This is a genomic window from Microcella flavibacter (assembly GCF_012530535.1).
Lineage (GTDB): Bacteria > Actinomycetota > Actinomycetes > Actinomycetales > Microbacteriaceae > Microcella > Microcella flavibacter.
The window spans coordinates 789,434-902,480 of sequence record NZ_CP051299.1 but is presented as its reverse complement, the minus strand read 5'-3'; the positions used below and the strand labels follow the sequence as shown (position 1 = coordinate 902,480).

Below are 113,047 nucleotides of genomic sequence, written 5' to 3'. Positions count from 1 at the left end.
CGTGTTCGGGCTGTACGGCGGGGTGCTCGCCGACTCGTTCGACCGCCGCAAGGTGGCGCTGCTGTCGGCGATCGTGGCGTGGGTGTCGACGGTGGCGCTCGCCGGCTACGCCTGGGTGAGCGCGCTCGGATTGGGTGCCGAAGAGCTATGGCCCTTGTACTTGCTGATCACGCTGAACACGGTGGCGTCGACGATGGTGGGCGTGGCGCGGCAGGCGATGGTGCCGCGGCTGGTGCGCCGCGAGCTGCTGCCGGCGGCGGGCGCGCTCGGCGGGATCAGCGGTGGCCTGATGGCGACGGTGGGGCCGGCACTCGCGGGCGTGCTGGTGGCCTCGGTCGGCGTCGCGTGGACGTACTCGATCGATGCGGTGCTGTTCATCGCGGCGTTCATCGGCCTGTACACGCTGCCGGCGCTGCGGCCGGAGGGCACGCCGGGGCGGCCGGGGCTGCGCTCGGTGATCGACGGCGCCCGCTTCCTGCGGGAGGCGCCGAACATCCGCGCCTCGTTCCTGCTCGACATCTTCGCGATGACGTTCGGCAATCCGCGGGTGCTGCTGCCGGCGATCGGCGCGGTGCTGCTCGGCGGCGGGGCGGTGACGGTGGGCGTGCTGACGTCGGCGACGGCGGTCGGCGCGCTGCTGCTGGGCCTGCTGTCGGGGCAGCTGGGCGCGGTGCGCCGACAGGGCCTGGGCGTGGGCATCGGCGTGGCGGCGTACGGGGCGACGATCGTCGCGTTCGGCGCGGTGCTGCTGTGGGCGCAGCTGGTGGATGCTGATGCCGGCCCGGCGCTCGACGACGTGTTCGTGCCGGGCCTGGTGGCGGCGGTCATCGTGCTCGCGCTTTCCGGAGCGGCCGACTCGGTGAGCATGATCTACCGCAACACGATGCTGCAGGCCTCCGTGCCCGACGCGATGCGCGGGCGCCTGCAGGGGCTGTTCACGGTCGTCGTGACGGGCGGGCCGCGCATCGGCGACCTGTACGTGGGGGCGTTGAGCGTGCTGGCGATGCTGTGGTTCCCGCCGCTGCTCGGCGGGGTCGTGATCGTGGTGGCGGCGGCGGTAATTCTTCGCGTTCAGCGGGGGTTCCGCGAATACGACGCGGAAAATCCGCAGCCGTAGGGGTTTCGCCTACTCGGCGGGCGCGTCGGGCGCGCTGCCGCTGGTCTCGCGGGAGATGCGCTCGAGCTCGTCGACGATGTCGGCGAGCGGACGGTCGGTGTCGATGACGTGCGAGGCGCCTCGGCGCAGCAGCGGTTCGACGTGCTCGAGGTCGTCGAGAACGCGTTCCCGCTCTTCCGGTGTCTTGCCGAAGTCGTTGGTGGTGCGGGTCGCGAGGCGCTGCAGGATGACATCTTTCGGGGCGGTCAGCAGCACGACGGCGGCGAAGCGGTCGTAGAGCTCGCCTTGGTTGGCGACGGTGCCCTGCACGAAGAGCGTGCCGGTGCGGGGATGCTCGAGCAGGGCATCCACTGCCTCGATGCGCCACAGCGGCTCGCCGTCGACCACCTCGATCCAGTCGCCCTCATCCGTGTCGACGCACTCGTACCCGCGGTCGGCGAGTGCGGCGAGGGCGGTGGACTTGCCCGTGCCCGACATGCCGGTGAGGAGGATCGCGGTCATGGGGTCATGATGCCGCAGGGAGTGGCCGGGGAGGCCATGAGTTTCTCCTGTGGCCGTGTACCCGGAAGCTTCCGCAACCCGAGCGGGAGGCCACGAGTCGACCCCGGGGACAGGACTTTCTCTGCTGGCTATGTGCGCTCGAGGCTCCGGGGGCCTGAACGCACATAGCGAGCGCGCGACGCGCCCGCCGGCGACCTCCTCCGCAATCGCGAATCGGCGAAGTAACGTGAGACCGACTCGCTGGAGGTTTCATGGTTACGAAGACGTCCCCAGAGCCCGTCTGGAATGCAGCCCGCCTCATCCCCACGTCGGGCATCAACGGAGCGGAAGAGCAGGAACGGCGTGCGACGTCGGCTCTCCTCGCTGTCATGGCCTCCGTGCGGGAGTTCGGCAAGGCGCTCAGTCAGCCGTTCGGCGCGCCGGCCGCCGCCCTCGAGACCTTCATCGAGGTGCCGTTCATGATCGGGGAGCGGAGGGTCTTCCCTGACGGTCTCATTCGGGCCACTCGCGGCAGTCGCTCGTGGACGGCGCTCGTCGAGGTCAAGACCGGCACGAACGCCCTCGAGGCATCCCAGCTCGAGGACTACCTCGACGTCGCCCGCGAGCACGGCTTCGACGCGCTCATCACGATCTCGAACGAGATCCCGGGGATGATCGGCGCGCACCCCACCGCGGTGGACAAGCGCAAGCTGAAGAAGGTCGCGCTGCACCACTTCTCGTGGTCCGAGATCCTCACCGCCGCCGTCGTGCAGAAAGAGCACCGCGGGGTCGCCGATCCCGATCAGGCCTGGATCCTCGGCGAGCTCATCCGGTACCTGGAGCACCCGAAGTCCGGTGCCATGTCGTTCGAGGACATGGGTGCCAGCTGGGTCCCCGTCCGCGATGCGCTGTCAGCCGGAACGCTCCGCGCGTCCGACAAGGGCGTCGCTGAGGTGGCGAGTCGGTTCGACGCCCTGCTGCGCTTCGCGGGCCTGCGACTCGGTCGGCAGCTGGGCTCGGAGGTGCTGCCCGCCCTCAACCGCGCGGAGGCGGCGGATCCCGCCGCGCGAAGCGCCCGCCTGGTCTCCGAACTGGTCAAGGACGGTCATCTGCGCGGCGGGCTCCGCATCCCCGGTGTCGTCTCCGATCTCGAGGTCATCGCCGACCTGCGCGCCAACACGATCACCGCGTCCTTCAGCGTCGATGCTCCGAAGGAGGGCCGCCCGACGACGCGCATCAATTGGCTCGTGCGTCAACTGAAGGAGGCGCCCGACGGCGTCCGCGTCGAGGCCGTCCCCGTGCGCTCGAGCACCGGCCCTGCCGAACTGCTCGGTCGCGTTCGCGAGGACTCGGCTGTGCTCGTTCCCCCATCCGGCCGCGACATCAAGACGTTCGTGGTCACCCGGTCGGTGCCGCTCGGCGCCAAGCGCGGATCCGGTCGTGGCACCTTCATCGACTCGATGCTGACCGCGATCGACTGCGCGTACTCCGAGATCGGGCAGTCGCTCAAGGCCTGGTCGGCCACTCCCCCGAAGCTGCGACCGACGCAGGTCGTCGAGACCGAGCCCGGCATCGACAGCTCGCTGCCGTCGGCCGCGCTCTCGTCGCAGGACAACGACTAGCGGCACTCCCGGCGACCGCCGCGCCGCCCGAACCTGCGGCAAGCCGCCCCCGTCGCTGCGCCGGCGGCGCCGTCAGACTGGACGTCTACCCACCAGGGGCCGCGCTGGCAGAGGCGGGCACGCCATTGACTCCGAGTCGGCTCAACCCAGGCATTCGCCCCGCCGCGTCTACGCCGGACGGTCAGGAGTCGGGCAGGATGTTCGTCGCGACGAAGACGTTGCTCGCGACGATCGAGGCGATCGTGCGCGCGATCGCCTGCGCGGCGGCCCCCGCACCCCAGTTGCCCCGCTTGAGCTCTTCGGCGCGCGTGATGACCGCTGACGTCCAGGGGATCTCCCGGTGCATCTGGGGCAGAGCGCCGCTCGCGTAGAGCAGCGCGCCGAGCGCCGCCACACGGGGCTCGGGCTCGCTGCCGTCGACGAGCACCTCGCGCACGCCCGCGAGCAACGCCTCCCGACGGCCCGTGCCGCCCTCGAAAAGCTTCGTCGTCGGGAACATGCCCAGCACCCGATGATCACGCTCGACGAGGTCGCCGCGGGCGATGAGCCGCTTCATGAGAGGCTCGCGCAGGGGCGGGCCGACCGCGGCGAGCACGGTCTGGACGTTGCGGGGCTTCGTCGCGACGTACTCCCACGCCGTGAGCAGGAGCGGGTCGTTCGGCGCCGCATCCGCCACGGCTTCGACGCGCGCCCAGGTGGGCTTGGTGCTCGTCGACGTGACGCGCTCCTGCAGCGCGAGGTCGGCGACCACGGCACCGGCGAGCGCGTAGTACAGCGTGTTCTCGCCGGCGACGGTGCTCGAGTCGGGCTGGAAGAGCAGCAGCAGCAGATCCTCGGCGAGGGTCGGCTGCTCGACGGAGGGCACGTCAGGGGTCACGGTGCGATCGTCTCGGTCGGCATGGGTCATGAGGACAGTCAAAACCCTGTTGCAACGACAGGGTCAAGCGGTCCCGGTCTCCTCGGCGCCGGACTCCTGCGCGATCACCTCGCGCGCGAGCGCGCTCGCGCGTGCGTAGACGTCGAGCTGCGCGGGGTTGTACAGCTCGACGAGCGCGGCGGTCACGGTCGACTTGTCCGTGTCGGGGCTGCCGACGAAGTGCGACTCGGGGTCGCTGACCCAGGCGTAGTCGCGCATGTACTGGGCGATGATCGGGGCCAGTTCCGCACTGAGCCGCTCGCGGGTGGCCTCGTCCGCATCGGGCGCCAGCTCGTCCACCTCGCGGCTCGCCGTGCCCGTCGCGGCATCCTCCTCGACCATCCGCCGCACGTCGGACATGACCGCCGGGTCGTACACGCGCGAGTAGATGTGGAGGATCGAGCTGTCGGCCTCCGAGAGCCGGCCGGCCACCGCGCTGAACCCGGCCGGCGCATCGGCCGGAGCCTCGTCGCGCATGATGTCGGCCAGCTCGACACGAGCCCTCGTCAAGCGGTCGATCTGAGCGGCGAGGTCGGCGTCCAGGTTCTGGAGGATCTCGCGATCGGCGCCTCCCGCATCGATCGCATCCCCGATCTGCGCGAGCGGCACGCCCAGCTCCACGAGACGGCGGATGCGGAGCAGCGAGACGAGGTCGCGCACCCCGTACTGCTTGTAGCCGTTGTGCCGCCGCTCGGGCTCGGCGAGCAGCCCCAGCCGGTGGTAGTGGCGCACCGCGTTGACCGTGGTGCCCGCCAGATCGGCGAGTTCGCGCGTGCTCCAGGCCATGGGGTACCGCCGCTGCGCTACGCCTGCGCGCGCTCCAGCACCAGCTCGCGCACGCGCGCCGCGTCCGCCTTGCCGCCCATCGCCTTCATGACCGCGCCGATGACCGCGCCGGCGGCCTGCACCTTGCCGTCGCGGATCTTCTCGAGCACGTCGGGCTGCTGGGCGAGCGCCTGGTCGATCGCCTCGATGAGGGCACCGTCGTCGCTGACGACGGCGAGGCCCCGGGCATCCACCACCTGCTGCGGCGTTCCCTCGCCGGCGATGACGCCCTCGACGACCTGGCGGGCCAGACGGTCGGTGAGCGCGCCGGAGTCGACCAGGCCGACGATCGCGGCCACGTCGGCGGGGGTGATGAGGGCGGCGGGCTCGGCGTTCTGCGCGTTGGCGATGCGGGCGATCTCGCCCGTCCACCACTTGCGGGCCTGCTGCGGGGCGGCGCCGGCGGCGACCGTCTCGTCGACCTCGACGAGAAGCCCTGAGTTGACGACGTCGCGGAACTCGAGGTCGCTGAAGCCCCACTCCTGCTTGAGGCGGCGGCGACGCGCGGCCGGGGCCTCGGGCAGGGCGGCGGTGAGCTCGGCGATCAGCTGCGGCGTCGGCGTGACGGGCAGCAGGTCGGGCTCGGGGAAGTAGCGGTAGTCGTCGGCGTCGCTCTTCGGGCGGCCGGGCGAGGTCGCGCCGGTGTCCTCGTGCCAGTGCCGGGTCTCCTGCGTGATCGTGCCGCCCTGGGCGAGGATGGCCGCCTGACGCTGGATCTCGTACCGCACGGCGCGCTCGACGCTGCGCAGCGAGTTGACGTTCTTCGTCTCGGTGCGCGTGCCGAGCTCCTGCTGGCCGCGCGGGCGCAGCGAGACGTTCGCGTCGCAGCGCAGGTTGCCGCGCTCCATGCGGGCCTCGGAGATGCCGAGGGCGCGCACGATGTCGCGGATCGTCGACACGTAGGCCTTCGCGATCTCGGGGGCGCGGTGCTCGGCGCCGTAGATCGGCTTCGTGACGATCTCGACCAGCGGGACGCCGGCGCGGTTGTAGTCGACGAGCGAGTACTCGGCGCCCTGGATGCGGCCGGTCGAGCCGCCCACGTGGGTCAGCTTGCCGGCGTCCTCCTCCATGTGCGCGCGCTCGATCGGCACGGTGACGATCGAGCCGTCCTCCAGCTCGATGTCGAGGGTGCCCTCGAAGGCGATCGGCTCGTCGTACTGGCTGATCTGGTAGTTCTTCGCCAGATCCGGGTAGAAGTAGTTCTTACGGGCGAACCGCGACGAGGGCGCGATCTGGCAGCCGAGCGCGAGGCCCAGCGAAATCGAGTAGCGCACAGCGGTCTCGTTGACGACGGGCAGCGAGCCCGGCAGGCCGAGGCAGACGGGCGTGATCGCCGTGTTCGGCTCGGTGATCTCGTTGCCGCCGAAGGCCGGGTTCGGAGCATCCGAGAACATCTTCGTCTTCGTCGACAGCTCGACGTGCACCTCGAAGCCGAGCACCGGCTCGAACATCTCGAGAGCCTGGTCGAAGTCCATGAGTTCAGCGCGCGCCATCAGCGTGCCCCTTCCGTCGTCGCGAGCTCGGGAGCCTGGCTCCACAGCGTGCGGCCCCAGTGCGCCTCGAGCAGCTGCTCGATCGCGGCACCCGCCTCGTACAGGCGCGCATCGTGGCGGGCGGGAGCCATGAGCTGCAGGCCCGTCGGCAGGCCGTCCTCGGGCGCGAGCCCCATCGGCAGGCCCATGCCGGGTACGCCGGCGAGGTTCGCCGGGATGGTCGTGACGTCGTTGAGGTACATCGCCAGCGGGTCCTCGAGCTTCTCGCCGAAGCGGAACGCCGTCGTCGGCGCGCTCGGCGACACCAGGATGTCGGCCTTCTCGAAGGCGGCCTCGAAGTCCTGCTGGATGAGCGTGCGCACTTTCTGCGCGCTGCCGTAGTACGCGTCGTAGTAGCCGGCGCTGAGGGCGTAGGTACCGAGGATGATGCGGCGCTTCACCTCGGGGCCGAAGCCGGCCTCGCGCGTCGCGGCCATGACGTCCTCGACGGTTCCGGTGACGCCCGCGCGCATGCCGAAGCGCACCGAGTCGAACTTCGCGAGGTTGCTCGAGGCCTCCGCCGGCAGGATCAGGTAGTAGGCGGCGACCGCGTACTCGAAGTGCGGGGCGCTCACCTCGACGATCTCGGCGCCGGCCGCGGCCAGCAGGTCGAGGGTCTCGTGGTACCGCTGCTTGACGCCGGCCTGGAAGCCCTCGCCCTCGAGCTCTTTGACGACGCCGACGCGGATGCCCTTGAGCACGTCGCCCGTCATGCCGCGCCGCGCGGCCTCGGCCATCGAGGGCCAGGCGTCGGGGATGCTCGTGGCGTCGCGGGGGTCGTGCCCGCCGATGACGTCGTGGACGAGCGCAGCATCCAGCACCGAGCGCGACACGGGGCCCACCTGGTCGAGCGAGCTCGCGAGCGCGATCGCGCCGTAGCGGCTGACGCCGCCGTAGGTGGGCTTCACGCCGACCGTGCCCGTGACGGCGCCCGGCTGGCGGATCGAGCCGCCCGTGTCGGAGCCGAGCGCGATGGGCGCCTCGAAGGCGGCGACGGCCGCGGCCGAGCCGCCGCCCGAGCCGCCGGGGATGCGGTCGAGATCCCAGGGGTTGCGCGTGGGGCCGTAGGCCGAGAACTCGGTGGAGGAGCCCATCGCGAACTCGTCCATGTTCGTCTTGCCGAGCGGCACGAGGCGGGCGGCGCGCAGGCGCGCGACGACGGTCGCGTCGTACGGCGGCACCCAGCCCTCGAGGATCCTCGAGCCCGAGGTCGACGGCATGTCGATCGTGCAGAGGACGTCCTTGATGGCGATCGGCACGCCGGCGAGGTCGGGCAGGATCTGCCCGGCGGCGCGGTCGGCGTCGACCTGCGCGGCCGTCTCGAGCGCGTTCTGCGACACGTGGAGGAAGGCGTGCACGTCGCCGTCGACGGCGGCGATGCGGTCGAGGTGCGCCTGCGTCACCTCGACGCTCGAGACCTCGCCCGACTGCAGGGCGGCGGCGAGGTCGGCGGCGCTCGTGCGGGTGAGGTCGCTCGACGTGCCGCTCACTGCTCCTCCCCCAGGATGGCGGTGACGCGGAAGCGGCTGCCGTCGTGGTCGGGAGCGCCGGCGAGGGCCTGCTCGGTGGTGAGCGTGACGCCCGGCTCGTCCACGCGCATCCCGCCGGTCAGGGGGATGGGGTGGCTCGTCGCCGCCACGTCGGGGGTCGCGACCCGCTGCACCTTCTCGACCGAGTCGACGATCGCCCCGAGCTCGCCGGTGAGCTTCTGGATCTCGTCGTCGGTCAGGGCGATGCGCGAGAGCATCGCCAGATGGGCGACAGTCTCGGGCGTGATCTCGGACATGGAGCTCCCTAGGGCGGAACGAACGGGGGAAGCCCCAGTCTACTGAGCGAGCGGGCTCACGCCGCCGGGCGGCGGGTCAGGTGGGCCGGCGGGTCAGGCGGGCCGGCGGGTCAGGCGGGCCGGCGGGTCAGGCGGGCCGGCACTCGCTCTCGCCCTGCAGCGTCATCGCCTGCTCGCTCACGCGGAACAGGTACACCTCGCCGAACTCGCTCTCGGCCTTGAGCTCGACGACGTCGCCGACGAGCGAGCGGTCGACCTCGAGTCCGTTGTCCTCCCAGGCTTCCTGCACGCGGTCGGCGTGGCCGTCGCCGCGCGGATCCTCGCTGACCCGCAGCGCCGGGTACCGCTCCCCCGCGACCCAGACCGGCACGGTGCAGCCGCGCGGAGTGGGGTCGTCATCCACCTGCCAGGCGCCTCCCACGAGCTGCTGCGTCTCGTCGATGACCGCGAGGAAGCGGTCGCGCGCCTCGGCGTCGGTGACCTCCGAGGGGCTCTGCAGGGCGCATCCGCTCAGGCTCACGGCACTGACGCTCACGAGCACCGCTGCGATCGTGAGCATTCGAAGCGAGCTGCGGGTGGTCATGGCCGTCCATTTCGCGCGGGATGCTGATGCACGGTATCACCGGCGCACTCAGGTGCCACCCCTCGGGCGGGCCCCCACTTCGGGCGGGTTCTCAGGCTCCCGGGCGGGCGAGCGCGAGGGTTCGGAGCGCATCGCGCTCGGTGCCGTCGGTGACGAGGTCGGCCTGGCCGATGCCGACGAGCGCGAGGTTGCGCATCGACTCGGTGCCGGGGCTGAAGTATTCGTTGTGCCCGGTCGACCCGGCGAGCACCTTGTCGGTGATGAGGTCGACGCTGCCGGCGACGCTCATGACCCGGGCGCCGAACGCGGTCTCGCCGGGGTCGGTGCCGAAGAAGCTGCTGTTGCTGATCGGATCCCACGCGGCCTCGCCGACGAACACCGCGCCGCTGACCTTGAGGTCGTCGACCGTCTCGGCGGGGGAACCGGGCGAGCCGATCATGGCGAGCGCGTCGACGCGGGCGGGCGTCTCGCTGAGCGCGAGCATCGAGGCCGTCGTGCCGTAGGAGTGCGCGAGCAGCGAGACGTGCGGCTGGTCGGCGCCCCGGAGGGCGTCGAGGCCGAGCAGCGTGGAGGAGATCGCGTCGCGGCCCTCGTAGGCGAGGTCGAGGCTGCCGACGTTGAGCAGGTGCGGGGTCTGGTAGCCGATCCAGGCGACGGTCGCGACGGTCGGACCCTCGTCGTCGATGGCCTCGTCGAGGGCGAGCTCGTCGGAAGCGCGGATCGCCGCGGCGATGGCCGAGGGCGAGGTCGCCGCCGAGCTCGGCGCGAGCGCGGTGACCGCTTCGGGCGTAGCGGCCGACTGGTCGAGCAGGGCGAGCCACGACACCTGCTCGTCGTAGATGCGCGCAGCCGTGTCGGCCCATTCGACGATGTTGCCGCCGACGGAGATGAACATGCCGGGCACGAGGTAGCTGACGTAGTCGGCTGTCATGAGGTCGCCGAGCGCGATCGAGGCCTTGCCGGCGCCTTCGACGTCGAGCGTGATGAGCTGCCGCTGCGGGTTCGCCTCGGCCGGGCCGAGCGCGTCGGCGATGGAGTAGAGCATCTGCAGCTGGCCGTCGTCGCGGGTCTGCAGCGCGCGCGAGGTGCCGCCGACGAGCCCGAGTTCGAGGTCGCGGATGGTCTCGCGCAGCACGGTGCGGTTGGCCTGGTCGCGCACCGCGTAGGGAACGCCGTCGAGGTTGCCGACGAGCTCGGGGGCGGCGATGGCGGCGCGCAGCTGCTCGCTGCCGTCGAGCGCGCTCCACCAGTTCGAGACGGTGCGCGGGGCGGGCGGGTCGGCGAGCACGGTGCGCATCGACTCGCGCAGCGCGGCCCGGTCGAGCGGCGTGGTGACGGCGGCGTTGAGGGCGCTGCTCTCGGAGCCGGCCGTGCGGGGGGATGCGGCGCTGACGAGGCGGTCGAGCAGGGCGGTGCCGCGCGGTTCGATCGCGGTCGGGATGCCCGTGCCGAGCCCGCCGACGGCCGAGGTCGCGCTGCTCGACGCGGCGGCGCTCGGCGCCGTGCTGCCCCCGGTCGTGGCAACGGCGGTGGAGACGGCGGAGATGGCCGGGCGATTCACAGCGGGCGCGCTGGACGGCCCCGCCACCGTGAGTGCGGTGAGCGAGGCCAGCAGGAGAGCGGTTGCCTCTGCGAGCACGTCGGGGAGCCTTCCGCGGCAGCCGGGAGGGGTCACCCCGAACCGGGGTCGACTGACGCGGTTTCATGGTATGGCCAAACGCGCCCCGATTGGGGGGCCAAGCTGGCAATCGTCTCCTGGAGTTAACAATCGGGGCGGGCGCTCTCCCCAGCAGGATGCGTGCGCGGGGCGCTACTCCGCCGCGTCGGGGGCCGGTTCGGGCAACGCTGCGGGCCCCTCACGCACGAGGATGGCGAATTCGGCGGCGTCGATGATGCGCAGCCCCAGCGCCTCGGCCTTGCCGAGCTTCGAGCCGGCGCCAGGGCCGGCGGCGACGAAGTCGGTCTTCTTGCTGACGCTGCTCGCGGCCTTGCCTCCGGCCGCGATGATCGCCTCCTGGGCGCCTTCGCGGGTGAAGCCCTCGAGGCTGCCGGTAGCGACGACGGTGATGCCGGCGAGCACCCCGCCGGCCGCGGCGGCCGCGCCGGGCCCGGGGTGGCCGGGGGTGAACAGCTGCACGCCGGCGGCGGCCCAGCGCTCGACGATCTCGACGTGCCAGTCGACCTGGAACCAGTCGATGAGCGCCTCGGCGATGATGCCGCCGACGCCGTCGACGGCGGCGAGCTCCTCCGCCGTGGCGGCGCGGATGGCGTCGAGCGAGCCGAAGTGGTCGGCGAGGGCGCGAGCGGCGACGGGGCCGACGTGCCGGATGCTGAAGCCCACGAGCATCCGCCACAGGGGCTTCGTCTTCGCCTTCTCGAGCTCGTCGAGCAGGGTGAGCGCGACGGCGCTCGGCTGCGGGCCCTCGAGCCCTTGCTTCTTCTCGGCCGCGGTCGGGTTGCGGCGGAACGGCGAGCGGCGGCGCGCGGTGCCGTCCTCCTCGAGCTTCGGCAGGCCCGTCTCGGAGTCGGTGACGATGACCTCGATCGGCAGCAGGTCGTCGAGGGTGAGCTCGAACAGCCCGGCCTCGGTGACGAGCGGCGGAGTCGACGGCACGTCGGGCTGGGTGAGGGCGGCGGCGCCGATCTCGCCGAGGCCCTCGATGTCGAGCGAGCCGCGACTGCCGATGTGCTCGACGCGGCCGCGCACCTGGGCGGGGCAGCTGCGCGCGTTGGGGCAGCGCAGGTCGACGTCGCCCTCCTTCGCGGGGCGCAGCGGCGTGCCGCACTCGGGGCAGTCGGTCGGCATGACGAACTCGCGCTCGGTGCCGTCGCGCAGTTCGACGACGGGGCCGAGCACTTCGGGGATGACGTCGCCGGCCTTGCGCAGCACGACGGTGTCGCCGATGAGCACGCCCTTGAGCTTCACGACGTCCTGGTTGTGGAGGGTCGCCTGCCGCACCTCGCTGCCGGCGACGCGCACCTTCTGCATGACGGCGAAGGGGGTGGCGCGGCCGGTGCGGCCGACGCTCACGACGATGTCGAGCAGCTTCGTGTTGACCTGCTCAGGCGGGTACTTGTAGGCGATGGCCCAGCGCGGGGCGCGGCTGGTGGCGCCGAGCTCGTCGTGCAGCTCGAGCTCGTCGACCTTGACGACGACGCCGTCGATCTCGTGCTCGACCGCGTCGCGGTGCTCGCCGTAGTGGGCGATGAACCCGGCGGCGTCCTCGGCCGAGTCGTGCACGCGGTAGTGGGTGCTGGTCGGCAGGCCCCACGACTGGAGGAGCTCGTAGATCTCGCTCTGGGCGGCCACGGGCGGCCTGCTCCACGCGCCGATGCCGTGCACGAGCATCCGCAACCGGCCCAGCCGGTCGTGCATGCGCGCCACCTGTGCGGGGGACTTGCCCTCCTCCTTCTGCCGCAGCGAGCCGCTCGCGGCGTTGCGCGGGTTGGCGAACTCGCGCTCTCCGGCCTCGCGCTGCAGCACGTTGAGCTCGTCGAAGGCGACCTTCGGCAGGAAGATCTCGCCGCGCACCTCGACGAGCTCGGGCAGCTGGTCGGCGGGGCCGTCGAGCCGGTTCGGGATGCCCGGCACGAGCGCCACGTTCACCGTGACGTCCTCCCCCACGACGCCGTCGCCGCGCGTGGCCGCGCTGACGAGCGCACCGCGCTCGTAGCGCAGGTTGATCGCGAGGCCGTCGATCTTCAGCTCGCAGAGGTACCGCACCGCCCGGCCGGAGTCGCGCTCGACCTTCGCCGCCCACGCCGCGAACTCGTCCGCGCTGAACACGTTGTCGAGGCTCAGCATGCGCTCGGCGTGGGTGACCGGGCTGAACAGCTGCGTCTGCGCGCGCCCGCCGACGGTCTGCGTGGGGCTGTCGGTGCTCTGCAGCTCGGGGAACTGGTGCTCGATCTGCTCGAGCCGCCGCAGCAGGGCGTCGTAGGTGGCGTCGTCCTCGAGCAGCTCGTCGCGGTCGTAGTAGGCGTCGCGCAGCTCGAGGATGCGCGTGGTCAGCGCCTCGGCCTCGTCGCGCGCCTGCTCGCGCGTCAGGGACTCGACGGGGGCGCGCTCGTCGACGGGGCCGGCGGGTGCGGGGGTCTCGACCGTGTCGCTCACGGCGCCAGTCTAGAAGCGAGCTCCGACAGTCTTCGGGGCCTCACGGCGGGCGCGCAGGGCCGCTGCGGCTCGCCCTGCCGAGCGCCTCGACCGTGCACAAATGCAGGACCTGCTCGGCGCGTCGATCGACGCCGAGCGGCAACACGCCGAGGCCCTGTCGAGATGTCCTGCATTTGTGCACGCCGGAGGCGGGGAGACACCTCGACGGCGGGCGCGCAGGGGTCAGGATGCTCGGGCAGAGCCGGCCGCAGCATCCACCGGTTCGGCGGAGGTCGTGCGGTCGATCGTGCACTGGCCCAGCACGCGGGTGCCGACGTAGAGCACCGCGGTCTGGCCGGGGGCGACGCCCATGAGCGGGGCATCCATCTCGACGACGAGTTCGAGGGCCGCAGCGGAGCCGGTCGCCAGCCGCGCCCGCGCGGGCACCGGCTCGCCGTGGGCCCGCACCTGCACCTCGCAATCGAAGAACGCGGTACCGCCGTCGCCCGACGCCGCCGTGACGCCGCTCGCCACGGGGTCGAGCCCCGCCCAGCTGTACCGAACACCGGCCAACTCGCGCACCGCCAAGGCCTCACGAGGCCCGACGACGACCTCGTTCGTGCGGGGCCGCACCTCGAGCACGAAGCGAGGGCGCCCGTCGGGGGCGGGCCGGCCGATGCCGAGGCCCTTGCGCTGGCCGACCGTGTAACTCGTGGCCCCGTCATGACTGCCGAGCGTCTCGCCCGAGCGGTCGACGATCGCGCCCTCGCGCGGCTCGATGCGCTCGGCGAGCCAGCCGCGGGTGTCGCCGTCGGGGATGAAGCAGATGTCGTGGCTGTCGGGCTTCTGCGCGACGGTGAGTCCGCGTGCGGCGGCCTCGGCCCGCACGACGGCCTTCGACGGCGTCGTGCCGAGCGGGAACATCGCGTGCGCCAGCTGCTCGGTCGTCAGCACGCCGAGCACGTACGACTGATCCTTCGCCTCGTCGGAGGCCCGGTGCAGCTCGCGGTTGCCGGCCGCGTCGGTGACGATGTGGGCGTAGTGCCCGGTCGCGACGGCGTCGAAGCCGAGGGCGAGCGCCTTCTCGAGCACGGCGGCGAACTTGATGCGCTCGTTGCAGCGCATGCAGGGGTTCGGCGTGCGGCCGGCCGCGTACTCGGCGATGAAGTCGCCGACGACGTCGTCGGCGAAGCGCTCCGAGAAGTCCCAGACGTAGAAGGGGATGCCCAGCCTCTCGGCCGCGCGGCGCGCATCGAGGCTGTCCTCGATGGTGCAGCAGCCGCGGCTGCCGGTGCGCAGCGTGCCCGGCATGCGGCTCAGCGCGAGGTGCACCCCGACCACGTCGTGCCCGGCGTCGACCGCGCGCGCGGCCGCGACGGCGCTGTCGACGCCGCCGCTCATCGCTGCCAGAACCCGCATGCCTCCAGGGTACGCGGGGTCGACGGGGCGCAGGTCTGCGGGGCGCAGGTCGAGCGCGACTACCGCCCGAGCGTCGGCGTGCGCGCCGCGAGTCCCGCGGCCTCGGCACGGGCGACCGCGGCCGGCAGCGCGGCCAGCAGCGCGTCGATCTCGTCGGCCGTGGTGTCGGGGCCGAGGGTGACGCGCAGCGCGCCTCGGGCATCCGCCGGGCTCAGCCCCATGGCGAGCAGCACCTGCGAGGGCTCGGGAACCCCCGCCTGGCAGGCCGACCCGGTCGAGACGGCGAAGCCCGCCTGATCGAGCAGGAACAGCAGCGAATCGCCCTCGCAGCCCGGCACGGTGAGGTGCACGGTTCCGGGCAGGCGGTCGGCGGCGCCGGTGCCGTGCAGCACGGCCTGCGGCACGAGTCGGTGGATGCCCGCCTCGAGCCGATCGCGCAGCGCGCGCTTGTGCGCCGCCCGCGCCGCCAGCTCGGCGTGCGCCGCCTCAGCAGCCACGGCGAAGGCCCACGCGCCCGGAGCATCCATCGTTCCCGACCGCCCGCGCTGCTGCGCTCCCCCGTGCATGAGCGGCACGACCTCGCTTCCTCGCCGCAGCACGAGCGCGCCCACGCCCACGGGGCCGCCCACCTTGTGGGCGGAGATCGAGAGGGCCGCGACCCCCGGCGGCAGGGGCGCGAGGTCGATCTGCCCGTAGGCGGCGATCGCGTCGACGTGCAGCGGCACGCCGGCGGCCGCGGCGAGCGCCGCGACCGCGGCGACGGGCTGCACCGAGCCGACCTCGTTGTTGGCGGCGAGCATGGTGATGAGGGCCGCATCGGACGCGTCGGCGAGCGCCGCCGCCACCCCGCCCGGGCCGTCGATCAGCAGCACCCCCTCCGCGTCGACCTCGAGCCACGTCACCGAGGCGCCCTCGTGCGCGACGAGCCACTCGACCGCGTCGAGGGTGGCGTGGTGCTCGGCGCGCGGCACGAGCAGGCGGGTGCGGCGCGGGTCGGCCTGGCGGGCCCGCCAGAAGAGTCCCTTGACGGCGAGGTTCACGGCCTCGGTGCCGCCGCCCGTGAAGGTCAGCTCGATCGCGTCGACGCCGAGGGTCGCCGCGATGCGGCTTCGCGCGTCATCGAGCATGGCCCTCGCCGACTGGCCCGCGGAGTGGATCGAGCTCGGGTTGCCCGCGGTCTCGAGAGCGTGCAGGTACGCCGCGCGCACCGAGGCGGGCATGGGCGAGGTGGCGGCGTGGTCGAGGTACACCGGCATCGGCATCCACCCCCTTCGAACGACGCGACGCGAGGCGCGGCGGACGCGCGGTCGCGCTGACCTACTCTAAATCCATGGCGACGACCGACCCGCTGGGTCACCTCGGAGTGACCGCGACCGCGCGGGGCGGGCGGTTGCGGGTGTGGAGCGAGCACGCGACCGCCATGGAGCTGTGCCTCTTCAGCCCCGACGACCCGGCGTGGATGGCCGAGCGCGTGCCCATGGCCCGCGACGAGCACGGCGTCTGGCAGGTCGAGCACGCCGCCCTCGTGCCGGGAACCCGCTACTCCGTGCGGGCCGACGGGCCGAGCGGGCCGACGCACGCCTTCGATCCCGAGCGGCACCTCATCGACCCCTACGCCCGCGGGCTCGCCCGCACCACCGGCGGCGACTGGCGGGGCTACGTGCAGCACGACGACTTCGACTGGGGCGGGGTGCAGAAGCCGCGCATCCCGCTCGACCACGTCGTGCTCTACGAGGCGCACGTCAAGGGCCTCACCAAGCTCGCCCCCGACATGCCCGACGAGCTGCGGGGCACCTACGCGGGCCTCGCGCACCCCACGACGATCGCCTACCTGAAGGATCTCGGGGTCACGACCGTCGAGCTGCTGCCCATCCACCAGAGCATCAGCGAGCAGCGGCTGCTCAAGCAGGGTCTCACCAACTACTGGGGCTACAACACCCTCAACTTCTTCACGCCGCACGCGCAGTACGCCACGCGCGGCGCCCAGAACGGCGGAACCGGGGCCGTGCTGCGGGAGGTCAAGGGCATGGTGCGCCTGCTGCACGAGGCGGGCATCCAGGTCGTCATGGACGTCGTCTACAACCACACGGCAGAAGAGGGGCCGACCGGGCCGACCTCGAGCCTGCGCGGCTTCGACGCCGCCTCGTACTACCGCCAGACCCGCGAGGGCGAGTACATCGACACCACCGGCTGCGGCAACACCGTCGACTTCTCGCTGCCCGCCGCCCAGCGCCTGCTGCTCGACTCGCTGCGCTACTGGGCCGAGGAGGTGCAGATCGACGGGTTCCGCTTCGACCTCATGGCGACGATCGGTCGGGATGCCCGCGCCCACTTCGACCCGGAGCACCCGCTGCTCGCCGCCATCCTCGCCGACCCCCTCCTCGCCGACTCGCTCATGATCGCCGAGCCATGGGACGTCGGCCTCGGCGGCTGGCAGGTCGGCAACTTCCCCGACGGCTACCACGAGTGGAACGACGGATTCCGCGACCGCGCCCGCACCTTCTGGCTCACCGACACCGCCGCCTCGCGCCGCCACGGCACCGCGGCCGAGGGCATCGGCTCGCTCGCCCGCCGCATGACCGGCAGCGCCCACGTCTTCGCCGCCGACCGCGGGCCCCTCGCGAGCGTCAACTTCGTCACCGCCCACGACGGCTTCACCCTCGCCGACCTCACCGCCTACGACTCGAAGCACAACATCGGCAACGGCGAGGACAACCGCGACGGCACCGACAACAACCGCTCGTACAACTTCGGCCTCGAAGGCCCCACCGACGACCCCGACATCACCGCCGCCCGCCGCCGCACCATGCGCAACCTGCTCGGCACGCTGCTGCTCAGCGCCGGCATGCCCATGATCACCGCGGGCGACGAGTTCGGCCGCAGCCAGCGCGGCAACAACAACGCGTACTGCCACGACAGCGAGCTCACGTGGCTGTCGTGGGACCGCTCCGGCTGGCAGGAGGACCTGCTGCGGGTCACCCGGCGCCTGCTGCAGCTGCGGCGCGAGAACCCGGCACTGCGACCGGTGCGCTACGGGCGCTGGGGCGAGACCATCCCGAGCGCCACCCAGATGGACTGGTACAACAAGGACGGCCGGGCCATGACGATGGACGACTGGGACTCGCCCGCCGAGCGCACCCTGCAGTACCTCGCCGCCTCGACCCCCGAGTTCGAGCACTTCAACCGCATCCTGCTCGTCGTGCACGGCCTCGAGGAGCCCACCTCGGTGCGCCTGCCCGCCCACGTCGGCGTCACCGGCTACACCCTGCTGTGGGACAGCTCGCACGACGACATCTCGCAGCTCGAGCTCGAGCACCAGCCGGGCGAGCCGCTCACCGTCGGGCCGACCTCGATGCTGCTGTTCCGGGCGCACGGGGATCAGGTGCCGTCGCCGGTCTCGCCGCCGTCGGCGCCCGCTCCGTCGTCCGCTGCCTCGGCCGCGTCCGCTCCTTCTCCTGACGATTCGGACGAGGGGCTCGCCGCGCCCTCCGACGATGCGGCGATGGATGCTGAGCCCGAGCCCGACCGGAATGCCTAAGCCGCGCCCCTCGGCCGGCCCCGCGACCCCGGCGACCGTCGCGCTGGCGGCGGCGGGCATCCCGTACACGCCCCGCCCCTACGCGCACGACCCGGGCGCGGCGAGCTACGGCCTCGAGGCCGCCGCCGCCCTCGGCGTCGAGCCGGAGCGCGTGTTCAAGACCCTCCTCGCCGAGGTCGACGGCTCGCTCGTGGTCGGCATCGTGCCCGTCTCGTGCCTGCTCGACCTCAAGTCGCTGGCCGCGGCCGCCGGCGGTCGCCGCGCCGCCATGGCCGACCCGGCCCTCGCCGAGCGCCGCACCGGCTACGTCGTCGGCGGCATCTCGCCCATCGGCCAACGCACGCGGCTGCCCACCTGGCTCGACGAGTCGGCGCTGCTCTGGCCCACCGTGCTCGTCTCGGGCGGCCGCCGCGGCTTCGACCTCGAGCTCGCCCCCGCCGACCTCGTCGCCGTGACGGGCGCGCAGCTCGCCGACATCGCCCGCTGAGCCGCGGGCGCGCGGTCGTCCGCCGTCCGGCACCGCCTGCCCGCGCTAGCCGGGTGCACAAATGCAGGACTTCCAGTCCCTCGTCCGGCGTGTTGCCGCCTCGCGCCGAACGACACGCCGACGCTGTCCTGCACTTGTGCACGGGCGCCGGCCGGCCGGTCCATCACAGGTCGATCCGGAGGACGTTCGTCCCCAGCCCGACCTCTACCACCCACTCAGATCGCGGGACCGACGGATCATCCGAGGATGCACGATGCGATCCGAACGCTGGATGCCCGGGGCGGCCTGATCGCCACCCACGAGCTGATCGAAGCGGGGTTCGGACGCCGAGCCCGTCGACAGCTTCTGGACGACGGCGTGCTCTGGCGGATCCGTCAGGGATGGTTCGCCCGCCCCGACACCGACCCGATGGCTCTCCGCGCCGTGCGGGTGGGCGGCGTGCTGACCTGCGGTCATGCATTGCGTCGGCACGGGCTGTGGGCGCTCGAGCACCCTGAGGTGCACGTCCGCGTCGCCGGGACCGATTCCCGACTCCGCGAGGATCGCGACAGTCGTCGTCGGAGAACCCCGGCGAGCTCGGCCGTCGTGCACTGGACGGGACGCTCCGCGGAGACCGAGCGGCTCGTGGCGACGGTGAGCGATGCGCTCTCCGACTACCGACGGTGCGTGCCCCACGACTGGTACCTGGCTGCGCTCGACTCGGCCCTGCACCACGCGCCGCTCGAGAGAGACGCGCTCCGTCGAGCAGGGCATCCCGTCGGGGTCGACGGCATCGACGGCGTCTGCGAGAGCGGCACCGAGACGATGTTCTGGCTCGCGATCCGAGAGTTGCTGCCGTCTATTCGTCGACAGCAGCGGATCCCCGGTGTGGGGCGGGTCGACTTCCTCATCGGCGAGCGGCTCGTCGTCGAGATCGACAGCCGAGAGTTCCACGACACCGCCCCGGGCCGCGCAGCCGATCGGCGTCGCGACCTCGACCTCAGCCTCGCCGGCTACCGCTGCCTGCGCTTCGACTACGACCAGATCGTGAACCACCTCGATCGCGTCGTCGCCGCCGTGCTGGCCGCGGTCTCCCGCGGCGACCATCTCCGCTGAGTCGGAGGTCGGCTCGACGGCACCGATCATCCGCCCCCGGCGTACACAAATGCAGGAGACTCGCGCACGGGCACGGCGTGTCACCGCGAAGCGGCGAACGACGCGCCGCAAGGGTCCTGCATTTGTGCACGCCTGCCGCGGGCGGCCGACCCCGCCGGGATGCCCCGGCTCTAGTGGGCGACCGCGACGAGTCCGAGCTCGGCCGGGTTGGCGAGCAGGTCGTGCCGCGGGGTCACCCGCACGTTGTAGCCGAACGAGCCGGAGCGCTGCAGCGGCACCGTGCCGGCGAAGGTCGCCGGGTGGCCGATCTCGTGGCTGACGAGCTGCAGGGTCTGGGTGCGCACGTCGGCGAGGTCGTCGCCCTCGTCGGCGCGGCCGAAGACCACGTCGACGCGCACGTCGTCGGCCTCGAGCGAGCCGAGGTCGACGTGCGCGCGCACCTGCAGCGCGTCGCCGAGCTGCGGCGACTCGACGCCGCCCGACTCCACGTGCGCGACCGAGAGCCCGGGCCATGCGGCGCGCACGCGCGACTTCCAGGCGGAGAGCTCGCGGGCGGGCGCGTGGTGGTCGGCGATGATCGTGCGCTGGGCATCCGCCGCCGGCATGTAGAGCCGCTGCACGTACTCGGCGACCATGCGGTCGGCCGAGAGCTCGGGCGACAGGGTGGCGAGGGTGTGGCGGATGTTCTGCAGCCAGCGGCGCGGGAGGCCCTCGGCGTCGCGGTCGTAGAAGCGCGGCGCGATCTGGTGCTCGATGAGGTCGTACATGGCGTTCGCCTCGAGCTTGTCGCGCTCGGCGTCGTCGCCGGCCGAGTCGGCGGTCGGGATGGCCCAGCCGTTCTCGGCGTCGTAGTACTCGTTCCACCAGCCGTCGAGGATGGAGAGGTTGAGCGAGCCGTTGAGCGCGGCCTTCATGCCGGAGGTGCCGCAGGCCTCGAGCGGGCGCAGCGGGTTGTTGAGCCAGATGTCGGTGCCCGGGTAGAGCAGGCGCGCCATGGCGATGTCGTAGTTCGGCAGGAACACGATGCGGCGGCGCAGCTCGGGATCCTGGCTGAACTGCACGAGCTTCTGGATGAGCGCCTTGCCGCCGTCGTCGGCGGGGTGCGACTTGCCGGCGATGACGAGCTGCACGGGCCGCTCGGGGTCGGTGAGCAGGGCGCGCAGGCGGGCCTCGTCGTGCAGCATGAGGGTGAGGCGCTTGTAGGTCGGCACGCGGCGCGCGAAGCCGATGGTGAGCACGTCGGGGTCGAGCAGGTCGTCCATCCAGCTGGGCGGGGCGACGGAGCCGTTCTCCTCGCTCCAGGCGGCGGCGACCCGGGCGCGCGCGTCGGTGACGAGCTGCTCGCGCATCGAGCGGCGCACGAACCACAGCTCCTCGTCGCTGATGGCGTCGCTCGCCCAGTCGGCGGTGCTCGTCTCGTAGGTGCCGAGCTTCTCGTGGACGAGGCGCACCATGAGCGGGTCGGTCCAGGTGGGGGCGTGCACGCCGTTCGTCACCGAGGTGATGGGCACGTCGGCCTGGTCGAAGCCCGGCCAGAGCTGGCCGAACATGCCGCGCGAGACGTCGCCGTGCAGCTGCGAGACGCCGTTGGCGCGCTGCGCGAGGCGCAGGCCCATGACGGCCATGTTGAAGACCCCGGCGTCGCCGCCGTCGTAGTCCTCGCGGCCGAGCGCGAGCACGTCGTGCACGTCGACGCCGGGCAGCAGGCCGGTGGAGAAGTAGCGCTCGATGAGGCCGTTCTCGAAGCGGTCGATGCCGGCGGGGACGGGCGTGTGGGTGGTGAAGAGCGTGCCGGCCCGGATGACCTGCAGGGCCTCGTCGAAGCTCAGACCCTCGGCGATCAGGTCGCTGATGCGCTCGAGCCCGAGGAACCCGGCGTGACCCTCGTTGGTGTGGAAGACCTCGGGAGCGGGCGTGCCCGAGACGGCGAGGTAGCTCGTGATGGCGCGCACGCCGCCGATGCCGAGCAGCAGCTCCTGCAGCAGGCGGTGCTCGCCGCCGCCGCCGTAGAGGCGGTCGGTGACGCCGCGCAGGCCGTCGGAGTTCTCGGGGATGTCGGTGTCGAGCAGCAGCAGCACGACGCGGCCGACCGCCATCTGCCAGACGCGGGCGTGCATGGCCTCGCCGCCGGGCAGGGCGAGCGTGATGCGCACGGCGGTGCCGTCGTGCTCGCGCAGCATCTGCATCGGCAGGCCGTCGGGGTCGATGAGCGGGTAGGTCTCCTTCTGCCAGCCGTCGCGGTCGATGGCCTGGCGGAAGTAGCCCGCGCGGTAGAAGAGGCCGACGCCGATGAGGGGCACGCCGAGATCGGATGCGCTCTTGAGGTGATCGCCGGCGAGGATGCCGAGCCCGCCGGAGTACTGCGGGATGGCGCTGGCGATGCCGAACTCGGGCGAGAAGTACGCGATGCGGGCCGGAGCGCCCTCGAGCCCCTGGTACCACCGGGGCTCGGCGAGGTACGCGTGCAGGTCGGCGCGCAGGGCCTCGGCGTCGGCGACGAAGTGCTGGTCGTCGGCGAGCTGCTGGAGGCGGGCGGGGTCGACCTCGCCGAGGAGGGCGATGGGGTCATGGCCGAGCTCCTCCCAGCGCGCGGGGTCGACGCGCTCGAACAGCCGGCGGGTGGGCTCGTGCCACGACCAGCGCAGGTTGGCCGCGAGGTCGCCGACGGCGGCGAGGCGCTCGGGAAGAACGGTTCGGACGGTGAATCGGCGGATCGCCTTCACAGGTCATCACTCCTCGTGCGGATCGGGCGGGGAACGGGCGCGCATCGCGCCGGCATACGCCCGCGAGGGGACAGCCTAGGCGACCGATCGCCGTTCCCGAGGTTCCACATCCGGCCCGCAGAACCGTTCCAGACGAGGGGGCCCGGGCACGGGACGACACCCCATCGGAAGTGCCCTCGCGACCGCCTCGGCGTGCGGACGGGGCGGCCCGGTCGGCGCCGCTCGGACGGCCCCGACCGGGTCGATCGCCTTGCGGCGATGCCTCGTTAACGACGAGCAGGATCGAGCCCTCCGTGCGGGGGACACGGGGCTCGATCCTGGTTCACGTGCGCCTTCGGGTGGCGACGTGCTCGTTCGGGGGGAGAACTCGCGGGGACCGGGTACTCCCTGCGGTTCGTGCTCCCTCGTCTACGACTGTACGACTCCGCCGAGGCATCCGCAGGGAGATGACCAGTATTCGCGTACCCCGGCCGGGGTACATTTTGTCCCCCCTAATGCCGACATCGCCGGAATGTAGGTGAATCTGGTTCACCGCGGAGTGCGCCCGCCGCTGAGAACCCGCGCAATGTCGCAAGCCCGCTCGACCGGGCCGGGGAGTACGGTCGACTAGTGGCACAGAAACCGAAGCCCCCGTCCCGCCCGAAGTCGACGACCACCCCGCGCGCGATGCCGCCGGCCGCCCCGGAACCGGCCGCCCCCGCACCGGCGTCCGCACCCGCGCCCGCCGCGGCAGCCTCCCCGGCAGCGCCCGCTCCGGCAGCCCCCGCACCGACGCCGGCAGCCGGTGCCGCCGCCCCGCAGCCGTTCGCCGCGCGCATCGGGCGCATCCCGATCCGCCACCTCTCCCCCCGCCAGCCGGAGGACCGCTGGCCGAGCAAGGCCGTCGTCGGCGAGGTCGTCCCCTTCGCCGCCACCGTCTTCCGCGAGGGCCACGACAAGCTCGGCGCGGACGTGGTGCTCGTCGCCCCCGACGAAGCTCGGCAGAGCATCCCCCTCTCCCCCGGCACCAAGGGCAGCGACCGCTGGCACGCCGAGGCGCAGCTCGACGCCGAGGGCACCTGGCACTGGCACGTGCTGGCCTACACCGACGACTGGGCCACCTGGCACCACAACGCCACCGTCAAGATCGAGGCCGACGTCGACGTCGAGGTCATGCTGCTCGCCGGCGCCCAGCTGCTCGAGCGCGCCGCCGAGCTCGCCGCGGGCACGCCCGATCAGAAGGTGCTGCGGGATGCCCGCACCGCCATGATGAAGAAGACGAGCACCCCGGCCGCCCGCCTGGGCGCGGCGAACGACGCCCGCGTGACGGCCGCGCTCGCCCGGCACCGCCTCGCGAGCCTGGAGACCGAGAGCGAGCAGCTCGCCATCCGGGTCGAGCGCACCCGCGCCGGCGTCGGATCCTGGTACGAGTTCTTCCCCCGCAGCGAGGGCGCCAAGCGGCGCAAGGACGGCTCGTGGGTCAGCGGCACCTTCTCGACCGCGACCCGGCGCCTGCCGGCCGTCGCCCAGATGGGCTTCGACGTGCTCTACCTGCCGCCGATCCACCCGATCGGTCGCGTCAACCGCAAGGGGCCGAACAACACCCTGACCCCGGGCCCGAACGATCCCGGCAGCCCCTGGGCGATCGGCTCGAGCGACGGCGGGCACTTCGACGTGCACCCCGACCTGGGCACGCTCGACGACTTCCGCGCCTTCGTCGGCGCGGCGAAGAAGCTCGGCATCGAGGTGGCCATCGACCTCGCGCTGCAGTGCGCGCCCGATCACCCGTGGGTGAGCGAGCATCCCGAATGGTTCACGACGCTGCCGGACGGCTCGATCGCCTACGCCGAGAACCCGCCGAAGAAGTACCAGGACATCTACCCGGTGAACTTCGACAACGACCCGGAGGGGATCCGGGCTGAGGTGCTGCGCCTCGTGCGGCACTGGATCGACCAGGGCGTCACGATCTTCCGCGTCGACAACCCGCACACGAAGCCGCTCGACTTCTGGGAGTGGCTGCTGCACGAGGTCGCCGAGGAGCGGCCCGACGTCGTGTTCTTCGCCGAGGCCTTCACGCGACCGGCGATGATGCAGTCGCTCGCGGGTGCCGGGTTCCAGCAGTCGTACACGTACTTCACCTGGCGCAACACGAAGGTCGAGCTCGAGGAGTACCTCACCGAGCTGTCGCAGGAGACGAGCGCGTGGTTCCGCCCGAACCTGTTCGTCAACACTCCCGACATCCTCACCGAGTACCTGCAGTTCGGCGGCGTGCCGGCCTACAAGGTGCGCGCCGCGATCGCCGCCACCGCCAGCCCGAGCTGGGGGGTGTACGCCGGATACGAGCTCATCGAGAACGTGGCCCGCCCCGGCAGCGAGGAGAACATCGACAACGAGAAGTACGAGTACAAGGCGCGGGACTGGGATGCGGCCGCCGCCGAGGGGCGCACGATCGCGCCCTACCTCACGAGGCTCAACGAGATCCGCGCCCAGCACCCGGCGCTGCGCCAGTTGCGCAACCTGCGCGTGCACTGGAGCGACGACGAGGCGATCCTCGTCTACTCGAAGGTCACCCCCGGCCGCTTCGTGCGCTCGGGCCGCACCGACGGCATCATCGTCGTCGCCAACGTCGACCCGCACTCGCAGCGCGAGACGACCGTGCACCTCGACCTCGCCGCGCTCGGCCTGCCCGAGGGCGCGACCTTCGACGTGAAGGACCTCATCACCGGCGAGCGCTACCGCTGGGGCGAGCACAACTACGTGCGCCTCAACGCGTTCGTCGAGCCCGTGCACATCCTCCGCATCGAGTACCCGAAGGGCATCTGATGGCCGACCTGACGCGCACGACCCCCACCCCCGAGGCGATCCCGACGCTGCACGCCGATCACCGGCGCGCGCTCGTCGAGGGCCGCCACCCGCGCCCGCACGACGCGCTCGGGCAGCATCCGCTCGACGACGGCTGGGTCGTGCGGGTGCTGCGGCCGCTCGCGGCCAGCGTGACCGTCGTGCGCGCCGACGGCAGCCGCGTGCCGCTCGCCCACGACGCCGACGGGCTCTGGCACGGCATGCTGCCCGGCGGGCCGGCCGAGGGCCAGGCCTACACGGTCGTCGCGAGCTACGACGGCGGCCCCGACTGGACGGCCGACGACCCGTACCGCTTCGTGCCGAGCGTCGGCGAGATCGACCTCTACCTCTGGGGCGAGGGGCGTCACGAGCAGCTCTGGCACGTGCTCGGCGCGCACCACCGGCCGCACGAGGGCGTCGAGGGCACGAGCTTCGCCGTGTGGGCGCCCAATGCCCAGGCCGTGCGCGTCGTCGGCGACCTCAACGGCTGGCACGGCCCGCAGCACGCCATGCGCCGCCTCGACGACAACGGCGTCTGGGAGCTCTTCGTGCCCGGCCTCGCCCCGGGCAGCGCGTACAAGTTCGAGATCCTCACCCCCGCCGGCGAGTGGGTGACGCGCGCCGACCCCATGGCCCGCCGCGCCGAGCTGCCGCCCGCCACCGCCTCGATCGTCGCCGACGACGCCCCCTACGCCTGGGGCGACGACGAGTGGATGGCGCGCCGCGCGCGCACCAACCCGCACGACGGCGCCATGAGCGTGTACGAGATGCACCTCGGCTCGTGGCGGCCGGGCCTCGGATACCGCGACATCGCCGAGCCGCTCATCGAGTACGTGACCCAGCTCGGGTTCACCCACATCGAGTTCATGCCGCTCGCCGAGCATCCCTACGGACCCTCCTGGGGCTACCAGGTGACGGGCTACTTCGCGCCGACCTCCCGCTTCGGCACGCCCGACGACCTGCGCTACCTCATCGACCGGCTGCACCAGGCGGGCATCGGCGTGATCATGGACTGGGTGCCGGCGCACTTCCCCAAGGACGAGTGGGCGCTCGGCCGGTTCGACGGGGTGGCCGTGTACGAGCATCCCGACCCCCGCCGCGGCGAGCAGCCCGACTGGGGCACCTACGTCTTCGACTTCGGCCGCAGCCAGGTGCGCAACTTCCTCGTCGCGAACGCCGTGTACTGGCTCGAGGAGTTCCACATCGACGGCCTGCGGGTCGACGCCGTGGCGAGCATGCTCTACCTCGACTACTCGCGCAGCGAGGGCGAGTGGCTGCCGAACGAGCACGGCGGGCGCGAGAACCTCGAGGCGATCTCGTTCCTGCAGGAGGTCACCGCGACCGCCTACAAGCGCGTGCCCGGCATCGTCATGATCGCCGAGGAGTCGACCTCGTGGCCCGGCGTCACGCGCGCCACGAGCGAGGGCGGCCTCGGCTTCGGCATGAAGTGGAACATGGGGTGGATGCACGACACCCTCAGCTACTTCGAGCGCGACCCGATGTGGCGCTCGCACCACCACAGCGAGATCACCTTCTCGTTCCTCTACGCCTTCAGCGAGAACTTCATGCTGCCGATCAGCCACGACGAGGTCGTGCACGGCAAGGGCTCGCTGCTGGGCAAGATGCCCGGCGACCAGTGGAAGAAGCTCGCCAACCTGCGCGCCTACCTCGCCTTCATGTGGGCGCACCCCGGCAAGCAGCTGCTGTTCATGGGCCAGGAGTTCGGGCAGCCGAGCGAGTGGAGCGAGGAGCGCGGGCTCGACTGGTGGATCCTCGACCAGCCCGTGCATCGCGGACTGCACTCGCTCGTCTCGCGCCTCAACGCGGTCTACCGCGACACCCCGGCGCTGTGGCAGCAGGACAACTCCCCCGCCGGCTTCTCGTGGCTCGAGGGCGGCGATGCGGGCAACAACGTCATCGCCTTCCTGCGCTCGGGCGTCGACGGCAGCCCGCTCGTGGGCGTCTTCAACTTCAGCGGCCAGCCGGTGGGCGGCTACCGCCTGCCGCTGCCCGCCGCGGGCACGTGGAGCGAGGTGCTCAACACCGACGCGCACGAGTACGGCGGCTCCGGCGTCGGCAACCTCGGCGTCGTGCACGGCGAGCAGACGCCGTGGGGCGGCCAGCCGGCCTCGGCCGAGCTCACGCTGCCGCCGCTCGCGGCGCTCTGGCTGACGCTCGAGCAGTAGCGCCCTCGCGAACGCCGAACGGGCCGCATCCCCTCGAGGGGTGCGGCCCGTTCGTCGTCGTTGCGGGATGCTCTAGTAGAGCAGCGCCGTCAGTCGACGCCGCGCGGCCACCGTGCGCGGGTCCTCCGCGCCGACGATCTCGAAGTACTCGAGCAGGCGCGTCCGCACCGCGGTGCGCCCCTCGGCATCGAGGGCCGGGAACACGTCGAGCAGGCGCCCGTACGCGTCCTCCACGTGGCCGCCGGAGAGGTCGAGGTCGGCGACCGCGAGCTGAGCATCCGCATCATGGGGGCCGGCGGCCGCGGCGTCGCGGAGGGCGGCGGCGGTCGTGCCGTCCAGGCGCAGCAGCAGGCTCGCCTGGGCGAGTCCGGCGACGGCCTCCTGGTCGCGCGGCGCCTGGGCGAGCTGCTGGCGGTACGCCTCGACGGCCGCCGCGTAGTCGCCGCTGCTGATCGCGTCGTAGGCGGCCTGGTGCAGCGGGGCGAGCGGCTCCTCCGCGGGCGCCTCCGCCTCCTCGGCGACGTCGAGCACGCCCGTGACGCCGTTCTGCGCGGCGACCTGCAGCACCTCCTCGAGCACCGAGCGCAGCTCGGCCTCGGCCGGCATGCCGACGAAGAGCTGCATCGGGCGGCCGCCGATGACGGCGGCGACGGCCGGAACCTGCTGCACCTGGAAGGCCTGCGCGAGCTGCGGGGCACGGTTGCCGTCGACGGTCGCGAGCGCGAGGCGACCGTCGTAGGAGGCGATGATCGCGCCGAGCGCCGGGGCGATCCCCTGCGCGTAGAACTCGACGATCACGGGCACCTGAGACGAGAGCTCGAGCATCTCGCCGAAGCTCACGTCGTCGACGTCGCGCACGAGGCCGCCGGCAGGGGCGGCTCCGGGCGCGGCAGGAGCGCCGGACGCGCCGGACGCGGCCGGAGCGGCGGACGCCGGCGGGGCCGAGGCGGCGCGCACGAGCGAGGTGAGGTCGACCGCGCCGCGCATGGCGGCGGGCGAGAAGGGCGCATCAGTCATCAGGAGACCTCCGAAGCGGCGATGAGGCCCTGGGAGTACCCCAGGAGCACGATGGGGGCGTCGGGATCGGCGAGCGAGGGCACCGAGAAGATGACCTGCGTGCCGTAGGTGGCGACGAGCCCGGCCTCGCTGGACTCGACGCCCGAGAGCGCGGCGACGGCGCCGCTCGCGTTGACGGAGGCGCCGTCCTGCGTCGGGCGCACGGTCTCCGTCTCGGTGAGGTAGCCGACGACGATGCCGCCGGTGTCGAGCGTGCCGAGCGTGACGATCTCGGCGTCGCCCACCGCGTTGGTGAACTCGATCGAGGCGGTGTCGGGCAAGGCGTCGCTGCGCTCCTGCTTCACGGCCGCGCCGATCTGCGACCGCAGGCTGTCGCCCTCGATCGCGAAGAGGTCGTAGCCGTCGGCGGCCTCGCCGGTGAGCAGGCTGTCGGTGTAGGCCTGCAGCACGCGGGCGGGCGTCACGGGCAGGAACGGGGTGTCGGGCTGCAGCGCCGGGGTGCCGAGGCTCGCGGGCGCGACCTCCGGCACCTGGGCCTGCGGCTCGAGCGTCAGCACGTAGTGGGCCTTGTAGTCGTCGCGCGGCGTCTCCTGGATGAGCACGAGCGCGGTCGGCGGCACCGCGGTGTCGGCGGGGTCGGAGACGACCGCGAGGATGCGGCGCGGCCAGGTGTCGGTCTGCTGCGGCAGCAGCAGCTCGACCGAGCCCGACGGGATGGGCGCCACGAGCGGAAGCTCGCCGTTGGCGGTGACGGCGTCGTAGTTCGACTGCCGCAGCTGCAGCGCGGGGCCGGCGAGGCGCGTGCCGGCGAGCTCGGCGTCGCGCGCCTCATCCGCCTCGGCGACGGCGGCGAGCACGCGCGAGACGATGCGCTCGCCCTGGCTCGCCGTGACGGCGACGGGGGGCAGCTCGTCGACGGCCTCGGTCGCCGAGGCCGAGGGCTCGGGCACCGTCACGGCGCCGGGCGCGGTGCAGGCGCCGAGCACGAGCGTGCCGATGAGGGCGCCCGGCAGCAGCGCGATGCTGCGCACGGCGCGGCGGCCCTTCGAGCGACCGACGAGGGCGCTCGAGGAGACCGCGCGGTAGCGGGAGGGGCGCGGCACCTTCGGCATCTTCGGCTGGTTGGGGTTCTTGCGCCGCGGGCCGCGCTGCTTGCGCAGGTGCAGCAGCGCCCAGATGAGCGCGATGAGGCCGAGCAGCAGAGCGCCGAAGCCCCCGAGCAGGAGCGGCGTGGAGTACGGGGAGTCGCTCTCGAGCGGCCAGGTCACGGAGACCGCCTGCGGAGCGGGCAGCACCCCGTCGGTCGCGATGAGCAGCGAGACGTCCTCGGGCACGTTCAGCGTGATGCCGAGCTCCCCCTCGCCGCGGTAGTCCTGGTACCAGAGGTCGCTGCCCACGGGGTCGGGCACCTCGGTGGCCGTGCCGCGCACGGTCTCGGCGACGAGCTGCTGCAGCTCCGCATCCCAGGTGATGAGGGTGTGCGGGGCGTCGCCCACCCAGGCGACCACGTCAGTGGTGCTGCCGTAGGCGGCGACGATCGCGCTGCTCGAGGCGGGTGCGGCCGCTGCCGGGTCGAGGGCGTCGTCGCCGACCGGTGCGGCGGTCACCCCGCCGCGCACGGCGATCGTCTGCCGGCCGTCGAGGGCGTTGAGGGCCTCCCCGTCGATGATCGTGACGGGGGCGGCGCTCTCGTACTCGACGGAGGACGTGAGCCGGTCGGGCTCGGCGAAGACGGTGCGCTGGGCGACGCCGAGGCCGATGGAGGCGAAGGCGACGACGAAGAGCACGATCGCGACGATGAAACGCACGGGGGGTAACTCCTTTCGTGCCGGCTCACGGGGGCGCAGGCGGCCGCGGGAGCGCGGACGCGCGGGGTATGACGCACCCGCGACCCTCTGTCGTCGAGCGGAACCCCATCGTGGACGAGGCGCCGGCCAGCAGAACAAAGACGTTCCAGCCTAGCGGATGCCCGCCTCGGCCGCCTCGGAGGGGCCCTCGTCGCCCCCGCTCCCGCCCCTCCTGGCCCCGTCACCCGCCCGACTACACTCGACAGCGTCCGCCTCAGACCCGGGAGACAGCACGTGGCAGCGATCGACAGCGAGTTCGGCACCGAGATGCGCGGGTACAAGCGCGACGAGGTCGACAAGGCCCTGCAGGAGCTGCGTCGCGACGTCATCAAGGCCAACGGCGCCCGGGCCGAGACGGCCAAGGAGCTGAAGCGGCTGCAGGCCGTCGTCGACGATCTGCAGGCCGAGCTCGACGAGGTCGGGCGCCCCACCTACGCCGGTCTCGGCACGAAGCTCGAGCAGACCCTGCGCCTCGCCGAGGAGCAGTCGACCCGCGTCATCAGCCAGGCCGACATCGATGCCGAGCGGGTGCGCTCCGCCGCCCAGGACGACGCCGAGCGCGCCATGGCGGAGGCGCACGACCGCGTCGAGCGCCTCGTCGCCGAGGCGGGCGAGCGCGCGGCCGCGGCGGCCGAGACCGCCCAGCGCACCGCCGAGGAGCTGCTCGAGCGGGCCCGCGACGACGCCGACCAGCTGGTGCAGGAGGCCTCGCGCGAGGCGGCCGCCATCCGCGGCGCCGTGGCCACCGAGGCCGCCGAGGCGCGCGCGACCGCCAAGCGCGAGGCGGCCGCGCTGCGCGCGGAGGCCGAGCGCGAGCTCGCCGAGCTGCGCGTCGTCGCCGACCGCGAGGTCGCCGACGCGCGGGAGGGCGCCGGCGCGCTCGCCCGCGAGACCGAGCGCGAGCGCGCGGTCTTCGAGAGCGACAGCGCGACCCGCCGGGCCCAGCTCGACGCCGACCTCGCGGGCGACCGCGCCGCGCTCGAGGCCGAGCTGGACGCCGCCCGCAGCGCGGCCGCGGCCGAGCTCGCCCGCCGCGCGGACGAGTGGAACGCCGAGGAGGACCGCCGGCGCGACGCCCTCGAGGCCGAGGAGGACCGCCGACGCGGCGCCCTCGACGAGCAGGAGGCCGCGGTGCGGGCCGGCCTCGAGCAGGAGCTCGCCACCCGACGGTCCGAGCTCGAGCGCGAGATCGACGCGGCCCGCGCCGATGCCGACCGGGCGACCACCGAGCAGCGCACCGAGGTCGACCGCTACGTGCGGGCGACGCGGGCCGAGGTCGACGCCTACGCCGCCGACACCCGCAGCGCCGCCGACGCCTACGCGCTCTCCACCCGCAGCGAGATCGACGCCTATGCGGCCGAGACGCGCGGCGGCGCCGACGCCCACGCCGTCGAGGTCACCGCGGCGGCCGATGCGCACGCGCACGAGGTCACGGCCGCGGCGGACGCCCGCGCGCTCGAGGTCACCGAGGCGGCGGATGCTCGGGGCCGGGACGTCGTCGGCGAGGCCGAGGCGCGCGCCGCATCCCTCGTCGCGGAGGCCGAGGCCCGCGCGAACGAGACGACCACGACCGCGGAGGCCCGGGCGGCCGACGTCGTCGCGGCCGCCGAGGCCCGGGCGGCGGCCGTGGTCGCCGAGGCCGAGTCCCGCGCCGCCGCTCGCACGACCGAGGCCGATGCGCGCGCGGCGACGGTGACGGCGGAGGCCGAGGCCCGGGCCGCCGAGCTCACGGCGGGCGCGGAGGCCCGCCGGGTCGAGGTCACGAGCGCCGCCGATGCCTACGCCCACGAGGCGCGGTCGAGCGCCGACGCCTACGCCCACGCCGTGCGCACCGAGGCCGACGCCGAGGCCCGTGAGAAGCGCTCCACCGCCGACGCCCACGCCGCCGACGTGCGCGCGGGCGCGACCGCCTACGCCGAGCAGGAGCGCGGCGCCGCCGACGCGGAGATCGCCGCGGCGCGGGCCGAGTGGGCCGCGCACCTCGCCGACACCCGCGCCGCCCTCAATGCCGAGGTCGCCGAGCGCCGCGCCGACCTCGAGCAGGAGATCGGCCGCGCCCGCGCCGACCTGCAGCACGAGCTCGACGCGGCCCGCGCCGAGCACGAGCGCGAGGCCGCCGCGCGCCGCGACGCCCTCGACACCGAGATCGTCGACCGACGGGCCGCCGCCGCCGCGGAGGACGCCCGTGCGCGGGCCGCCGCCGCCGCCGAGCGCGCCGAGCAGCAGCGGGCGCTGCGCGCCGAGGCGGATTCCCAGCGAGCCTCGCTCGACCGCGAGCGGGAGACCCAGGAGCGCGCGATCGCCGACGCGGCCGCCACTGCGGCTGCCGCCGCGCAGCACGACGCCGACGCCCAGGCCGCGCGCCTCGCGCGCGCCGCCGAGGAGGCGCGCATCGACCTCGAGGTGGAGCTGACCGCCCGTCGCGACGAGGCCGAGCGCGAGCACCTGGCCCGCCAGCAGGAGGCCGTCGCGCAGACGCAGAAGTACCTCGACGAGGCCACCGCGCAGCTCACCGACGCGCAGAAGCGGGCCGCCGAGGCGCGCGCCGAGGCCGAGGGCCTCGCCCGCACCGCGCGCGGCGACGCCGAGGCCCTGCGCAGCGACGCCGACGGCCGCGCCCGGGAGGTGCTGCAGAACGCCGAGCAGCGCGCATCCGCCATCGTCGAGGAGGCGGAGCAGCGCACCCGTCAGCTCGTCTCCGAGGCGGAGGAGCGTCTGGCCCGCATCCGCGTCGAGCGCGATGCCGTGGCGGGATATCTGGAGGGTCTGCGCGGAGTACTGTCGCAGGCAGAGAGGATCTCCGGCTCGATCAGCGACGAGTAGGAGCCCTGCAGCCGAACGACGAGGAGCTCCACCCCGTGAAGATCACCAACGCGTTCCGGCTCGGCCTCTTCGGGGGTCTCGGCGTGCTCGTGGCCCTCGTCATCGGCGGTGCGATCGCCTCGCTCGCGACGATCATCACCTACATCGGGGCGGCGCTGTTCATCGCCCTCGGCCTCGACCCGCTCGTCTCGGGGCTCGAGAAGCGAGGCTGGCCGCGCTGGCTGGCCATCCTCACGGTGCTGCTCGGCGTGCTCGGGCTCTTCGCCGGGCTCGTCTTCGCGCTCGTGCCCGTCATCGTCGAGCAGGTCACCCGCCTGATCCGGCAGATCGTCGACTTCGTCAGCGAGATCGAGTCGCTCGAGGCCTTCGTCGCGACCGTGCAGACCTTCGTGCCCGTCGAGCTGCTCAACGTGCAGGACGCCGTCGACGCGGGCATCGAGTTCCTCAGCGACCCGGCGAACCTCGCCGAGATCGGCGGCGGCGTGCTCGGCGTCGGCATCGGCATCGCCAGCGGGCTGTTCGGCGGCATCATCATCCTCATCCTGACGCTGTACTTCACGGCGTCGCTGAACTCGATGAAGCAGGCCACCTACCGCCTGGTGCCGGCCTCGCGCCGCGAGAAGTTCGTGCACATCTCCGAGCAGGTGGCCTCGGCCGTCGGCCGCTACGTCGTCGGGCAGGCCAGCCTCGCGTTCGTCAACGGCGTGCTGAGCTTCATCTTCCTCAGCGTCATCGGCGCCGCGTATCCCGCGCTCTTCGCCTTCGTGGCGTTCCTGTTCTCGCTCGTGCCCCTCGTCGGCACGATCTCCGGCTCGATCCTCATCGTCGCGACGCAGCTCGTGGTGAACCCCGAGTCGATGTCGACCGTCATCGCCGCCGCGATCTACTACCTGGTCTACATGCAGGTCGAGGCGTACCTGCTGAGCCCGAACATCATGAACCGCGCGGTGAAGGTGCCGGGGGCGGTCGTCGTCATCGCGGCCCTCATCGGCGGCACCCTGCTCGGCGTGCTCGGCGCGCTCATCGCCATCCCGGTAGCCGCGTCGATCCTCATCATCATCGATCAGGTCTTCGTGCCGCGGCAGCAGAAGCTGTAGCGGTTCGGGATGCTCCGCCTCAGCCCGCGGGCCACTCCGTCGGCAGCGGCAGCGCACGGGGGTTGAGCCGCTCGACGATCTCGCTGAGCACCCGGTAGGTCTGGCTCTCGCCCACCCAGAGGTGCTTGCCGCCCTCCACCGCCACGAACTCCTTCGTCGGCACCGCCGCGAAGCGGACGGCCGCCTCCTCGGGGCGCAGGTAGTCGTCCAGCTCGGGGATCACGACGACGAGCCGCTTGCCGCCGTGCGCCCAGGCGGCGACCTCGGCCTCGCTCGTGCGGTGCAGCGGGGGCGAGAGCAGGATGGCGCCGACGACGTCGTGCGGCAGCCCGTGCTTGAGGGCGACCTCCGTGCCGAACGACCAGCCGAGCAGCCAGCGCTCGGGCAGGCCGCGCTCCTCGGCGAAGCGCACGGCGGCGGCGAGGTCGTGGCGCTCGGCGTCGCCGTGGCCGAACTCGCCCTCAGAGGTGCCGCGCGGGCTCGAGACGCCGCGGAAGTTGAAGCGCAGCACGGCGATCCGCGCGAGGGCCGGCAGCCGGGCGGCAGCCTTGCGGATCACGTGCGAATCCATGAACCCGCCCGCGGTCGGCAGCGGGTGCAGGCAGATGAGGGTCGCGACGGGCTCGCCGTGCTCGGGCAGGCTCAGCTCGCCGACGAGCGCGAGCCCGTCCTCCGTCCGCAGCTCGATCTCCTCGCGGCGGGCCGGCAGCACCGTGCTCCCCCGGATCTCCTCGCTCACAGCGCCTCCTCCGTCTCGACCGCGATCCTCACGGCTGGATGCTCCAGCAGCGCTGGTGCCAATGGCGACGGTCGGCGAGATCGGCCGCCTCGCCCATCAGCCCGTCGGCGCGCCAGGCGACGACGTGCGCCGTCCCGGGCGGCACCTCGCCGCCGCAGCCGGGGCAGACGTACGCCTTCTGGGCGGAGGCCGGGCCCACCGGCTGCACGTTCCAGGTGCCGGAGCGCTTGACCGCGGTCGACTTCATGCCGAGCCGGATGCGCGCGACGTCGAGGGCCTCCTCCTCGGCGGGCGTCGAGCGTCGACCGCGCGGGCGGTTGCTGCGGGGCATCGTGCCGGGAGGGCCTAGTACCAGCCGCGGCTCTGGCTGGAGGCGTAGGCGCCGCAGGGGTCGCCGTAGCGGCCCTGGATGTAGTTGAGGCCCCAGGTGATCTGCGTGGCCGGGTTGGTCTCCCAGTCGGCGCCGACGGAGGCCATCTTGCTGCCGGGCAGCGACTGCGGGATGCCGTACGCGCCCGAGCTCGCGTTGTACGCGAACACGTTCCAACTCGACTCCTTCTGCCACAGGGCGACGAGGCAGTCGTACTGCTCCGAGCCCCAGCCGCGGGCGGCGACCATGCCGGCCGCGATCGCCTTCGCCGAGCCGGGGTCGGGCGTGCCGGCCGCGGGAGCACCCGTGCGCGCCGCCGGGGCGGCCGCCTCCACGGGCGGCGGGGGCGGGGGCGGCGGCGGCTCGGTGATGTCGTACGAGGCGAGCTCGGCGCTCACCGAGTGCGCCGCGGTCGCCGTGAACTCCTGGCTCTCGACGGCCCGGGGGCCGGGGGCGGCGGTCTCGACCGCGACCGCCGGAGCGGAGGTGTCGGCGATGCTCACGAGCACGATCGACATCGTCGCGATGAAGGAGAACGCCGGGAGCGACCAGCGGTTGCGCACGTGGCGCTCGACCGAGCGGCCGTGCCGCGGGACGGGTCGGAAGCTTCTCCCCTGACCGCGCGGATTCCGCTCGGCGGGGGCCGTCTGATTCACCTGATGCCTGCCCACGATCACAACAGCGTAACGGATGTCGGCGGTGCCCGCTCAGCGCACGGCCAGCATGACCCTCACGACGGCGTCGAGCACGTGGTCCACCTGGGCCTCGTCGTAGCCCCCGAGCCGGGCGCGGAAGGCCACCGTGCGCACGTTCTCGACGGAGATCGGATCGCCGTTCTGGAAGTATCCGGCGAGCCGATCGGCGAGGGCGTCGACGTCGGCGGGCAGGTAGCCGCGGGTGAGCGGGCCGCGGCGGCGGAACCGCTGGCCGGCGGGGCGATCGAACCGGTCCACGAGCTCCTGCGCGATGGCGCGGGTCTCGGCGAAGTAGTCCGCCTCTCCCATGCGAGCGATGTCGCGCTCGCGCTCACGGGCGGCGAAGGCCTCCTCGAGGCGCTCGAGAGCGGCATCCACATGACGGACGGAGTAGCCGCCCGACCGGCGCAGGCGGAAGGCAGTGCGCCGGATCTCGTCGCTCGTGAGCGCGGTCTCGCTGCCGGGGGCGGCGCCGTAGGCGAGGCGGGCGGCGACGAGGAAGGCGTCGACCTCGTCGGCGTCGTAGCCGGACTTGCCCTTGGGGGCCTCGGGGAACGTCGTGGTCACGTCACCATCATGCCCGACCGGGCGCGCCGCGGACGGCTCAGCCCAGCAGCATGAAGACCGCGTACGCGACGACGGTCGACGGCAGGATCGAGTCGAGCCGGTCGAGGAACCCGCCGTGGCCCGGCAGCCAGGTCGAGATGTCCTTGATGCCGAGGTCGCGCTTGATGAGCGACTCGGTCAGGTCGCCGAGCGTCGCCGTGCCGACGAGCAGCACCGCCAGCAGCACGCCGACCCACCACGCCGCCTCGATCATGAACAGCGCCAGCAGCACGCCCGCGACGAGCGCGACGACGACCGAGCCGGCGAAGCCCTCCCAGGTCTTCTTCGGGCTGATGCGCGGCGCCATCGGGTGCTTGCCGAAGGCCATGCCCGAGGCGTAGGCGCCGGTGTCGATCGAGATCACGATGATCAGGTAGGCGAGGGTCCACCACTCGCCGTCCGGCTCGGCCGCCATCACGACGCCGAAGCCGCCGAGCAGCGGCACGTAGGCGAGCACGAACAGCCCCGCCATGAGGTCGGTGCGCAGCGAGACGCCCGGCTGGCGCATGCTGGGCCGCGCGGTCTCGACGATGCGCCACAGGCTCACGAACGCCGCGCCGGCGAGGATCGCCCACCACAGGCCCTCGGCGCCGAAGTAGAACGCCGGCGCGATGACGCCCACCGACGCGATCACGATCGGGATGCGCGGCACGTCGCGGCCCGCGAACCGCAGCGCGCTGGCGAGCTCGTAGGAGGTGAAGGCGACCAGCGCCGCTCCGAAGAGCATGAACAGCTCTTTGAACACGATGAGGCTGAACAGCAGCGAGAGGCCCAGGATGAGGCCGAAGAAGACGGCCTTGGGCAGGTTGCGACCCGCGCGGGCCTCGAGACGGGCATCCATCTCGCGGGCGCGCGCCTCGAGATCCTTCATCGCGTTCTCGACGTCGCTCATGACGTTCTCGAGGTCGGCGCGCGCCGTCGAGCCCGAGCGGCGACCGAATCGGCGGGCCGCGACGGAACCCGGGGCCGGCGGAGCGGCCGCCGCGAGGGTCGCGTCGGAGGTGTTCGGAGGAGGGGCCGCCTCGTCGCGGCCGTCGGCGGGGTCGGTCATCTAGACCTCGAGAAGCTCGGCTTCCTTCTTCTTGAGCGCCTCGTCCGCCGCGTCGGTGTGCTTCTTCGTCAGCGCCTCGAGCTCCTTCTCGGCGCGGGCCACCTCGTCGTCGCCGACCTCGGTCTTGAGCTTGTCGAGGTCCTCCTTCGCCTTGCGGCGGATGTTGCGGATCGCGACCTTGCAGTCCTCCGCCTTGCCCTTGACGATCTTCACGTACTCCTTGCGGCGATCGGCCGTCAGCTCGGGCATCGACACCCGGATGATCGTGCCGTCGTTGTTCGGGTTCGCGCCGAGGTTCGGGAAGTTGACGATCGCCTTCTCGATCTCCTTCAGCGCGCTCTTGTCGTAGGGCGTGATGACGAGGGTGCGGGCGTCCTGGTTCTGCAGGCTCGCGAGCTGCGCGAGCGGCGTCGGCGTGCCGTAGTAGTCGACCAGGATCTTCTGGAAGAGCTGCGGGTTCGCGCGGCCGGTGCGCACCGTGGCGAAGTCCTCCTTCGCGACGTCGACGGCCTTGGTCATCTTCTCGGTGGCTTCAGCGAGCACATCGGCAATCACGGGCAACACTCCTTCGCAGGTCGGATCGAGTCTAGTGGGGCGCCCCGGGCGCAGCCCGGCAGGCGGGCGGCGGGGCCGGGCGCGCTAGGTGGAGACGCGGGTGCCGATCGCGTCGCCGCGGATGGCCCGGGCGATGTTCCCCTCCGGCTCCATGCCGAAGACGACCATGGGCATCCCGTTGTCCATGCAGAGCGAGAACGCCGTCGAGTCGACCACCTTGAGGCCGCGCACGAGCGCGTCCTGGTAGGTGACGTGCTCGAGCTTGGTGGCGTCGGGGTTGCGGCGCGGGTCGTCGCTGTAGACGCCGTCGACGCCGTTCTTGGCGACGAGCACCTCGTCGGCGCTGATCTCGAGGGCGCGCTGCGCGGCGACCGTGTCGGTCGAGAAGTACGGCAGGCCGGCGCCGGCGCCGAAGATCACGACGCGCCCCTTCTCGAGGTGGCGCTCGGCGCGCAGCGGGATGTACGGCTCGGCGACCTGCGTCATCTGGATGGCCGATTGCACGCGCACCGGCGCGCCCGCCTGCTCGAGGAAGTCCTGCAGGGCGAGCGCGTTCATGACCGTGCCGAGCATGCCCATGTAGTCGGCCCGGCCGCGATCCATGCCCCGCTGGCTGAGCTCGGCGCCGCGGAAGAAGTTGCCGCCGCCGACGACGATCGCCACCTCGACGTCCTTCGCGGCCTCGGCGATCTCGCGCGCGATCGCGCCGACGACGTCGGGGTTCACGCCGAGCGACCCCCCGCCGAACGCCTCTCCCGAGAGCTTGAGCATTACGCGGCGGCGGCGATCGGTCATGGGTTCCTCGTTCTCGTGTCGACTCGGGCGGTGCGGTGTTCAGAGTAGTGCGGGCGCCGCGGGCGCGGGCATGGCAACGGGGCCCGGACGCTCACGCGTACCGGGCCCCGTTGCGCACGATGGCTAGGCGCCGACCTTGAAGCGGGCGAAGCCCGTCACGGTGAGCCCGGCGTCCTTGAGGACCTGCGCGACCGACAGCTTGTTGTCGCGCGCGTAGTCCTGCTCGAGCAGGGCGACCTGCTTGAAGAAGGCGCCGACGCGGCCCTCGACGATCTTCGGCAGGGCGGCCTCGGGCTTGCCCTCGTTGCGGCTGATCTCCTCGACGATGCGGCGCTCGGCATCCACCGTCTCCGAGGGGACGTCCTCGCGCGAGAGGTACTGCGGGTCGGCGAACGAGATGTGCTGCGCGATGCTGCGCGCCGTCTCGGCGTCGTCGCCCTCGTACGCCACGACCACGCCGACCTGCGGGGGCAGGTCCTTGTTGGTGCGGTGCAGGTAGACGGCGAAGGTGGAGCCCTCGACGCGGGCGACGCGACGCAGCTCCATCTTCTCGCCGATGATGGCGGCCTCGTCGTCGATCACGGCGCCGACGGTCGAGCCGTCGATCGGGGCCGCGAGGCCCTCCTCGACGGTCGAGGCCGAGGCGGCCGAGACGGCGGCGAGCACGCGCTCACCGAGCGCGACGAACTTGTCGCCCTTGGCGACGAAGTCGGTCTCGCAGGCGAGCTCGATGAGCACCGTGGCGCCCGCGGACTCGTGCGCGGCGATGAGGCCCTCGCTCGTGGAGCGGTCGGCGCGCTTCGCGTTGCCCTTGGCGCCCTTGAGGCGCAGGATCTCGACAGCCTTCTCGAGGTCGCCGTCCGCCTCGACGAGGGCGTTCTTGGTGTCGACCATGCCGGTGCCGAGGCGCTCGCGCAGGGTCTTGACGTCAGCCAGGCTGAAGTTGGCCATGGATGGTCTCCTTTACTCGGTCTCGGCGGCGGGCTCGGCGTCGGCGTCGGCCTTCGCCTTCTTCGCGGCCGGCTTCTTGGCGGCGGGCTTCTTCTCGGCCTCGGTCGCCTCGGCCTCGATCTTCGCCTCGACCTGCTCGGCCGTCTCCGGAGCGTGCTCCGGCTCGGCGTCGGTGGTCGGCTCGGTCTCGGCGACGGCCGCGTCGGCGTCGTTCTCGGCGACGGTCGCGCCCACGCCCTCGGTCTGGCCCGCGGGGGTCTCGGTCGCCTCGGCGACGGCCTCGGCCGGGGCCTCGGTCGACTCGGCGGCGGCGGCCTCGGCGTTGCCGGCCTCGAGCAGCTCGCGCTCCCACTCGGCCAGCGGCTCCACGGCGGAGACGTTGCCGGTGGGCTCGGTCTTCTGGTGGCGCTCGATGAGACCCTCGGCAGCAGCATCCGCGATGATGCGGGTGAGCAGGGCGACGGAGCGGATCGCGTCGTCGTTGCCGGGGATCGGGTAGGCCAGCTCGTCGGGGTCGGCGTTCGTGTCGAGGATGCCGATCACGGGGATGCCGAGCTTGCGGGCCTCGTCGATGGCGAGGTGCTCGCGCTTGGGGTCGACGACCCACATGGCGCTCGGGGTCTTGGTGAGGTTGCGGATTCCGCCGAGCGACTTGTGCAGCTTGGCAAGCTCGCGGCTCTTGATGAGCAGCTCCTTCTTGGTGAAGCCGCTCGCGGCGACGTCCTCGAAGTCGAGCTCCTCGAGCTCCTTCATGCGCGCGAGGCGCTTGGAGACCGTCTGGAAGTTGGTCAGCAGACCACCGAGCCAGCGCTGGTTGACGTAGGGCTGGCCGACGCGCGTGGCCTGCTCGGCGATCGACTCCTGCGCCTGCTTCTTGGTACCGACGAAGAGGATGGTGCCGCCGTGGGCGACCGTCTCCTTGACGTAGTCGTACGCCTTGTCGATGTACCCGAGGGACTGCTGCAGGTCGATGATGTGGATGCCCGAGCGCTCCGTCAGGATGAAGCGCTTGACTTTCGGGTTCCAACGGCGGGTCTGGTGCCCGAAGTGCACGCCGCTGTCGAGTAGCTGGCGGATGGTGACGACGGCCATGGCCGTACTCCTTCTGTTCTCAGTTGTCGCTCCTGCCGATCGGCGGAGCCCTGGTGCCCGGCGCTGTCCCCCACCCGCACGAGTGATCCCCCCTCGCGGGGGGACGTGCGGGACTGAAGGGGATGTGCGCCTGGATGGGCACGCGAAGTCAGCCGGACATGCCGACTGCGTCGAGAAGCATATCACCGCTCCTCCCGGCCGATCCCGTCCGTCGCGCTCTCCCCCGCGGCTGCGCCGAACGGCCACGGGATGCACGCCCCGGGTCAGACTTCCGCGCATGCTCCCCGCTCCCCGCCCCCGCCGGTCGCCCGGGCGAGCGCCCCGCGCCGGGCTCGCGATCGCCGCATCGCGAGCGCTGCTCGCCATCCCGCTGCTCACCGTGCTGCTGCTCGCCGCGCCGCTCGCGCCGCTGCTCGGCGGGGCGTCCCGGGCGGCACCCGCCGCGGCGGTCGCCGCGAGCCCGAGCGACCCCGTGGTCGCCGCGGGGCCGCTCGCCGGCGGGCTCGACCCGCGGGCACCCGGCACCGCGCCGGATCCCGACTGGGTCTGGCCCGTCGACGGCCCGCGCGTCGTCGACCGGCCGTTCCTCGCCCCGCCGACGCCCTACGCCGCCGGGCACCGCGGCGTCGACCTCGCCGCCCGCTCCGCGGTGCCGGACGGCGCGATCGTGCGCTCCCCCGCCGACGGCGTCGTCCACTTCGCCGGCCGGGTCGTCGACCGCGGCGTCGTGACGGTGCGGGCCGGCCCGCTGCTCGTCACGGTCGAACCCGTGACGGCGGCCGTGGCGGAGGGCGACGCCGTCACCGCGGGGCAGCCGCTCGGCGTGCTCGAGCCGGGGCACTGCGCAGAGCCCTGCGTGCACCTCGGCGTGCGGGAGGCCGGTCTCTACGTCTCGCCGATGCGCTGGCTCGGCGGGCTGCAGCGCGCGGTGCTGCTGCCCCTCGGCGCGACCGGCGGCTGAGCGGGCGGATCGCGTCGATCGACGCGCGGCGCCTCAGGCGCGCGGATGCGCCGTGAGGTACGCCGCGGCGAGACGGTCGGCGCTGACGTGGGTGTAGATCTGCGTCGTGCCGAGGCTGGCGTGACCGAGCAGCTCCTGCACGGCGCGCAGATCGGCGCCGCCGTCGAGGAGGTGGGTCGCGGCGCTGTGCCGGAAGGCGTGCGGGCCGGCCGGGCCACTGCCCGGCAGGTCGACGAGCAGCCGGGCCACGAGCTGGTAGGCGGCGCGGGTCGACAGGCGCGCACCGCGGGCGCCGAGGAGGAGAGCATCCCGCCCCCCGGCCCCGGTCGCCCCGACGGCGAGCGCCGGCCGTCCCCGCTCGCGGTAGGCCGTCAGCGCGCGCTGGGCGGGCACGCCGAAGGGCACGATGCGCTCCTTCGCGCCCTTGCCGAGCACGCGCACCGTGCGGCGCGCGTCGTCGACGTCGGCGAGGTCGAGACCCACGAGCTCGCTCACCCGCAGGGCGCTCGCGTACAGCAGCTCGATGATGGCCAGGTCGCGCAGCGCAAGCGGGTCGTCACCGGATGCGCGGGCGGCGAGCTGCACGAACAGCTCGTCGACCTGCGCCCGGCTCAGCACGCGGGGCAGGTGGCGACCGGGGCGGGGCGCCCGCAGCCGGGCGCCGGCGTCGGCGGGAGCGCGGCCGGTGCGCGCAAGCCAGGCGGTGAACCCGCGCAGCGTCGAGGTGCGCCGGGCGAGGGTCGCCGCCCCGAGCCCCGCCTCGTTCTGCGCCCACACCCACTCGCGCAGCAGTTCGAGGTCGAGCAGCGCCGCGTCGGGCTCCGCCCCCCGCCGCTCGACGAACTCGGCGAGCGTGGCGAGATCGCCGCGGTAGGCGCGCAGGGTGTGCGGGGAGGCGCCGCGCTCGAGCTCGACCGACCGCAGGTACGCCGCGATCGCATCGTCCAGCGGGGTCGCGTCGGGATGCACGGGCTCAGCATGCCCCGCACCGCCGACGCCGTCCGCGCCCCACGCCACGGACGGCGCGGGAACTTATCGGCGACGGGTCCGCCGATGCCGGTGCGCGGCCCGGGGAGGGACGGCGCACCGGCTCGGCAGCCGCAGGCGGGCTCTGCCTCAGCGGCGGCCGGCGCCGACGGGCTCGGCCGGCGCGGGCACCGACTCGACGTGCTGCGCGCTGAGGCCGCGCGCGACCGCCTGCGCGTCGGTGAGCCGCGGGCGGCGCGGCCACCAAAAGCGGTCACCGGCGATGAACGCGAGCGCGGGCACGATGACCGTGCGCACGAGCAGCGTGTCGATGAGCACGCCGATGCAGACGATGATGCCGATCTGGGTGAGCGTGATGAGCGGCAGCACGCCGAGCACGGCAAAGACGGCGGCGAGCAGGATGCCGGCGCTCGTGATGACCGCGCCGGTGGCCGCGAGCGCGCGGATCATGCCCTCGCGGGTGCCGAGCCGCTCCGACTCCTCCTGCGCGCGAGTGACGAGGAAGATCGAGTAGTCGACGCCGAGCGCGACGAGGAACAGGAAGCTGAACAGCAGCACGTTCGTGTCGATCGCGGCGAAGCCGAACACCGACTGGAAGAGCCACCAGCTCGCGCCCACCGCCGAGAAGAAGCTCGCGACGACCGCGATGAGCAGCAGCAGCGGGGCGAGCAGCGACCGCAGCAGCACGATGAGCACGAGCAGCACCAGGACGAGGATGAGCGGGATGACGAGCGCCTGGTCGCGCTGCTGCGCCTCGCTGACGTCGAGGGCCTGGGCGTCGAGCCCGCCGACGAGCGCCTCGCCCGAGCCCGCGTCGTCGAGCGCGGCGCGTATCCGCTCGATGGTCGCGAACGCGGCCGGGGTCTCGGGATCGGAGCCGAGCGTGACGTCGATGCGGGTCACGTCGCCCGCGCTCTCGCCCACGACGACCCCGTCGACCCCGTCGAGCCCCTCGAGCGCGTCCACGGCCTCGTCGACGTCGCCGTTCGGCGCGATCACGACCGCGGGCGATGTCGCCCCGGCGGAGAACGCATCGGCGAGCACCTCCTGGCCGACCACGGCCTCGGGCTTCTGCAGGAAGCGCTCGTTCTGCGAGAGGCCGGTCTGCACGAAGAAGAGCCCGCTCGCGAGCGCGCCGAGCACGGCGAACCCGGCGATGGCAACGATGACCGGCCGTCGGCTGACGCCCCGGCCGAGCCGGCCCCAGGGGCTGCGGGAGATCGCGTCGGCCGAGCCGAACCGCGGCACGTAGGGCCAGAAGAGCCCGCGCCCGAAGAGCACGAGCGCCGCGGGCAGCACGAGCAGGGCGAAGGCCATGGCGACGACGATGCCGACCGCGCAGGCAAGGCCGAGCGCGCGGTTGCCGGCGAGCTCGGCGAAGAGCAGGGTCGCGAGCGCGAGGGCGACGGTGCCGCCGCTCGCGAGGATCGCGGGGCCCGCGCCGCGCACGGCCCGGCGCATGGCCTCGCGCCGATCCTCGTGCAGACGCAGCTCGTCGCGGTAGCGCGCGATCAGCAGGAGGGCGTAGTTCGTGCCGGCGCCGAAGACGAGCACCGAGAGGATGCCCGTGACCGAGGCGTCGAGGGAGACCCCGGCAGCGGCGGCCACGCGCCCGGCGACGATGCCGGCGAGGCCGTCGGCGACGCCGATCACGACGAGCGGCACGAGCCACAGCCACGGGCTGCGGTAGGTGATGAGCAGCAGCACGGCGACGACGACGACCGTCGTGAGCAGCAGCGTGAAGTCCGCCCCGGCGAAGACGGCGGCGACGTCGACCTCGAAGCCCTCGGCGCCCGTGAGGTACACCGCGACCCCGTCGTCGAGCCCCTCGGCGGCGACGGTGCGCAGCTCCTCCGCGCGCTCGGCCTGCGCGTCGACCGCGGTGATCGGGTCGAGCGGCACGATGACGAGCGCCGTGGTGCCGTCCTCCGAGACCTGCGGCGGCGGCACGGCCCCCTCGCTCGACAGCTCGGCCAGCGGACCGAACGCCGTCTCGGTGATGGTCGCGATGTCGCCCTCGTCGAGCTCGGCGCCGTCGGCCGAGTAGACGAGCAGCGCCGAGGTGCCGTCGGCGCTCGGGAAGGTCTCCTGCAGCTGGTCGGCCTGCACCGATTCGGCGGTGTCGGGCAGCCCGACCGCCGGTGCGGTCTCCTCCTCGGCGCCGGAGCCGGCGGCGAACAGCGCCGCCGCGGCGAGCGCCGCGACGACGAGCACGATCCAGGAGGTCGTGCGCGCGGTGATGAAGCGGAGCAGGCCGGCCATGTCGGTCCTTCGGGGTGAGGGGCATTTATTTCGAACGTCGAACTACTCGACTATCGAGAGACAGTAGCGCTAAAGTCGGGAGCGTGCAATCGCCCCGCCCGTCGTCCGCCCCCGCTGCTGCGGCCGCGCCCGGCGGACCGCCGCCGGTGCGCCCGGCGACGATGCTGCTGCGCGATCTGCTCGATGTCACGGACGCTTTCGAGAAGTCGCTCGGCGCCGCGCTGCACGTCAATCCCACCGACCTCGACGCCATGCAGCACCTGCTCATGAGCGGGCCGCTCAGCCCGACCGAGCTGGCGCGCCGGGTGGGCCTGTCGACGGCCGCGACGACGACATCGATCGACCGGCTGGTCGCCCTCGGGCACGTGCACCGCGAACCGAATCCGCAGGACCGCCGGGGTGTGATCGTCATCCCCTCCCCCGCCTCGCGGGTCGCCGCGATGTCGCGCCTCATGCCGATGATCGCGAGCATCGACGAGGCGCTCGACGAGTTCGACGCCGCCGAGCAGGCCGTCATCACGCGGTACCTCGACCGCGTGGTCGGCGAGTACCGGCGGCACGCGGAGGACCCTGCAGCCGACGCGCAGCCCCCGGGTGATCCGGCAGCGAGGACCGCGGAGGACTAGGCCCCGCTCGCCGTCGCCTCGCTGATGGTGAACGGCGAGCTCTTGCTCGAGAGCTGCTCGAGGCGCTCGGCGGCGGGCATCCCCTCGATCATCGGCCGGTAGTCGACCGAGAAGCCGGTCGCCTCGGGGAAGGCGCCGAGCGGCACGGTCGAGCTCACGACGACGTCGCCGTAGAGGTGCACGAGGTCGAAGGACTGGCCCCCGTCGACGCCCGAGAGCAGCCGGCCGGCATCGGCCCCGAGGTCGAGCGTGTAGCAGGTGGCCGCGGCGACGTGCACGGGGATGCCGACGAAGGTCGAGTGGGTCGAGTAGTGCAGGTGCCCGGCGAGGATCGCGCGCACGTCGGTGCCGGCGAGCACGGCGGCGAGCGCGGGCTGATCCTGCAGCTCGAGCACGGCCATGATCTCGAGCGGCGTCGGCACCGGCGGATGGTGCAGCGCGAGCAGCGTGCCGTGCGCGGCCGGCTCGGCGAGCACCTCGCGCAGCCAGTCGAGCTGCTCGGGCGCGATCTCGCCGTGGTGGTAGCCGGGCACGGTGGAGTCGAGCGAGATGACGCGCAGCCCGGCGACGTCGTAGACCCTGTCCTGCGGATGCTCGCTCGCGGGCTCGTCGAACAGCAGCGAGCTGTACGGCCCGCGCTCGTCGTGGTTGCCCATCACCCAGATCAGCTGCGCGCCGAGCCGCTCGACGACGGGCTCGACCGCGGCCCGGAGCCGGCGGTACGCGTCGGGCTCGCCGAGGTCGGCGAGGTCGCCCGTGAACACGACGGCGTGGGGGCGCACGCCCGAGCGCTCGATGCGCTCCAGGGCCTGCGCGAGCCGCTGCTCGACGGGGACGACGCCGTACAGCGGACGCCCCTCCCCGAGGAGGTGCGTGTCGGAGAGGTGGACGACGACGTGCTGCGCGGGCGGGTACTGCCCCATCTGGATCACCCCCGCATGCTACTCCGCACCGCCGTCGCCGGGCGGGCCGGCCCCGTCGGCCTCCGTCGACGGCTCGTCCTCGGTCGGGCTCGCCGCCCTCTCCGCCTCAGAGCGCTTCCTCCTCGGCACCGGCGCCCGGCGCCAGCGACCCAGGTCGTCCCCGATCGCCCGCTCCTCCAGGGCGAGGATGCCCAGGGCGCCGCGCACGGTCTCGACGCTCACCCCGGCCGCGCGCGCGAGCTCCTCCGCCGTCTGCCGCCGCTGCGGTCGCAGCGCGTCGGCGACCCTCGTCACGATCGGGTCCTCCCGCGGTGCGGCGGCGTCCTCCTCCCCGCGCTCGATCCCGCCGTCCGGGGTGAGCGGCCCGCGAGCACTCCTGCCCGCCGCGCCGTCCTCGTCGACGGGGTCGTCATCGGGGATGACGCCGTCCATCCCGAACGCCAGCACCATCGCGTCCGCGGAACCCGTGATGCAGACCGCGGGATGCTCCCGCAGCAGTCGATGGCAGCCCGCGCTCGCGGCGCTCGTCACGGGGCCCGGCACGGCGCCGACCTCTCGGCCGAGGTCGAGCGCGTGATGGGCCGTGTTGAGCGCGCCCGACCGACGACCGGCCTCGACGACGACGGTCGCCCGGGCGAGGGCTGCGATGACCCTATTGCGCTGCAGGAAGCGCCACTTCGTGGGCGCCGAGCCGCAGGGGGCCTCCGTCACGACCGCTCCCGACTGCACGATGCGCTGCAGCAGCGCCTCGTGACCGGAGGGATAGAAGCGGTCGATGCCGCCGGCGAGCACGGCCACCGTGGTGCCGCCGCTCGCGAGGGCGGCGCGGTGCGCCATCCCGTCGATGCCGTAGGCGCCGCCCGAGATGACCGCGGCGCCGCGCCCGACCAGGCCGGCCGAGAGCTCCATGGCCACGTGCTCGCCGTAGCCGGTCGCGGCCCGCGCTCCGACCACGGCGATGCCCGGTCGGCGCAGGGCGATCGGGTCGCCACGCACCCAGAGCACGACGGGCGCGGAGTCGCCGAGGTCGTCGAGCCCGGACGGCCAGAGGGCGTCCTGGGGCAGCAGCAGCCGCGCGTCGCAGCGGGCCGCCGAGGCGAGGGCGCGCAGCACGTCGTCCGAGCGCAGCCTCGGGATCCAGCGCGCGCGGGCCTCCCCGGCCGCGCGCGGGGCGATCTCGCCCTCCGTCGCCTCGACCAGCGCCGAGGCGGGCCGGCGGTCGAGCAGCACTCGGAGGGCGTCCGCCGCGCCGCAGTGCCGGATCAGCGCCCCGGCCGTCGCATCGCCGGGCTCCACGAGCACGCTCCACACGACGCGGGCGAAGGCCTCATCGCGTGCGGCCCGGTCGCGCGGTGCCCGGCCGACCGCGGCGAGCGCCGCGTCGATGACCGCATCGGCGATGCCCCAGCGGATCGGGGCCGGGGTCACCGCATCGCCGAGCCCCTCGAGGGCCATCGGCACGTCGGTCTCCGTCATCGTCATCAGAATCCTTTCCGCAGGTGCAGGGCGCGCCCGATGTGGGTCGCGCGGGGGCGCTCGTCGCCGTCGAGATCGACGAGCGACCAGGCGATGCGCAGCACGCGGTCGTAGCCGCGCATGGTGAGGGCGCCGCGCTCGAGGGCGCGGTCGAGCGGGGCGCGGTCGGCGGCGGAGGGCCGCCAGGCGTCGCTGCGCAGGACGGCACCGGGCACGTGGGCGTTGAGCGGCCATCCCGACCCGCCCCAGCGGGCCCGCGTGCGCTCGCGCGCCGCCCGGACGCGCCGCCGCGCCTGCCGCGTCGTCGTCCCGCCCTGCTCCCCTCCGGTCATCTGCGCCGCACCGACGCGGCGCACGGTGAGGTGCAGGTCGACCCGGTCGAGCAGCGGCCCGGAGAGCCGGGCGAGGTAGCGACGTCGGGCCTGGGGCGGGCAGGTGCACTCCCCGTCGGGGCTGAGCGCCTGCCCGCAGGGGCAGGGGTTCGCGGCGAGCACGAGCTGGAAGCGCGCGGGGAACCGCGCGACCGAGCGGGCACGATGAATGGTGATCTCGCCCGTCTCGAGCGGCTGGCGCAGGGCATCCAGCACCGAGGCCGAGAACTCGGGAGCCTCGTCCAGGAACAGCACGCCGTGCGCGGCCCGCGAGATGGCGCCCGGGCGCAGCAGCCCGCTGCCGCCGCCGATGAGCGAGGCCATGGTGGCGCTGTGGTGCGGCGCCTCGAGCGGCGGACGGGTGATGAGGGCGTCGCCGAGCGGCAGCCCGGCGAGCGAGCGCACCGACGAGACCTCGACGGCGGCGTCGGGCTCGAGATCGGGCAGCAGGCCCGGCAGGCGCGAGGCCAGCAGCGTCTTGCCCGCTCCCGGCGGGCCGAGCAGCATGAGGTGGTGCCCACCGGCCGCGGCGACCTGCAGCGCCTCGACCGCCTCGGGGTGCCCGACCACCTCGGCGAGGTCGCCGCCGGTCTCGAGCATCGGCGAGGGCTCGGGGGCGGCGATGGCCTCCATCGGCACCGGGTCGAGCTCGGCCCCGTGATGGATGAGCACCTCGCGCAGCGAGATCGCCCCGATGACGCGGATGCCCGGCACGAGCCGCGCCTCGCGCTCGTTGCCGCGCGGCACGACGACGGCGCTCGCCCCCGCGCGGCGGGCGGCGAGCACCGCGGGCAGCACGCCCGCGACCGGACGCAGCCGGCCGTCGAGCGACAGCTCGCCCACGTGCACCGTGCGCTCGATCGACTCGGGGGCGAGGCCGGGCGCGCTCGTCGCGAGCGCGGCCACGGCGATCGCGAGGTCGAAGGCGGAGCCGTGCTTGGGCAGGGAGGCGGGCGAGAGGTTGACGGTGACCTTGCGCGACGGCAGATCGCAGTCGGAGTTCGCGGCGGCGGCGCGCACGCGATCCTTCGCCTCGCCGAGCGCCGTGTCGGGCAGGCCGATGATGGTGAACGCGGGAAGGCCGTTGGCGAGGTCGGCCTCGACCTCCACGACGGCGCCGTCGACGCCGTTGAGGGCGACGGCGAGGGTGCGGGCGACGGCCATCAGCACACCTGCCGCACGTGCTCGACGGCGACGCCGTCGCGGTCGGCGACGACGGCGATGGCGTCGATGCGCAGCCGCTCGACGGGCCCGTGGGCCGCGACCCACGCCCCGGCGAGCCGCCGCAGCCGGGCGAGCTTGACGGGCGTGATCGCGTCGAGGGGGTGCCCGTAGCCGCGCCCCGACCGGGTCTTCACCTCGACGACGACGGTCGTCGATCCGTGCCGAGCGACGAGGTCGATCTCGCCGATCGGGCAGCGCCAGTTGCGGTCGATCACCTCGTAGCCGAGCCCGAGCAGGTGATCGGCGGCGAGCTGCTCGCCGCTGCGACCCAGTACGTCCTTGCGTGCCATGTGCGTCCTCCTGGCCAGGAGGATGGCGGAGCATCCCGCCCCTGTCGGGGCCGGCGGATCAGGAGGAGCGATCAGCCCCGCAGGAGGGGGCTGGGGAGGAGCGGCGCGCTACTCGTCGAGCGCGAGCTCCTTCGGCAGCTTGAGCTCCTTCTTGCCGAGCTCCTCGACGTTGACGTCCTTGAAGGTCAGCACCTTGACGCTCTTGACGAAGCGGTCGCTGCGGTAGACGTCCCACACCCACACGTCGGTCAGGGTGAGCTCGAAGAAGAAGTCGCCCGCGACCTCGCGCACCACCTGCTGCACCTCGTTCGCGAGGTAGAAGCGGCGCTCGGTCTCGATCACGTACTGGAACTGCGCGACCACGTCGCGGTACTCCCGGTACAGGGCGAGCTCGACCTCGCGGTCGTAGTCCTCGAATTCGTCGTCGTCCATCGCGTGCAGTCTAGACCGAGAAGGGCAGCATGCCCGGCTCCGCCGAGCGCAGCCAGGTGAGGCGGTGGCGCGGCGAGGGCCCGTGGGCGGCCACGGCGGCCAGATGCGCGGGGCTGCCGTAGCCCTTGTTGCCGTCCCAGCCGTAGGCCGGCCAGCGCTCGTGATCGATCACCATGAGGGCGTCGCGGTGCTGCTTCGCCATGACCGAGGCGCCCGCGACGGAGGCGCAGTCGCGATCGGCCTTCACCCGGGTCAGGATGCGCGGCGGCGCCCCGAGCGCCGGTGTCAGCCAATCGTGGCTGCCGTCGAGCAGCACCGTCGAGGCGGCGACGTCGACGCCCTGCTCGAAGAGGCTGATGAGCGCGCGGCGACCCGCGAGGCCGAGCGCGGCGACGATGCCCAGCCGATCGACCTCGGCGGGCTCCGCCTCGCCGACGGCGGTCGCGAGGGCCCAGCGCGCGACGAGCGGCTCGACGGCGCGCCGCCGGGCGGGGCTGATGAGCTTGGAGTCGCGCAGGCCCTCGGGCACGGCATCCGTCTCGGGCAGGATCGCGCAGACGCCGACGGCCGCGATGCCGGCGATCGCGCCGCGACCGACCTCGTCGACGCCGATGACGACGGGCGCTCCCGCCGCGAAGAGCGCGGCCTCGACCTCGAGGGTCGGGTCGACCACGGGGGTCACGGGCTCAGCGCGCGCGGGGCGCGGCGCCCGCCTCGTCGACCCCGTCGAAGACGAGCGGGTAGTTGTCGAGCCAGGTCCAGCGGTCGAGGGGCCAGCTGACCACGACGGCACGGCCGACGACGTCGCTGATCGGCACGGTGCCGTGGATGCGCGAGTCTGAGGAGTTGCCGCGGTTGTCGCCCATCACCCAGAGGGTGCCCTCGGGCACGTCGATCTGGAAGTCCTGGCTGCTCGCCGGGCCGCCCGTGCCCGCGTCGCGGATGTAGGGCTCGTCGAGCGGCACGCCGTTGACGCTCATCTGGCCGAGGTCGTTGCAGCAGACGATGCGGTCGCCGGGCAGCCCGATGAGGCGCTTGACGAGGTGCTCGTCGCTGTCGGGGGCGGCGAGGCCCACGAGGGATCCGACCCACTCGGCCGCGGCGATGAGCGGCGGCTGCGGCGCCTCGGGCTGCGCGGGCAGCCAGGAGCCCGGGTCCTTGAACACGACGACGTCGCCGCGCTCGAGCGGCACGAGGTCGGGCACGAGCTGGTTGACGATGATGCGGTCGTCCTCGATGAGGGTGTCGCTCATCGAGGGCGAGGGGATGTAGAAGGAGCGGATCAGGAACGTCTTGATGATGAACGAGATCAGCAGCGCCGCGATGATGATGAGGGCCACGTCGCGCAGGAAGAGGAGCACGCTGCGACGACGGCTCGAGCCGCCGGTCGAGGTGTCGGATGCTCCCGCGGCCGGCAGCGCAGCGTCTTCAGTCATGTCTCCCCTGGTGTTCGCCTCCAGTCTAGGCGGCGGTCCGGGGCCGTCCCCGCCGACGCCCGAAGCCCCGGAGCGCGCCGCGCGCACCCCGCGCACGCACGAGGACCCCGCCGCGATGCGACGGGGTCCTCGTGGGTGATGCGCGCTCGATCAGTTGGCGCGCTTCTCCTTGATCTTGGCCTTCTTGCCGCGCAGACCGCGCAGGTAGTAGAGCTTCGCGCGGCGCACGTCGCCGCGGGTGACGACCTCGATGTGGTCGATGATCGGGGAGTGCACGGGGAAGGTGCGCTCGACGCCGACCTGGAAGCTGACCTTGCGGACCGTGAAGGACTCGCGGACGCCCTCGTTCGAGCGGCCGATGACGACGCCCTGGAACACCTGGATGCGCGAGCGGGTGCCCTCGACGATGTTGACGTGCACCTTGACGGTGTCGCCGGCGCGGAACTCGGGGATGTCGTCGCGCAGCGAGGCGGCGTCGACGTGGTCGAGGATGTGCATGGTCATTCGCTCTCTGCAACCGCCACAGGTCGACTGCGGTATGAAGGGGATGTTCGAAAAGGGAGGGCCTCGAGGATCGACGGCTCCCCTGTGGCAGAGCCGTGCCGAGGCACAAGGTGAAATCATGCCACAGAGCGCCCCCGGCGGCCAATCCATGGAACGATGAGGGGTTGGACCACACCGCCGCTGGGCGGACGAGCGGGAGGAACGCGCATGACCGAGGACGATCCGGCAGGAGCGCTCCCGGGGCGCATCCTCGCGACCGACAAGGTCGTCATGCGCACGGAGCCCATCCAGCAGCGCAGCGCCGAGCGCATCGCGCTGCTGCTCGACGCGGCCGCCGCCCTCATCGACGAGGACGGCATCGACGGGGTCACGACGAGCGCCGTGGCCGAGCGGTCGATGAGCTCCGTCGGGGTCGTCTACCGCTACTTCCCCAACATCCAGACGCTGCTGCGGGCGCTCGCCGTGCGCAACATGGAGCGCTACGTCGCCCGCGTCCAGCAGAACATCGACACCTCGCCGCCCGAGCCGTGGTCGTCGTTCGACCGCACGCTCGACATCTTCGTCGAGATGAACCGCACCGAGCCGGGCTTCCGCGCCCTGCGCTTCGGCGACATCATCGACCAGCGGTTCATGAGCGAGGAGATCAGCAACAACTCGATCCTCGCCCGCGACTTCACCGCCCGCATCGGCGCGACCTACGACTTCGAGCCCGATGACGAGATCCTGTTCCACGTCGAGGTCGCCATCGAGATCGGCAGCGCGCTGCTCTCGCGCGCGTTCCAGCAGGACAAGGACGGCGACGACCGCTTCATCGAGATGACCCGCCGCGTCTGCACCGACTACCTGACCACCCACATCCCCCTCCCGAGGAATCCATGATCGAGCTGCGCACCCCCTCCGAGATCGACGAGATGCGCGCCGCGGGCCGCTTCGTCGCGAGCGTCATCACGGCGACGACCGAGGCGGCGGCGGTCGGGGTCAACCTGCTCGAGCTCGACGCGCTCGCGCACGAGATGATCCGCGCCCGGGGCGCCGAGAGCTGCTACATCGACTACCACCCCTCGTTCGGCGCCTCGCCCTTCGGCAAGGTCATCTGCACCTCCGTCAACGACGCGGCCCTGCACGGTCTGCCGCACGACTACGTCCTGCAGGACGGCGACGTGCTCTCGCTCGACTTCGCGGCCTCCGTCGACGGCTGGGTGAGCGATTCGGCGAAGACCATCATCGTGGGCACGCCCCGCGACGAGGATGCCCGGCTCATCGCCACGACCGAGCGGGCTCTCGCGGCCGGCATCGCCGCGGCGCAGGTCGGCGGACGGCTCGGCGACATCTCGGCCGCCATCGGCGACGTCGCGGAGCAGGCCGGCCTCGCCGTCAACCTCGACTTCGGCGGCCACAGCGTCGGCCGCACGATGCACGGCGACCTGCACCTGCCGAACGACGGCCGCGCGGGCCGCGGGCTGAAGCTCAAGGCCGGGCTCGTCATCGCGATCGAGCCGTGGTTCATCCACGACACCGACGAGATCTACACCGACAAGGACGGATGGACCCTGCGCAGCCGCACCGGCTCCCGCGCCGCGCACGCCGAGCACACGGTCGCGCTGACCCCGGAGGGGCCGCTCGTCCTCACCGCGCGGGACTGACCACCGGAACCTGCGCCGTGGGCGGGCCGTCGCCGAGGCGGTCCCCCGAACGCGGGTCGACCGGGTGGCGGCCCTCCCGGCGCAGCCGGATGGTCGTGCTGGTCATGACCGCGCACGCCCAGACGGCGCCGACGATGAGCAGCGGCCAGAGCAGGAACCCGACGATGAGCGCGGCCTGATCGAGCGAGGTGACCGCGAGCAGGATCGCGATCACGGCCTGCCCGAGCACGAGCGCCTTCTCCGCCCCCGTGAGCACCGGCGGTCGCCGGAAGCCCACGATGACGTGGTTCACGGCCAGCGAGAGGGCGAGCCCCGGGTAGACGAACGAGGTCGTGATGACGGCCTGCACCGAGGGCAGCAGCGCGTACTCCCCCGCGGCCTGCAGGCTCCACGAGGCGACGGCGACGGCGAGGCAGAGCACGGCGAGGAGCGGCTGCGCCCAGCTCCAGGCCCGCTCCGCCGCGGTCACGGCTCGCCGATCAGATCGGGTCGGGTGGCTCGGGTGCGCGCGAGCTGCTGCTCGTGGCGCCACGCCGCGATGGCGCCGTGGTTGCCGCTCAGCAGCACGGGCGGCACGGCGCGCTCGCGCCAGACGGCGGGCTTCGTGTAGCTGGGGTGCTCGAGCAGCCCGGCCTCGTGGCTCTCCTCGTCGAGGCTCGCCGGGTTGCCGACCATGCCGGGCACGAGGCGGCCGACCGCTTCGATGATCGCCATCGCCGCCACCTCTCCCCCGTTGAGCACGTAGTCCCCGAGGCTCACCTCGCGAACCTCGATGCGCTCAGAATAGTGCTCGACGACGCGCTGGTCGATGCCCTCGTAGCGCCCGCAGGCGAAGACGAGGTGCTCGCGGCCGGCGAGCTCGCGGGCCATCGCCTGGGTGAAGGGATGCCCGGCGGGGCTCGGCACGATGAGCGTCGAGCGCTCCGTCACGATGCCGTCGAGCGCCTCGCCCCAGGGCTCGGGCTTCATGACCATGCCCGCGCCGCCGCCGTACGGCGTGTCGTCGACGGTGCGGTGGCGGTCGTGGGTGGCGTCGCGCAGGTCGTGCACGTGCATCTCGATGAGGCCGCTCTGCCGGGCACGGCCGAGCAGCGAGACGTCGAGCACCCCGAAGAACTCGGGGAAGATCGTGACGACGTCGAAGCGCACCGCGCGGCCTAGGGCTCGTCGCGCTCGGGCTCGGCGGCGGTCGGCGCCTCACCGGTCGCGGCCTCGGCCGGGGCATCCATCGTCTCGTCGGGGAGGTCCTCGAGGAGGCCCGCCGGCGGCGTCAGCACGATCGTGCCGGCGGCGACATCGACGGTCGGCACGATTGCGGCCACGAAGGGGACGAGCACGTCGCGGTCGCCGACGCGGATCGTCAGCAGGTCCTGCGCGGGGAAGTGGTCGATGCGGGTGACCACGCCGATCTCCTCGCCGTCGCGCATCGCGCGCAGGCCGACGAGCTGGAAGTCGTACCAGGCGTCGTCCTCGGGCTCCTCGGCCGGATCGCGATCGATCCAGAGGATGGCCTTGACGAGGCTCTCGGCGCCCTCGCGGTCGGTGACGCCCTCGAAGAAGGCGACGGGCTGGCCGTTGTACCAGCGCAGCTCGACCAGGGTCAGCGTCCTGCCGTGCCACGGCGAGGTCGTGGGCACCTGCAGGGTAAAGGCGGCCCCGGGCGCGAAGCGCTTGTCGGGGTCGTCGGTGTACATCTCGACCTTGAGCGCGCCCTTGAGACCGTGCGCCTTGGTGAGGCGGCCGATGCGCAGCTGATCGGTCGAGGCGTCGGGGCGGGGGATCTTGACGTCGCCCACGACTAGTCGGCGTCGGTGTCGACGACGTCGACGCGCACGCGGCGACCGTCGGCGAGCGACGAGATCACGGTGCGCAGGGCCTTGGCGGTGCGACCGCCGCGGCCGATGACGCGGCCGAGGTCCTCGGGGTGCACGCGCACCTCGAGGACCTCGCCGCGACCGGAGTTCTGCGCGACCACGACGACATCGTCCGGGTGATCGACGATTCCCTTGACGAGATGTTCCAGCGTGTCAGCGAGCACGGTGCATTAGGCCTTGTCGGCCTCGGCGGCCTCGGCCGCGGTGTCGTCGGCGGGGGCCTCGGCGGCGGGGGCCTCGGCGGCGGGGGCCTCGGCGGCCGGGGCCTCCTCGACCTTCTTCTCGGCCTTGGGCTTCAGCACGGGCTTCTTCGACGCGTCGGCCTGGAAGGCCTCCTTCGGCTCCGCGACGCGCACGGTGCTCTTCGCGTCCTTGTCGCCCTTGAAGCGACCCCAGTCGCCAGTGAGCTTCAGCAGCGCCGCGACCTGCTCGGTCGGCTGCGCGCCGACACCGAGCCAGTACTGCGCGCGCTCGGAGTCGACCTCGATGACGGAGGGCTCCTCCGTGGGGTGGTACTTGCCGATCTCCTCGATGACACGACCATCGCGCTTGGTGCGCGAGTCGGCGACGACGATGCGGTAGTAGGGTGCACGGATCTTGCCCATGCGCTTGAGACGGATCTTGACAGCCACGATTCTCCAGAATGTGTGAACGGGGTGAGTCGGCGCCGGTTGCGTGGGGCACACTCGGCGCGAAAGCTCGTGATGGACGCCCGCGCTGCCTGATTAGAGGGTCGGGCGCGCGAGCACTCGACCCCCCATTCTTGCAGATCCGCGGGCCGCCCCGATACCGCGACGATGCGGGATGCTCAGCGCGCCCCGTCGCGCCATGCCAGCCAGTCGTGCACGGGCGCCAGGTCGTAGTCGGGCCCGGTGATGCCGAGCGTGAACAGGCTCGCGCCCAGGGCCCGGAGCTGCTCGACCTCGGCGACGCTCTGCTTGCCCAGCTCGACCGAGATCTCGATCTCGCCCGGGTCGCGTCCGACCGTCGCGCAGTGCTCGCCGAGGATGCCGAGCTTGCGCTCGAGCGTCGGGGCGTCGCTGAAGCTGTGCCAGATGTGCGCGTGCTCGGCGACCATGCGGAGGGTCTTCTTCTCGCCGCCCCCGCCGATGAGGATCGGGATGTCGCGGGTGGGCGCGGGGTTGAGCCTCGTCCAGCGGTCGCGGATGATCGGCAGGTCGCGCGCGAGGTCGTTCAGGCGCGAGCCGACGGAGCCGAACTCGTAGCCGTACTCCTCGTAGTCGCGCTCGAACCAGCCGGAGCCCGTGCCGAAGATGAACCGGCCGGTGCCCGTGCCCTTGGCGCTGATGCGGTCGATCGTGCGGGCCATGTCGGCCTGCAGGTTGGGGTTGCGGTACGAGTTGCAGTTGACGAGCGCGCCGAGCTCGATGCGGCTGGTCTGCTCGGCGATGGCCGCGAGCATCGTCCACGACTCGTAGTGCAGGCCGTCGGGCTCGCCGTAGAGCGGGAAGAAGTGGTCCCAGTTGAAGACGACGTCGGCGCCGAGCTGCTCGAGCTCGGCGACGCGGTCGCGGATCAGTTCGTAGGGGGCGTGCTGGGGCTGCAGCTGCACCCCGATGCGGATGGGTCGAGTGGTCATGGCCTCACCCTACGACCGTCGCCGGGCAGGCGCCGGAGGTTGCTCCCCGCTACCGGCCGAGGAACTTCTGCAGCGCCGCGAGCTCCTCCGCGCTCGGCTCGGTGCCGCCGGCCGCACCGGCGCCGCCGGGGCCGCCGAGGCCGAAGCCCGCTCCCCCGCCGAGCGCGCCCGAGGTCGAGCCGCCGCCCTGCGCCCGCGCGGCCGCCTCGGCGGCGCGCTTGGCCGGATTGCCCGACTTCGAGGCGCCCTTGCCCTTCTTCTTCGCCGCGGCCTTGCGGGCGCTCGCGGCGCCGCCGCCGCCCATCTGCTGCATGCCGGGGATGTTGGGCATGCCGCCCTTGGCGACCGTCTTCATCATCTTGGCGGCCTGCTCGAAGCGGTTGACGAGGGCGTTGACCTCGGTGACCGTCGTGCCCGAGCCGCGCGCGATGCGCAGGCGGCGCGAGCCGTTGAGCAGCTTCGGCATGCGGCGCTCGGCGAGCGTCATCGACTGGATGATCGCCTCGGTGCGGGTGAGCTCGCTCTCGTCGAAGTTGTCGAGCTGCTCGCGCATGCCGCGGGCGCCGGGGAGCATCCCGAGCATGCCCTTGATCGAGCCCATCTTCTTGAGCTGCTGCATCTGCGCGAGGAAGTCCTCGAGCGTGAAGCTGTCGGTCGCGAACTTCTCCGCGACGGCGCGCGACTCCTCCTCGTCGAAGGCCTTCTGCGCCTGCTCGATGAGGCTGAGGATGTCGCCGAGGTCGAGAATGCGGCTCGCCATGCGATCGGGGTGGAAGGGCTCGAAGTCGTCGAGGCCCTCGCCCGTCGAGGCGAACATGATCGGGCGGCCGGTGACGCTCGCGACGCTGAGCGCCGCGCCGCCGCGGGCGTCGCCGTCGAGCTTCGAGAGCACGACGCCGGTGAAATCGACGCCCTCCTGGAAGGCGAGCGCGGTCGAGACGGCGTCCTGGCCGATCATGGCGTCGATGACGAAGAGCACCTCGTCGGGATCGACGGCCTTGCGGATGCCCGCGGCCTGCTTCATGAGCTCGGCGTCGACGCCGAGGCGGCCCGCCGTGTCGACGATGACGACGTCGTGCTGGCGCGAGCGGGCGTGCACGATGGCGTCCTTCGCCACCCGCACGGGGTCGCCGACGCCGTTGCCGGGCTCGGGCGCGAACACCGCGGCGCCGGCCTGCTCGCCGACGACCTGCAGCTGCGTGACGGCGTTCGGGCGCTGGAGGTCGGCCGCGACGAGCAGAGGCGTGTGGCCCTGCGCCTTGAGCCACTTCGCGAGCTTGCCCGCGAGCGTCGTCTTGCCGGCGCCCTGGAGGCCGGCGAGCATGATCACGGTCGGCGGGGTCTTCGCGAACTCGAGGCGGCGCTGCTGCCCGCCGAGGATCGTCACGAGCTCCTCGTTGACGATCTGCACGACCTGCTGGGCGGGGTTGAGCGCCTTGCTCACCTCGTCGCCGAGGGCGCGCTCGCGCACGGTCGCCGTGAAGTCCTTGACGACGGTGAGCGCGACGTCCGCGTCGAGCAGCGCCCGGCGGATCTCGCGCACCGTCTTGTCGACGTCGGCGGGGCTGAGCTTGCCCTTCGTGCGGAGGGCGCTGAACGTCTGAGTCAGCCGGTCGGAGAGGGAGCCGAAAGTCGCCATGATCCGACCATTCTACGGGTGGCCGTCTGCTTGACTGGGGCCCCGCTCATCGAGGAGGACCCGTGCGCCGCAGCATCTTCGGCACCGAACCGGCCGTGCACGACGAGGCCTGGGTCGCCCCCGGCGCCGTTCTCGTGGGCGATGTGCGGCTGCACGCCCGCGCATCCGTCTTCTACGGCAGCGTGCTGCGCGCCGACCGCGACCGCATCGAGATCGGCGAGGGCTCGAACCTGCAGGACGGCGTCGTCGTGCACGGCGACCCCGGCCGCCCCACGGTCGTCGGCCGCGGCGTCAGCGTCGGCCACCGCGCCGTGCTGCACGGCTGCACGATCGAGGACGACTGCCTCATCGGGATGAGCGCGACGGTGCTGAACGGCGCGGTCATCGGCGCCGGATCCCTCGTGGCGGCGGGCGCCGTGGTGCTCGAGGACACGATCGTGCCGCCCGGGTCCCTCGTCGCGGGCGTGCCCGCGAAGGTGCGGCGCGAGCTCTCCGAGGAGGAGCGGGAGGGCATCCGGCAGAACGCGGCGACGTACCTCATGCTGTCGGCCGCCCACGCGGCGGTCGATGACGAGGACGCCGACGAGGAGGACGCCGCACTCGAGGCGGACGGCGTCGACGAGGAGGAGTAGCGCCCGACCCGTGCTACGGCACGAGCGAGGCCGCGAAGACGTGCGGCGTGAAGCCCGTCAGATCGCCGATGCCCTCGCCCTGCCCGATGAGCTTGATCGGGATGCCCGTGCGCTCCTGCACGGCGAGCACGAAGCCGCCCTTCGCCGAGCCGTCGAGCTTCGTGATGACGAGCCCGGTGACCCCGGCGTGCTCGATGAAGGCCTCGGCCTGCGCGAGCCCGTTCTGCCCGGTCGTGCCGTCGAGCACGAGCAGCACCTCGGCGATGGGCGCGAGCTTCTCGACGACGCGGCGCACCTTGCCGAGCTCGTCCATGAGGCCCGACTTCGTCTGCAGGCGGCCGGCCGTGTCGATGATGGCGATGTCGATGCCCTCGCGCATGGCGTGATCGACGGTCTGGTAGGCGACGCTCGCCGGATCCTGCCCCTGCTGCTGCGGGCGCACGATGAATGCTCCCGCTCGGCCCGCCCAGGTGGCGAGCTGCTCGACCGCCGCCGCGCGGAAGGTGTCGGCGGCGCCGACGACGACGCTGCGGTCGTAGCCGCGCAGGAACTTCGCGAACTTGCCGATGGTCGTGGTCTTGCCGACACCGTTGACGCCGACGACGAGCACGACGGCGGGCCGCGCGCTCAGCGTGAGCGTGGGGTTGTACTTCGCGAGCCGCTCCTCGATGCTCTCGCGGAGCATCCGCTTCAGATCCTTCGGATCGGTGATCTGGAAGCGGTCGACGCCGGCGCGCATCTCCTCGATGATCGCCTCGGCGAGGTCGGGCCCGAAGTCGGCGCCGATGAGGGCGACCTCGAGGTCGTCCCAGGTCGTCTCATCGATCGTCGGCTTCGTGAAGAGCCCCTTGAGGGCGCCGCCGAAGGTCCAGGAGCGCTCAGCCATGCATCCAGGCTAGTGCGACCGGGCGAGCGCGGGCCGCGCGCCGGCGGAACGGCTCAGGCGTCGCGCATCTTCTCGTAGACGGCCTTGCAGGTCGGGCAGACGGGGAACTTCTCGGGGTCGCGCCCCGGCGTCCACTTCTTGCCGCACAGCGCGCGCACGGGCTTGCCGGTGAGCGCCGACTCGAGGATCTTGTCCTTCGGCACGTAGTGGGAGAACCGCTCGTGGTCGCCGTCCTCGAGCTGCTCCTCGTTCAGCAGCTTCTCGAGCTCGCGATCCATCACGTCCACGCCGCCGGCGGTGCCGGGCTCGTCCATCGTCGCCATGCGCTCCAGTGTACGGCGCGCGGGTCGGACGCGGCAGGGCGCCGGCGCCTCAGACGCGCTGCGCGAGCGCGAGCAGCTCGGGGCCGCGGCGGCGGAAGACCGCGCCCCCGACGAGGATGCCCAGCAGGAGCATCCCGAACCCGGTCAGCGCCCCGGCGAGCCCCGCCGTCTCGAGCAGCTCGGGCTCGCCGAGGGCGCCGCGGATGGCGAGCACGATCGCCGGGCTCATGAAGGCGACCGTGGCGAAGAAGGACAGCGCCTGCGCCCAGCCCGCCGTGGCGCCGGTCTGCGGCGGCTGGTCGAACGGCCCCGAGCCGGGGCGCGCGGCGGGGTACGCGCCGAGCGCGGAGGAGACGCTCGAGACGCCGATGCCGGTGAGCAGCAGGCCGAGGCTCACGCCGAGCAGCGCCGGCTCGGCGCCGACCACGCCCGAGGGCATCGCGAGGAGCGGGGCGAGCACGAGCACGAGGGGCACACCGATGAGCAGGGGCGGCACGGCACGGCCCCAGCGATCGGCGGCGCCGCGGGTGTCGGCGGCGACGTGGATCCAGACGGCGGTGTGGTCGTAGGCGACGTCGTTGTGGCTGAACCAGCCGAGGAACAGCGCGACGACGGGCAGCGGCAGCAGCCACAGCGGCTCCGCCGGCACGCCCGCGACGAGCAGCACGACCACCATGAGCACGGGGGCGAGCGGCAGGGCGACGAGCGCGGCGCGGTACCGCGGGTCCTGCATCCAGTACAGGATGCTGCGCACGGCGATCACCCCGCCCGCGGTCGCGGGCGCCAGCTCGAACAGCCCGAGGCCGGTGCGCCGCGCGGCCTCGCGGTGCCGCTGCGGCGTCTCGAGCATCCGGCGCACCACCACGACCCACCCGGCCGCGAGCACGATCACCATGAGCGCCCCCGCCGCGACGCGCCACCCCGCCGCCGCGCCGGCCTCGCCCGGCGCGGCCCAGAGCATGCCCAGCGGGGAGGCGGCGAGCGCCTCGGCCGCGGTCGCGAGCCACTCCTCGTCCTGCCCGCGCTCGGCGAGCACGACGGTCGTGACCGCGGCCGCGATCGAGACCGCGACGAGCAGCCGGGCGGCGACCGTGATGACGCGCTCGGTCAGCGGGCTGACGGAGACGAGGGCGGCGACGGCGACGAGGTAGAGGCCGCCGAGCAGGATCGCGATGACGGCGAGCGCCGCGGCCGGCGCCGCGATCCCGGGCGAGCCCTGGGCGACGCCGTCGGCCGTCCAGGCGGTCTCGACGGCGACCGCGAGCACGACGGCGATGAGGCCGACCGGGCCGATGATCGACGAGACGGCGAGACTGCGGGCGAGCCGCCAGGGCGCGATCGGGTAGGCGGCGAACCGGCGCGGCTCCATCGCCGAGCCGAGGCCCGAGGTGAGCGGGGCGAGCACGAGGGCGAAGGCGAGGATGCTCGGCACGATGACGAGCGCGGCGCGGTGCCCGGCGTCGTCGAGCTCGACGAGCGGCAGGGTGCGCAGGATGCCGGTGACGATGCCGCCGACCACGAGCAGCACCGCCAGGGTGCGCACGAGCGCGATGCCGGGCCGGAACGCCGAGGCGAGCAGCGCGAGCTTCAGTCCGAGAACGTGGTCAGCCACTCGAGCCCCTCCACCGCCGCGCGGCCGCCCGCGAGCTCGACGAAGCGATCCTCGAGGCTGCGCCCGTCGCGCACCTCGTCGACCGTGCCGCTCGCGAGGATGCGCCCGGCGACGATGACGGCGACGCTGTCGCAGACCCGCTCGACGAGGTCCATGTTGTGGCTCGAGAGGACGACAGTGCCGCCGGCGCGGCTGTAGGCGCGCAGCAGCTCGATCGCCTGCGACGCCGAGACGGGGTCGACCGACTCGAAGGGCTCGTCGAGCACGAGCACCTTCGGCGAGTGGATGAGCGCCGCGGCGAGGGAGACCTTCTTGATCATGCCGACCGAGTAGTCGCGCACGGGGCGCGCGAGCGCCTCCTCGAGGCCGAGCGCCGCGGCGAGATCGGCGGTGCGCGCGCGGGCCGATGCCCGGTCGAGCCCGTGCAGCACGCCGCAGTAGTACAGCATCTGCGCGCCGGTGAGCCGGTCGAAGAGCCGCATGCGGTCGGGCAGCGAGCCGAGGGCGCGCTTCGCCGGCCCCGGCTCGCGCCACACGTCGTGCCCGGTGACGAGCACGGTGCCGGACTGCGGGCGCAGCAGCCCGGTGATCATGCCGAGCGAGGTGGTCTTGCCCGCCCCGTTCGGGCCGAGGAACCCGAAGATCGACCCGCGGCGCACATCGAGGTCGATGCCGTCGACGGCGACGGTGCGCCCGAACGACTTGCGCAGGCCGCGCACCTCGAGCACGACCGGCGCCGGCGGGGGCGGCGGGGGGACGGCGGCGGGGATGCGCGCGGCGGCGGCCTTCTTCGCGGATGCGGTGCGGGCGGCGGTCGTGCGGGCGGCCGGCTTCCGCGCGGCGGCGCCGGTCGTCGCGGCCGGCGTCCTCGCGGCGGGCGTCCTCGACGCGGCGGACGCGGCCTGCGCCTTCGGCGCCGCGGGCTTCTTGGAGGCGGGCTTCTGGGAGGCGGGCGTCGCGGCGGGCGTCCTCGGCGTCGCCGGCTTCCTCGCGGCGGCGGGCTTGCGCGGCGCCGCGGGCTTCTTCGCCGCCGGAGCGGACGTTGCGCCGGTCGGCGTCGTCTCGCCGGTCGCCGACGTCTCACCGGACGGCGTCGTCTCGTCCGGGGTGGAGGCGGGGACCGGGCCCGAGCGGGCGGCGGGCTTGCCCGTTGCGGGCTTCCGAGCGGCGGGCTTGCGGGGCGCGGGCGTGCGCGGCGCCGGGGTGCGCGGCGTCGCGCTCGCGGGCGCGGGCGTGGTCGAGTCGGCGCTGTCGTCGGAGGGCGTCGCCGGGGTCGAGGAATCCACGCTCCCACGCTAGCAACGCGCGCGCGGCGACGAGGGGGGCTGGCCGGGCGGGCGCTCAGCCGGATCGTGCGCGGCCCGCCGCCATCACGATCGGATTGCGAAAACGTGCCGAACCCTCCCCTTTTCGGGGGTGCGGCGGTAGTCTGGGAGCAGCACAACGACGTGTCTGATGCACCGCGCGCAGGTAACGGCGAGATGAACTCGCCCCGAATGCACCGGCGGGAACCGCTCGACGCACCGTCTCGAGTCTCCGCCGGGCCGTTCGCCGCACCTGCCGCCGACAGACAGGAGGTCGACATGACCACGCAGATCGTGATCCTCGCCGCCGGGATGGGCAGCCGCCTCGGCCGCTCGCTCCCGAAGCCGCTCACCGAGCTCGCCGACGGCCGCACCATCATGCGCCAGCAGCACGACAACATCGCCGCCGCGTTCGGGCAGGACGCCTCGATCACGACGGTCGTCGGCTACAAGCTCGAGCACATCATCGACGCCTTCCCCGACGTCAACTACGTCTACAACGAGCAGTACGACCAGTCGAACACCTCCAAGAGCCTGCTGCGCGCCCTCAAGGCCACCGGCTCGGGCGGTGTGCTCTGGATGAACGGCGACGTCGTCTTCGACCCGACCGCCCTCGTGCGCGCCTCGACCCTCGTGCACGCCGACCGCTCGTTCGTCAGCGTCAACACCGCCAAGGTGAGCGACGAGGAGGTGAAGTACACGGTCGACGCTGAGGGCTTCATCCAGGAGCTCTCGAAGCAGGTCGTCGGCGGTCTCGGCGAGGCCGTGGGCATCAACTACATCTCCAGCCGCGACAAGGCCGCCCTCGTGCGCCAGCTCGCCCGCGTCGGCGACCAGGACTACTTCGAGCGCGGCATCGAGGTCGCGATCGAGCAGGACGGCCTCCGCATCGAGCCGCTCGACATCAGCGACCTGTACGCCGTCGAGGTGGACTTCGCCGAGGACCTCGAGCGCGCGAACCTCTTCGTCTGAATCGGCCCTCGCGCCGATCGACGCTGATCGTCGCCTGCGCAAGACCCCCGTCGCCCCCGGGCGCGGGGGTCTTCTGCCGGTACGGTTATCGCTTGTGACCCACGCCTCGCCCGCGCGCCCCCCGCGCACCCCCGCGCAGGTGTACCGGCAGACGCTCTGGCTGCTGACGAGCCGCGATCTGCGCGTGCGGTACTCGACCTCGGCGCTCGGCTACCTCTGGTCGGTGCTCGACCCGCTGGTGATGGCGGGCATCTACTGGTTCGTCTTCACGCAGATCTTCGACCGCAGCGTCGGTGCCGAGCCGTACATCGTCTTCCTGCTCGCCGGCCTGCTCCCCTGGGTGTGGTTCAACGGCGCCGTGAGCGACATGACGCGCGCCTTCATCAAGGACGCCAAGCTCGTGCGCTCGACCCGGCTTCCGCGCTCGGTGTGGGTGGTGCGCACCGCGCTCGCGAAGGGCATCGAGTTCCTGCTGAGCATCCCGGTCATCGCCGCGTTCGCGATCGTCGCCGCGTTCGGCCCGACCCCCGCCCCGCTGACCTGGGGGGTGCTGTGGCTGCCGCTCGCGATCGTGCTGCAGGGCATCCTCATCGTCGGCATCGGACTCATCGTCGCGCCGCTCGTGGTGTTCTTCCGCGACCTCGAGCGCGCGGTGAAGCTCATCCTGCGCTTCCTGTTCTACGCCTCGCCGATCATCTACGGCCTCGCCGATCTGCCCGACGGCCTCGAGCTGTGGGGCTCGTTCAACCCGCTCGCGGGCATCATCACGCTGTACCGGGCCAGCTTCTTCCCCGAGCTGCTCGACGTGCGCGCCGCCGCGATCGCGGCGGTGATGAGCCTCGTCATCCTCGGCATCGGCGTGCTCGTCTTCCGCCGCACCGTGCGCGCCGTGCTGAAGGAGATCTGATGGCCGTCGCATCCTCCCCCTCCCCCGCGGGCGCCCCGGCCGTCATCACCGTGACGGGCGCCGGCATCCGGTTCCGGCGTAATCGGCGCGGTCGCCGCAGCTTCAAGGATCTCTTCGCCGGGGCCCAGCGCCGCTCGCGCCCCGACGAGTTCTGGCCGCTGCGCGGCGTCGACGTCACCGTGCGGGCCGGCGAGTCGATCGGCGTGGTGGGCCGCAACGGCCAGGGCAAGTCCACGCTGCTGAAGCTCGTCGCCGGCGTCATGCTGCCCGACGAGGGCAGCGTCGAGGTGCACGGCGGCGTCGCCCCCCTCATCGAGATCACCGGCGGCTTCGTCGACGACCTCACCGTGCGCGAGAACCTCACGCTCACCGCCGGGCTGCACGGCATGACCCGGCAGGAGATCGACGCGCGCTTCGACGAGATCATCGACTTCGCCGAGCTCGCCGACTTCATCGACACCCCCTACAAGCACCTCTCCAGCGGCATGAAGGTGCGGCTCGCCTTCTCGGTCATCTCCCGCCTCGAGGAGCCGATCCTGCTCGTCGACGAGGTGCTCGCCGTGGGCGACAAGGGGTTCCGCGAGAAGTGCTACCGGCGCATCGACGAGCTGCTCGCCGGGGGACGCACGCTGTTCTTCGTGTCTCACAACGAGCGCGACCTCAAGCGCTTCTGCACCCGGGGCCTCTACCTCGACAAGGGCGCCCTGGTGCTCGACGGCCCCATCGACGAGGTGCTCGCCGCCTACGACCGCGACCACGGGAGCACCCCATGACCCAGATCATCCCGCCCGACGCCGGCTCGACGACGGCCGCCCTCGACCCCCGCCTCGTGCGCGGGCTGCAGGCGGTCATGTCGGCGCAGCGCCCGGCCGTGCTCGCGCACATCCGGCGCATCCGCCGCCGTCGCCCGGAGGCGACGCCCGACGAGGTGATCAGGATGCTCGAGCGCCACTACCTCGCCGCCGTCACCGCGAGCGGAGCTTCCGTGGGCGCCGCCGCCGTCATCCCCGCGGTCGGCCTGGCCGCCTCGCTCGGGCTCAGCGGGGTGGAGACCGTCGCCTTCCTCGAGGCGAGCGCGCTCTTCGCCCAGTCCGTGACCGAGATCCACGGCATCGCGATCGACGACCCCGAGCGGGCGCAGACGCTCGTCATGGCGCTCATGCTCGGCGGGGCCGGGCAGGACCTCGTGCGGCAGTTCGCCTCGCAGGTCTCGGGCGGGCCCGTCGCCCGCACCGAGTACTGGGGCGAGATGGTCACCAAGAGCATGCCGCGGCTCATGATGGGCTCGCTCAGCGACAAGCTGCGCAAGGCCTTCCTGCGGCGGTTCGCGGTGACGCAGAGCACGACGGTGCTCGGCCGCGCCATCCCCTTCGGCATCGGGGCCGTCGTGGGCGGCACCGGCAACAACATCCTCGGCCGCAAGGTCGTCACGAGCGCGCGTCAGGCCTTCGGGCCCGCGCCCGCGCTCTGGCCGATGGGCCTGCAGACGCCCGCCGTGCAGGTCACCGTCGCCGAGGACGGCACGGTCGGCGTCGCCACGGCGCCGCGCCGCCGCGCCTGGCCGCTGCGTCGCCGGCCCGCGGCGATCGAGGCCGCCCCGGCGGCCCCCGAGGCGGACGACGTCATCACCGGCATCGCGCCGCCGACCGCGCCCTGACGGCGCTGCCGCTACGGGCGCCGCTCCGGGCGCCGCTGCGGCACCCTCAGTCGCCGCCGACCGCGTCCTCGTCGTCGTCCTCGTCGAAGGGGTTCGACTCGCTCGTGAGCGGATCGCCCGCGTGCTGGGCCGCGGCGGCGTCCCACGCCGCGTAGAGCGCGTCGACGGCGGCGTGGAACCGCGCCGTCGCCGCGCCCGGCGTCGTGTCGCCGAAGTACCGCTCGACCCACAGCCGCAGCGAGGCGTGCGCCTCCTCGCTCGTGAGCACCCGGTCGATCATCGGAACGACCTCGGCCGCCTGCTCGGGTCGCAGCCACTCGCAGGCGCTGAGGTAGCCCGAGTCGTCGATCTCGGCATCGGGCGAGGCCGGTCGGGCGATGAGCAGCGGCTTGCCCGTGGCGAGCCGGTCGTAGACCATCGCCGAGATGTCGGTGATGGCGGCGTCGGCGGCGGAGAGCTGCCAGCCGAGCTCCGGCCCGGTGTCGACGACGTGCTGGGCGCGCGGGTCGGCGGCGTTCGCGCGCTCCAGGGCCTGCATGATTCGGCTGTTGGCCGCGCCGTACGCGGCATCGACGACGCCGCTGCGCGGGTGCGGGCGGTAGATCACGCGGTGGCGGCCGGTCGCGAGCAGGGCATCCACCAGCCTCTCGCCGTGGCTGAGGATCGAGCCGTACGCCGCGGCGGGTCGGTCGCCCTCCCAGGTAGGCGCGTAGAGCACGACGGTGCGGTCGTCGGGCTCGTACGGCAGGGCGCCGGCGAAGTGGTCGGCCTGCGGTCGGCCGATCATGAGGGCCTTGCCGTCGAGGTCGTAGCCCCAGAGCTTGCGCTCGAGCCGCTCGCGCGCGGCCTCGCCCGCGATGAACGCGTAGTCGTAGACCTTGTACTGGTTCGTCGTCATGTACATCTTGTCGGACTCGCCGTGATTGATGAAGACGTGCCACATGCGGCTGTATCGGAACATCTGGAAGTTCTTGGTGTTCTGGTTGACGTAGAACACGATGCGCAGCGGCTGCTGGGCGACGAAGCGCTCGAGGTCGACCACCTGGCGCAGGTACACGGCCGGCACCGGCGCCTCGTCGAGCAGCGTCAGCATCGTGCCGGGGCTGCGGCTGATGATGGCGACGGGATGCTGCTTGGCGAGCTCGGCGAGCGGCGCGTACCACTGGCGGATCTGGTAGAGGTTCACGCGCGTATCGGCGAAGTACACGACGATCTCGATGCTGCCGGGGGCCGGAGCCCGCTCGGTGCGCTGGCGGGCGGCGAGCTCGGCGCGGTGCCGCCGCGAGCGCAGGATGTTGCGCATCAGTCGTCGCGCGGTGCGGGCCTGGCCGAGAAGAGTCACGACTCCATCATCGCGGGGGCCCGAGGGGGCGGGGCGCCGATCGGGGCGAACCGTTATGCACCCGTAGCGGCGCATCCCGCCGCGGCGCCTCGCGGGCGGCGGCTCGGCACCGTGACAGAATCGCCCGCGATGGCCCGTTTCACGTTCAGCGCCGGCAACGCGCGCGTCCTCGCCCGCGCCCCGCTCTACGCGATCGGGGCGCTCGCCGCGCGCGTCGTGCGCCGCGACCCGCAGCGCTGGGTCATGGCCTCCGGGCTCGGGCTCGGCGAGGGGGCCCTCGCGCTCTGGCGGTACACCCGCGAGCACGACCCCGAGCGGCGGCTCACCTGGCTGGCGTCGAGCGACGAGGAGCTGCGCGCCGCGCGCGCCGCCGGCATGCCGGCGCTGCCCGCGCGCGGCTGGGGCGGGTTCCGGGCCACGCTGCGCGCGGGCGCCGTGGTCGTCACCCACGGGCTGGGCGATGCGAACCGGTACGGGTCGAGCGGCGCGGTCGTCGTGCAGCTGTGGCACGGCATCCCCCTCAAGCGCCTGCACCTCGATACGGGCGCCGCCCTGCGCCTGCCCCTCATCGGCTCCCTGCCGGGCGTGCGCGGCCTCATGAGCGCGCTGTACCGCCGCGGCGGCCGGCGCATCGCGCTGTTCCCGGTCGCCTCCGAGCTCGTGGCCGCGCGCATCCGCTCGGCGTTCGGCGTCGCGCCCGAGCGCGTGCGCGTGCTCGGCGACGCCCGCGACGACGTGCTGCTGCAGGGCACCGCCGAATCCCGTCGGGATGCCGCGCGCGCCGTCATCGAGGCGGCGACCGGCCCGCTGCCCGAGGCCGCCCGACTGGTGCTCTACGCCCCCACCTGGCGCGACGGCGAGGTCGACCCCGCCATCCCCGACGCCGCGCAGTGGGCCGGCATCGTCGCCTGGGCGGAGCGCCGGGACGCGGTGCTGCTCGTGCGCTCTCACCCCCTCGGCGCCGGCTCGTACGATGCCGGGCCGGCGGCCTCCCCGCGCATCCGGCTGCTCGGGCGCGCCCAGCTGCTCGACGTCACCCCGGCGCTGCCCGCCCTCGACGCCCTGCTCACCGACTACTCGTCGATCGCCTTCGACGCGGCGATCGCGGGGGTGCCGAGCGTGTTCCTCGCGCCCGATCTCGCGGCCTACCTGGCCTCGCGCGGCCTGTACACGCCGTACCGCGCGTTCAGCGGCGGCGACCCGGCGACCGACTGGCCCGACGCCCTCGCGCGGCTCGACGGCGCGCTCGAGCCGGGCCCGGCCCGCGAGGCCGCGCTCACCCACGCGCGCTGGCTGCGCGACGAGCACGTCGACCTGCTCGACGGCCGGGCGACCGAGCGCGTGCACGCCGCGCTGCGGGGGCTGCTCGGCGAGACGGCGGCCCCGCTCGCGCCGGCGGGCGCGGGAGACACCGAAGCCGGGGGCGCGGCCGCCGGGCGGATCGTGATCGACCACGCCGAGCTCGACCAGGAGTACCTGGCGCTGCGCGGGTCGGCGCCGGCCCGGATCGAGCGCCTCGCGCTCGTCGGACCGCGGCAGACGATCGAGCTCGCCGTCGATCAGACCGGAGCGTCGTTCGCCGCGAGCGCCCCGCTCTTCAGCGAGCGCTGGGGGTCGTCGCCGCTGCCGCCGCGGAGCGACGAGTACCGGCTCGAGGTCACCCTGGAGGGGTCTGCGCACCCGAGCGCACGGGCGCAGGTCGTCGCCGCGCTCGATCCCGGGTTCCGCTCCCCGTGGATGCGGGCCGAGCTGCGCGCCGACGCGGGCACGCTCGTGCTGCGCGTCGAGCCCCCGCTCGCGGACGACGAGCGCGGAGCATCCGCCCAGAAGCGGCTCGAGGCCGGCTACCGCGCGCGCACCGCCCAGCCCGAGACCGCCGTCATGCTCGAGAGCTTCTACAGCCAGACCGCGGCCTGCAACCCGCTCGCCCTCGACGCCGAGCTCGCCCGCGTGCGCCCCGACGTCACGCGGTACTGGTCGGTCGTCGACCGCTCGGTCGCCGTTCCCGAGGGCGCGATCGCGCTCGTCGAGGGCTCGGCCGAGTGGTGGCGGGTGCGGGCCGACGCCCGCCTGCTCGTGGTCAACGACTGGCTGCGCAAGCGGTGGCGCCCGCGGCCGCACCAGCGTGTGCTGCAGACCTGGCACGGCACGATGCTCAAGCGCCTCGCCCTCGACCGGGCCGGCGTCGGCCTGCGCACGCGCGTGGCCGTCACCCGCGAGAGCCGGCGGTGGAGCATCCTGCTCGCCCAGAACCCCTGGGCGGCCGAGGTGCTGCGCCGCGCCTACGCCTTCCGCGGCCCGGTCTGGGTCGAGGGCTACCCGCGCAACGACGTGCTGCTGACGGGCGACCGCGCCGCCGTGCGCGCCCGGCTCGGCCTCGCCCCGGGGCAGCGGGCCGTGCTCTACGCGCCGACCTGGCGCGACGACCGGCGCGAGATCGTCGACTACCTCGACCTGCCCGGCTTCGCCGCCGCCCTCGCCGGCCTGCCCGGCGACCACGTGCTGCTCGTGCGCGGCCACAGCCGCACCCTGCGCTTCGGCCGCGACCTCGACGCCCCCGGCCTCATCGACGTCACGAGCTACCCGGCGATCGGCGAGCTCATGCTCGCCGCCGACGTGCTCGTCACCGACTACAGCTCGGTCATGTTCGACATCACGGCCGTCGACACCCCGCTCGTGCTCTTCGTGCCCGACCTCGAGCACTACCGCCGCGACCTGCGCGGGTTCTACTTCGACGTCACGGCCGAGGCCCCCGGACCGGTGGTGCGCGATCGGGATGCCCTGCTCGCGACCCTCGCCGAGCTGGCGTCGGCCGCGCCCGCCGCCGGCGCCGCACCGGCCCCCGCCGCACCGCCCGCCCTCGCCGCCTGGCGCGCGCGCTTCAACCCGCTCGACGACGGCCGCGCGGCCGAGCGCGTCGTCGCGCGCATCCTCGCCGAGGGCCTGCTCGACTGAAGCCCGGAGCGACCGCCGCCGGCGCGACCCGCCCCGGCGCGCCCTCTACGACTCGATGCGCGAGCGGTCGACCGCGCCGCGGGCGCCGACGACGACGCCGCGCAGGAACCCCGAGCCCCAGCTGCCGTGCATCGTCGCGATGACGACCGCGAAGACGGCGCGATCGGCGAGGGTCGCCCCGCTCGACCGCGTCACCAGCAGCGCCAGCAGCAGCAGCGCGTAGGCGAGCGGACCGAGGTGCACGAGCCCGAGCAGCAGCGAGGCCCACCCCGTGACGACCCCCGTCGCCTGCAGCAGCAGCACGACGAGGCTCAGCACGGCGACGACGACGAGCGCGGGCGGGGCGAAGTACCGCAGGGGGTGCCGGCCGCCGTGCCGGCGCACGAGCTCGCCGCGCCAGATGCCCGTCGCCCGGAACTGCCGGGCGAGCTTCGCCCAGGTGTCGCGCGGCCAGTAGGTGACGCGCAGCGCCGGGTCGAGCCAGACGAGGTGGCCGGCGCCGCGCAGGCGGAAGTTCAGCTCCCAGTCCTCCGCGCGCTTGAGGCGCTCGTCGTAGAGGCCCACCGACTCGAGCGCGGGTCGGCGCATGATGCCGAGGTACGCGCTCTCGGCCGGGCCCTCGACGGCGGAGCCGTGATAGGCCCCGCCGCCGAGCCCGAGGCGGGAGTTGTAGGCGCGGGCGACGGCCCGCTGGAAGCGGCTCCGGCCCTGGGCGACCATGAGGCCGCCGAGGCTCGCCGCCCCCGTGCGCTCGAGCGTGGCCACCGCCGTGGCGGTGTAGTCGTCGGCGAGCTCGGTATGGGCATCCACCCGCACGATGACGTCGTGCGTCGCGGCGCGGATCGCGCGGTTGAGGCCGACGGGGATGGTCATCTCGGGGTTGCGCACGATGCGGATGCGCGGATCGCCGGCCGCGCGCCGCTCGACGCGCTCGCTCGTGCCGTCGGTCGAGGGGCCGAGGGCGAGCACGAGCTCCTGCTCGCCCTCGTACCGCTGCCCGAGCACGCTGTCGATCGCGTCGTCGATGTACGCCGTCTCGTTGTAGACCGGCATCACGTAGCTGACGCCGGGAGGCGTCGGCGCGGCGGGGGTCATAACCCCCGAGGCTATCGCCTAGCCCAGCTCGCCGAGCGTCACGGTGGCGGTCTCGGAGCGGCCATCGCGCACGTACTCGACCTCGGCGCTGGAGCCGCCGGCGAGCACCCGCACCTGCGCGGTGAGGTCGATGCTGCTCGTGATCGGCACGCCGTCGAAGGCCGTGATGATGTCGCCCTGGCGCAGACCGGCCTGCTCGGCGGCTCCCGCGGGCGTCACCTCGGCGACGAGGGCGCCGACGACGTCGCTCGTTCCGTCGACGTCGGTCACGCTCGCGCCGAGCAGGCCGTGGCTGGCCGACCCGGTCGCGATGATCTCGTCCGCGATGCGCTGGGCGAAGTTCGCCGGGATGCTGAAGCCGACGCCGATGCTGCCGGCCGCGCCCTGCGAACCGCCGGCCGAGGCGATCGCCACGTTGATGCCGATGAGCCGGCCCTGGTCGTCGAGCAGCGCGCCGCCGGAGTTGCCGGGGTTGATCGCGGCGTCGGTCTGGATGACCGAGAGCGAGATCGTCTGCGAGGCGCGCGGCTGCGACTCGCCCTGCTCACCGGGGATGTCGAAGTCGAAGTTCCAGAAGTCGAAGGGGCTGCCCTGCTCGCCGCCGTCGGGCGCCTGCTCGGGCGTCTGGCCCTCGGGCACCGCCGAGGACTGCACGGTGATGGAGCGGTTGAGCGCCGAGACGATGCCGTCGGTGACCGTGCCGGCGAGGCCGAGCGGGGCGCCGATCGCGACCGCGCGGTCGCCGACGTTGAGCTCGCTGGAGTCGGCGAACTCGATCGGCTGCAGGTCGGTGGCGTCGATGAGCCGGATGACCGCGAGGTCGGCGATGGGGTCGGCGCCGACCAGCTCGGCGTCGAAGATGCGGCCGTCGCTCGCGGTCACCCGCAGCACCGGGTCGGTCGCGGCGCCGTCGAGGGTCGCGACGTGCGAGTTCGTCAGCACGTAACCGTCCTCGCTGAGGATGACGCCCGAGCCGCTGCCGGCCGCTTGGCCGCCGCGCGCCTGCACGTCGATCGTGACGACCGAGGGCATGGCCCGCGCGACGACGCCGGTGACGATCGTGGCGTCCTCCGGGTCGTTGACGGTGATCGAGGCGGGGCTCGTGGCGCTGGGGCCCGATCCCGCGCCGTCGGCGAGGGCCCACGAGGCGATCCCGCCGCCGGCGGCGCCGCCGATGAGGGCGCCGACCGCGAGCATCGCGATCATGGGGCCGAGCGAGCGGGATCCGGCGGCCGGGGCGGGTGCGGGCTCCGAGCCGGGGGCGGCGTGGTGCGCGGGCGGCGGGGCGAAGGCCGGCGGCACGGTCGACGAGGGCGCGGGCTGCGCCGTCGACGGCGCGGGGGCGGTCTCCTGCTGCGGAGACGGGGCGGCGGGCGGGACCGGGGCGGTGCTCTCGGTCGGGGCGGCCTGCTCGGCCGGAGCGGACGGGGCCGGGGCGGACTGCGGAGCCAGGGCGGTGCGGTCGGCGGCGACGGGCGCGTCGCCCGTCGGGGGGACGGCCGGCGAGCGCTGCTCGGAGCCGGCGTCGGGGTGCTCGGGGGTGGAGGTCATGGGTGGTTCTCCTTTCGACCGCGGCCAGAGTCCACCGCGAACCTGTGCATTGTATTGGTCGCTCCTGAGCGCGGCCCGTCGCTTGCGCGAGTGCCTCCCCTGCGCGGGCGAGCGCGGCCTCAGTGCCCGCCGGACGACCGCTCCACGAGCATCCGCACCCCCCGCTCTGGGTGCACCAGACAGTCCGTTCTGCCCCCTAGAATTCAGTCGAACCCGAACCGACCCGAAGACGAGCCGACCCGATGATCAGTGAGATAACCGACCTCGACCGCATCCTGGTGGCTGCGGGCGACGTCATCATCAACGACGGCTACGACGCCGTCTCCCTCGAGCGCATCGCGCAGCGGGCCGATGTCGACGCCGACCGCATCGACGCGATGTTCCCGAGCGTCGGCGACATCCTCGTCAGCATGCTCAACCGCGAGTTCGCCGCCATGTACCGCGGCATCGTCGACCACATCGAGCGCGACGAGAAGGGCGGCCTACTCTCGCGCATCTACCTCTACACGCTCTCGACGATCTACGAGCGCCCCCTCGCCAAGACGCTCTTCGTGATCGACCGCGACGCGCTCAACGCGATCATGCGGCACAGCCACTCCTTCTCGTACGTGCCGCAGATCGGCGTGCGCGCCGAGATGATCGAGCGGCTGCAGCAGGCCGGCATGGTGCGCCCCGAGGTGGATGCCCGCGCCCTCTCGCACGTCATCAGCACCTACTCCGCCGGCATCGCCATCACCGCCCCGCACGACGACCTCGACGTCGTGATCCGCGGCTTCTGCGACCTGCTCTCCCGCTCGGCCGACACCGCGGTCGTCGACACGCGGCCGGGCAAGGCGGTCTACTACGACTGGGCCTCGAGCCTCACGCTGCCGAAGAGCCCGCCCGCCGACGGCGACCGCTGAGCACGCGCCCGGTGCGGCGAGCCGCGCCCTGCTGGACCCGGCGCACGCGCCCGGGTCGCTAGCCTGAGCGGCATGAGCGACGACGCCCCCTGGATGCGCGCGGTGCGCGCCGCCGGGCTGCTCGGCGCCGACGGCGTCGCGCGCCCGACGATCTTCGCCGAGATGTCGGCGCTCGCCGCGCGCTACGACGCGGTCAACCTCGGCCAGGGCTTCCCCGACGAGGATGCACCGCAGCCCGTGCTCGACGCCGCGGTCGCCGCCATCCGCGGCGGCGTCAATCAGTACCCGCCGGGCCGCGGGGAGCCCGATCTGCGCGCGGCGATCGCCGAGCACCGCCGGCGCTTCCAGGGCGACGACCTCGACCCCGCCACCGAGGTGCTCGTGACGGCGGGCGCCACCGAGGCGCTCTCGGCCGCGCTGCTCGCGCTCGTGCGGCCCGGCGACGAGGTCGCCGTGCTCGAGCCCGCCTACGACGCGTACGCCGCCCTCATCGGGCTCGCGGGCGCCCGCATGGCGCGCATCCCGCTGGAGGGGCCGGAGCAGCAGCCCTCGGAGGAGGCGATCGACGCGGCGATCGGCCCGCGCACCCGCGTCGTGCTCGTCAACAGCCCGCACAACCCGACCGGCTCCGTGATCGAGCGCGCCCTGCTCGAGCGCATCGCCCGGCGCGCCGCCGAGCACGACGCCGTCGTCGTTGCCGACGAGGTCTACGAGCACCTCGTCTACGACGGCGCGGAGCACGTGAGCATGTCGACCCTCCAGGCGGGCGCCGGGCGCACGCTCGTCATCTCGAGCGCCGCGAAGACCTTCCGCGTGACCGGGTGGAAGATCGGCTGGATCACCGGGCCGGCCGCGCTCATCGACGCCGTCACCGCGGTCAAGCAGTTCCTCACCTACGTCAACGGCGCCCCGTTCCAGCCGGCCGTCGCCGTGGGGCTGCGACTCGGCGACGACTACTTCGACGGGCTGCGCGCCTCGCTCGAGCGGCGGCGCGATCTGCTGAGCGCGGGCCTCGCGGCGGCGGGGTTCGCGGTGTCGCCGAGCCGGGGCTCGTACTTCGTCGTCGCCGATCCGGGCCCGCTCGGCGTCGACGACGGCGACGCCTTCGCCCGCGAGCTCGTGCGCGAGACCCGTGTGGCGAGCATCCCGCTCATCGCCTTCGCCCCCGGCAGCACCGACGCGCGCCTGCGCCGCTCGCTGCGGTTCGCCTTCTGCCGCACCGAGGCGGCCGTCGAGGAGGCGGTATCGCGGCTCTCGCGGCTCGGCCGCGCCTGACGGGCGGCCTCAGCCGGGGACGACGCGGAACCGCCGCAGCCGCAGCGCGGGGTTGACCTGCCGCACCTCGGCGATGCGGGCCGGCGTCGGGTGGGCGACCGCGACGTCCTCGCGCTCCCCCAGCGCCGCGAGCGCGACGCCCATCGGGTCGACGATCATGCTGCAGCCCACGCCGATCGGCGGCGTGTGGTCGGCCGCGGCGACGTAGATCGTGTTCTCGAGCGCGCGCGCCGTGACGAGCGTGCGCCAGTGGTGCTCCTTCTGCGGCCCCCGCACCCACTCGCTCGGCACGAGCACGAGGTCGGCACCGGCGTCGACGAGTCGGCGCGTCACCTCCGGGAACCGCAGGTCGTAGCAGGTCTGGATGCCCACCCGCAGCCCGGCGAAGTCGAACAGCTGCGGCTCGTCGATCGCGCCGGCCTCGGCCCAGCGCGACTCGCTCGCCCCGAAGGCGTCGTAGAGGTGGAGTTTGCGCGAGACCGCGAGCAGCGCGCCGTCGGGGCCGTGCGCCAGCACCGTGTTGCGGAACCGGTCGTCGACGTCGCCCGAGCCGCGCTCGAGGATGCCCGCGACGACGATCGTCTCGAGCTCGCGGGCGATCGCGGCGAGCCCCTGGGCGAACGGCCCGTCGACCGCCTCGGCGGCGGCGATCCAGTCGGGCCCGATCTCGGGGGTGAAGTAGGAGGAGTACTCGGGCAGCACGACGAGCCCGGCTCCGCGCTCGACGGCCTGCGCGGCGAGCCGCCGTACGGTCGCGAGGTTGACCTGCGGGTCGGCCCCGGGGGCGAACTGGGCGACGGCGACCCCGGTGCGTGCGCTCATGACCTGAGCCTACGCTCCACGTTCCCGCCACGGGCGGCGCGATGCGCGTAGCGTGCCGGGCACGAGGATGCCCCGCGGTCGCGCCGTCCCGACGCGGTCAGCGGGCATCCGCTCGACGAGAGGTCGCGACCGATGATGATGACCGAGATGATGAGCACCATCCCCGCCATGGCGGAGATGGACATGGAGCGGATGCAGCGCGCGATGGACGCCTGCGCGGCGTGCGAGCAGGCTTGCACGATGTGCGGCGACGCCTGCGCGATGGAGGGCATGGGCCGATGCGCGAGCATGTGCGCCTCGACCGCCGATATGGCCGGCACGATGATGCGCGTCATGATGCGCCCCGCCGGCATGCACGCCGAGGCGATGTCGATGATGCTGCAGACGACCGCGATGATGATGCGCGCCTGCGCCGAGGAGTGCTCGATGCACGCCGAGATGGCCGAGCACTGCCGTCTCTGCGCGAAGACCTGCCTCGCCGCCGCGGAGGCCTGCGACGACCTGCGCATGGCGATGACCCCGGCCTGAGGCCGCCGCTGACGGCCGGGGCGCGGCGGCGGCGCTAGCGCAGCACGATGCTGGCGCGCCGCCCGCCCACGGCGAGCAGCTCGGCGAGCTCGTGCACGGCGACGGGCTCGCCCGCCGCGACCGCGGGGGCCTCGTGCGCCCAGGCGCGCAGCACCCGGTCGCCCTCCACCGTGACTGCCGTGATCCAGCCGTCCGCGGTTACGGAGACGACGAGCGCGTCGACCCAGCCGCCGGGCGTCGCCGCCGCGATGCGCGCCTGCATGGGATGCACCGCGTGGCCGGCCCGGGAGCGCCCGCACATCATCGAGCCCGCGGCGTCGCAGTCGACGTCGAGCGGGGCGATGAGCGGGTGCAGGGCCATGACGTGCTCCTTCGAGGCAGGGCGGGGCGAGCGGATGCCCCACGCTACGTCGGCCGGTCGACCCGGGTCGAGGCTGCCGTCACACGGCGCAACACGCCGCGCACAGCCCCGCCCGGCAGGATCGTCGGGTGACCACCACCCCCGCCACCACCACCGCGCCCGCCGCCGCTCGCCCGACCGTCGTGCAGCATCTCGCGCGCATCCTGCTCGGCCTCGCCCTCACCGCCGCCGGCGTCGGGCACCTCACCGTGCTGCGCGCGGAGTTCCAGGCCCAGGTGCCGCCGTGGCTGCCGCTGCCCGTCGATCTCGTCGTCGTCGGCTCGGGGGTCGTCGAGATCCTGCTCGGGCTCGGGCTGATCCTGCTCTGGCGCGCGCGGTGGCCCATGGCGGTCGGCTGGGCGGCGGCGCTGTTCTTCCTCGCGATCTTCCCGGGCAACATCGCGCAGTTCACGGAGGGCCGCGACGGCTTCGGGCTCGACGACGACGTCGCGCGGGGCATCCGTCTGCTGTTCCAGCCGGTGCTCGTCGCGTGGGCGCTGTGGTCGACCGGAGCGTGGCAGGCCTGGCGCGCGCACCGCGCCGCCCGCAGCGCGCGCTGAGCGATCCGCGACCGAGCCGCGCGCGCCGGAGCGCCCGCGCATGCGGCAGGGTGGGGGCATGAGCGCCTCCCTCCTCGTCCTCGGCTCCGCGAACACCGACCTCACGGTCGCGGTGGAGCGCCATCCGCGGCCCGGTGAGACCCTCCTGGGCGGTGACCTGGTCACCGCGACAGGCGGCAAGGGCGCCAATCAGGCGCTCGCGGCGGCGCGGGCCGGCGCGATGCCGGTCATGCTCGCCGCCGTCGGCGACGACGCGAACGGCCGCGCCCTGCTGGACGCCCTCGGCGCCGGCGGGGTCGACGTCTCGAGCGTCGCCGTCGTCGCCGACGCGCCCACCGGCGTCGCCCTGATCACCCTCGATCGCGCGGGCGAGAACAGCATCGTGGTCTCCCCCGGCGCGAACGCCCGGGTGGATGCCGCTGCCGTCGTCGCCCGCATCGACGAGCTCGCCGGCCCGGGCACGGTGCTGCTGGCGCAGCTCGAGGTGCCGCTCGAGGTCGTCGAGGCCGCCGCCCGGGCTCTGGAGCGGCACGCCGCCCGCCTCGTGCTCAACCTCTCCCCCAGCCGGGCCGTCGAGCCCTGGCTGCTTGAGCTGTGCGATCCGCTCGTCGTCAACGCCGCCGAGGCCGGCGACCTGCTCGGGCGCGCGGTCGACGCCGAGGGCGCGGAGCGCGCCGCCGCAGAGCTGCTCGCGCACTGCCGCAGCGTCGTCATCACGCTCGGCGGCGCGGGCGCGGTCGCCGCGGACTCCCACGGCGTCGTGCGTCGCGAGGCCCCCCGCGTCGAGGTCGTCGACACGACGGGCGCGGGCGACGCCTTCGCCGGAGCCCTCGCAGCCGAGCTCGCCGACGGCGGCGCCCTGACGTCGGCGCTCGACCGCGGAATCGCCGCGGGTGCCGCGGCCGTGCAGTGGCCGGGGGCGCAGCCGCCCCGCCGCTGACCGACCCGTGAGCGCGGACGGAATGCGGAGAAAACCCGGAATCGCGCGATTCCGGGCCGCCCCGAGAATGCAGAAGGCCCGGAATCTCGCGATTCCGGGCCTTCTCTTTGTTGCGGGGGCAGGATTTGAACCTACGACCTCTGGGTTATGAGCCCAGCGAGCTACCGAACTGCTCCACCCCGCGGCACGAGAGGAAACGATACCAGCAGCGGGGGCATCCGTCGAATCGAGGTGTCGTCGGCGCGGCCGCGGGCCGATCGCCCTAGTCGGCGCGGCGGGTGGCGGCGATGCTGACGCCGAGCGGCAGCCAGGCCCGGTCGGGCCAGCCCCAGAGCCCATCGCCGCGCGGCACGGCGAGGTCGAAGATCTGCCACGGCACCGCGTCGTGCTCGTGCACGAAGTCGATCTCGAGGCCCGCGTAAATGAGCGCGGTGATGGTGCGGCCGAGGGGGTGCATCCATTCGACGGTGCGGGCGTTCGCGAGCGAGGCGGCGGGGTCGGCGTAGTCGCGGTCGTCGTCGTCCTCGATCGGGGCGGCGTCGAAGTAGCCGTCGCGCGGGGCGGGGAACGGTCCGCGCGGCGTCGTGAGCGCGCCCTCGGCGTCGTCGAAGACGAAGGCCGCGGGATGCCCGTCGGCGAAGTACAGCCGCCCGCCGGGCTTGAGGAACCAGGCGATGATGCGCGCCCACTCCTCGATATCGGGCAGCCACCCGATGGTGCCCCACGTCGTGTAGACGACGTCGAAGCCCTCGGGGTCGGGCAGGCGGTGCCGGGCGTCGTAGAGGTCGGCGGCGATGAACCGGCTGCGGTCGGCGAGGCCGAGCTCGTCGGCGAGGCCACGAGCGGCGCGCACCGCGGGCATCGAGAAGTCGAGACCGACGACCTCGGCGCCGCGCTGCGCGAGCACGAGCGTGTCGGCCCCGAAGTGGCACTGCAGGTGCAGCACCCGCAGCCCCTCCCAGCCCTCGGGGGCGATCGCGGGCAGCTCCGACTCCTCGATCGGGTAGAGCCGCCCCTCCCCCGCGCGCAGGGGCGCGAGGTCGTAGAAGTCGCTCGCGAGGTGCACGGGCACCTTCTCGTCCCAGTGGGCCCGGTTCAGCCGGGCCCACTCGGGAGGATCCTCCGCGGCCATCCTGCGGTCGGCGTTTACTCGTCGAGCGCGATCAGGCGCTCGACCGCATCCTGAAGCCGCTCGTCGGCCTCGGCCGCCGCCACCAGGTCGTTCGCCGCGTAGGCCGCTTCGCGGTCCTGCAGCGCCTGCTGGGCGTCGGCGAGCGCGGCCGCGAAGTCGTCCGCGGGCACGGCCGGGTCGGTCGGCTCGGCCGGCTCCTCGGGCTCGACAGGAGCCTCCGGGTCGACGGGATCGACGATCGGGTCGACCGGCTCGACGCCGCCGTCGCCCGCGTCGGCACCGGAGTCGCCGTCGAAGAGCGCGTCGAGCGCGAGGTCGAGGGTGTCCTCGAAGGCGATCTCGTCGCCGAACGAGACGAGCACCTTGCGCAGCAGCGGGTAGCTGGTCTCACCCGTCGACTGCACGTACACCGGCTGCACGTAGAGCAGACCGCCCGCGACGGGCAGCGTCAGCAGGTTGCCGCGGCGCACCGTCGTCGACCCGCGCTCGAGCAGCGCGATCTGGTTCGCCACCTCGGTGTCGGAGTTGAACTGGTTCTGCACCTGCCCCGGCCCGGGGATCGTCGTCTGCCTCGGCAGGGTCAGCAGCGTGAGCTTGCCGTAGTCCTCACCCGGGTCGGCGTTGGCCGCCAGGTAGCCCGTGAGCACGTTGCGCTGATTCTCACCGGCAGCGCGCGGGATGAAGGTCGAGTACAGCGTGAAGCCCGGGTTCTCGCTGCCGGGTAGCTGCATCGTCAGGTAGTACGGCGGCTGCAGCGTGGGCGTGCCGGCGGTCGAGGTCGGGTCGTTCGGCGTGATCCACTCGTCGTCCGTCGAGAAGAACGATCCCGGGTCGGTCACGTGGTACGCGCCGAGGATGTTGCGCTGCACCTTGAACAGGTCCGCGGGGTAGCGCACGTGGTCGAGCAGGGCGTCGCCCATCTCGCTCATCGGCTCGAGCGTCGAGGGGAAGATCTTCTGCCACGTCTCGAGGATCGGGTCCTCGTCGTCCCACGCGTAGAGCGTCACCGATCCGTCGTAGGCGTCGACCGTGGCCTTCACCGAGTTGCGGATGTAGTTGATGTCGTCGACGGGCAGCGTCGGGGTGGGCGTGTACGTGTCGGCGACGGCGGCCGAGAGGGCCACCGAGGTCGAGTACGGGTAGTTCGACGAGGTCGTGTAGCCGTCGATGATCCACTGGATGCGGCCGTCGACGATCGCCGGGTACGGGTCGCTGTCGAGCGTCAGGTACGGGGCGACCTTCTGGACGCGGTCGAGCGGGTTGCGGTCGTAGAGGATCTGCGACTCGTCGAAGACGGCGTTCGACAGGAAGATGTCGGTCGACTGGAACTTCAGCGAGTAGAGCAGCTTCTTGAAGGGGCCGTCGAGCGTGGGGCCGCCCTCGCCGGTGAAGGTGTAGGTGGCGTTGCCCGCCGCATCGGCGTCATCGCCCTCCTCCGCCGGGAAGTCGAGCTCGAGCTCGTCGCCGCCCTCGGGGCCGCCGACGATGGAGTACTCGGGCGACTGCTCGCCGAAGTACACGCGGGGCTCGTACTCGCCGAGCTCCTCGGTGAGGCCGCCGCGCACGGGGATGCCCTGCTCGAGGAACAGCGGCTGGCCGTCGGCGCTGCGCTGGTTGCCGTAGGCCGCGACGACGCCGTAGCCGTGCGTGAAGACGATGGTGTTGTTGAACCAGTTCTGCGAGGTCTGGCCGGCGGCGTCGAGCTCGCGCACCGAGATCACCGTGTCGGTGGTCTCGCCGTCGATCTCGTAGCGGTCGACGTCGAGGTACTCGGGGAACTGGTAGTACTGCCGGAACTGCTCGAGCTGCGAGAACGCGTCGGTGACGAGCGCCGGGTCGAGGATGCGGATGTTCGCGGTGGTCTCCGCGTCCTCGCGCAGGGCGCCCGCGGTCGCGTCGGTCTCGGCCGCGTAGTCGATCTCCTCGACCCCGGCGACGCCGTAGGCGTCACGGGTGGCGTCGATGTTGCGCTGGATGAACTCGGCCTCGGCCGAGCGCTGGTTGGGCACGACCTGGAACTGCTGGACGAGCGAGGGGTAGACGCTGCCGATGAGCAGGCCGCTGACGATGAGCAGCGCGGTGCCGACGATCGGCAGGCGCCAGCGCCCGATGACCGCCGTGATGATGAAGAGGATCGCGACGAGCGCGGCGATGCCGGCGAGGATCGCCCGGCCCGGGATGGTCGCGTTGGCCTCGGTGAAGCCGGCGCCGGCGGGCAGGAAGCCCACGCTCGACTGGCTCAGCACCGCGTACTGGTCGAGCCAGATCGAGACGGCCTGCAGCGCGAGGTAGATGGCCGCGGTGACGGCGAACTGGACGCGCGCGGTGCGCGAGATGCGCACCTCGCGGCCCATGAAGCGCACGGCGCCGTAGAGGTAGCTGGCGGCGACCGCGGCGAGCGCCGAGAGCAGAACAGCGGCGGAGGCGAAGGCGACGATGCTGCGCCAGAAGGGCAGCTCGTAGACGAAGAACGAGATGTCGAGGCCGAACTGCGGGTCGACCTGGCCGAACGAGGTGCGGTTCCACCACTGCAGCACGACGGGCCACAGGCTGGCCGAGGCGACGCCGGCGAAGAGGCCGAGCACGGCCGGGATGCCCAGCATGGCCACGCGGCGCAGCGGCTCGACGACCTCCTGGTAGCGGTCGAGCTGCGACGAGAGCTTCGCGTAGACGGGCCGCAGGCGGTAGGCGATCTGCAGGCTCACGAAGACGGGCACGAACATCGCGACGAAGCCGAGCACGAACATGCCCGCGGTGGCGATCCACTGCGTCGTGAGCACGGGGAGGTAGCCGAGCTGATCGAACCAGAGCACGTCGGTGTAGAAGCCCGCGAACACGAAGAACAGCACGACCACGGCTCCGAGGATCGATGCGGAGATCGCGAGGGTCGCTCGCTGCTTGTTCGCAGGGGGCGGCGGGGCGGTGGCAGTCACGGCAGGGGGCTCCCGGGGTTGGGGGATGAACCGTGCCAGCTTACGGGGGTCAGCTTGGGGGATGCTCAGCCGCAGCGCGGCAGCGAGGCCGGGTCGTCCCCGTCCGCCAGCGACTGCAGCGCGAGCACGGCCTCGTCGAGGGTCGCGACGGCGATCACGTCGAGACCGTCGGGGATCGCCCCCACCACCTCGTCGCAGTTGCCGCGCGGCGAGAGGAACACCGTCGCCCCCGCATCCTGGGCGCCGTACATCTTCTGCACGATGCCGCCGATCGGCCCGACGCTGCCGTCGGCCGCGATCGTGCCGGTGCCAGCGACCTCGGCGCCGCCCGCCAGCGACCCGGGCGTCAGCTTGTCGATGATGCCCAGCGCGAACATCATGCCGGCGCTCGGACCGCCGACGTTCTCGAGCTCGATCTCGACCTCGAACGGGAACTCGTACTCCCCCGCCACGAGGATGCCGACGACGGGAACCCGGTTCTCGCCCTCGCTGAACTCGGGGACGATCTCGACGGTCTCGCTCCGGCCCTCGCGCTCGATGCCGATGACCGCGGGCTCGGAGGTGCCGTTCGCGGCGATCGCGGCGCGCAGCGCCGTGACATCCCGCAGCTCCTCGCCGTTGACGGAGATGATGCGGTCGTCGGCCTCGAGGACGCCCTCGGCCCGGCCGCCCTCCGTCGTCTCGACGACGATGAGGGTGCTCTCATAGGGCTCGCCGAGGGTGCGGAGGGCGGCGGCGACGGCCTCCTGCTGCGAGTTCTCCATCTCGACGCGGCTCTGCTCGCGGCGGTCCTCGGTGCTGACGCCCGCGGGGAAGACGGTGTCGGCCGGCACGACCGACTGCTGCGGGTCGAGCCAGGCGGCGCCGACCTCGAACCACGAGGGCAGGCGGTCGGGGTTGCCGGCGACGGTGACGGTGAGCAGGCTCAGCGAGCCCTCCGTGTCGTAGGTCGGCTCGGTCGGGATGGTGATGAGGGGGACGTCCTCGCCGTCGACGGGGACGGAGCCGAGGGTGTCGAAGACGGGACCGGGCCGTTCGATGACGTACGGCGAGGGCAGCAGCGCGAGCGCGACGAGCCCGAAGACGGTGACGCCGAGCAGGAGCCAGCCGGCCCGACCGCCGCGGCGCTGATCGCGGCCGTCGTCGGTCTCGGTGCTGTCGGTGAAAAGCGACACCGCTCTCCTCGTGGGTCAGAAGGCTCCGGATGGGAGGAAGGTACGAGCGCCGCGCAGAGGGCGCTGCAACCGGGTCGCGCCGCCGGGCGGAGGACCGGCCGTCAGCCTACGGCGAAACCGGGTACCGGCCCGAGGGCGCCGCACTAGCGTAGGGAGCATGGCTGAGGATCCCCTCGGCGGAGCCGGCGACGAGTTCCGCGAAATGATGCGTAGATTCCTGGCGGGCGAGGGCGACATGGATCCCTCGAAGCTCGCCGGGGCCGCAGGACTGCCCACCGACCCCGCGATGCTCGCCCGACTCATGGGGCAGCTGCAGCAGGCGATGAACGCCGCCGGCGACGGCGACGGCGTCGACTGGCGCCTCGCGAAGGAGGAGTCGGGGCGCATCGCCGCGACGGGCGCGGTCGCCTCGACCCCCGCCGAGCTCGAGGCCCTGCGGCAGGCGCTGCACGTCGCCGCCCTCTGGCTCGACGAGGCCACCTCGATCACGCAGCTGACGGCCGAGCCCTCGCTGCTGACCCGCGCCGACTGGGCGCGGCAGACGATGCCGGTGTGGACCCAGCTCGCCGAGCCCGTCGCCCTCTCCATCGCCGACGCCCTCACCGGCGCGCTCGACGGCCAGGTGCCGGAGGAGATGAAGGCGATGCTCGGCGACGCGACCCGCGTCATGCGCTCGCTCGGCGGCACCCTCTTCTCGCTGCAGCTCGGCCACGTCGTCGGCCAGCTCTCGGCCGAGGTCGTCTCCGGCGGCGACATCGGCATCCCGCTGCTGCCCGGGCGCGACGAGCACGACGTGCAGGCCGCGCTGCTGCCGCAGAACGTGGCCGCCTTCGGGCAGGGCCTCGACATCCCCGCCGATCAGGTGCAGCTCTACCTCGCGGTGCGCGAGCTCGCGCACGCGCGACTGTTCCGGCACGCGCGCTGGCTGCGGCTGCACCTCATCAGCGCCATCACCGACTACGCCCGCGGCATCACCATCGACATGGACAGGATGGAGTCGCTCGCCGCCGACCTCGACCCCTCGAACCCCGAGAGCCTGCGCGAGGCGCTCACGAGCGGCGCGCTCATCCCGCCGAAGTCGGAGGCGCAGCTCGCCGCCCTCGCCCGCCTCGAGACGACCCTCGCGCTCATCGAGGGCTGGGTCGACGTCGTCACCGCCGACGCGACCTCGCGCCTGCCGAAGGCCGACGCCGTCGCCGAGACCGTGCGCCGCCGTCGCGCCGCGAGCGGGCCCGCCGAGTCGGCCTTCGCGACCCTCGTGGGCCTCGAGCTTCGCCCGCGCCGCCTGCGCGAGGCCGCCGCGTTCTGGCGCACCGTGACCGACGCTGTCGGCGCCGCCTCCCGGGACGAGCTGTGGGCGCACCCGGACCTGCTGCCCGGCGCGGAGGACATCGAGGACCCGGCGCGCGTCATCGCCTCGCTGCGCTCGGGCCCGGTCGACGACGAGGCCTTCGACCAGGCGCTCAGCGCGCTGCTCGACGGCGACGGCGAGCGCCCCGTCGAGGGTGCCCCGGGCGAGGAGCCGCAGGAGCCCGGCGGCGGCACGGAGCCCGGACCGGACGAGCCCGAGCAGCCGGGGCCGCGCGCGCGCTGACCGCGCGGCCCGGCGACGGGCGCTGTGCACAACCCTCGCGCGATGGGCCGGTCGCGCCGATCATGTGCGCCATGATCCTGCGCCTCGACCCCCGCCGCGCCATCGTGTGGCGCTCCCCCGACAGCCTGCAGATCGGCGTCGACCCCGCGCTCGTCGTGCTCGACGCCGTCTCCGACGGGGATGCGCGGCTCGTCGCCGCCCTCGAGACCGGCGTCACGCGGGCCGGGCTCGGGGTGCTCGCGCACGCCGCGCAGATGGCCGACGACGAGGTCGAGCGCCTGCTCGCCCGGCTCGCCCCCGCCCTGACCCGCGCCCCGGACGAGGCTGCGCCGCCCGCACGGGTGGCGGTCGTGGGGTCGTCGGACTCGGCGGCGCGCATCGCGCGCGTGCTGGCGGAGGCGGGGCATCCCGTCGTCGTCGCCGCGGCCGGCGACCGGCTCGACGAGGAGGCCGTCGACGCGGCCGTGCTCGTGAGCACCCACGTGATCGATCCGCTCGAGCACCAGCGCTGGCTGCGCCGCGACGTGCGTCACCTCGCCGTCGTCATCGGCGAGGCCTCGGCGACGGTCGGGCCCCTCGTCGTGCCCGGCGCGACCGCGTGCCTCGCCTGCGTCGAGCAGGCCCGCACGGAGGAGGACGCCGCGTGGCCGGCTCTCGCGAGCCAGCTCTGGGGCCGCCCCGCCGCGGCCGACGCGCCCCTCCTCGCCGCGGAGGCCGGCGCCGCCGTCGTGCGCATGCTCGGCGGAGCCGGCGGGCGCAGCCTGCGCATCGCGGCCGACGACGGCGCTCGGGTCGAACGGGAGTGGCGGCCCTCCCCGCGCTGCGGGTGCCGCGGGCTGGAGCTGGTGGCGGCGCCACCGGCCGGGCCTGCGCCGGCGACCGCGCCGGCGGCGGAGGAGCCGGCCGGCACCGCGCCGCGCACGCCCGACTCGACGCCCGACGACCTCAGTCGCGCAGTGCCGATCGCCGGTTGAGCCCGGCGCCCGCGGCGATCGCCCCGGAGCCCGCGGCCGATCCCGGCGGGCGGATCTCGTCGAGGAACCGGCTGGCCGAGCGCTCGGCCCGGGCCTGCATCGGTCGCTGCGCCCACGAGAGCTCGAGCACGCGGCGGGCGCGCGTGACGCCCACGTAGAACAGCCGGCGCTCCTCGTCGATCGCCTCGAGCCCCTTCGCGAAGCTGATCGGCACGAGCCCCTCGCTGAGGCCGACGATGTGCACGACGTCCCACTCCAGGCCCTTCGCCGCGTGCAGCGTCGAGAGGGTCACGGCCGAGCGGGTCGGCTCGTGCTGGGCCTGCACCCGGCGCTGCAGCTCGCGCACGAAGTCGGCGAGCGTCGTGCCCGCGGGCGCCTCCTCGGCGAGACCGAGCAGCGCGGTCAGGCTGTCCCACCGGGCGCGCTCGGCGCCGGAGCCCTCGGGGGCGTCCTGCTGCCAGCCGAGCCCGCGCAGCACGTCGCTCACGCTCTTGAACAGGGGCTCCTCGCCGCCGCCGACGGAGGCGGCACCGGCGATCGAGGCGCCGCGCAGCAGCATGATCGCCTGCTTGACCTCCGGCTGGTCGAAGAAGCGGCTGTTCGCGCGCGTCTGCACGGGGATGCCCGCGCGCCGCAGCGCCGCCTCGATCGCGATCGACTGCGTGTTGATGCGGTACAGCACGGCGATCGACTCGGGCGGCGTGCCGTCGGCGATGCGGCGCGCGATCGACTGCGCGAGCGCGGCCGACTCGGCGGCGTCGTCGGCGTGCCGGCTCACCGTGGGCGTGGCACCCGCGGCGGCGGCCTCCCCCGCGGCGCGCAGCGTGAGCGCCCCGGGGCGGCCGCGCATGAGGCGGTTGGCGAGGGCGACGATCTCGCCCGTCGAGCGGTAGTTCTCCTCCAGGCGCACGACCTCGGCGTCGGGGTACTCGGCGCCGAAGCGCACGAGGTAGTCGCTCGAGGCGCCCGCGAACGAGTAGATGGTCTGCGAGGCGTCGCCGACCACGCAGAGCTCGCGCCGCCCTCCGAGCCAGAGCGTCAGCAGGTCGTGCTGCAGGGGCGAGACGTCCTGGTACTCGTCGACGACGAAGAAGCGGTACTGCTCGCGCACCTGCTCGGCCACGCGCGGCTCGGATTCGAGCATCCCGGCCGTCACCAGGAGGACGTCCTCGAAGTCGATCTGCCGGCGCTCGTCCTTCAGCTGCTCGTACCGGCGGTGCAGCTCGACCATCTGGCCGACGTCGAGCTTCGCGGGCATCGTGCGGCTCTCGGCGGCCCTCGCGTACTGCGTCATGCTCATGCGGCTGACCTTGCGCCACTCGATCTCGGCGGCCGCATCGCGCAGGGCGGCGGTGTCGACGGTGAGCTTCATGCTCGCGGCGGCCTGGCCGAGCAGGCGCGCCTTGCCGTCGAGGATGCTCGGCGCGCTGCCGCCGACGACGATGGGCCAGAAGTAGTGCAGCTGGCGCAGCGCCGCCGAGTGGAAGGTGCGCGCCGCGACGCCCTCCGCCCCGAGAGCCCGCAGCCGGCCGGCGAGCTCGCCCGCCGCCCGCGTCGTGAACGTCAGCGCCATGACCCGCGAGGGGTCGTACGAGCCCGTCGCCACGCCGTAGGCGATGCGGTGCGTGATGGCCCGGGTCTTGCCGGTGCCGGCGCCGGCGAGCACGCAGACGGGGCCGAGCAGGCTCTCGGCGACCGTGCGCTGCTGCTCGTCGAGCGCGGCGAGGAGACGATCGGCGTCGCTCATGCCTCGAGCGGCCCCCCGAACCAGTCCTCGATGATGGCGCGCGCGATCGAGGTGCGGCCGGGCAGCACGATCGTGTCGAGCTGGCTCTGCAGCTCGTCGCGGCTGAACCAGCGCAGATCGAGGATCTCGTCGCCGTCGGGGCGCAGTTCGGCGGCGACCGCGGGGTCGAGCGTCGCGCGGAACCCGAGCATGAGCGAGGCGGGGAACGGCCACGGCTGCGAGCCCACGTAGACGGGGTCGACGACGCGCAGCCCCGACTCCTCGGCGACCTCGCGGGCGACGGCGGCCTCGAGCGACTCCCCCGGCTCGACGAAGCCGGCGAGCAGCGAGAAGCGGTTCGACTCCCAGGCGGCGTTGCTGCCGAGCACGAGCCGATCGCGCTCGTCGGTGACGCCGACGATGATCGCCGCATCGGTGCGCGGGAACATCTCGCGCCCGGTCTCGACGTCGACGCGCACCCAGCCGGCGCGGCCGGGCGTCGTCGCATTGCCCGTGCGGGGCGAGAACCGGTGGCTGGCGTGCCAGTTCGCGATCGCGAGCGACTCGACGGCGAGTCCCGCATCGCGGTCGCTCAGCTGGTGGCCGAGGGTGCGCGGGTTGCCCCAGCGGGAGACGTCGAGCGCCATCCGCTCGCCGGCCTCGTCATCGAGCACGGCGGCCACGATCGCCGACCCGGCCGGCAGGTCGGCATCGTCGTCGGTGGTGCGCCCGAGGTAGATGCGCAGGGCATCCATCGGCACCGAATCGAGCGGCAGCAGAGCGAGGGCGGGATGCTCGGCCGCGGTCAGCAGCACCTCGCCGCGCCACACGGGCAGCACCCGCGAGGTCGGCTCGGCCGCGAGCTCGGCGAAGAGGTCGGGCCGCACCCGCGCGGTGTCGTCGCGGTCGATGCGGTACCGCGAGAGGGGCAGTCGAGCGGTGATCGAACGGTGCATCATGACCCCATCTGCGGCGGCGGAAGCGCGTGGCGGACGGCCCTCGCGAGCAGCGCGCCGCCTACCCTGTCGGTATGGCCAGGACCCCTCTCACTCTAGCCGCGCTCGCCACGGCGGCCGTTCCCGGCCTCGACGTCACGACCGCGGTGCGGCTCGGTTCGAGCAGCGGCGGCGTGGACTCGGCGCTGCTGGCGACGCGCGACGGCCGCAGCCTGGTCGTGCGCGCGCCGCGCACCGCCGCGGCCGAGTCGGAGCAGTCCGCCGACATGGTGGCCCTGCGCGCGCTCAGCGACGGCGTGCGCGGCCGCCTTCCCTTCGCCGCCCCGCGGCTGCTCGGTCAGGCCCCCGCGGGCGGCACGCGCGCCGTGGTGCACGAGTTCGTCGACGGCGACCCCGTCTCGCTCGCCCGCGTCACCCCGGGGCTCGCGGCCTCGATCGGGCAGGCGATCGCGGCGATCCACGCCCTGCCGACGAGCGTCGTCGCCGACGTCGGCCTGCCGCAGCTGCGCGCCGTCGACGTCGTGCGCGAGAGCACCTCGACCCTCGACCGCGCCGTCAGCACCGGGCTCGTGCCCGCGGGCCTGCAGCGCCGCTGGGAGCTCGCCGTCGAGGACACCACGCTCTGGCAGTTCACGCCCACCGTCATCAACGGGGCGCTCGCCGCCTCCTCGTTCCTCGCCATCGCCGAGACGGTGACGGGCGTGCTCGGCTGGAGCCGGCTGCAGGTGGCCGACCCCGCGCGCGACCTGTTCTGGCTGCTCGGCGCCCCCGACGCCGCCGTGCCCGACGCGGCCTTCGACGCGTACCACCAGGCCCGCGGCGTGCACGACAAGCAGCTGGGCCGCCGGGCGGTCTTCGCCGCCGAGCTCGAGGTCGCCCGCTGGCTGCTGCACGGCACCGCGAGCCGCAGCCAGGAGATCATCGACGACGCCGTCGGCATGCTGCACGCCCTGCTCGACCGCGTGCACACCGACATGACCGCCTCGCTCGCCGCCGAGCCCGTGCGGCCGTCGACCCTCACCGACGCGCACGACCTCGCGGGCCTGCGCAGCGCGGGCGGGCTCGACCTGCAGCCGGTCGGCGCGGCATCGCCCGCCTCGCCCAGCCGCCCCGGCTCGGGCGACGACGTCGCCACGCCGCCCACGCCGCGCGACTAGCGCGGGGTCGGGAGCGAGCGCGCCGCCGCGCGGCTATCGCGACGTGCGGGCGGCCTCGACCAGGCCGGTCAGCAGCCGGGCGTCCTCGGGCGATTCCTCCGGGTGCCACTGCACGGCGACGCCGAAGCGCATGCCGGCGACCTCGACGGCCTGCACCACGCCGTCGTCGCCGCGCGCGGTGATCGCGAGCCCGGGCGGCACGCGGTCGGCGGCCTGGTGGTGGTAGCTCTTCACGGTCGCGCTCGCGCCGAGCATCCCGGCGACGAGGCTGCCCGCCTCGATGAGCACGGGGTTGTCGGCGAAGGTCGCGTCGCCGTTGCTGTACCGGCTCGAGCCGATCACGTCGGGAAGGTGCTGCACGAGGGTGCCGCCGAGGGCGACGACGAGCACCTGCAGGCCGCGGCAGATGCCGAGCAGGGGCAGGTCGCGCTCGATCGCCGCGCGCACGAGCGCGATCTCCCAGGCGTCGCGATCGGGGCGCGGGGCGTCGTTCTCGGGATGCGCGGCCTGGCCGTAGAGCGCCGCATCGACGTCCTTGCCGCCGGTGATGACGAGCCCGTCGATGGCGTCGAGCACCGCGGCGACCGCCGCAGGGGTCGGCGGCTGCGGGGGCAGCCCGACCGGCACGCCGCCCGCGGCGAGCACGGCGTCGGTGTAGACGCGCGGCAGGACGACGGCGGGGCGGTCCCAGAGGCCCATCGCCGCGGGCTCGAGGTAGGTGCTGAGCCCGATGACGGGCGGCCTGCTCACGCCTCGCCCGCCCGGCCCGCTCGGCCCGCGAGCTGCCGCGAGATGAGCGCCCGGCCGCGGTGCACCTGCCGCACGAGCTCGGCCTGGCGGATGCCGAGCTCCTGCGAGACGTCGGAGTAGGTGCGCTTCTCGAGCAGGATGCCGCCCATGCCCATGCGCAGCTCGGGCGGCAGGGCGACGATCGCCTGGATGAGCTCGTCGCGGCTCAGCGCGGCGATCGCGGCGTCGTCGATGGGCTGCGCCGCGGTGACGTCCAGGTCGAATTCGTCGTCTCGCATGGTGTCCTCTCTCCGGGGCCGGATGGCCGACGGCAACGCTACCGGCGCGGTCAGGACGCGAAGTCCTTGACGAGCTGCTCGCTGCGGCGCGCCCCGGTGCGGGCGACGACGAAGCCGACGACGAGCAGCACGAAGGGAAGCAGCACGAGCAGCCAGCCGAGGCCGTTGAGCTGCCAGGCGCTCTCGGGCAGCGAGGGGTCGACGCCCTCGGGCGCGGTGCCGGCGAGCAGGTTGAAGCGCGACATGAGCAGGTAGAGCCCGACGCCGAGCGCGAGGATCGACAGCGCCGGGGCGATCTTCGTGGACCAGACCGTGCCGCCCTCGTGCGACAGGAAGTACCGGATGACGGCGATGCTGACGAGGATCTCGACGAGCACGATGGCGATGACCGTCACCGAGCTCATCCACGAGAACAGGTTCGCGAAGGGGTCGAGGCCCGCGACGGCGAAGACGATCATCACGACGAGCGCGATCACCGAGGTGATGGCGACGCCGATGATCGGGGCGCCCGCCGCGTTGGTGCGGGCGACCGCGGCGGGCAGGACGCCGCCGCGCCCGAGCGCGAAGAAGTAGCGGCTCGCCGCGTTCTGGAACGCGAGCAGGCCCGCGAAGAGGCTCGTGATGACGAGGATGCCCATCGCGACGGTCAGCCAGCCGCCGACGTACTGCTCGGTGAGGCCGAAGAGCACCCCGGCGGGGTCGGCCAGGCCGCCCGAGAGCTCGATGACCCGGTCGGCCACCTGCGAGGCGCCCATGCCGGTGACCATCGCGAAGGAGACGATGGCGAACAGCACGCTGATGACGACGATCGAGATGTAGGTCGCGATCGGCACGGTGCGCTTCGGGTCCTTCGCCTCCTCGCCGTAGATCGCGGTGGCCTCGAAGCCGATGAAGCTCGCGAAGGCGAAGGCCAGGGCGATGCCCGCGGTGCCGGCGAAGCCGCCCGCGAAGACCTGGTCGGGCGAGAAGGAGGCGCCGAGCATCCACCCCTCGGGGCCGCCGTTCGCGAGCATGGCGATCGCCGCGACGAGCAGCACGATCACCTCGAGCACGAGCATGACGCCGAGCACCTTCGCGCCCACGTCGACGCTCAGCAGCGAGAGGCCGCTGACGATCACCCAGACGAGGATCGACCAGACCCACCAGGGCAGATCGAGGCCGAGGCCGGCGGCGAAGCCCGAGGCGACGACGCCGAAGAAGCCGTAGATGGCGAGCTGGATGGTGAGGTACGCGAGGAGGGCGGCGAAGGCCGCCGCGACGCCGGCGCGCACGCCGAGCCCCTTGCCGACGTAGGCGAAGAAGGCGCCGGAGTTCGTCATCTGCCGGCTCATGGTGGCGTAGCCGACGGAGAACAGCAGCAGGGTGAGCCCGACGGCGAGGTAGGCGCCCGGCACGGCGGCCCCGGTGCCGAGCAGCATCGCCACGGGCACGGCGCCCGTGATGCCGATGAGCGGGGCCGAGGCGGCGACGACGAAGAAGACGATGCCGAGCACGCCGAGGCGGCCGGGGCGGAGGGCGGAGTCGCGGTCGGCGGGGGCGGTGCCGGCGGCAGGGGCGGGGTGGGTCATGGTCCGGAACTCCTCATTGAGCGGGACGATCGTTCGGGTCAAAACGAAGTGGCTCAAGAGTGGAGGACGCGCCTGCCCCCGTCAAGCATCCCGAGGATGCGGAATTCCGCTCAGCAGATTCCGCCGCCGCCCTATCGTTTGTTCCCGAATGAGTTGCTAGCCTGGCGCCCATGGCAGACCTCCGCGGTTTCATGGCCCCGCAGACCCCGACCGGCACGAGCGCGATCGTGCCCGACATGCCCTGGTACTACTCGGGGACGCTCCTCACCGCCGAGTACCGCACCGACCCCGAGAAGGTCGCGGCGCTGCTGCCGCAGGGCGTCGAGCTCGCCGAGGAGGACCCGGGCGCCGTCGCCCTCATCTGGGCCGACTGGCAGTCGTGCTCGACGGGCGGGGCCGAGCTGCTCGACCCGCAGCGCTCGCAGTACCTGGAGACCTTCGCCGTCGTGCGGTGCCGCTACGAAGGCGTCACCTACACCCGCTGCGTCGCCATCTGGGTGACGAAGGACTTCGCGATCGGCCGCGGCTGGTTCCAGGGCTACCCGAAGAAGCTCGGCTCGATGGCCGTGACCCGCGTGTTCTCCGTCGGCAAGGCCTCCCCCCGCCTCGCGCCGGGCGCGAAGCTCGGCGCCTCGCTCGCGGCCTACGACCACCGCCTCGCCTCGCTCGTCGTCACGCTGCGCGAGCCGAGCGAGACGAACGGCTTCGTCAACGGCCACCCCATGCTGCATTCGCGGTGGATGCCCTCCATCACCCCCGGCGCCGGCAACAGCCTCGACCAGCTCATCACCATGAGCACGACCGATGCCGAGATCGGCGAGACCTGGGTCGGCGACGCCGAGCTCGTGCTCGCCGACTCGCCCTGGGACGAGCTCGGGTCGATCCTGCCGGTGCGCGAGCACATCGCGGCGTACTACCGGGAGGTCGGGGTGACGTTCAACGGCGGCAGCCTCGTCGCCGATCGGTCGGACCCCTCGGTCTGAGGCGGCCCGGCCGGCAGCGGCCGGCCGAGCGGCCCTCTCCGGCCTACAGGTCGAGGAAGTACTCCTCGACCTCCCACGAGGTGACCTCGCGGGTCTCGGGGTCGGCCACCGACTCGGTGTAGCGCGCCACCTCGTCGCGCTTGAGCACCTCGAAGACCTCGACGAGCGGGCCGCCGAGCATCTCGCACAGCACGGCGTCGTCGTGCAGGGCATCCAGCGCCGCCCCCAGCGTCATGGGCAGCACCGCCCCGCCCTCGTCGCCGTAGGCGAGCCCCTGGACGGGCTCGGCCGGCTCGCGCTTCGTGCGGATGCCGTCGAGCCCGGCGGCGAGGACGGCCGCGGTCAGCAGGTACGGATTGGCGGAGCCGTCGCCGAGACGGATCTCGAGGCGGGTGCCCTCGCCGCGCTCGGGCGGGATGCGCACGAGGGCGCTGCGGTTGTCGAAGCCCCAGTTGGCGCGGTACGGCGCGAGGGTGTCGGGACCGAGGCGCTTGAAGGCGTTGATCGTCGGGTTGCAGAGGGCGGTGAGCGCGGCCGCGTGGTGCACGATGCCGCCGATCATGTGCCGGGCGAGCTCGGTGAGCGATCCGTCGCCCTCGTGCATGAGGGTGCGACCCTCGGCGTCGACGACCGAGAAGTGCAGATGGAAGCCGCTGCCGCCCTCCTCCGTCCACGGCTTGCCGAGGAAGGTGGCGTGCCGGCCCGTGCGGGCGACGACGTCCTTCACCGCGGTCTTCAGCAGCAGGGTGCGGTCGGCCGCGTCGAGGGCCTCGCCGTGCCAGAAGTTGATCTCGTACTGGCTGGCGCTGAACTCGTGGTTGCCGGCGAACACGCCGATGCGCATCCGGTCGAGCATGCGCAGCAGGTGCAGGAAGGTGCCGTGCGGATCGACGGTGGCGCCCGAGGTGTAGACGCGGCCGGGCTGCTGGATCGCCTGCTGATAGCCCGGGGCGCTGCCCTCGCGGGCCTCCGCGATGAAGAACTCGAGCTCGGGGCCGACGATCGGGGTCAGCCCGAGGGCGTCGTACTCGCCGACGATGCGCTCGAGCAGGGTGCGCGGCGCGAAGGCGTTGGGGGTCATGTCGGGGTTCGCGGCGCCCGCGACGGCGTAGGCGACGCCGGGTTCCCACGGCATGGGGCGCCATGAGCCCGGCACGATCTGCGAGATGAAGTCCTCGAGCCCGTCGGTCAGCACCGAGCCGCCGTCGAGCACGTCGCCGTGGGTCGTCGTGACCCACACCCCCTGGCAGAAGGCGGGGCCGCCGTGGCTGACGCGGCCGAGCTCGCTCACGAGCATGTCCTTCGCGCGGGTGGTGCCGAGGATGTCGGCGTAGATGACCCGCAGCACGTCGATGCCGGCCTCGGTCAGCTCGGTCTGAAGGTGCAGAAGGCTTCGTTCCATGGTCCACTCCCTTGTGGCACTCGTGGCGGACGATCCGATCGTTCGGCCTCAAACGATACTGTAGGGCACCCGCCGCGTCGACGAGGAGGTCGCCATCATGAGGGCATTGTTCGTTCAGCACGACCACGTGAGCCCGCTCGGGCCGGTGGGCGAGCGCTTCGCGCACCACGGTATCGAGATCGAGACGATGCAGGTGGTGCCCGCGTCGTCGTTCCGGCGGCCGGACGTAGCGGCCGACTTCCCCTCGCTCGACGGTTTCGACGTCGTCGTGCCGCTCGGCGCGCCGTGGGGCGCCTGGGACGACGCGCGCATCGGCACGTGGCTGCTGCCCGAGATCGACTGGCTGCGCCGCGCCCACTCCGGCGGGATGCCCGTCCTCGGCATCTGCTTCGGCGGCCAGCTGCTCGCCCGCGCGCTCGGCGGGGGCGTCGCCCCCGCGCCGGCCTCCGAGATCGGATGGCACGCGGTCTGGAGCGACGAGCCCGAGCTCGTCGGCGAGGGCCCCTGGTTCCAGTTCCACTACGACCGCTGGTCGCTGCCGCCCGGAGCGCGCGAGATCGCCCGCAACCCCGCCGCCTCCCAGGCCTTCGTCATCGGGCGCTCGCTCGCGGTGCAGTTCCACCCCGAGCTCGATGCGGCCGGGCTGGTCGGATGGCTCGAGGAGGGCGGCGAGCGCCAGGTGCGCGCCGCGGGGCTCGACCCCGACGTGATGCTCGCGCAGACGCGCGCGGCCGAGCCGGCGGCACTGGCGCGGACGCATGCGCTCGTCGACGCGTTCCTGCGCGACGTGGCCGGGGTGCTGCCGGGCTGAGGGGCGGCGCGCGGGTGCTCGCGGCGCCGGCCGCTCCGGCTCAGGGGGCGGCGAGGTCGACGATGATCTTGCCGCGCGCGTGCCCGGTCTCGCTGAGCGCCACGGCCTCCGCGATGCGCTCGAGGGGCAGCACCTCGCCGACGACCGTGCGCAGCGCGCCCGTCGCCAGCAGCTCGGCGAGCATCCCGAGGTCATCGCGGTCGCGGCGGGCCAGGATGCTCGCGAACGTCCGTCGGGAGAACCGATCGCGCACGGCGAGCGCCGCGACCGACACGAGCGGGCCGAGCCACTGGCCGCGCGGGGCGCCGCAGGCGACGAGCGCGCCCGTCGGCGTGAGCAGCCGGGCGAGCTCGCCCAGGGGCCGCGCACCGGCGAGCTCGAGCACGAGGTCATAGCGGCGCAGGCCGTCGTCGAGCGCGGTGGTCGTGTAGTCGATGAGCTCGTCGGCGCCGATGCGCTCGGCGAGTACGAGGTTGCGCGTGCTGGTGACGGCGGTGACGTGCGCGCCGAAGAGCTTGGCGAGCTGCACCGCGTACGTGCCCACTCCCCCGGTGGCGCCGATGATCAGGATGCGCGGGGGCATCGGCTCGACCTCGCCGGGGCGCCACGTGCGCGGGCCGGTGAGCCCGCCGCGCCGCAGCGCCTGCAGGGCGGTGATCGCCGCGACGCCCGCGCCGGCGGCCTCGTGCGCGCCGAAGCCGGGCGGACGGCGGACGAGTCCGCGCGCGCTGACGACCGCGAGGTCGCTCCACGCGCCGACCCCGAAGCCCATGACCTCGTCGCCGACGCGCAGGTCGTCGACGTCGGGGCCGAGGGCCTCGATCGTTCCGGCGAGGTCGCTGCCGCGAGCCGGGGTTCTCGGGCGGCGCAGGCCCGAGCCGATCCGCACGAGGTAGGGCCGGCCGCGCAGCTCGTGCCAGTCGAGCGGGTTCACCGAGCTGGCGGCGACGCGCACGAGCACCTGGCCCGCTGCGGGAACCGGCGCGGGGGCATCCACGAGGCGCAGCGCGTCGGGGCCGCCGTAGCGGGTCGCGATGACCGAGCGCATGGCCGCTCCCCTCCCGGCGCCCGGGGCCGGGCACGCTGCCAGGATGCTCGACCGCGGCCGCGCTGTCGAGCGGGGCGCGCCCGTGCCCGCGGGGGGAAGGTCGCGCGGGCGCGCGTCCGTCGCGGCGCGCGAGCTCGCCGCCCACGCTCGGCAGGCGGCCGCGATCGGACGGACGGAGGGTGCACGCGCGAGGCTCACGCCTCGATGCGGAAGACGAGGAGGCCAGTCCTCGCCCCGTGCTCCTTCCACAACTGCGGATCGGGTGAGGTCGATTCACCCGATCCGCAGTTGTGGAAGGCCGAGTAGAGAGGACTCTGACCGTTGACGTTCCGCATGGTGGAGCCTCGATCGGCGTCGTCGGCAGGCTCTCGAGCCCCTCGCCGTCATCGCCCGCGCACCGAGCCCGCGGCGAACCTGTAGTGGCCGGCCGGCGAGGGCGGGCGCAGGCGGGCACGGTCGGCCTCGGGCGGCGGCTCGGGCGGGCGGCGGCTCGGGCGGGCGCCGGCCCGTGCGGGCGCGCGGCCCGCGCCGAGCATCCCGGATCAGACGACGCGGACGGGCATGCGCTTGATGCCGTGCACGAAGTTCGAGCGCAGGTAGTCGATGTCTCCGGTGCGCTCGAGCACGACGTCGCGGGTCAGCAGGTCCTCGAACATGATGCGCAGCTCGATGCGGGCGAGCGCGTTGCCGAGGCACATGTGCGGGCCGCCCCGGCCGAACGACATGTGCTCGTTCGGGGTGCGGGTCACGTCGAAGCGGTACGGGTCGGCGAAGACGGCGTCGTCGCGGTTGCCCGAGGCGAACCAGGTGACGACCTTCTCGCCCTTCCTGATCGGCGTGCCCGAGAACTCCACATCGGCCGTCGCCGTGCGCCGGAAGTGGTACACCGGCGAGGCGAAGCGCAGGAACTCCTCGACCGCCCACGGGATGAGCGAGGGGTCGTTCTTGAGCAGGGCGAGCTGCTCGGGATTGTTCAGCAGGTTGCTCATCGTGTGCGTGATCGTGTGCCGCGTGGTCTCGTTGCCGGCGACGACGAGCAGCAGGAAGTTCGTGTTGAAGTCGCGCTCGCTCAGCGGCACGCCGTCGCCCGGCACGCCGTTCGCGAGCAGGGAGACCAGATCGGTGCCGCCCTTGCCCGCGCGCTCGGCCTTGAGGTGCTTGCCGTACTCGTAGACCTCGAGCGCCGCCGGCGAGCGGAACGGCACGTGCCGGTACGCCTCGCTGTCGGCCGAGCCGATCAGCACATCGGTGTGCTCAGGATCGGTGTTGCCGACCATGCGGTTGCCCCACTCGATCAGCCGGCCCGTGTCGCTGTCGGGCACGTCGAGGATGCGCGCCAGCACCCGGATCGGGAAGTCGGCGCTCACCTCCTCCACGAAGTCGAACTCGCCCTTCGCGAGCGCCGCGTCGAGGGTGCGCGCCGTGATGCCGCGCAGGAAGGTCTCGTACTTCGCCACCGCCTGCGGCGTGAACTCGCCCTGCAGCATCCGGCGCATCGCCCGGTGCCGCAGCCCGTCGGTCTCGAGCATCGAGCGCCGCATCTCCTCCTGCTCGGCGTCGACCTCCTCGAGGTTCGTGAATCGCTCGGAGGTGAACGTCGCCGGATCCCGCAGCACGCGCACGACGTCGTGGTACCGGGTCACCGAGTGGAAGCCGCTGTTCGGCGCCTCCTCCTCCGAGAAGTGCAGACCGGGGGTCGCGCGCAGCTCCTCGAAGACCTGCCACGGCGCTCCGTGCGCGAACAGGTCGAGGTCGGCGAGGGTGAGCGTGGAGACCGCCATGGGAGCGCCTGCTTTCGTAGGAAGCGAATTGTTCGGATACTAACGAACGGGAGCGCGGCGCGCATCCCGCCGTGATGGGATTGGATGGCCACGAAGGGGGACGCCATGCCGAGTCCGCACACGCTCGCCGAGACCGAGCAGCAGATCGCCGAGAAGCTCGGCGCGCTGCCCATCGACTTCGAGGCGATGGCCGTGGTGTCGAACCTGTTCCGCGCCGCCAACGCCACGCGCAACTACCTCGAGCGCACCGTGCTCTCGCACAGCGGCCTCTCCTGGACGGCCTTCGTCGTGCTCTGGGTCACCTGGATCTGGGAGCCCATCGAGACCCGCCAGATCGCCGAGGAGGGCGGCTTCTCGAAGGCGACCCTCACGGGCGTGCTCGGCACGCTCGAGACGAAGGGCCTGCTCGTGCGCGAGCGCAGCACCAAGGACGGCCGCCTCGTCTCGGTGAGCATGACCGACGAGGGCCGCGCGCTCATGCAGACGCTCTTCCCCGAGTTCAACGCGCACGAGAAGCAGGTGGCGGGCGGCGTCGAGGACGGCCGGCGCGCCGCCCTCGCCGACATGCTGCGCCAGATCACGATCGCGACCGAGAAGACGCGCTGAGGGGTTCGGGATGCTCCTGCCGGGCATCCCGGACCGCCCCCGCCCTGTCGCCCGCGCCCCGACTCGGCTAGCATCGTCGCACCAGTCATTCGTACCCGAATGACCGACTGCGAAGGAGCAGCCCCCGTGCACCAGGTGCAACTCGCCGGCCTCACCGTCGACACGCGGCACGCGATCGGCGGCGAGCGCGTCTCCTCGCCCGAGACCTTCGAGAGCGTCTCCCCCATCGACGGCGCGGTGCTCGCGCACGTGGCCCGCGGCGGGGCCGCCGAGGTCGATGCGGCCGTCGCCGCCGCCCGCGCCGCCTTCCCCGCCTGGCGCGACCTCGGCCCGCGCGGCCGCGGGGAGATCCTGCACCGGCTCGCCGGCCTCGTCGAGCGCGACCTCGAGCCGCTCGCCCAGCTCGAGACCCTCGACAACGGTGCCCTGCTGCGCTCGCACCGCCGCGGCGTCATGCCGCGCGTCGCCCACAACCTGCGCTTCTTCGCCGACTGGGCGGTGGACGAGCTGCACCACGCGCCCTTCGAGACGCGCGGGCACACCAACACGATCTCGTGGGACCCGTCCGGCGTCGCCGCGCTCATCACGCCGTGGAACGCGCCGCTCATGCTCGCCACCTGGAAGATCGGGCCCGCGCTCGCCGCGGGCGACACCGTCGTGCTGAAGCCCGCGGAGTGGACGCCGCTCAGCGCGAGCTACTTCGCCGACCTCGCCGCCGAGGCCGGCGTTCCGGCGGGCGTCTTCAACGTCGTGCAGGGCTACGGCGCGGAGGCGGGCGCGGCCCTCGTCGCGCATCCCGGCATCGCCCGCATCTCGTTCACCGGCTCGGTGCCGACGGCGAAGTCGATCGCCCGGGCCGCCGCCGACAACCTCACGCCGGTGAGCTTCGAGCTCGGCGGCAAGAGTCCGCTCATCGTCACCGACGACGCCGACCTCGACCTCGCCGTCGAGCTCGCCGTCGAGCAGTACGACAACGCCGGGCAGGTGTGCCTCTCGGGCACGCGACTGCTCGTGCACGAGGCCGTCGCCGAGGAGTTCGCCGCAGGCTTCGCGGCCGCCGCCGCGCAGCTGCGGCAGGGCGACCCGCGCGAGGAGGCGACGCAGATCGGCCCGCAGATCCACCGCGTGCACCTCGACCGCGTCGCGGGCTTCGTGGAGCGCGCGACCGCCGAGGGCGCGCGCATCGTCGTCGGCGGCGGGGCGAACGACGAGCTCGGCGGGCTGTACTTCCGGCCCACGCTGCTCGCCGACGCCGCGCCCGGCAGCGAGATCCTCACGGCCGAGGTCTTCGGGCCCGTCCTGACGATGCAGACCTTCGCCTCCGACGAGGAGGCCGTCGAGCTCGCGAACGGCACCGACTTCGGGCTCGCCGCCGTCGTCGTGTGCGGCGACCGCGCGCGCGCGGAGCGACTGACGAAGAACCTCGTCGCCGGCACGATCTGGGTCAACTGCTTCTTCGTGCGCGACCTGCGCGCGCCCTTCGGCGGCAGCAAGAAGAGCGGGGTGGGCCGCGAGGGCGGCACCTGGTCATTCGACTTCTACGCCGACGTCAAGAACACCGTCTACGCACCCTCCGGGTGGAAGGAGTAAGTCATGGGAAAGGTCGTCGGCGCCGCGATGCTCGCGCACGTGCCCACCATCATGCTGCCGCAGGACGTGCGGTACGACATCAACGAGGGGCGCGAGATCTCGCTCGTGCCGGGCCTCAAGCGGTTCCGCGAGGAGGTCATGGAGACCCTCGACTACGACACCGTCGTCGTGCTCGACTCGCACTGGGCCACGACCGTCGAGTTCGTCATCTCGGCCCAGGCCGAGCGCAGCGGGCTGTTCACGAGCGAGGAGCTGCCGCGCGGAATGTCGCAGATCCCCTACGCGTTCCGCGGCGACCCCGAGCTCGCCAACGCCGTCGCCGACTACGACGAGAAGAACGGCACCTGGGTCACGCCCATCAGCGACCCGCACCTGCCGATCTTCTACGCCACCGTCAACCTCTGGCACTACCTCGGCCGCGGCCTCGACAAGCGCTGGGTGAGCCTCTCGGTCTGCCAGACGGCGACGACCGAGGACTTCCTGCGCGCCGGCCGCGCGCTCGGCGAGGCCATCCGCGACAGCGACCGCAAGGTGCTGCTGCTCGCCTCGGGCGCGCTCTCGCACACCTTCTACACGCTCCGCGAGCTGCGCCAGCACGAGTCGAGCGATCCCTCGCACATCTTCAGCCCCGAGGCGCGGGCCGCCGACCTCGAGCGCATCGAGTGGATGAAGCAGGGAGATCACGCGCGCATCCTCGAGACCATGCCCGAGTTCAAGAAGGTGAAGCCCGAGGCGAACTTCAGCCACTGGCTGCAGATGGCCGGCGCGACCGGCGAGGAGGCGAACACCGCCCGCGGGGTGCTGTACTCCGAGTACGAGAACTCGATCGGCACCGGGCAGGTGCACGTGTACTTCCCGGAGCCGGAGGGCGGGTTCCCGCTGCCGAAGGACCTGACGCTCTCGCGCGACGATTCCGTCGAGGCGGGCGCGGCGTGACCGAGTACCGCCGCATCCTGCTCGGCGGCGCGCCCGTGCAGGTGGTGCGCGACGGCGACGTGCTGCGGGCATCCGACGGCCGTGAGATCGCGATCGAGGATGCGCAGCACCTCGCCCCGGCCGAGCCGACGAAGATCCTCGCCGTTCACCTCAACTACGCGAGCCGCACCGAGGAGTTCATGACGAAGCTCCCGGCCGCGCCCACCTACTTCCACAAGCCGATCACGGCGCTCAACAGCCACGGCGGCGACATCGTGCGCCCCGCCGGCTGCAAGTGGCTCAACTACGAGGGCGAGATCGTCGCCGTCATCGGCCGCGTCTGCCGCAACGTCTCCCCCGCCGAGGCCGGCGACTACATCGCCGGCTACACGGTCGGCAACGATTACGGGCTGCACGACTTCCGCGACACCGACGCGGGCTCGATGCTGCGGGTCAAGGGCAGCGACACGCTCGCGCCCGTGGGGCCGGGGCTCGTCACCGATTGGGATTTCCGCGGCAAGAGCATCCGCACGATCGTCAACGGCGAGGTGAAGCAGGAGGATTCCACCGCGAACATGGAGTGGGACATGCACTACCTCGTCGCCGACCTCGCCCGCACGATCACCCTCGTGCCCGGCGACATGATCTTCACGGGCACGCCCGCGAACTCCCGGCCCGTCTACCCTGGAGACGTGGTCGAGGTCGAGGTCGAGGGCCTCGGCCGACTGCGCAACACCATCGTCGAGGGGCCGACGCCCGTCCGCGCCGACGTGGGCGCCCAGCCCACCGAGAGCGAGGAGGTCGTCTCCACCGCGCTCGGCGGCGACTGGGAGTTCCGCGGCATCCGCACCCCCTCGAAAGACCTCTACCCGTCCCAGATCGAGGAGCAGCCCCGATGATCAAGATCGACGTCGACATGAAGAAGTGCCAGCACTACGGGCAGTGCGTCTTCGAGGCGCCCGAGGTGTTTCAGCTCGACGGCGACGACAAGCTGCAGTACCAGGCCGAGGCGCCCGACGAGATGCTCGCCGACCTCGAGGCCGCGGTCGACGTGTGCCCGATGCAGGCCATCACCGTCCAGCAGCAGTAGCGATGGCGGCCACCGAGGCGCTGCCGGCCACCGGCGCCGGCGCGCTCATCGTCGGCGCGTCCATGGCCGGCCTGCGCTCGGCCGAGTCGCTGCGCCGGCACGGGTTCACCGGGCCGATCCGCGTGCTCGGGGCCGAGCAGCACGCCCCGTACAACCGCCCGCCGCTCTCGAAGGAGCTGCTGTCGACCGAGGGCCAGGGGCACGCGGACGTCGCCTTCCCCCTGCGGGCCAGCCTCGGCGAGGTCGAATGGATGCTCGGCCGCCACGCGACCGCGCTCGACCCGCACGCCCGCACCGTCACCGACGACACGGGCGCCGTCCACGCGTTCGACGGGCTCGTGATCGCGACCGGACTGCGGCCGAAGCCGCTGCCGATCGACTCGCACGGCCTCGGCGGCATCCACCGCCTGCGCACGGTCGACGACGCGGTCGGCCTGCGGGACGCCCTACGGCCGGGCGCGAACGTCGTCATCCTCGGCTCGGGCTTCATCGGGTGCGAGATCGCCGCGACGGCGGCGAAGCGCGGCTGCCGGGTGTCGATCGTCTCGCAGAGCGCGATCCCGCTCGAGCGCGCGGTGGGCCCGCTGCTCGGCGCCGAGGTGCTGCGCCGGCATCAGGCGAACGGGGTGACCTTCTTCCCCCGCGCCTCGCTGTTCTCGCTCGTCGGAGACCCCGACGTCGAGCGGGTCGTGCTCGACACCGGCGTGATGCTCGAGTGCGATGTGCTCGTCGTCGCAGTGGGCAGCGATCCGAACACGGAGTGGCTGACCGGTTCGGGGCTCGACGTCGCCGACGGCGTGCTCGTGAACGGCGCCCTGCAGGCGATCACGACGGAGGCCGCCGCCCTGCCGCACGTGCTCGCCGCGGGCGATGTGGCGCGCTACGCCAACCCGCTGTTCGACGAGGTGCCCCGCCGCGTCGAGCACTGGAACCTGCCCACCGAGACCGGCAAGCGGGCGGGCCAGGTTCTCGCGGCGCAGCTCGCGGGCGATCCCGCGGTCGCGGCCGAGGTCGCAACGCGGCCGTTCGCCCCGCTGCCCTCGTTCTGGAGCGACCAGTACGACATGCACCTGCTCGCCTTCGGCATGACCTATCTCGCCGACCGCAGCGAGCTCGTCGCCGGCGCGCTCGACGACGAGGGGGTCGTGGAGTACTTCCGGGGCGATCAGCTCGTCGGGGTGTGCGGGCTCGGGATGCGCTCGGTCGTGCAGTCGTACCGGTCGCGGTTCGCGGCCTCGGCGGCGCCCGCAGGAACGGCACCGGCGGCATCCGCACCGTCCGCCTCTCCGGCCGCTAGCGCCCCGGCCCCCTAGCCCGCTCCGGCCGGGCCGATCGACGCGCGCCACAGCCGCCGCAGCTCGGCCTCGTCGGGCAGCGCGGTCGGGCGCAGCACCTCGTCGTCGGCGACGAAGTAGAAGACCGCGTCGACACTCTCGAGGGGCAGGCCGCGCCAGCGCGCGTAGGCGAGCCGGTAGAGGGCGAGCTGCAGCTCCTTCGCCCGGCGGTCGTCGGCGTCGCGGGGGGCGCGCCCGGTCTTCCAGTCCACGATCTCGACGCGGTCGGCAGCGCCGTCCACCGCGTAGACGGCGTCGATCTTGCAGACGAGGATGCGCCCCTCCATGACGAGGTGCAGCTCGCGCTCCACGTCGAGCGGCGTGCGGTGGGCCCACGGCGAGGCCGCGAAGGTCTGCTGCAGCTGCTCGAGCCGCTCGCGCTCGACGGCCTCGCCGCCGCCCTCCTCGAGCGCGTCGAGGTCGAGGGTGAGCCCGTCGATCGCCTCGGCGGCGGTCGCGAGCCCGTAGGTCTGCTCGACCCAGCGGTGGAAGATCGTGCCGAGCCGGGTCGCCCGGTACGGCCGCTGCGGCAGCGGGCGGCGCAGCCGCTCGGCCGTCGCCTCCGGCTCGGTGACGAAGTCCTTCACGGCCGAGGCGGGCACCCGGGCCGGGATGCGCACGCGCCCCGCCCGACTCTCGCGCGCGGCGCGCTCGGCGAGCAGCAGGGTGATGTCGTCGTCCCAGACGCTGCCCCGGCTCGCGTCGGCAGCGCGCACGCGGTCGGCGCCGCGCAGCACGCGCACGCGACGGCTCGTCTTCGGGTCGGAGCCGAAGGGGTCGCCCGGCCACCACGCCTCATCGCCCTCGTCGACGACGAGCGGGTTCGTCTCGTTCTCGGGCGCCTCCGGGGGCGCCGGCGACAGGATGCCTCGCTCGAGCAGCGGCAGCAGGAACGGGCTCGGCCCCCGCGCCTTGGTCTGCCGCGACCAGAACGAGCCGGTCAGCAGCAGGCGATGGCGGGCGCGCGTGACGGCGACGTAGGCGAGCCGGCGCTCCTCCTTCTCGAGGTGCACCCCGACCGCGGCCGTGAAGTCGTCGCGCCGCTCGAGCAGCTCCTTGCGCGTCTCCGCGCCGCGCCAGTCGAAGTGCGGCAGCTCGTCGGCATCGCCGCGCAGCGGATACGGCAGCACCCCGAGGCTGAGCCAGCCGGTGGTGCCGCCGAGCGGCTTCGACGGCAGCTCGTCGGCGACGACGCGCGGAACGACGACGTGATCCCACTCGAGCCCCTTCGAGCCGTGCACGGTGAGCACCTGCACGGTGCCGGGCTCGGGCTCCTCGCTGCGGGGCGAGAGGTTGTCGCGCCACTCGGCCTCGCGCAGCCAGCCGAGGAACCCCGCGAGCGTCGCCTGCTCGGCGAGCCCGAGGTAGCCGTCGAGCGCGTCGAGGAACGCCTCGCGCGGGGCCTCGCGCAGCACGCGGGCTGGGTTGGCGACGACCTCGATGTCGAGCTGCAGCTCGTGCTCGACGGCCGCGACGAGGTCGGGCAGGGCGAGGGCCGTGCGGGTGCGCAGCCGGGCGAAGAGCGCCCCGGCCTCGCGCAGCCGCGCGCGGCCGGCCGCGCTGAAGCGCTCGAGCTGGCTGTGCCCCTCGCGCGCGGTGGCGACGAAGTCGAGCGCGTCGACGATCGACAGACCCTCGGAGGGGGCGACCGAGTCGCGCATGCGCGCGACGACCTCGTCGGAGAACCGCCGCTGCGAGAGGTCGCGCTCGCGCAGCCAGGAGGCGATGCCGCGCAGCCCCTCGAGGTCGGCGAGCCCGATGCGCCAGCGCGGCCCGGCGAGCAGCCGCACGAGCTCGGTGCCCGAGGAGGGGTCGGCGACGACGGAGAGCGCGCTGACGAGGTCGGCGATCTCGGGCTCCTCCAGCAGCCCGCCGATGCCGAGCACGTGCACCGGCACCTCGTGACGCCGCAGCGCCGCGAGGAACACCGGCTGCGTCGAGCGGTTGCGCATGAGCAGGGCGGCGCTCGGCCGTAGCGGGCGGCCCTCGGCGTCGACCGCGCCGGGGGCGGCGCCGATCGCGCCCTCGGCGAGCCGGGCCGCGAACCAGCGGGCGACCGCGTCGGCCTCGTCCTCGACGTGCTCGAGCCAGGCGAGGTCCACGGGATGCTCGCTCGCGGTCGGCCCGGCCGCGAGCCGCGCGACCGCGGCCCCGCCGACCACCCCGGCCCGCGCGCTGAGCGGCTCGACGAGCGCGTTCGCGACGTCGAGGATGCGCGTGCCGTTGCGCCACGAGGTGCTCAGGGAGTACCGGGCGACGCTGGGCGCCGTGCCGGCGGACGGTGTGCCGGCGGACGCGGCGCCGGCGGACCCTGCACCGGCGGACGCCGGCGGCGGAGCATCCCCCGCCCCGGACGGTTCGGCGGCGCCGACGGCGAAGCGCCGCGCGAAGTCGTCGAGGTTGGAGGCGCTCGCACCGCGCCAGCCGTAGATGGACTGGTGCGGGTCGCCGACGGCCATGACGGGCGTGCCGCCGAAGAGCGCGGAGAGCAGGCGCGTCTGGGCGACGTTCGTGTCCTGGTACTCGTCGAGCAGCACGACGCGGTACCGCTCGCGCAGCCCGTGCCCGACGCCGTCGTGGCGCTGCACGATCTCGAGCGCGAGCCCCACCTGGTCGGCGAACTCGACGAGTCCGTCGCGCTGCTTGAGCCGCTGGAACCGCTCGACGAGGTCGGCCACGGGCAGGCTCGCGCCGATCTCGGCCGCGAGCTTCTCGACGTCGGCGTAGGCCCCGCGGCCGCCGGGCGGCAGCTCGGCGAGCCCCGCCACCTCGCGGGCGAGAGCGCGCAGGTCGTCGAGGTCGGCGACGTGCTCGGCGAGTCCGTGCGCCAGGCCGAGCACGGCGCGGGTGATGCGGTCGACGGGCTTGTCGAGCGCGCCGAGCCGGTCGTCGGTGCTGCTCGTCACGATCTCGCGCGCGAGCTGCCACGCGCTCGCCTCGCCGAGCACGACGCCCTCCGGGTCGCGCCCGATGAGCACGGCGTGGTCGCGGTAGAGGGTGGAGGCGAAGGCGTTGTAGGTGCTCACCGCGGGCTGGGTGAAGGCGTCGACGAGCGGCGGCGCGCCGTCGCCCCGTGCCATCAGCGGGCTGCGACCGAGCGCGTCGAGCCGCGAGCGGATGCGGTGCGCGAGCTCGCCCGCGGCCTTTCGGGTGAAGGTGAGGCCGAGCACCTCGTCGGGCCGCACGAACTCGTTGGCGACGAGCCACAGCACGCGCGCGGCCATCGTCTCGGTCTTGCCCGAGCCGGCGCCGGCGACGACGAGGGCGGGTTCGAGGGGAGCCTCGATGACCGCGCGCTGCTCGGGCGTCGGGCGGTGCTGCCCGACGGCGTCGGCGATCGCGTCGGCGCTGATGCGGGGCATCCGCCCCGGGCGCGGCGGGATGCCCGCCCGCGCGCTCATCGCTCCCCCGTGATCGGCGGCACGCGGTGCAGCCGATGCCGCAGTGCCGCGAAGTCGAATCGCCCGATGGCGCGGGGGCCGGAGAGCTCCGCCACCGCGACGGCCGCCACGGCCTGCCGCAGCCGCAGTCGGAACGCCTCGAGCCCCTCCTCGTCGAGCACCGGCTGCGTCGCCTCGCGGTAGTTCTTGCCGCGCACGCCCTCGCGCACGAACAGCAGTCGAGCGCCCTCGGCGTGGTGCGGGCCGAGGGGGTCGAGCAGCTCGTCGAAGGCGCCGTCGGCGTAGGCGAGCTGGTACGCGCCGAGCTGCGCGTTGGCCTTCGCCCCGGCGTCGGTGACGGGGCGGCCGGTCTTCAAGTCGATGATGCGCACCCCGCCGTCGACGGAGCGCTCGATGCGGTCGACGCTGCCGCTCAGCCGGGCACGGTCGACGAGCACGGCGAAGCGCTCCTCCGCGGCGACGCGCTCGCGCCCCTCGATCGCGGCGTCACGCAGGTACTCGGCGACGCCCTCGGCGTAGCGGCGCGCGAGCCGGCGCTGCTGCGCGGCGAGCCAGGGCGACTCGAAGACGAGCTCGGCCCAGCGCGCCTCGATCGCGGCCCAGACCGCGTCGACGTCGGGATCGTCGAGGGTCTCCATCGCGCCGTGCACGATCGTGCCGATGCCCATGACGGCGCTCGTCTCCTCGGGGGCGATCCGGTCGAGGAACCAGTCCAGCGGCGAGGTCTCGATCGCCTCGAGCTTCGACGGCGAGAGGGTCACGTGCTCGTCGTCGGTGAAGAGCGGCGCCGTGGTCGAGGGCTCGAGCAGCCCCCACCACTCGTCGGGGCTCGCCCCGGCGACCCCCTCGTCGGCGAGCCGGCGCAGGGCGACGGCGGCCTCGGCGCGCGCCGTCTCGCTCGAGGCGGGGTCGGTGAGGATGCGCCGCAGCTGGCCGACGAGCCGCCGCAGCGAGCGGGGTCGGCCGCGCCGGGTCGAGCCGGCGGCCGGCTCTCCCGCGGCCTGGCTGACGTGCTCCCACAGCGCGCTCGGCTGCTCGTCCTCGCCCGCCGTCGCGGTGACGATGAGCTGGCGGCGCGCGCGGGAGGCGGCGAGCACGAACATGCGCAGCTCGTCGTCGAGCACGAGCCGGCGCTCGTCGAGGTCGGCGACGGGCAGCCCCCGCGCGACCCGGCTGAGCAGCGGGGCGCCGAGGAGGGTGCCGCGCACGCGCAGATTGGGCCAGACGCCCTCGGTGAGCCCGGCGACGACGACCACGTCGACTTCGAGCCCCGCGGCGGACGCGGGCGTGGTGATGAGCACCGACTCCTCGGTGCGGACGGGCTGCAGCAGGTCATCGGCGACGTCGCTGTCGAGCACGCGGGCGAGGAAGGTCTCGACGGTCGCCTCGGGCACGGTGTCGACGATGGTCGTCGCCGCGGTGAACACGGCGACGACGGCGTCGAGCGCGCGGTCGGCCTCGGCGGCGACGACGCCGCTGCCGGCGGAGGCCCGCGCCCACTCGGCGGCGAGCCGGGCGTCGTCCCACGCCGTCCAGAGCAGCTCGTCGACGGTCGACCCGGCCTCGTACGCGGCGCGGATGCGGGCGAGCGTGCGGGCCACGCGCGCGGCCCGCCGGGCGGTGCGGTGGTCGATCGTCTCGAGCCGGTCGGGGGCGGCGAGCGCCTCGACGAGCAGCTCGTCGGCGCCCCGGTCGCCCTCGCCGGCGAGCTCCTCGCCGCGCAGCGCGCGGCGCAGCCGGCGCAGGCCGATGCGGTCGAGGCCGCCGAGCGGCGAGAGCAGCAGCTCGGCCGCGGCCTCCGCGTCGAGCGGGGAGCGCCCGGTGCCGACGTCGACGAAGCGGATGAGCGCGCGGGCGGCGGGGTGCTCGCGCAGCGGTCGGCCGGCCGCGGTCGTGCGCACCGGCACCTCGGCCGCGGCGAGCGCGCGCGCGAGCAGCGGCACCTGCGCGCCCGTGCGCACGACGACCGCCATCGCCGACCACGGCACGCGATCGAGCAGGTGGCGCTCGCGCAGCAGGTCGGCGACGAGGGAGCGCTCGCGCGCCGGGCTCGGGGCAGCGACCGCGAGCAGCGCCCCCTCGGAGCGCACGAGTGCATCGGCCTCGCCGTGCGGATCGTCGAGCGGGTCGGCGCCGCGGCCGGGCACGGCCCGCCGCTGGCCGCCCGCGGCCGCCGTGCCGATGCGCGCGCTGAGCCCCGCGGTGAGCGCCCGCAGCGCGGGCCCCTGCCGGTGGGCGGTGCCGAGCACGAGGGTCGGGATGCGCGTCTCGAGCAGCGTGCCGAGCCGGGCCACGGCATCGGGTTCGGCGCCGCGGAAGGTGTTCGTGGCGACGTCGGGGTCGCCGAGCGCGATGACCGTCGCCCCGCGCGCGGCGAGCGCCGCGAGCAGCTCGAACCCGCTCGGCGTCGCATCGTGAGCGTCGTCGAGGATCACCAGCCGCGGCACGGCGGGCGCCCCCGGCGCCGGATCGCGCACGAGGCCGATCGCGGCGCGCACGAGCTCGGCCGGGTCGATCTGGTCGGCCCGGGCGCCGCCGAGCACGATGCGGTACTCGTCGACGAGGTCGGCGAGGGCCGCCCACGCGGGCTGGCCGTGCGCGCGGCCCTCCGACCGCAGCCGATCCGTGCTCCAGCCGTGCTCCGACACCCGGGCGATCGCGTCGCGCAGCTCGGTGCGGAACGCGCCGAGCGCCCGCACCTCCGGCCCGAGGTGATCGGGCCACGCCGGGCCCGTGCCGTCGAGCGCGTGGCCCGCCAGCAGTTCGGCGAGGTCGGCGTCCTGATCGGCGCCGGAGAGCAGGCGCGGGTCGGCCTGGCCGGTGAGCCGGGCATCCGCCGTGACGATCGCGTGGGCGTAGGAGGCGATCGACCGCGCGAGCGGCCCGGGCAGCACGGGCGCCGCGGCCTCGCCGCCCTGCGCGAGCCGCAGCGCGACCCGATCGCGCAGCACCGTCGCGCTGCGGCGCGAGGGCGTGAGCACGAGCACGCTCTCGGGCGGCCGCCCGTCGTCGAGGATCGCGGCGGCGACGAGCTCAAGCACCGTGCGGGTCTTGCCCGTGCCGGGAGCGCCGAGCACGACCGCGCCGGGCCCGCGCCGGGCACCCACCACCGCCTGCTGAGTCGCGTCGAGCGCGGGCGCGGCGAGCACCGCGGGGAGCGCGGCTGAGGGCACCGCGGGGAGCGCGGCGGCGGGCTCGGCGGGGGGCATGGCGATCACGGTACCGACGTGCGCCGACATCCCTCCGACGCCCGGCCGCAGCCGCCGCGCGAGCCCTCGATCCGCTCTCGGTGAACGCCGCGGATCGGCCTCCGGCGCCGGGGTACAGTGACACTCGTGGACATTCGCATCGGCATTCTCAACAGCCCCCGTGAGCTCTCCTTCGAGTCCTCGCAGCCCGCCGCCGAGATCGAGAAGGCGGTGGCCGCAGCCCTCGCCGACGGCTCCGTGCTCTCGCTCAGCGACGACAAGGGCAAGTCGTACATCGTGCCCGCCGCGGCCATCGGCTACGTCGAGATCGGCTCCGAGTCGGCGCGCCGCGTCGGCTTCGTCGGCTGACGCGGGCCGCACCGCCATGGAGCTGCTGTTCGTCACGGTCATCGGCGCGGCGCTCGGCCTCGCCGTGCGCTACATCGTGCCCGGTCGTGACACCCACGGGCTCCTCGTGACCACGATCGTCGGCGCCGCCGCCACCGCCACCACGTGGGTGCTGCTGCTGTGGCTCGGCCTGACCTTCGACGGCGGCTGGATCTGGGTCGCGAGCCTGATCATCGGCCCCGCCGTCGCCGCCGGCGTCGCCTGGATGCTGCACCGCCGCCGCGCGGACGCCGACGCCGCTCTGCTCCAGCGCCTCCTCGGCGCCCGCGACCGCGTCACGACCAGCTCGGCGACCGTCCACTAGAGCCGGATCGCCCCCGCGCCGGGAGCCGTGCTACAGCAGCGACGGCAGCGCGAACAGCGTCAGCACGCTCGCGATGATCGCGACGACGAGCAGCACGATCGAGCGGTCGCGATGCTTCACGATCGCGATCCAGGCGATGACGACGCCGACGACGGTGATGAGCAGCGCGGCC

101 protein-coding genes and 1 tRNA gene (2 of these 102 cut by a window edge) are annotated in these 113,047 nt (G+C 73.4%); 37 read left to right on the top strand and 65 right to left on the bottom strand.

Translation table 11 applies throughout. The features are described from left to right. Positions 1-1,117 carry the 3' portion of an MFS transporter gene (locus HGB54_RS04250; RefSeq protein WP_456085603.1) on the top strand. The gene continues 278 nt to the left of window position 1, outside the view, so the window shows 1,117 of its 1,395 coding nt (coding positions 279-1,395); its start codon lies off the left edge, out of view; its stop codon occupies positions 1,115-1,117. A 9-nt stretch (positions 1,118-1,126) separates the two neighbouring features. Here the strand turns inward: HGB54_RS04250 and HGB54_RS04245 are convergent, their stop codons facing one another. Further along, on the bottom strand, positions 1,127-1,618 hold the full coding sequence (locus HGB54_RS04245) for a shikimate kinase (RefSeq protein WP_228545940.1): 492 nt from the start codon (positions 1,616-1,618) through the stop codon (positions 1,127-1,129). Positions 1,619-1,986: 368 nt separating this feature from the next. Here HGB54_RS04245 and HGB54_RS04240 point away from each other — a divergent pair, with 368 nt between their 5' ends. Beyond that, positions 1,987-3,219 (top strand): hypothetical protein, encoded by a 1,233-nt coding sequence (locus HGB54_RS04240; RefSeq protein WP_168915345.1) that lies wholly within the window; start codon positions 1,987-1,989, stop codon positions 3,217-3,219. A 181-nt stretch (positions 3,220-3,400) separates the two neighbouring features. On the opposite strand, the gene HGB54_RS04235 is transcribed toward HGB54_RS04240, so the two are convergent. The 10 genes from HGB54_RS04235 to HGB54_RS04190 all read right to left on the bottom strand — a co-directional run bounded on the left by HGB54_RS04235 (position 3,401) and on the right by HGB54_RS04190 (position 15,635). Further along, the gene (locus HGB54_RS04235; RefSeq protein WP_168915344.1) at positions 3,401-4,126 is read right to left on the bottom strand and encodes a GOLPH3/VPS74 family protein; all 726 of its coding nucleotides are present in this window, start codon (positions 4,124-4,126) and stop codon (positions 3,401-3,403) included. Between the two features lie 33 nt (positions 4,127-4,159). Next, the gene (locus HGB54_RS04230; RefSeq protein WP_168915343.1) at positions 4,160-4,921 is read right to left on the bottom strand and encodes a MerR family transcriptional regulator; all 762 of its coding nucleotides are present in this window, start codon (positions 4,919-4,921) and stop codon (positions 4,160-4,162) included. A gap of 17 nt (positions 4,922-4,938) precedes the next feature. Continuing rightward, positions 4,939-6,453, bottom strand: coding sequence for an Asp-tRNA(Asn)/Glu-tRNA(Gln) amidotransferase subunit GatB (gatB, locus tag HGB54_RS04225; protein WP_168915342.1), 1,515 nt, complete (start codon positions 6,451-6,453; stop codon positions 4,939-4,941). After that, positions 6,453-7,982: an Asp-tRNA(Asn)/Glu-tRNA(Gln) amidotransferase subunit GatA gene (gene gatA / locus HGB54_RS04220; protein ID WP_168915341.1), complete on the bottom strand. Its 1,530-nt coding sequence runs from the start codon at positions 7,980-7,982 to the stop codon at positions 6,453-6,455. Before gatA ends, gatB begins: the two co-directional genes overlap by 1 nt. Next, a complete protein-coding gene (gene gatC / locus HGB54_RS04215; protein WP_168915340.1) occupies positions 7,979-8,278 on the bottom strand; it encodes an Asp-tRNA(Asn)/Glu-tRNA(Gln) amidotransferase subunit GatC in 300 nt (99 codons plus the stop codon). Before gatC ends, gatA begins: the two co-directional genes overlap by 4 nt. A 127-nt stretch (positions 8,279-8,405) precedes the next feature. Then, the gene (locus tag HGB54_RS04210; RefSeq protein ID WP_168915339.1) at positions 8,406-8,861 is read right to left on the bottom strand and encodes a hypothetical protein; all 456 of its coding nucleotides are present in this window, start codon (positions 8,859-8,861) and stop codon (positions 8,406-8,408) included. 91 nt (positions 8,862-8,952) lie between these two features. Continuing rightward, a complete protein-coding gene (locus tag HGB54_RS12590; protein WP_228545939.1) occupies positions 8,953-10,500 on the bottom strand; it encodes an alpha/beta hydrolase in 1,548 nt (515 codons plus the stop codon). Between the two features lie 171 nt (positions 10,501-10,671). Further along, entirely contained in the window at positions 10,672-12,975 is a 2,304-nt protein-coding gene (gene ligA / locus HGB54_RS04200) for an NAD-dependent DNA ligase LigA (protein WP_168915338.1), read from the bottom strand. A gap of 222 nt (positions 12,976-13,197) precedes the next feature. Continuing rightward, complete coding sequence (gene mnmA, locus HGB54_RS04195) at positions 13,198-14,373, bottom strand: tRNA 2-thiouridine(34) synthase MnmA (RefSeq protein ID WP_168915337.1); 1,176 nt, start codon at positions 14,371-14,373, stop codon at positions 13,198-13,200. A 59-nt stretch (positions 14,374-14,432) separates the two neighbouring features. Then, positions 14,433-15,635: a cysteine desulfurase family protein gene (locus HGB54_RS04190; RefSeq protein ID WP_228545938.1), complete on the bottom strand. Its 1,203-nt coding sequence runs from the start codon at positions 15,633-15,635 to the stop codon at positions 14,433-14,435. Positions 15,636-15,703: 68 nt separating this feature from the next. Between HGB54_RS04190 and glgX the strand changes: the two genes are divergently transcribed. The 3 genes from glgX to HGB54_RS04175 all read left to right on the top strand — a co-directional run bounded on the left by glgX (position 15,704) and on the right by HGB54_RS04175 (position 19,493). After that, complete coding sequence (gene glgX / locus HGB54_RS04185; RefSeq protein WP_168915336.1) at positions 15,704-17,911, top strand: glycogen debranching protein GlgX; 2,208 nt, start codon at positions 15,704-15,706, stop codon at positions 17,909-17,911. Next, positions 17,904-18,398: a Cys-tRNA(Pro) deacylase gene (gene ybaK / locus HGB54_RS04180; RefSeq protein WP_168915335.1), complete on the top strand. Its 495-nt coding sequence runs from the start codon at positions 17,904-17,906 to the stop codon at positions 18,396-18,398. The genes glgX and ybaK overlap by 8 nt, the downstream gene beginning before the upstream one ends. 246 nt (positions 18,399-18,644) lie before the next feature. Then, a complete protein-coding gene (locus HGB54_RS04175) occupies positions 18,645-19,493 on the top strand; it encodes a DUF559 domain-containing protein (RefSeq protein WP_168915334.1) in 849 nt (282 codons plus the stop codon). A 170-nt stretch (positions 19,494-19,663) separates the two neighbouring features. Here HGB54_RS04175 and glgP read toward each other — a convergent pair whose 3' ends face one another. After that, positions 19,664-22,216 (bottom strand): alpha-glucan family phosphorylase, encoded by a 2,553-nt coding sequence (glgP, locus tag HGB54_RS04170; protein WP_168915333.1) that lies wholly within the window; start codon positions 22,214-22,216, stop codon positions 19,664-19,666. Positions 22,217-22,882: 666 nt separating this feature from the next. Between glgP and HGB54_RS04165 the strand changes: the two genes are divergently transcribed. Further along, positions 22,883-25,018: an alpha-1,4-glucan--maltose-1-phosphate maltosyltransferase gene (locus HGB54_RS04165; protein WP_168916800.1), complete on the top strand. Its 2,136-nt coding sequence runs from the start codon at positions 22,883-22,885 to the stop codon at positions 25,016-25,018. Further along, a complete protein-coding gene (gene glgB, locus HGB54_RS04160) occupies positions 25,018-27,222 on the top strand; it encodes a 1,4-alpha-glucan branching protein GlgB (RefSeq protein ID WP_168915332.1) in 2,205 nt (734 codons plus the stop codon). The genes HGB54_RS04165 and glgB overlap by 1 nt, the downstream gene beginning before the upstream one ends. 72 nt (positions 27,223-27,294) lie before the next feature. On the opposite strand, the gene HGB54_RS04155 is transcribed toward glgB, so the two are convergent. Together HGB54_RS04155 and HGB54_RS04150 are read right to left on the bottom strand one after the other, a co-directional pair. Continuing rightward, positions 27,295-28,239, bottom strand: coding sequence for a tetratricopeptide repeat protein (locus HGB54_RS04155; protein ID WP_168915331.1), 945 nt, complete (start codon positions 28,237-28,239; stop codon positions 27,295-27,297). Beyond that, complete coding sequence (locus HGB54_RS04150; protein ID WP_168915330.1) at positions 28,239-30,047, bottom strand: hypothetical protein; 1,809 nt, start codon at positions 30,045-30,047, stop codon at positions 28,239-28,241. The genes HGB54_RS04155 and HGB54_RS04150 overlap by 1 nt, the downstream gene beginning before the upstream one ends. 273 nt (positions 30,048-30,320) lie before the next feature. On the opposite strand from HGB54_RS04150, the gene HGB54_RS04145 reads away from it, so the two are divergent. After that, entirely contained in the window at positions 30,321-32,909 is a 2,589-nt protein-coding gene (locus tag HGB54_RS04145) for a DivIVA domain-containing protein (RefSeq protein ID WP_168915329.1), read from the top strand. A 35-nt stretch (positions 32,910-32,944) separates the two neighbouring features. Then, entirely contained in the window at positions 32,945-34,006 is a 1,062-nt protein-coding gene (locus tag HGB54_RS04140; RefSeq protein ID WP_168915328.1) for an AI-2E family transporter, read from the top strand. Between the two features lie 19 nt (positions 34,007-34,025). Here the strand turns inward: HGB54_RS04140 and HGB54_RS04135 are convergent, their stop codons facing one another. The 9 genes from HGB54_RS04135 to rpsB form a co-directional block, all read right to left on the bottom strand. Then, positions 34,026-34,745 carry an alpha/beta hydrolase gene (locus HGB54_RS04135; protein ID WP_168915327.1) on the bottom strand — a complete coding sequence of 240 codons (720 nt, stop codon included), beginning with the start codon at positions 34,743-34,745 and terminating at the stop codon, positions 34,026-34,028. A gap of 28 nt (positions 34,746-34,773) precedes the next feature. After that, on the bottom strand, positions 34,774-35,076 hold the full coding sequence (locus HGB54_RS04130; RefSeq protein ID WP_168915326.1) for a hypothetical protein: 303 nt from the start codon (positions 35,074-35,076) through the stop codon (positions 34,774-34,776). Between the two features lie 14 nt (positions 35,077-35,090). Beyond that, positions 35,091-35,786, bottom strand: a complete 696-nt coding sequence (locus tag HGB54_RS04125; protein ID WP_228545937.1) for an aggregation-promoting factor C-terminal-like domain-containing protein — start codon at positions 35,784-35,786, stop codon at positions 35,091-35,093. Positions 35,787-35,822: 36 nt separating this feature from the next. Further along, positions 35,823-36,377: a DivIVA domain-containing protein gene (locus HGB54_RS04120; RefSeq protein WP_168915325.1), complete on the bottom strand. Its 555-nt coding sequence runs from the start codon at positions 36,375-36,377 to the stop codon at positions 35,823-35,825. Between the two features lie 37 nt (positions 36,378-36,414). After that, positions 36,415-37,467 carry a phosphatidate cytidylyltransferase gene (locus HGB54_RS04115; RefSeq protein ID WP_228545936.1) on the bottom strand — a complete coding sequence of 351 codons (1,053 nt, stop codon included), beginning with the start codon at positions 37,465-37,467 and terminating at the stop codon, positions 36,415-36,417. Beyond that, positions 37,468-38,022: a ribosome recycling factor gene (frr, locus tag HGB54_RS04110; RefSeq protein ID WP_168915324.1), complete on the bottom strand. Its 555-nt coding sequence runs from the start codon at positions 38,020-38,022 to the stop codon at positions 37,468-37,470. 84 nt (positions 38,023-38,106) lie between these two features. Continuing rightward, the gene (pyrH, locus tag HGB54_RS04105) at positions 38,107-38,817 is read right to left on the bottom strand and encodes a UMP kinase (RefSeq protein WP_168915323.1); all 711 of its coding nucleotides are present in this window, start codon (positions 38,815-38,817) and stop codon (positions 38,107-38,109) included. Between the two features lie 123 nt (positions 38,818-38,940). Next, entirely contained in the window at positions 38,941-39,768 is an 828-nt protein-coding gene (gene tsf, locus HGB54_RS04100; RefSeq protein ID WP_168915322.1) for a translation elongation factor Ts, read from the bottom strand. Positions 39,769-39,780: 12 nt separating this feature from the next. Continuing rightward, entirely contained in the window at positions 39,781-40,860 is a 1,080-nt protein-coding gene (gene rpsB / locus HGB54_RS04095) for a 30S ribosomal protein S2 (RefSeq protein ID WP_168915321.1), read from the bottom strand. Between the two features lie 277 nt (positions 40,861-41,137). Here rpsB and HGB54_RS04090 point away from each other — a divergent pair, with 277 nt between their 5' ends. After that, on the top strand, positions 41,138-41,821 hold the full coding sequence (locus HGB54_RS04090) for a murein hydrolase activator EnvC family protein (protein WP_168915320.1): 684 nt from the start codon (positions 41,138-41,140) through the stop codon (positions 41,819-41,821). 33 nt (positions 41,822-41,854) lie between these two features. On the opposite strand, the gene HGB54_RS04085 is transcribed toward HGB54_RS04090, so the two are convergent. After that, positions 41,855-42,790, bottom strand: a complete 936-nt coding sequence (locus tag HGB54_RS04085) for a tyrosine recombinase XerC (RefSeq protein ID WP_228545935.1) — start codon at positions 42,788-42,790, stop codon at positions 41,855-41,857. Positions 42,791-42,937: 147 nt separating this feature from the next. Continuing rightward, positions 42,938-45,070, bottom strand: a complete 2,133-nt coding sequence (locus HGB54_RS04080; protein WP_168915319.1) for an MMPL family transporter — start codon at positions 45,068-45,070, stop codon at positions 42,938-42,940. An 83-nt stretch (positions 45,071-45,153) separates the two neighbouring features. Here HGB54_RS04080 and HGB54_RS04075 point away from each other — a divergent pair, with 83 nt between their 5' ends. After that, the gene (locus HGB54_RS04075) at positions 45,154-45,696 is read left to right on the top strand and encodes a MarR family winged helix-turn-helix transcriptional regulator (protein WP_228545934.1); all 543 of its coding nucleotides are present in this window, start codon (positions 45,154-45,156) and stop codon (positions 45,694-45,696) included. On the opposite strand, the gene HGB54_RS04070 is transcribed toward HGB54_RS04075, so the two are convergent. From HGB54_RS04070 to rplS, 8 genes are all read right to left on the bottom strand, one after another. Continuing rightward, positions 45,693-46,619, bottom strand: a complete 927-nt coding sequence (locus tag HGB54_RS04070; RefSeq protein WP_168916795.1) for a phosphodiesterase — start codon at positions 46,617-46,619, stop codon at positions 45,693-45,695. The genes HGB54_RS04075 and HGB54_RS04070 overlap by 4 nt on opposite strands. Positions 46,620-46,637: 18 nt before the next feature. Beyond that, entirely contained in the window at positions 46,638-48,101 is a 1,464-nt protein-coding gene (gene dprA, locus HGB54_RS04065; protein ID WP_228545933.1) for a DNA-processing protein DprA, read from the bottom strand. Further along, positions 48,101-49,630: a YifB family Mg chelatase-like AAA ATPase gene (locus HGB54_RS04060; RefSeq protein WP_168915318.1), complete on the bottom strand. Its 1,530-nt coding sequence runs from the start codon at positions 49,628-49,630 to the stop codon at positions 48,101-48,103. The genes dprA and HGB54_RS04060 overlap by 1 nt, the downstream gene beginning before the upstream one ends. Further along, positions 49,630-49,980 (bottom strand): YraN family protein, encoded by a 351-nt coding sequence (locus HGB54_RS04055; protein WP_168915317.1) that lies wholly within the window; start codon positions 49,978-49,980, stop codon positions 49,630-49,632. Before HGB54_RS04055 ends, HGB54_RS04060 begins: the two co-directional genes overlap by 1 nt. A gap of 108 nt (positions 49,981-50,088) precedes the next feature. Continuing rightward, positions 50,089-50,412 (bottom strand): DUF2469 family protein, encoded by a 324-nt coding sequence (locus tag HGB54_RS04050; protein WP_168915316.1) that lies wholly within the window; start codon positions 50,410-50,412, stop codon positions 50,089-50,091. 10 nt (positions 50,413-50,422) lie between these two features. Continuing rightward, complete coding sequence (locus tag HGB54_RS04045; protein ID WP_168915315.1) at positions 50,423-51,094, bottom strand: ribonuclease HII; 672 nt, start codon at positions 51,092-51,094, stop codon at positions 50,423-50,425. Positions 51,095-51,098: 4 nt separating this feature from the next. Further along, positions 51,099-51,848 (bottom strand): signal peptidase I, encoded by a 750-nt coding sequence (lepB, locus tag HGB54_RS04040; RefSeq protein WP_168915314.1) that lies wholly within the window; start codon positions 51,846-51,848, stop codon positions 51,099-51,101. A 150-nt stretch (positions 51,849-51,998) separates the two neighbouring features. Further along, on the bottom strand, positions 51,999-52,346 hold the full coding sequence (gene rplS / locus HGB54_RS04035) for a 50S ribosomal protein L19 (protein WP_168916793.1): 348 nt from the start codon (positions 52,344-52,346) through the stop codon (positions 51,999-52,001). A 213-nt stretch (positions 52,347-52,559) separates the two neighbouring features. Between rplS and HGB54_RS04030 the strand changes: the two genes are divergently transcribed. Both HGB54_RS04030 and map read left to right on the top strand, forming a co-directional pair. Next, positions 52,560-53,231 (top strand): TetR family transcriptional regulator, encoded by a 672-nt coding sequence (locus HGB54_RS04030; protein ID WP_168915313.1) that lies wholly within the window; start codon positions 52,560-52,562, stop codon positions 53,229-53,231. Then, on the top strand, positions 53,228-53,995 hold the full coding sequence (gene map / locus HGB54_RS04025; RefSeq protein WP_168915312.1) for a type I methionyl aminopeptidase: 768 nt from the start codon (positions 53,228-53,230) through the stop codon (positions 53,993-53,995). The genes HGB54_RS04030 and map overlap by 4 nt, the downstream gene beginning before the upstream one ends. Here the strand turns inward: map and HGB54_RS04020 are convergent. The 7 genes from HGB54_RS04020 to ffh all read right to left on the bottom strand — a co-directional run bounded on the left by HGB54_RS04020 (position 53,979) and on the right by ffh (position 59,108). After that, positions 53,979-54,464: a hypothetical protein gene (locus HGB54_RS04020; protein WP_168915311.1), complete on the bottom strand. Its 486-nt coding sequence runs from the start codon at positions 54,462-54,464 to the stop codon at positions 53,979-53,981. The two genes, map and HGB54_RS04020, sit on opposite strands and share 17 nt — an antisense overlap. Then, positions 54,461-55,144: a tRNA (guanosine(37)-N1)-methyltransferase TrmD gene (trmD, locus tag HGB54_RS04015; protein ID WP_168915310.1), complete on the bottom strand. Its 684-nt coding sequence runs from the start codon at positions 55,142-55,144 to the stop codon at positions 54,461-54,463. Before trmD ends, HGB54_RS04020 begins: the two co-directional genes overlap by 4 nt. An 8-nt stretch (positions 55,145-55,152) precedes the next feature. Continuing rightward, on the bottom strand, positions 55,153-55,791 hold the full coding sequence (gene rimM, locus HGB54_RS04010) for a ribosome maturation factor RimM (protein ID WP_228545932.1): 639 nt from the start codon (positions 55,789-55,791) through the stop codon (positions 55,153-55,155). Between the two features lie 2 nt (positions 55,792-55,793). Further along, positions 55,794-56,033, bottom strand: a complete 240-nt coding sequence (locus tag HGB54_RS04005; protein ID WP_168915309.1) for an RNA-binding protein — start codon at positions 56,031-56,033, stop codon at positions 55,794-55,796. A 6-nt stretch (positions 56,034-56,039) separates the two neighbouring features. Continuing rightward, positions 56,040-56,501 carry a 30S ribosomal protein S16 gene (rpsP, locus tag HGB54_RS04000; protein ID WP_168915308.1) on the bottom strand — a complete coding sequence of 154 codons (462 nt, stop codon included), beginning with the start codon at positions 56,499-56,501 and terminating at the stop codon, positions 56,040-56,042. Positions 56,502-56,677: 176 nt separating this feature from the next. Next, complete coding sequence (locus HGB54_RS03995) at positions 56,678-57,469, bottom strand: LLM class F420-dependent oxidoreductase (RefSeq protein WP_168915307.1); 792 nt, start codon at positions 57,467-57,469, stop codon at positions 56,678-56,680. Between the two features lie 49 nt (positions 57,470-57,518). Beyond that, complete coding sequence (ffh, locus tag HGB54_RS03990; protein ID WP_168915306.1) at positions 57,519-59,108, bottom strand: signal recognition particle protein; 1,590 nt, start codon at positions 59,106-59,108, stop codon at positions 57,519-57,521. 62 nt (positions 59,109-59,170) lie between these two features. On the opposite strand from ffh, the gene HGB54_RS03985 reads away from it, so the two are divergent. Further along, the gene (locus HGB54_RS03985) at positions 59,171-59,740 is read left to right on the top strand and encodes a gamma carbonic anhydrase family protein (protein ID WP_168915305.1); all 570 of its coding nucleotides are present in this window, start codon (positions 59,171-59,173) and stop codon (positions 59,738-59,740) included. 13 nt (positions 59,741-59,753) lie between these two features. Here HGB54_RS03985 and ftsY read toward each other — a convergent pair whose 3' ends face one another. Genes ftsY through HGB54_RS12585 form a run of 4 tightly spaced genes read right to left on the bottom strand, consistent with a single transcriptional unit; the run spans position 59,754 to position 63,847 of the window. Then, on the bottom strand, positions 59,754-60,626 hold the full coding sequence (gene ftsY / locus HGB54_RS03980; RefSeq protein WP_168915304.1) for a signal recognition particle-docking protein FtsY: 873 nt from the start codon (positions 60,624-60,626) through the stop codon (positions 59,754-59,756). Between the two features lie 53 nt (positions 60,627-60,679). After that, a complete protein-coding gene (locus HGB54_RS03975) occupies positions 60,680-60,949 on the bottom strand; it encodes a DUF3039 domain-containing protein (RefSeq protein ID WP_168915303.1) in 270 nt (89 codons plus the stop codon). Positions 60,950-60,998: 49 nt separating this feature from the next. Next, the gene (locus HGB54_RS03970; RefSeq protein ID WP_168915302.1) at positions 60,999-62,561 is read right to left on the bottom strand and encodes an ABC transporter permease; all 1,563 of its coding nucleotides are present in this window, start codon (positions 62,559-62,561) and stop codon (positions 60,999-61,001) included. Next, the gene (locus tag HGB54_RS12585) at positions 62,537-63,847 is read right to left on the bottom strand and encodes an ABC transporter ATP-binding protein (RefSeq protein WP_228545931.1); all 1,311 of its coding nucleotides are present in this window, start codon (positions 63,845-63,847) and stop codon (positions 62,537-62,539) included. Before HGB54_RS12585 ends, HGB54_RS03970 begins: the two co-directional genes overlap by 25 nt. Before the next feature lie 297 nt (positions 63,848-64,144). Between HGB54_RS12585 and HGB54_RS03960 the strand changes: the two genes are divergently transcribed. The 4 genes from HGB54_RS03960 (at position 64,145) to HGB54_RS03945 (ending at position 67,401) form a co-directional block, all read left to right on the top strand. Beyond that, a complete protein-coding gene (locus tag HGB54_RS03960) occupies positions 64,145-64,837 on the top strand; it encodes a phosphocholine cytidylyltransferase family protein (RefSeq protein ID WP_168915301.1) in 693 nt (230 codons plus the stop codon). Positions 64,838-64,931: 94 nt separating this feature from the next. After that, positions 64,932-65,744 carry an ABC transporter permease gene (locus HGB54_RS03955; protein WP_228545930.1) on the top strand — a complete coding sequence of 271 codons (813 nt, stop codon included), beginning with the start codon at positions 64,932-64,934 and terminating at the stop codon, positions 65,742-65,744. Beyond that, positions 65,744-66,517, top strand: a complete 774-nt coding sequence (locus HGB54_RS03950; protein ID WP_168915300.1) for an ABC transporter ATP-binding protein — start codon at positions 65,744-65,746, stop codon at positions 66,515-66,517. The genes HGB54_RS03955 and HGB54_RS03950 overlap by 1 nt, the downstream gene beginning before the upstream one ends. Then, entirely contained in the window at positions 66,514-67,401 is an 888-nt protein-coding gene (locus tag HGB54_RS03945) for a hypothetical protein (RefSeq protein WP_168915299.1), read from the top strand. The genes HGB54_RS03950 and HGB54_RS03945 overlap by 4 nt, the downstream gene beginning before the upstream one ends. 46 nt (positions 67,402-67,447) lie before the next feature. Here HGB54_RS03945 and HGB54_RS03940 read toward each other — a convergent pair whose 3' ends face one another. Continuing rightward, positions 67,448-68,743, bottom strand: coding sequence for a CDP-glycerol glycerophosphotransferase family protein (locus HGB54_RS03940; RefSeq protein ID WP_228545929.1), 1,296 nt, complete (start codon positions 68,741-68,743; stop codon positions 67,448-67,450). Between the two features lie 129 nt (positions 68,744-68,872). Between HGB54_RS03940 and HGB54_RS03935 the strand changes: the two genes are divergently transcribed. Further along, complete coding sequence (locus HGB54_RS03935; protein ID WP_168915298.1) at positions 68,873-71,698, top strand: CDP-glycerol glycerophosphotransferase family protein; 2,826 nt, start codon at positions 68,873-68,875, stop codon at positions 71,696-71,698. A 45-nt stretch (positions 71,699-71,743) separates the two neighbouring features. On the opposite strand, the gene HGB54_RS03930 is transcribed toward HGB54_RS03935, so the two are convergent. Next, complete coding sequence (locus HGB54_RS03930) at positions 71,744-72,793, bottom strand: glycosyltransferase family 2 protein (RefSeq protein WP_168915297.1); 1,050 nt, start codon at positions 72,791-72,793, stop codon at positions 71,744-71,746. Between the two features lie 18 nt (positions 72,794-72,811). Then, positions 72,812-74,344 carry a S1C family serine protease gene (locus tag HGB54_RS03925; RefSeq protein ID WP_168915296.1) on the bottom strand — a complete coding sequence of 511 codons (1,533 nt, stop codon included), beginning with the start codon at positions 74,342-74,344 and terminating at the stop codon, positions 72,812-72,814. A 242-nt stretch (positions 74,345-74,586) separates the two neighbouring features. On the opposite strand from HGB54_RS03925, the gene HGB54_RS03920 reads away from it, so the two are divergent. Continuing rightward, positions 74,587-75,246 (top strand): TetR/AcrR family transcriptional regulator, encoded by a 660-nt coding sequence (locus HGB54_RS03920; RefSeq protein WP_168915295.1) that lies wholly within the window; start codon positions 74,587-74,589, stop codon positions 75,244-75,246. A gap of 72 nt (positions 75,247-75,318) precedes the next feature. Further along, positions 75,319-76,521, top strand: coding sequence for an aminotransferase class I/II-fold pyridoxal phosphate-dependent enzyme (locus tag HGB54_RS03915; protein ID WP_168915294.1), 1,203 nt, complete (start codon positions 75,319-75,321; stop codon positions 76,519-76,521). 9 nt (positions 76,522-76,530) lie between these two features. Here the strand turns inward: HGB54_RS03915 and HGB54_RS03910 are convergent, their stop codons facing one another. After that, positions 76,531-77,343 (bottom strand): carbon-nitrogen hydrolase family protein, encoded by an 813-nt coding sequence (locus HGB54_RS03910; RefSeq protein ID WP_168915293.1) that lies wholly within the window; start codon positions 77,341-77,343, stop codon positions 76,531-76,533. After that, a complete protein-coding gene (locus tag HGB54_RS12580) occupies positions 77,340-77,678 on the bottom strand; it encodes a hypothetical protein (protein WP_228545928.1) in 339 nt (112 codons plus the stop codon). Before HGB54_RS12580 ends, HGB54_RS03910 begins: the two co-directional genes overlap by 4 nt. On the opposite strand from HGB54_RS12580, the gene HGB54_RS12575 reads away from it, so the two are divergent. Continuing rightward, the gene (locus tag HGB54_RS12575) at positions 77,677-77,871 is read left to right on the top strand and encodes a hypothetical protein (RefSeq protein ID WP_228545927.1); all 195 of its coding nucleotides are present in this window, start codon (positions 77,677-77,679) and stop codon (positions 77,869-77,871) included. The genes HGB54_RS12580 and HGB54_RS12575 overlap by 2 nt on opposite strands. Before the next feature lie 34 nt (positions 77,872-77,905). Here the strand turns inward: HGB54_RS12575 and HGB54_RS03900 are convergent, their stop codons facing one another. Then, a complete protein-coding gene (locus HGB54_RS03900) occupies positions 77,906-78,232 on the bottom strand; it encodes a hypothetical protein (protein ID WP_168915291.1) in 327 nt (108 codons plus the stop codon). 128 nt (positions 78,233-78,360) lie between these two features. On the opposite strand from HGB54_RS03900, the gene HGB54_RS03895 reads away from it, so the two are divergent. Beyond that, complete coding sequence (locus tag HGB54_RS03895; protein WP_168915290.1) at positions 78,361-78,831, top strand: DoxX family protein; 471 nt, start codon at positions 78,361-78,363, stop codon at positions 78,829-78,831. Between the two features lie 58 nt (positions 78,832-78,889). Beyond that, positions 78,890-79,771 carry a ribokinase gene (locus tag HGB54_RS03890; RefSeq protein WP_168915289.1) on the top strand — a complete coding sequence of 294 codons (882 nt, stop codon included), beginning with the start codon at positions 78,890-78,892 and terminating at the stop codon, positions 79,769-79,771. 110 nt (positions 79,772-79,881) lie between these two features. Here HGB54_RS03890 and HGB54_RS03885 read toward each other — a convergent pair. The 4 genes from HGB54_RS03885 to HGB54_RS03870 all read right to left on the bottom strand — a co-directional run bounded on the left by HGB54_RS03885 (position 79,882) and on the right by HGB54_RS03870 (position 85,011). Continuing rightward, positions 79,882-79,955: transfer RNA gene (locus tag HGB54_RS03885), tRNA-Met, on the bottom strand. Positions 79,956-80,033: 78 nt separating this feature from the next. Next, positions 80,034-80,903 (bottom strand): class I SAM-dependent methyltransferase, encoded by an 870-nt coding sequence (locus HGB54_RS03880; protein WP_168915288.1) that lies wholly within the window; start codon positions 80,901-80,903, stop codon positions 80,034-80,036. A gap of 14 nt (positions 80,904-80,917) precedes the next feature. Further along, positions 80,918-83,836, bottom strand: a complete 2,919-nt coding sequence (locus HGB54_RS03875; RefSeq protein WP_228545926.1) for a UPF0182 family membrane protein — start codon at positions 83,834-83,836, stop codon at positions 80,918-80,920. A 65-nt stretch (positions 83,837-83,901) separates the two neighbouring features. Beyond that, positions 83,902-85,011: a YlbL family protein gene (locus tag HGB54_RS03870; RefSeq protein WP_168915287.1), complete on the bottom strand. Its 1,110-nt coding sequence runs from the start codon at positions 85,009-85,011 to the stop codon at positions 83,902-83,904. A gap of 157 nt (positions 85,012-85,168) precedes the next feature. Here HGB54_RS03870 and HGB54_RS03865 point away from each other — a divergent pair, with 157 nt between their 5' ends. Next, positions 85,169-86,605: a zinc-dependent metalloprotease gene (locus HGB54_RS03865; protein ID WP_168915286.1), complete on the top strand. Its 1,437-nt coding sequence runs from the start codon at positions 85,169-85,171 to the stop codon at positions 86,603-86,605. 71 nt (positions 86,606-86,676) lie between these two features. Then, a complete protein-coding gene (locus tag HGB54_RS03860) occupies positions 86,677-87,579 on the top strand; it encodes a hypothetical protein (protein WP_168915285.1) in 903 nt (300 codons plus the stop codon). Here HGB54_RS03860 and HGB54_RS03855 read toward each other — a convergent pair. Both HGB54_RS03855 and nudC read right to left on the bottom strand, forming a co-directional pair. Next, on the bottom strand, positions 87,551-89,326 hold the full coding sequence (locus tag HGB54_RS03855; RefSeq protein ID WP_168915284.1) for an ATP-dependent helicase: 1,776 nt from the start codon (positions 89,324-89,326) through the stop codon (positions 87,551-87,553). The genes HGB54_RS03860 and HGB54_RS03855 overlap by 29 nt on opposite strands. Further along, complete coding sequence (gene nudC, locus HGB54_RS03850; RefSeq protein ID WP_323740682.1) at positions 89,323-90,264, bottom strand: NAD(+) diphosphatase; 942 nt, start codon at positions 90,262-90,264, stop codon at positions 89,323-89,325. The genes HGB54_RS03855 and nudC overlap by 4 nt, the downstream gene beginning before the upstream one ends. 71 nt (positions 90,265-90,335) lie before the next feature. On the opposite strand from nudC, the gene HGB54_RS03845 reads away from it, so the two are divergent. Then, positions 90,336-91,418: a phosphotransferase gene (locus HGB54_RS03845; RefSeq protein ID WP_168915283.1), complete on the top strand. Its 1,083-nt coding sequence runs from the start codon at positions 90,336-90,338 to the stop codon at positions 91,416-91,418. Between the two features lie 33 nt (positions 91,419-91,451). On the opposite strand, the gene HGB54_RS03840 is transcribed toward HGB54_RS03845, so the two are convergent. Genes HGB54_RS03840 through HGB54_RS03830 form a run of 3 tightly spaced genes read right to left on the bottom strand, consistent with a single transcriptional unit; the run spans position 91,452 to position 94,014 of the window. Then, entirely contained in the window at positions 91,452-92,168 is a 717-nt protein-coding gene (locus tag HGB54_RS03840; RefSeq protein WP_228545925.1) for a gamma-glutamyl-gamma-aminobutyrate hydrolase family protein, read from the bottom strand. Beyond that, positions 92,165-92,446 (bottom strand): hypothetical protein, encoded by a 282-nt coding sequence (locus tag HGB54_RS03835; RefSeq protein WP_168915282.1) that lies wholly within the window; start codon positions 92,444-92,446, stop codon positions 92,165-92,167. The genes HGB54_RS03840 and HGB54_RS03835 overlap by 4 nt, the downstream gene beginning before the upstream one ends. 50 nt (positions 92,447-92,496) lie before the next feature. After that, a complete protein-coding gene (locus HGB54_RS03830) occupies positions 92,497-94,014 on the bottom strand; it encodes an APC family permease (RefSeq protein WP_168915281.1) in 1,518 nt (505 codons plus the stop codon). Between the two features lie 170 nt (positions 94,015-94,184). On the opposite strand from HGB54_RS03830, the gene HGB54_RS03825 reads away from it, so the two are divergent. Further along, a complete protein-coding gene (locus tag HGB54_RS03825) occupies positions 94,185-94,997 on the top strand; it encodes an acetoacetate decarboxylase family protein (protein ID WP_168915280.1) in 813 nt (270 codons plus the stop codon). A 43-nt stretch (positions 94,998-95,040) separates the two neighbouring features. Here the strand turns inward: HGB54_RS03825 and HGB54_RS03820 are convergent, their stop codons facing one another. After that, positions 95,041-96,399: a glutamine synthetase family protein gene (locus tag HGB54_RS03820; protein WP_168915279.1), complete on the bottom strand. Its 1,359-nt coding sequence runs from the start codon at positions 96,397-96,399 to the stop codon at positions 95,041-95,043. 97 nt (positions 96,400-96,496) lie between these two features. Here HGB54_RS03820 and HGB54_RS03815 point away from each other — a divergent pair, with 97 nt between their 5' ends. After that, a complete protein-coding gene (locus HGB54_RS03815) occupies positions 96,497-97,210 on the top strand; it encodes a type 1 glutamine amidotransferase (RefSeq protein ID WP_168915278.1) in 714 nt (237 codons plus the stop codon). Positions 97,211-97,250: 40 nt separating this feature from the next. Here the strand turns inward: HGB54_RS03815 and HGB54_RS03810 are convergent, their stop codons facing one another. Further along, the gene (locus HGB54_RS03810) at positions 97,251-98,258 is read right to left on the bottom strand and encodes an NAD(P)-dependent alcohol dehydrogenase (protein WP_168915277.1); all 1,008 of its coding nucleotides are present in this window, start codon (positions 98,256-98,258) and stop codon (positions 97,251-97,253) included. A gap of 542 nt (positions 98,259-98,800) precedes the next feature. Continuing rightward, on the bottom strand, positions 98,801-100,039 hold the full coding sequence (locus HGB54_RS03805) for a cytochrome P450 (RefSeq protein ID WP_168915276.1): 1,239 nt from the start codon (positions 100,037-100,039) through the stop codon (positions 98,801-98,803). Between the two features lie 105 nt (positions 100,040-100,144). Here HGB54_RS03805 and HGB54_RS03800 point away from each other — a divergent pair, with 105 nt between their 5' ends. The 6 genes from HGB54_RS03800 (at position 100,145) to HGB54_RS03775 (ending at position 105,553) form a co-directional block, all read left to right on the top strand. Next, a complete protein-coding gene (locus HGB54_RS03800) occupies positions 100,145-100,645 on the top strand; it encodes a MarR family winged helix-turn-helix transcriptional regulator (protein ID WP_168915275.1) in 501 nt (166 codons plus the stop codon). A gap of 99 nt (positions 100,646-100,744) precedes the next feature. After that, positions 100,745-102,235 carry an aldehyde dehydrogenase family protein gene (locus HGB54_RS03795; protein ID WP_228545924.1) on the top strand — a complete coding sequence of 497 codons (1,491 nt, stop codon included), beginning with the start codon at positions 100,745-100,747 and terminating at the stop codon, positions 102,233-102,235. 3 nt (positions 102,236-102,238) lie between these two features. Continuing rightward, entirely contained in the window at positions 102,239-103,171 is a 933-nt protein-coding gene (locus HGB54_RS03790) for a DODA-type extradiol aromatic ring-opening family dioxygenase (protein WP_168915273.1), read from the top strand. Continuing rightward, positions 103,168-104,049, top strand: a complete 882-nt coding sequence (locus tag HGB54_RS03785; RefSeq protein WP_168915272.1) for a fumarylacetoacetate hydrolase family protein — start codon at positions 103,168-103,170, stop codon at positions 104,047-104,049. The genes HGB54_RS03790 and HGB54_RS03785 overlap by 4 nt, the downstream gene beginning before the upstream one ends. Next, positions 104,046-104,240, top strand: a complete 195-nt coding sequence (locus HGB54_RS03780) for a ferredoxin (RefSeq protein ID WP_168915271.1) — start codon at positions 104,046-104,048, stop codon at positions 104,238-104,240. The genes HGB54_RS03785 and HGB54_RS03780 overlap by 4 nt, the downstream gene beginning before the upstream one ends. A 2-nt stretch (positions 104,241-104,242) precedes the next feature. Then, the gene (locus tag HGB54_RS03775; protein WP_168915270.1) at positions 104,243-105,553 is read left to right on the top strand and encodes an NAD(P)/FAD-dependent oxidoreductase; all 1,311 of its coding nucleotides are present in this window, start codon (positions 104,243-104,245) and stop codon (positions 105,551-105,553) included. On the opposite strand, the gene HGB54_RS03770 is transcribed toward HGB54_RS03775, so the two are convergent. Together HGB54_RS03770 and HGB54_RS03765 are read right to left on the bottom strand one after the other, a co-directional pair. Then, positions 105,550-108,975, bottom strand: coding sequence for an ATP-dependent helicase (locus tag HGB54_RS03770; protein ID WP_228545923.1), 3,426 nt, complete (start codon positions 108,973-108,975; stop codon positions 105,550-105,552). The genes HGB54_RS03775 and HGB54_RS03770 overlap by 4 nt on opposite strands. Further along, the gene (locus HGB54_RS03765; RefSeq protein WP_168915269.1) at positions 108,972-112,184 is read right to left on the bottom strand and encodes a UrvD/REP family ATP-dependent DNA helicase; all 3,213 of its coding nucleotides are present in this window, start codon (positions 112,182-112,184) and stop codon (positions 108,972-108,974) included. Before HGB54_RS03765 ends, HGB54_RS03770 begins: the two co-directional genes overlap by 4 nt. 126 nt (positions 112,185-112,310) lie before the next feature. Between HGB54_RS03765 and HGB54_RS03760 the strand changes: the two genes are divergently transcribed. Next, entirely contained in the window at positions 112,311-112,532 is a 222-nt protein-coding gene (locus HGB54_RS03760; RefSeq protein ID WP_168915268.1) for a DUF3107 domain-containing protein, read from the top strand. A gap of 16 nt (positions 112,533-112,548) precedes the next feature. After that, positions 112,549-112,875 carry a hypothetical protein gene (locus tag HGB54_RS03755; protein WP_168915267.1) on the top strand — a complete coding sequence of 109 codons (327 nt, stop codon included), beginning with the start codon at positions 112,549-112,551 and terminating at the stop codon, positions 112,873-112,875. Between the two features lie 30 nt (positions 112,876-112,905). On the opposite strand, the gene HGB54_RS03750 is transcribed toward HGB54_RS03755, so the two are convergent. After that, positions 112,906-113,047, bottom strand: the 3' end of a protein-coding gene (locus HGB54_RS03750; RefSeq protein ID WP_168915266.1) for a hypothetical protein. It continues 146 nt past the right edge of the window; only the last 142 of its 288 coding nucleotides appear in the window; its start codon lies beyond the right edge, outside the window — the gene reads right to left on this strand; it ends in the stop codon at positions 112,906-112,908.

What these genes read in the sequence shown, in the direction of transcription:
- HGB54_RS04115 (WP_228545936.1), bottom strand. Translation starts at nt 37,467, where the DNA reads ATGACCGACCCCGCCGACGGCCGCGACGAGGCGGCCCCTCCTCCGAAC.
- HGB54_RS03865 (WP_168915286.1), top strand. Translation starts at nt 85,169, where the DNA reads ATGGCTGAGGATCCCCTCGGCGGAGCCGGCGACGAGTTCCGCGAAATG.
- HGB54_RS03925 (WP_168915296.1), bottom strand. Translation starts at nt 74,344, where the DNA reads ATGACCTCCACCCCCGAGCACCCCGACGCCGGCTCCGAGCAGCGCTCG.
- rplS (WP_168916793.1), bottom strand. Translation starts at nt 52,346, where the DNA reads ATGCACATCCTCGACCACGTCGACGCCGCCTCGCTGCGCGACGACATC.
- HGB54_RS03890 (WP_168915289.1), top strand. Translation starts at nt 78,890, where the DNA reads ATGAGCGCCTCCCTCCTCGTCCTCGGCTCCGCGAACACCGACCTCACG.
- HGB54_RS04030 (WP_168915313.1), top strand. Translation starts at nt 52,560, where the DNA reads ATGACCGAGGACGATCCGGCAGGAGCGCTCCCGGGGCGCATCCTCGCG.
- HGB54_RS03845 (WP_168915283.1), top strand. Translation starts at nt 90,336, where the DNA reads ATGGCCAGGACCCCTCTCACTCTAGCCGCGCTCGCCACGGCGGCCGTT.
- HGB54_RS03830 (WP_168915281.1), bottom strand. Translation starts at nt 94,014, where the DNA reads ATGACCCACCCCGCCCCTGCCGCCGGCACCGCCCCCGCCGACCGCGAC.
- HGB54_RS03920 (WP_168915295.1), top strand. Translation starts at nt 74,587, where the DNA reads ATGATCAGTGAGATAACCGACCTCGACCGCATCCTGGTGGCTGCGGGC.
- gatC (WP_168915340.1), bottom strand. Translation starts at nt 8,278, where the DNA reads ATGTCCGAGATCACGCCCGAGACTGTCGCCCATCTGGCGATGCTCTCG.
- HGB54_RS03880 (WP_168915288.1), bottom strand. Translation starts at nt 80,903, where the DNA reads ATGGCCGCGGAGGATCCTCCCGAGTGGGCCCGGCTGAACCGGGCCCAC.
- HGB54_RS04050 (WP_168915316.1), bottom strand. Translation starts at nt 50,412, where the DNA reads ATGGACGACGACGAATTCGAGGACTACGACCGCGAGGTCGAGCTCGCC.
- HGB54_RS04055 (WP_168915317.1), bottom strand. Translation starts at nt 49,980, where the DNA reads ATGGCACGCAAGGACGTACTGGGTCGCAGCGGCGAGCAGCTCGCCGCC.
- HGB54_RS03900 (WP_168915291.1), bottom strand. Translation starts at nt 78,232, where the DNA reads ATGGCCCTGCACCCGCTCATCGCCCCGCTCGACGTCGACTGCGACGCC.
- map (WP_168915312.1), top strand. Translation starts at nt 53,228, where the DNA reads ATGATCGAGCTGCGCACCCCCTCCGAGATCGACGAGATGCGCGCCGCG.
- HGB54_RS04235 (WP_168915344.1), bottom strand. Translation starts at nt 4,126, where the DNA reads ATGACCCATGCCGACCGAGACGATCGCACCGTGACCCCTGACGTGCCC.
- HGB54_RS03795 (WP_228545924.1), top strand. Translation starts at nt 100,745, where the DNA reads ATGACCGACTGCGAAGGAGCAGCCCCCGTGCACCAGGTGCAACTCGCC.
- HGB54_RS04190 (WP_228545938.1), bottom strand. Translation starts at nt 15,635, where the DNA reads ATGCCGATGCCGGTGTACCTCGACCACGCCGCCACCTCGCCCATGCCC.
- HGB54_RS04130 (WP_168915326.1), bottom strand. Translation starts at nt 35,076, where the DNA reads ATGCCCCGCAGCAACCGCCCGCGCGGTCGACGCTCGACGCCCGCCGAG.
- tsf (WP_168915322.1), bottom strand. Translation starts at nt 39,768, where the DNA reads ATGGCCAACTTCAGCCTGGCTGACGTCAAGACCCTGCGCGAGCGCCTC.
- HGB54_RS03855 (WP_168915284.1), bottom strand. Translation starts at nt 89,326, where the DNA reads ATGAGCGACGCCGATCGTCTCCTCGCCGCGCTCGACGAGCAGCAGCGC.
- gatB (WP_168915342.1), bottom strand. Translation starts at nt 6,453, where the DNA reads ATGGCGCGCGCTGAACTCATGGACTTCGACCAGGCTCTCGAGATGTTC.
- HGB54_RS03945 (WP_168915299.1), top strand. Translation starts at nt 66,514, where the DNA reads ATGACCCAGATCATCCCGCCCGACGCCGGCTCGACGACGGCCGCCCTC.
- HGB54_RS03815 (WP_168915278.1), top strand. Translation starts at nt 96,497, where the DNA reads ATGAGGGCATTGTTCGTTCAGCACGACCACGTGAGCCCGCTCGGGCCG.
- HGB54_RS04210 (WP_168915339.1), bottom strand. Translation starts at nt 8,861, where the DNA reads ATGACCACCCGCAGCTCGCTTCGAATGCTCACGATCGCAGCGGTGCTC.
- HGB54_RS03825 (WP_168915280.1), top strand. Translation starts at nt 94,185, where the DNA reads ATGGCAGACCTCCGCGGTTTCATGGCCCCGCAGACCCCGACCGGCACG.
- HGB54_RS03935 (WP_168915298.1), top strand. Translation starts at nt 68,873, where the DNA reads ATGGCCCGTTTCACGTTCAGCGCCGGCAACGCGCGCGTCCTCGCCCGC.
- HGB54_RS03755 (WP_168915267.1), top strand. Translation starts at nt 112,549, where the DNA reads ATGGAGCTGCTGTTCGTCACGGTCATCGGCGCGGCGCTCGGCCTCGCC.
- mnmA (WP_168915337.1), bottom strand. Translation starts at nt 14,373, where the DNA reads ATGCGGGTTCTGGCAGCGATGAGCGGCGGCGTCGACAGCGCCGTCGCG.
- HGB54_RS03790 (WP_168915273.1), top strand. Translation starts at nt 102,239, where the DNA reads ATGGGAAAGGTCGTCGGCGCCGCGATGCTCGCGCACGTGCCCACCATC.
- ffh (WP_168915306.1), bottom strand. Translation starts at nt 59,108, where the DNA reads ATGGCGACTTTCGGCTCCCTCTCCGACCGGCTGACTCAGACGTTCAGC.
- glgB (WP_168915332.1), top strand. Translation starts at nt 25,018, where the DNA reads ATGGCCGACCTGACGCGCACGACCCCCACCCCCGAGGCGATCCCGACG.
- HGB54_RS12580 (WP_228545928.1), bottom strand. Translation starts at nt 77,678, where the DNA reads ATGACGCGCATCATCGTGCCGGCCATATCGGCGGTCGAGGCGCACATG.
- HGB54_RS03960 (WP_168915301.1), top strand. Translation starts at nt 64,145, where the DNA reads ATGACCACGCAGATCGTGATCCTCGCCGCCGGGATGGGCAGCCGCCTC.
- HGB54_RS03930 (WP_168915297.1), bottom strand. Translation starts at nt 72,793, where the DNA reads ATGACCCCCGCCGCGCCGACGCCTCCCGGCGTCAGCTACGTGATGCCG.
- ftsY (WP_168915304.1), bottom strand. Translation starts at nt 60,626, where the DNA reads ATGGCTGAGCGCTCCTGGACCTTCGGCGGCGCCCTCAAGGGGCTCTTC.
- rpsB (WP_168915321.1), bottom strand. Translation starts at nt 40,860, where the DNA reads ATGGCCGTCGTCACCATCCGCCAGCTACTCGACAGCGGCGTGCACTTC.
- HGB54_RS04245 (WP_228545940.1), bottom strand. Translation starts at nt 1,618, where the DNA reads ATGACCGCGATCCTCCTCACCGGCATGTCGGGCACGGGCAAGTCCACC.
- HGB54_RS03995 (WP_168915307.1), bottom strand. Translation starts at nt 57,469, where the DNA reads ATGACCACTCGACCCATCCGCATCGGGGTGCAGCTGCAGCCCCAGCAC.
- dprA (WP_228545933.1), bottom strand. Translation starts at nt 48,101, where the DNA reads ATGACGATGACGGAGACCGACGTGCCGATGGCCCTCGAGGGGCTCGGC.
- ybaK (WP_168915335.1), top strand. Translation starts at nt 17,904, where the DNA reads ATGCCTAAGCCGCGCCCCTCGGCCGGCCCCGCGACCCCGGCGACCGTC.
- HGB54_RS12575 (WP_228545927.1), top strand. Translation starts at nt 77,677, where the DNA reads ATGATGCGCCCCGCCGGCATGCACGCCGAGGCGATGTCGATGATGCTG.
- lepB (WP_168915314.1), bottom strand. Translation starts at nt 51,848, where the DNA reads ATGACTGAAGACGCTGCGCTGCCGGCCGCGGGAGCATCCGACACCTCG.
- HGB54_RS03915 (WP_168915294.1), top strand. Translation starts at nt 75,319, where the DNA reads ATGAGCGACGACGCCCCCTGGATGCGCGCGGTGCGCGCCGCCGGGCTG.
- HGB54_RS04060 (WP_168915318.1), bottom strand. Translation starts at nt 49,630, where the DNA reads ATGGCCGTCGCCCGCACCCTCGCCGTCGCCCTCAACGGCGTCGACGGC.
- pyrH (WP_168915323.1), bottom strand. Translation starts at nt 38,817, where the DNA reads ATGACCGATCGCCGCCGCCGCGTAATGCTCAAGCTCTCGGGAGAGGCG.
- HGB54_RS03765 (WP_168915269.1), bottom strand. Translation starts at nt 112,184, where the DNA reads ATGCCCCCCGCCGAGCCCGCCGCCGCGCTCCCCGCGGTGCCCTCAGCC.
- HGB54_RS03835 (WP_168915282.1), bottom strand. Translation starts at nt 92,446, where the DNA reads ATGCGAGACGACGAATTCGACCTGGACGTCACCGCGGCGCAGCCCATC.
- HGB54_RS03975 (WP_168915303.1), bottom strand. Translation starts at nt 60,949, where the DNA reads ATGGCGACGATGGACGAGCCCGGCACCGCCGGCGGCGTGGACGTGATG.
- glgX (WP_168915336.1), top strand. Translation starts at nt 15,704, where the DNA reads ATGGCGACGACCGACCCGCTGGGTCACCTCGGAGTGACCGCGACCGCG.
- HGB54_RS03775 (WP_168915270.1), top strand. Translation starts at nt 104,243, where the DNA reads ATGGCGGCCACCGAGGCGCTGCCGGCCACCGGCGCCGGCGCGCTCATC.
- HGB54_RS03860 (WP_168915285.1), top strand. Translation starts at nt 86,677, where the DNA reads ATGATCCTGCGCCTCGACCCCCGCCGCGCCATCGTGTGGCGCTCCCCC.
- HGB54_RS04080 (WP_168915319.1), bottom strand. Translation starts at nt 45,070, where the DNA reads ATGGCCGGCCTGCTCCGCTTCATCACCGCGCGCACGACCTCCTGGATC.
- HGB54_RS03950 (WP_168915300.1), top strand. Translation starts at nt 65,744, where the DNA reads ATGGCCGTCGCATCCTCCCCCTCCCCCGCGGGCGCCCCGGCCGTCATC.
- HGB54_RS04090 (WP_168915320.1), top strand. Translation starts at nt 41,138, where the DNA reads ATGCTCCCCGCTCCCCGCCCCCGCCGGTCGCCCGGGCGAGCGCCCCGC.
- HGB54_RS03810 (WP_168915277.1), bottom strand. Translation starts at nt 98,258, where the DNA reads ATGCGCTCGGTCATCGCGACCCGCTACGGCGGCCCCGACGCGCTGCGC.
- HGB54_RS03820 (WP_168915279.1), bottom strand. Translation starts at nt 96,399, where the DNA reads ATGGAACGAAGCCTTCTGCACCTTCAGACCGAGCTGACCGAGGCCGGC.
- HGB54_RS03770 (WP_228545923.1), bottom strand. Translation starts at nt 108,975, where the DNA reads ATGAGCGCGCGGGCGGGCATCCCGCCGCGCCCGGGGCGGATGCCCCGC.
- nudC (WP_323740682.1), bottom strand. Translation starts at nt 90,264, where the DNA reads ATGATGCACCGTTCGATCACCGCTCGACTGCCCCTCTCGCGGTACCGC.
- HGB54_RS03910 (WP_168915293.1), bottom strand. Translation starts at nt 77,343, where the DNA reads ATGAGCGCACGCACCGGGGTCGCCGTCGCCCAGTTCGCCCCCGGGGCC.
- HGB54_RS04155 (WP_168915331.1), bottom strand. Translation starts at nt 28,239, where the DNA reads ATGACTGATGCGCCCTTCTCGCCCGCCGCCATGCGCGGCGCGGTCGAC.
- HGB54_RS03805 (WP_168915276.1), bottom strand. Translation starts at nt 100,039, where the DNA reads ATGGCGGTCTCCACGCTCACCCTCGCCGACCTCGACCTGTTCGCGCAC.
- HGB54_RS04230 (WP_168915343.1), bottom strand. Translation starts at nt 4,921, where the DNA reads ATGGCCTGGAGCACGCGCGAACTCGCCGATCTGGCGGGCACCACGGTC.
- HGB54_RS04175 (WP_168915334.1), top strand. Translation starts at nt 18,645, where the DNA reads ATGCACGATGCGATCCGAACGCTGGATGCCCGGGGCGGCCTGATCGCC.
- HGB54_RS04165 (WP_168916800.1), top strand. Translation starts at nt 22,883, where the DNA reads ATGCCGCCGGCCGCCCCGGAACCGGCCGCCCCCGCACCGGCGTCCGCA.
- HGB54_RS03780 (WP_168915271.1), top strand. Translation starts at nt 104,046, where the DNA reads ATGATCAAGATCGACGTCGACATGAAGAAGTGCCAGCACTACGGGCAG.
- HGB54_RS03800 (WP_168915275.1), top strand. Translation starts at nt 100,145, where the DNA reads ATGCCGAGTCCGCACACGCTCGCCGAGACCGAGCAGCAGATCGCCGAG.
- HGB54_RS04240 (WP_168915345.1), top strand. Translation starts at nt 1,987, where the DNA reads ATGGCCTCCGTGCGGGAGTTCGGCAAGGCGCTCAGTCAGCCGTTCGGC.
- HGB54_RS04070 (WP_168916795.1), bottom strand. Translation starts at nt 46,619, where the DNA reads ATGGGGCAGTACCCGCCCGCGCAGCACGTCGTCGTCCACCTCTCCGAC.